We start from the raw sequence: 80915 nt of genomic DNA, 5'->3' as shown, positions 1-80915 counted from the left end.
TGCGCGATGAAGCCGAAGCCCTTCTCCGCGTTGAACCACTTCACAGTGCCCTTGGCCATGCCTGTCTCCTTCGACGAGGGTTCGAGCCCGCACGGGTACGGGCCCGGAGGTAATCGCCCTGGTCCAAAGAGGGCTGAACAGCAAAACGCCCGCGGGCAAGATGACCGCGGGCGAACGACTTCGGAACCACGACTGCTCTATGAATCACGCTAGTCCCTTTGCCGGCGTACTGCCAGGCAGAAACCCCGCCACCCCCCGCCGTACACCGGTGCAAACACAGCGAGGAGACACGGCAGGCCCGCCCCCGCCGTGTCGAACGCGCCACCCTCCGCCCGGCCGCCCTGCCCCCGCACATCCAGCGCGTCACCATCGCCATCACCATGGACACCGACAGCGGCCTCACCTGCGGCGCCCTCACCCACGCCGCCCTGCACATCAACCGCGCCACCCAAGCAGCCTGGACCTTCCAGCCACCATCCGACCCCCACATCCGTGCCATGGTCATCGCCGAGCTGTATCGGCACACCACCCACAACCAGCCCACCTGGAAACTCCGCGCCCTCGGCCAAGGCTGGTCCCACGGCCTCGGCAGCCTCGCCCGCGCCCACGGCGTCACCCTCACATGACCGATCCCCGCACGCGACCGGGCGGGCAGGCCGTAAGCTCAGCCGCGCTCCGTCTCCTTGAGGGCAGGCAAGTTCGCGTATGTCCAGGTGTCCAGCCGTCACCTGCTCGGCCGGGTCGGCGACCTCCGTGGCCGTGAACCCTACGGGCGTTCTACCGGCGTGCAGGTCGCCGGCCGCGACCACGGTGTCGAACAATTCGTTGCCATGCTCCTGCCCCCGTCACCCGGCGGCCTGACTTGGAGGGCACCCTGGACGCTACGGCTGCAGACCGGGCGTCTGGCGTCGATTGAACAAGTCAGGGGCATGACCACCGGCTTCCGCGGAGGCAGGGAGGCTCTTCGTAATGTGGATGCGGAGATCGGTGCCATGGGACGGCCGGGCGAACACAACCGGTGAGGGCACGTGATCGACACCTGCGACATCGGCCTCGAGCGGGTGCGCCGTCAACTAACCTGTAGCTTCAGGATTCTGACGGACTGGTGCACTGACAAGCCGCCACATGGTTTCACCGCACCCGGCTGTCGCCCGATGCTGCGGTCTGCTCGGCGAGTCGTGCGCGCAGGCCGTCGACCAGTGCGGTGAGGGAGAACTCGAAGGCGAGGTCGGCGGCCGGGCGCCCTTCGGCGGCGGAGACTTCGTCCCGTGCGTGTACCAGGGCGGTGAACCGTGGTGCCTGCGGGCTGTCGGGCCCGGGGTCCAGCATGGTGGGCGGTGCGGTCAGGTCGAGTGCCGAACCCAGGATGAAGGACTCGATGCCGACGATGAGGGGGACGACCGTGTCGGCGGGCCACCCGGCGCGCTCCAGCCCGGATGCGACGGTCTCGTACATGCGCACCGTGCTGTGCGCGCCCGGCAGCGGCTGGGTCGCCAGCAGCGGGATGGTCTGCGGATGCGCCGCGAAGGCGGCCCGGTAGAGCCTCGCCCAGCTCATCAGCGCCTCGTCCCAGGGCAGGTTGTCAAATACCCCGGCGTCGATGGGGGCGGCCACCAGTTCTCGCACCCCGGCGAGGATGTCGTCCTTGCCCTTGACGTGGTTGTACAGCGACGACGGCCGCACGCGCAGCCGCTGGGCCAGCAGGTTGACGGAGAAACCCTTGGCACCGACGTCGTCGATCAGGTCCAGTGCCGAGCGCACGATGATCTCGCGGTCGAGCATCGGCGTGGTCGGCCGTCCGGACCTGCGGAAGCCGGTGCTCATGTGTTGTTCGCCCTCTCTTCCCAAAGCCCGTGCCGGGAGTCTAGCCTCCCACTACTTAACGAATGCCATTCGTTTTTGGAGGTTCCGTATGCCCCTCACCGTCTTCCGCAACGGCACCGTCTGGACCGGGCTGCCTCAGCTCGACTCTGCCGCGGAGCCGAACGCGCTCGCGGTGCGCAACGGCCGGGTCGTGGCGGTGGGCGCGGAGGCCGAGGCACTGGCGGCGGCAGAGGAGGTCGTGGACCTCGGCGGGGGCCTGCTCATGCCGGCGTTCGGTGACGGGCACTGCCACCCGGCGCAGGGTGGTTTCGAGCGGCTTGGCCCGCGTGTGAGGGGATGCGCCGACCTGGCGGAGCTGATCGCGGAGGTGGGCCGGTACGTCGACGAGCACCCGGAGGCCGACTGGATCATCGGTGCCGGATACGACGCGACCCTCACCTCCGACGGCCTCTTCGACGCCCGGTGGTTGGATGCCGTGGTGCCGGACCGCCCGGTGGCGCTGCGGGCCTGGGACTACCACACGCTGTGGTGCAACACGGAGGCCATGCGCCGCGCCGGTATCGACGACTCGGTGGTCGACACCGAGCGCGGGCGCTTCGCGCGCCGCCCCGACGACAGCCTCATGGGCACCATGATCGAGTGGGACGCGGTGGACGCCGTCCTCGGCGCCGTACCCGCCCGCACTACCCAGGAGCGGATCCGCGCCCTGGCTGTCGCCACCGAGGCCTATGCCGCGGCCGGCGCCGCGTGGATCCAGGACGCCTGGGTCGAGGCCGACGAGGTCGACGCCTATCTCGAGGCCGCCCGCCGCGGGGAACTGAAAACCCGGGTGAATCTCGCCCTGCGCGCCGACCCGTCACGCTGGCGCGCACAGCTCGCCCAGTTCTCCGCCGACCAGAAGCGGGTTCAGGCCGCCGGCTTCGAGCGGCTCACGCTGCGCACGGTCAAGTTCTTCATCGACGGGATCATCGAGAACCGCACCGCCGCCCTGCTCGAACCGTACGCCGACGACCCGTGCTGCAGCGGCATGCCGGTCTGGCCGGCCGACGAGTTGCGCGCAGCTCTGGTGGAGATGGACGCCCTGGGGCTGCAGCCGCATCTGCACGCCATCGGCGACGCCGGCGTCCGCACCGCGCTCGACGCACTCGCACATCTGAGGGAGGCCTGCGGTGCGCGGGACCGCCGCCCGGTGATCGCCCACGTGCAGATGGTGGACCCGAAGGACCTGGACCGCTTCTCCCAACTCGGCGTCATCGCGAACATCGAGCCGCTGTGGCTCCAGTCCGACCCGGTGATGACCCAGCTCACCGTGCCGCGCATCGGCGACACCCGCGCGCGTCTGCAGTATCCGCTGGGCTCGCTGGTGGGCAGCGGAGCCCGGGTGTCCTTTGGCAGCGACTGGCCGGTCAGCGACCACCGGCCGCTGACCGGGCTCCCGGTCGCGGTCACCCGGCAGACCTCGCAGCGCGAGCCCCACGGGGGCTGGCTGCCCGAACAGCGGATCGACGTCGAGACGGCGATGTCTTGCTACACCGCCGGCGTCGCCTACCAGGCGCTGGCCGACGACCGCGGAGTCCTGGCCCCCGGGCGGGTCGCGGACCTGGTCTGGCTCGACCGCGACCTGCGGTCCTGCGACCCGCACGACATTCCCGACGTCGCCGTCCTCGGCACCTGGCTGGCGGGCGAACGCACGTATACCCCCGGCGCCTGACCCGCGGCCCGCTCCGGCCGTGGCCCGGCACCGGTCTTGCGTGGAACGACCATGACGGACACGACAGCTCCCGCACAGCCCCGGCTCCGACGAGCGCTCGGGCTGCCCGGACTCACCCTCTTCGGCCTCGCCTACCTGGCCCCGGTGACCGTCTTCACCACGTACGGCGCGGTCACCGGACTCACCCGCGGCCACCTACCCGCCGCCTATGTGATCGCGCTCGTCGTGATGCTGTTCACGGCCCTCAGCTACGCGCGGATGGTGCGCGCCTACCCGACCGCCGGATCGGCATATACCTACACCCAGAAGACCTTCGGCGGGCACGTCGGCTTCATGGTCGGCTGGACGCTGATGCTGGACTACCTGTTCCTGCCGATGATCAACTTCCTGCTCATCGGCATCTACCTGCACGCCCAGTTCCCTGCCGTACCGCAGAACGTCTTCGTCATGCCCGCGCTGGTGCTGTCCTGGCTGCTGAACGTGCTGGGTGTCAACTCCGTCAGTCGGCTGAGCACCGTGGTGGTCGCCCTGGCTGCCGTCCTGGTCGTCGTGTTCGTCGTCCTGTCCGCCCACTACGCGGTGAGCCGCGGGGTCTCGTCGCCGTTCACATCATTCGTGCCGGGTACGTCCGGGGTGTCGGCGGCCTTCTCGGGGGCCGCCATCCTCGCGCTGAGCTTCCTGGGCTTCGACGCCGTCTCCACGATGTCGGAGGAGGCCAAGGACGCGCGCCGGACCATTCCCCGGGCCATCGTCCTCACCACGGTCATCGGCGGCCTGCTCTTCCTGCTGGTGTCCTGGATGGGCGCGCTGGTGCACCCCGACTGGTCCTTCACCGACCCCGACAGCGCGGGGCTGGACATCATGGACAGGCTCGGCGGATCGGCGCTGACCAACGTCTTCCTGGTGGTGTACGTCGCCGGCGCCCTCGGCTCCGGTGTGGCCACCCAGGCTGGTGTGTCCCGAATCCTGTACTCGATGGGCCGCGACGGGGCGCTCCCGAAGCAGGTCTTCGGCGCCCTGCACCCACGCTTCCGCAGCCCCTGGATCGCGACCAGCCTGGTGTCCGCGGTCTCCTTGGTCGCGCTGTTCATCAGCCTCGACAACGCGGTGGTGATGGTCAACTTCGGCGCGCTGATCGCTTTCTCCATGGTGAACCTGAGCGTGGTCAAGCACTACGTCGTCGACCGGCGCCGGCGCGACCCTCTCGCCCTGCTGTCCTACGGGCTGCTGCCAGTTGTCGGCTTCGCACTGACCGTGTGGCTGTGGACCAGCCTCAGCGGCGTCACCTTCACGGTGGGACTGTGCTGGATGGCGGCCGGGTTCGGGTACCTGCTGTTCCTGACCCGGATGTTCCACCGCAAGCCCCCACAGATGACCTTCAGCGAGGAGTCGGCCGGGCAGGTGGACCAGCCCGTGCCTGGGAGCGCTCTGCAGACCTGACGGCCGAGCGCACCGGATGCCGCCCCGCCAGGCCCTGCACCGGTTCCTCTCCGTGCCAGGCACGAAGTCGCACTGCGGTGCTCGTGCGGTACAGCAAGCGGCCCCACGCGGCGTGCGAACCGGAGCGCGGGGCCGAGAACCCGGCAGTCCTGTCACGACCGGGCACCACGTACGTACGAGACCACCTGACGGACAACCACACCGGACAGGCCAAACAGGTGAGCGCCGAATGCGGCCACGCGTCCGACCGCCACCGGCCGGGGACGCGGGTGGGGTCTCCCTCCCCCCGGGCAGGGACTCAAGGGGACAGGATCCGGGAAAAGTCCCGCTGGTTAGAACAGCATGCCGTCCTGGGGCTCGCCCAGGGCGGGTGAGAGATGCTGAGCGGGCGCTGGGGTGGTGCGCCTGCCCACGTGGCTTGCTTGAGCCGGATGCCGGGATAACTGGCACGTCCGGTTCTGAGGGGGCCGGGTCACGGCAACGTGATCCGGCTACCCGACTGAGCCCCGGTTCTGAGTAGCTTTGAGTCCTACGCTGGCCTGGTGCCTGAGAACGCCGGTCGGGTTGGGGAAAGGACCTGATCAGCGAGTTGGTGAGCCGCGTGCTCCTCCGCGATTTCACCGAGTTCCTGGAGCATTGCCACGGCGACAGGGGCACTGGTCGCAGGCAACGCCAGAGCGGTATCCATTAGAAGATCGCCAGCGGATTGACCGGGATGCCTGTTAGGCCGTGGATGCGTGGGGGTGCCACTGTGAGCAGGAAGGTGTAACGGTTCAATTCCGCGCAGACGGCGGCCAGTTCTTCCAGCTCCGCGACGTCGATCAGGGGCATGCCCAGCAGCGGCAGAGCGACGCGGTGCAGCGGACCGGGGACGGCGGGATCCAGCGGCGGGTGGGCGTCGCCGAGGTCGCCGGCATACAAGGACACGCCGCGCCGGTGCATCCACCGCACCGCGTCCAGGCTGATGCCCGGCATCGGCCTCTCGGGGTCGATGGTGTAGACCCACCCGCAGCGCACCACCAACGCGTCCCCGGACTCCAGCCGTACGCCCTGACGGGCCTCGGCCGCCTTGAAGTCCTCCGAAGTGATCGGATGCCCCGCGGACAGCGGGCCGTCGAAGGCCAGGTCGAGCAGGACACCCCGGGTGGCGATCCCGGCGGCGAACGCCGCCGTTGAACCGTGCCGCACGCCGGCCGGTGTCACGCTCTCCGCGAGGGAACGCCCCGGGTAGACCTTGCCGTCCCGGATCTGGTGCCCCAGAGCGTCGAGGTGGGTCGAACGCACGTGATGGTTGGTCACCAGCATCATGTCCGCCGTCGCGGGTGCACCTCCGGTGTACTGCATCAACTGTTGGACCGGCGAGACGTCGCGGGTAGTGGGCGCGAAGGGCCCACTGACGAGCGGCTCCGGCTGGATCGGCTGGGCCAGCGAGACCGCTCGTCCGGTACGGGCTTCAGCGGCGCCCCTGGCCCGGGCCTCCTCGGTGATCAGGTTGAGCGTGCCCAGCTCGTCATCCGCACCCCATCGGCCCCAATTACTCGGGAATTCCTGCTCGTTGGCCGTTCCGGTGACGTCGTTCCTCGGTTCCGTACTCATGGCGGTCACGTACTCGCGAAAGTTCCTGACCCGTCGGTCTTGGTGCTTGACGAACCAGACGTATCGCATCTCGAAGGGTGCCCCGTCGTGGACGAATGTGCCGCGACCGTGCGCCTCGATTACAAGCTCGCCCTCGGTTCGGGCTTCGCCGCCGATGTCACGCACAGAGCCGATGTCACGCACAGAGAGGATGTCCATGGAGTCGAACCTGGCGCGATCGGGCACTGACTTCAGATACTCGCCGATCGCCTCCTTGCCTTCCAACCGTTCGGGCGCAGGGGCGGGACCGATCGGGAACTCGTGCACTGCGTTCGGGTCGTAGATCTCGAGGAACCTCACCATGTCCCCAGTTGTAAAGCCGTCGAGTGCTTGGGCGAACCAGTCGGGCAGGATGGTGTCGGACATGTCGTACCTCCGGTGGCAGTCGCCGAATGGTGAGCAGGTGTGCGATGTGGCACGGCGATGGGCGGTCTACGCGAGGGGTGTCGCCCGCGGAGAGAGGTCATCGTGGTTGCGAGGAACCGTCGCACGCGCCGAGGAATCCAATGAACCAGAAAGCCCCTCGCAAGAGCGAACGTTCTACCTTGCAACATGATCGGCCCTTAGAGGTACCTGTGTCAATACCGAACGTTCTATGTTGACCATAGGTGTCGCGGCGGGCGCACGGACATGACGTCACCGTAGAGTCAGATGAGCCACGCTGTGCGGGCAACGAAGCGCACGATGAACGGCGTTGTCACGTTGTTGGATGCGCGGGTTTCTGACGGCACGTCAGGGTGTGGCGGATCTGGGTGGCGGGCTGTGCTCAGGCCACGGTGGGCCGGCTGGTGCCACCGGTGACCTGATCCCAGATGGCGAAGCGGACGGTCATCTCGGCTCGGTAGTCATGTGCGGGCATCAGATGGCGGCGGGGCCGAAAGTGGGGTGAGATGCCACTGAACGCCGACAGGAACTGCTGGGCCCGGCCGGTACCGCGGAAGCCCTTCATGGCGCGTTCGCGCTGCCGGGTAGGCTGGTGGGAGTTCTCAGCCTGGTTGTTCAACCTCTTGTGCGAGCGGTGCTCGACCGAGGGCATGACCTCATGGTGGGCCGCGCCGTAGGAGCGGCGCTTGTCCGTGACGATCACCCGCGGCACCGCGCCGGTCTTCTTCATCAGCCTGCGGAAGAAACGCCTGGCCCGCGGCCTTGTCCCGGCGGTTCTGCACGAGGAAGTCCAGCACGTTGCCGTCCTGGTCGACGGCTCGCCACAGATATTTCCGCTCGCCGTTGATCGTGATGAAGATTCTTCTGCGGACCCTGAACGTGCCATCGCTCGCCGATCGCGGCCCACGTCCCTCGCCTGTCCGACATCACCCGCCGCTACCGCAGGAAGCTCTACCGCATACTTCGCCGCTCTGCGTCCTCACGTTGGGCCAGTAGCAGGCGCAACTCCCGGAGCGTGGCCTCCGTGTCCGCCGAGTCGCCGAACACCAGCTGATGCAGCGCGAGTCCCTCGACTGCGGCGAAGACGAGTCTGGTGAAACCGGGTCCACCCTCGGGCAGAATCTGGGACAGCTGCCGTTCCGTCACCGCCATGTATTCCCGGTGCAACGTGCGGATCTGCGGCAGCAGCTCCGGACTGCGCCGTGATTCCAGCATCAGCTCGTACCGGAAGGTCAGCATCTCCGGCTCGCTGGTGGCCATGTCCGCCAGTCTTGCCGCGAAATTCACGACGTTGCCCGCACCTGTTTGCCGCGCGCTCGCGCCGGCGCTGGAATCCACCGCGTGAGCGAGGGCCTCCCCAATCAGCGCGTCCCGTGAACCGAAGTGGTGCACCACGAGACCGTGGGTGACACCCGCCTCCTGCGCGACGGCACGGTAGGTGAGTTTGCGGAGCCCTCCGCGGGCCACGACTCGTACGGCTGCGTTGAGCAGCGCCTCGCGGCCTGTCCCGTAGTCCACACGCTTGCGGGGCCCAGCCGGCGACTCGGAGGAACCGGCGATGAGCGCGGGTGGGCGTGATGCGGCACGGCCCTTGCCGGTGCTTCCGGTCACTGTTCCTGGCCGTTTTCGATGACGCGGCTGCGCCCGCGGAACTCGGCAATAACAGTGGCACCCGCAGGACGGTCACGTCGTAGATTCCGCTGCGGCCGAATCGGGTGCGTTCGCGAGCGGATGCCATCAGGACGTCGCCTTCCTTGACGGGGGCAGTGAAGGCGATGTCGGCGCCTGCCGCGACGGTGACGGGGCCGTGGCTGTTGCAGGCGCAGGCGAATGCCGTGTCGGCGAGCGCGAAGATGTAGCCGCCGTGGGCTATACCGTGACCGTTGATCATGGCCGCTGTCACCGTCATCCGGACCAGGGCCGAGCCGCCCCCGGCCTCCAGGAGTTCCATGCCCATGCCATGAGAGGCCCGATCGGTGGCGAACATCGCACGTGCCGGGTCGGTTCCCGGAGCCGCATCGCCGCTCACAGGGCCACCTCCAGGGCGTCGTCGACCGGTCCACCGTGGTGGCGGGCGAGGTCGGACAGGCGGTCGAGGATCAGTTCGATGTCGTTGCGGGTGGTGCGGTGGTTGGTGACGCAGGCCCTCATGCCGTGGCGGCCGTCGAGGCGTGCCGGGCCGAGCAGCGCGGTGCCTTCCTCGATCAGGGCAGCGAGTACGGCGGTGTGGTCGGCTTCGGTGGCGCCCTTGATCCGGAAGCAGACGGCTGTCAGCGATACGGGCGCTATGAGTTCCAGGTCCGGAGCTGCCTCGATGAGGTCGGCCATGTACTGGGCGAGGTCGAGCATTTGGTCCATCGCGGCCCTGAAAGCGTCGATACCGAAGGCCTGCAGGGCGCTCCATACCTTCAGGGCCTTGAAGCTGCGGGACAGTTGGGGTCCGTAGTCCATGTAGTCGACCATCAGAGGGTCTTCTTCCACGGTGAGGTACGAGGAAGAGAAGGCATAAGCCTGCGCCAGCCGAGTGCGGTCACGTACCAGCAGACAGCCCGCCTCCAGAGGGGCGAACAACAGCTTGTGCGGGTCGAGGGCGATGGAGTCCGCTCGGACGCATGCCTCGAACGCCTCACGCTTGTGTTCTGACAGCACGAACAGCGCACCGTATGCGCCGTCGAGGTGCAGCCACAGGTCCTGGCGCGTGCATACATCCGCTATATCGGCGATCGGATCGATGGAGCCACTGGTCACCGTGCCCGGGGTGGCGACGACGCAGAATGGCTCCAGTCCGGCTGCCCGATCGGCGCGGACCGTCTCCTCCAGGATGTCGACGCGCATGCGGTATAGATCGTCGGTGGGGATGTGGCGGACGTTGTTCAGTCCGATACCCAGGATGGCGGCGGCCTTGTCGACACACCGGTGTGCTTCAACTGAGGTATACACCACCAGCTGGGAACCTGCCGTCTGCAGGCCCTGCTCGCGGAAGCCGGGCCGGCGGGCGTGCAGGGCGACGGTAAGGGCGTTGAGGGTGGCGATCGAACCGCCCCCCGTGAGGATCCCGCCCGCCTGATCGCCGTAACCGAACAGTCCACTCAGCCACGTGATGACGGCGCGCTCGACCACGCTCGCGGCCGGCGAGAGCTGCCAGAAGTTGCAGTTCTGGTTGATGGTGGCCGCGATCGCCTCGGCATACGGCGCTATGCCGTTGGGCGGACCCAGCACATAGGCGAGGAACCGCGGATGGGCCACTGCGGTCGAGTTCGGGAGGATCTTCTGGTTGATCTCGCGGAAGAGCCCCTCCACTCCGATGCCCTTGTCGGGGAACGGCGTCTCCAGCAAGCCGGCGAGAACCTCGCGGTCCACCTCGGGCACGAGGGGGCGCTCGGCGATGGAATGCTCGTAGTCGTCGAAGAACTCGGCCAGGAGTCGACCTGCCGTCTTCCTGCCGTCCTTGTCCAGCCCGAGTATCGGCTCGTTGGGCATCAGCGCCTCCGGGTACGTGGTGGGCACGTCGATATGGGCACGCTAGCCACAAACCCGCAGCACAGGATGCCAAAGATGCTCCCAAAAGCCTGCACCATTAGCATGCAATGCCATGGACAAGACGGATCGAGCAATTCTTGCGCACCTGATGGAGAACGGGCGTCTCGCGAACACCGAGCTGGCCGACCTCGTGGGCCTCTCCCCTTCCCCGTGCCTGCGCCGGGTCCGGCAACTCGAAAACAGCGGCGTGATCACCGGCTACCACGCGGCGGCCAACCCCACCGCTATCGGCCGTGGGTTCCATGTGCTGCTGACCGTCGAGATGGCGGTGCAGGACAAAGTCACCATCGAGGCATTCGAAGCCGCGGTCACCGAACTCGACGAGGTGGTGCACTGCTTGCGATTGTTTGGCCAACCCGACTACCTGCTATGGGTCGCCGTGCCTGACCTCGAGACCTACGAGCGCTTCTACATGGCCGAACTCACCGGTCTGCCCGGGGTGGCACGAACCAACTCGCAGTTCACCATGAAGACGATCAAGAGCACCCCTGGGATGCCCATACCCTCACCGTGAACCCCAGCGAACCGCATCGTCGGTCGCCCTCGGCGGAGGCCGCTGCTGCCGCGGCAGCAGCGGCAGCAGCGGCAGGACTACGGCGCCATTTGGCAGCTCGTGAACGAGGTCGCAGCAGCCTCGGACGCGCTGTCGCCATTGCCGGACGCGCCCGCTAAGGGCTGTCCCGCAATGATCAAGAAGCCCTCGCTCGTGGACACATGAGCTGTGAGAGGAGGTCGTGCGCGGCACCGAGCCGGCATGAGGTTCGTTCGCTGAGCCCGGGAAAACCGTTGGACGTTCTGGCGGGGGCGCGTCGTAGGGTTCGGGGCGCGGAGACACGGTCGGCGGAAGAACGGTGGATGGCGGAACTGTACGAGATCTGGCAGCGGGCGGAGGCGTCACGCAGGCTCGACGTGTTGTCGGGCTTCATCGCGATGTGCGTGGCGGGGGACGACGATGCGCGACGCCGTCTCGCCCAGCTGGTTGCCGGCGCAGACACGGCCCTTTCTGCCTCGCCTCCGGATTTGGTGGTCGCCTCGGAGTACTTGGACGAACTCGTCTGGTGGGCTGACACGGACTGGACCGAACACCCCTATCGTCCCGTGGAAGCCCGGCCTGATGAGGCCGACCGGCAGACGCGTGACTACGCCAAGGATCTCCGGCACGCCGCACTCCCGGTCTGCGTCCGGGACGAGATGGGCCGCATCGAACTCAGTCTTGAGGTGCGGTTCCCCGCTTTGTGCCGCCAACCGGGGTTGGACTGTCGGGTCCGCCAGGACATCTTCTACGTCGCCGGGCGTGCCGCGATGACCCTCGACCTCGGGCACTTGGAAGCGGCAGAGCGGGAGATCCGGCGCATGGAACAGGTGGGTTCCGTGGAGCCACAGGAGAGCCGCTGCAGCTGATTCGCGGCTTCCCGAGGTCTGCAGGTGTGGAACGATCTCTTCACGTGGCTGGTGTGATCACGGCGTCGGAACCGCATTGGATAGACCCGATTAGCGGGCTGCGACCGCGCGACCTCCGCAGGCTGATCGCTATGTTGCGCCGAGAAGGTGCTGAGCTGACTCGTCGAGGGGGCGTCCCTGGTCACTGCCGCTGGAAGACCGGGTGCTGCTGGTCACCGCGTACCGGCGGACCAGCCTGACACTGCGCCAGCTCGCCCCGCTGTCGACGCCGCGCACCCCGTCGTTCCCGCCCGATCTGCGGGCTTTCTGGCGCTCAAGCAGCGGCGGCGCATGACCGTCACGACCTGGAACTCGCGATCCACGAGGCCAACTACGCCGTCTACGGGGCACGCAAGGTCCACGCAGCCCTGGACGCGAGGGATTCGGGGTGGCCCGCTGCACGGTCGAACGCCTCATGCGTGCGGCCGGACTGCGCGGGGTGATCCGGGCCAAGAGCCCCTTCTCAGGAACGGCGGAACGTGTATCCGGCGTGGTGCAAGACGCCATCGACAAACTCTCCGAAGGCCCAGAAGCCGAGGTCATCGAGGTAGTCGATGCGGTTGCCGCTGATCCAGTACGAGCCTTGGTACGCGTGCGGTCGTCCGCCGCGGGTCTCGTCGTAGCGGCCGTCTGCGGTGAGGTGCTGGTGCACGAAGTCCTGCTTGTCGATCCAGGTGCCGAGGTAGGACTCCGGCGAGGTCTCGGCAGCGTCCGTGCGAGTCTCGCTCGGGGCGGGTGCGGCTACCGGCGAGGCGCCCCAGCGCCGTACCGTGCCGTCGATGACGATCACGGCGGCCGTTTCCGGGGCTGCGGCGAAGCGCAGGGCGATGTCAAGCGCGGACTCGTCGTTCCGTGCGGCGAGAACGGCGAACCCTGCGGTGTTGCCCGGGGCGATGGCACCCTGTGGGCGGTACCGCTCCGAGCGCAGGCCGAGGCGGGCCGGCAGGTCGTTGGTCAACGGCACGATGACGTGCCCGTCGCAGTCGATGACGATCGCTCCGTCGTCATCAGCCGCGGTCAGCAGGCCAGGACCGATGCCGACGACGCGCGAACCGCCGAGCAGGACATCACCACGGTCGATCTCGCCGATGAGCGGGTCATCGGTGATGATCCGGGCGTTGCCGAAGAGGAGTGGGTGACCGGGTTCGGTGCTCGCGGTCGTGATGCGGGCGAGCAGATCGGGGGTGAATGGAGAGGACATGGGTGAGTCGCTTTCTCGTCGGTGGTGATGAACGAGCCATCAGCCTCCGCCACGGCGCGACGCCGAACCAGGCCGAGGAGTGCCGGGGTGCGACACGGCCTGGTTCGGCGCGGACCGCCATGACAACGTTGCGAGCCGCCCAGTCCTGTCTCTCTGGAGGACCTCTCATCATCACCGCATCTCTTCGCACCCCAGCACGTAACTTCCTGCTCCTGCTCATATTCACCGTGACCGGCGTTCTCGTCGTGGGGCAGACCTATGTGGTGCTCGGCATGACCCGCTCCATGGCCGAGACCTTCGGCACCCCGCCCGGGGCCGTCACCACCGCGACCACCGCCTTCGGGATCGCGTACGCGGCGGGATTCCTGGTTACCGGTCCGATCGCCGCCCGCTTCGGTGCGCGCCGCGTGCTGCTCGTCGGCCTCGTGGCTGCCTCCGTCGCTACGGCGGTGACTGCCGTGCCCTCGACGCTCGGACCCGAACTGGCCGCGCGCGCCGTGCAGGGCGCGCTCGCCGCGGTGTTCGCACCGTGCGCACTGGTGCTGATCGCGCAGCGCTTCACCGGAGCATTCCGCACGCTGTCTACCGCCGCGCTGACGACCGCGTTCCTCGCATCCGCGATCGTGATGCCGCTGCTCGCGGCTCCCGTGGCCGAGTCGCAAAGCTGGCGATGGGTCTTCATCGTCAGCGCTGTCGCCCTCGCCGCCTGCACCGTCGCGCTCGCAGTGGTAATCCCGAGGGCGCCGGTGGCGGAGGTACCCGCGCGACGGGCAGCTACAGCGCTCCTGCGCGTCATTCGGCGACCCCTGATGCTCGCTCTCTACTTCGCGACCGCAGTGCTGCTCACTGGGTATGTGGCGCTGTTTACGCTCCTGCAGCTCGCGCCTCCCGGCGCGCTCCTCGAGCTCCCGGGCGAGCTGCAGGGGCTCCGTCTGGCTACGCTGCCCGCGTTCGTCCTCGTGGTCGTCGTCGCCGCGTCTGCGCACCGGATCCCGGCCCGCTGGCGCGCGGTCGGCGGGTTTGTGGTCGCGGCACTCGGTGCCGGGCTCGCCGCGGCTGCAACGAAGTCCGCGCTCGTCGGTGGGGTGGTCGTCTTCGCTGCGGCCATAGCCTTCACGGCTCCCGCCATCGTCGAACGCCTCTTGCAGGTCGGTGCCTCGGACGAGCCCGCGGCTATCACGGCCTGGTACGGAGCCTTCACGTTCCTCGGCGGCAGCGTCGGGCCGCTCATCGCCACGAAGGTGGCGGGCGCCAGCGTGACACACCCGGTGCTCATCATCGCCGGAGCGGTCCTGGTGGGCGCTGTCCTCAGCGCGGTCGTACCAGAGCGGCAGCGCCGGGCGGGAAAGATTAGCATTCTCACATGAGCGCATCCGATCTGGGCGCCTTTCTCAAGGCGCGCCGCGGGCACGTCCGGCCCGAAGACCTTGAGCTGCGCACCGCCGGCAGCCGGCGGGTACCGGGACTGCGCCGCGAGGAGGTGGCGATGCTGGCCGGCGTCAGTGTCGATTACTACGCCCGTCTCGAGCAGGGGCGCGAGCGCAATCCATCCCCGGCCGTGCTGAACGCTCTGGCCACCGCGCTGAACCTCGATCTCGACTCACGCGAGCACCTCTTCCGACTCGCCGGCCTCACGCCCATCCCGTCGGCCATGCGCCAGTCACCGCTCGACCCGTCGCTGCGCAATCTGCTGGACTCGTGGCCGCAATCCCCGGCAGTAGTCATCAACCGGCAGCTCGATATCCTCGTCCTCAACGACCTAGCGGCCGCGCTCTACAGCGGCTTCGAGCGGATCGACAACCTCGCGCGCATGACATTCCTCGATCCCTTCGGACGCAGCTTCTTTGCCGACTGGGACCAGGCCGCCGCAGCCTGCGTGGCGAACCTGCGGCTCGCGCTTGGGCACCACGACTCTGCCCCGCACGTGCAACGCCTCGTCAGCGAAACGCACGCGGCGAGCCCCGATTTCGCGCAACTCTGGGCCCAGCACCACGTGCGCGGCAAGACGCACGAGGCCAAGTCGTTCCACCACCCGGACGTCGGCGACCTCACGCTCACCTATCACGCCTTCGACATACGCGACGCTCCGGGGCACCAGCTCATCGTCTATACCGCCGCAACCGGATCCGCGAACGCCGAGAAGCTCGCCCTGCTCGGCTCGCTCAATGCGCCCGTCCGCTGAGGGCCGGTCCTAGGACTATCACCGGCAACGCAGGCACCTCGCCCGTGACATCACTTCCGCGACGCAGCTTCCGCGAACATGCAACGTCACAGCCCACTCTGGCGGGCCTGAACCCGCATATTCACGTCTTTTAAGCTTCAGGATTCTTGAACTTGCGGGAAACTAGGGCGTGTTCCAGGTTGGGATCACTGGTTTGGGGATTCGTCGGTGGTTGGGCGGCTGGACCTGGTAGTTCTCGAGGGTGGCGCGTGGTGATCTCTCGGATGCCGAGTGGGAGTTGGTCGAGCCGTACTTGCCAGACGCTCGCCACGGCCGGCATCACTCACAAGAAGATCCGGCCCTACCGGCCGCAGACCAACAGCAAGGTCGAACGCTTCAACCGCACCCTGCTGGACGAGTGGGCCCACCAGCGGCCCTACACCTCAAACACGGAGCGGACCGAGGCGCTGGCAGACTTCCTCCACACCTACAACCACCACCGCTGCCACACCGCACTGGGCGGACACCCGCCCAACAGCCGCGTCAACAACGCTGCGGGTCAATACACCTGGGTCAGGGCCTGATCCTCAGTGAGGATCAGGCCCTTCCTGCGTCTCGGGTGATCGTTTGGGAGAAACCTGGGAGACGATCTTGGGTGCTCAATCTCCCGGGTATATCCCCTATAGGCCAGCCAGACCGGGGCAGGAAGCTCGATGAGCCTCGGCGGTCGCAACCGCTGCAACCGGTGTCGGGAGCGGCAGCGAGGCCGAGACGGTGCAGCGGGATGTCCAGCGCCGCGGCGCGGGCTGCGGCCGTTTCTCTGAGGGCAGGGTCATCATCTTTCGTGTGCGGATCGGGCCCGGAAAGTCGACAGACGGCCCGTCAGGTGCCCCCAGGGGGCACCTGACGGGCCGGTGGGGTCCGCCTGCCAGGCAACGGACCGCTGTGCTCCAGCCGCATCGCCGAGACGGCGGTGACGGCGGAGCCGGTTACCGCTGCTGGGCGAGCCAGTCCTTGAAGTGGACCTCGCCGAGCGCCGCGCCCGGACCGGGCAGGAGGGTGTCCTTTTGGATCTTGGCGCCCCAGTAGGTGCCGTCCGGGTTCTCCACGACCGTACGCGGGTCGTTCCTGGCGGCCAGGGCCGTGCGGACCAGCTCGGGCAGCGTGAAGACCTCGGGGCCGCCCACCTCGGTGCCGTTGAGGGGCTCGCCGACAGCGGTACGGCCCACGGCCCTGGCCACGTCGCCGGAGAAGATGGGCTGGATCTTGACGGGGATCAGGCGCACAACGTCGCGGTCGGTCGCCTCGTCGGCGAGGCCCTTCGTGAACTCGAAGAACTGGGTGGCGTGCACGATGGAGTACGGGATGCCAGTGAGCCAGGCGCCGACTGCGCGGTCCAGGGGAAGCTCCGCAAGCAGCTGAAGTCCCTTCCCTGGAACCGGATTCCGCTCCAGGACCGGACACGCACCACTGGTCACGGACGCTCCGAGATCCGCCGCCGCCTGAAGGTCTGCACGGTGCGATGGCGGCCTGCAGAAACCTCGCGATCGGAGCCCTCCGCCTCGCCGACATCCACAACATCGCCTCCGGCCTCCGCCGGACAACCCGGGACCAAACCCGCGCCCTCGCCCTTCTCGGCCTCACATGATCAAAAAGGACGAGACCCGACTACGCCGAAGCCCTGGTCCCCGTACATCGAAGTCCGTCATGCCGGGCGAGCCGGCTGGTGACAGCTGTGAATGTATGGCCCATCAGGCGGGGAACGCGGCGGACGGCACCCGGCGGGCGCGGGCGTATCCCTCGGATCTGAACCGGGCCCAGTGGCGGGTGGCGCGGCTGATCCCGGTGCCGGCCTGGCTGCGCGGGCACGGTGGCAGGCCGGAGGGCTACTGCCACCGTGTCATGATCGACGCGATCCTCTACCTGGTGGACAACGGGATCAAGTGGAGTGGGATGCCGGTGGACTTCCCGCCCTGGAAGACGGTCTACCGCTTCTTCAGGCGGTGGCGGGAGAACGGGTTCCTCGACCTGCTCCACGACGCGCTGCGTGAGCAGCCCCGTCGGGCGGCCGGACGCATGACACGTCCGACGGCGGCGATCGTGGCCCGCCTGAGCAGTTGGCCAGGCGCTGCCCGGTGGGGTCGGCGTTGGTGGCGGGGTTGTTGTCAGCGTAGGCGTATCCGTTGAGGCTCTGCCCGTCGGTGGTGTCCAGGATGGGGGCGACGCTGATGAGCCGGCCGATGCCGGGGGTGTATTCGCGGGCGCCGATGTGGGTGATGCCGGTGTCGGTGTCGGCAGTTTTGCCGAGGAAACCCTTGTCGTCGGGCCAGGGGCCGTAGAGGGGGTGCCTCTGTCTTTGCCGAAGGGGGTCAGATAGCGCTTGGTGAGGGCCTGAGTGTCGGAGGTGATGGCGGTAGTGCTGGTGCCGTGCCGGTCACCGGCCAGCCAGCTGATCTTCTCGGTACCGGACTTGTTGCTGCGCAGGGCGATCGCGGCGCCGGCGTAGGTGTAGCAGGCCCTCGGGGAGCATCCGAACGGAAATTAGCGGCAGCCGCTGATCCAAATCATGGATCAGCCGTGGCCACAAGGGCGTTGACACGGTTCTCGTAATCCCGGCGGGCCTTGCGCTGGGCCAGGATCGCCGGGGTTCCTTGGTCGCCGTCGAGCGGCCGGCAGCGGGCGAGGAGCCCGCGGTGCACGGCGGGGACGGCGGTGACGGCGGTGACGGCGGTGACGGCGGTGACGCGCAGGGTGTAGCCCTGGCCGCGCCGTACGGTCACCCCTTGGTCGAGCACGGCGCGCTCGGCGGGCTCCAGTAGGCCCGGTCGTCGAAGAGCACGAACCTGACCTCCTCGACGGCCGTGTCCGCCGCCCGCGCCGTCTCCACGGCGCACTCTGCCTCGCCCACCCCGACACACCGTCGAACAACATTACGTTGACAACGTGTCACACCTTCAGCAGGTGCTCGGTCTTAAAGGGAAAGCAGGCAAGAGCCTGCCGACCTAAGGAGCTCAGTAAGACCAAGCCTGTTTCTTGAGCCCGCGGCTCAGGATTCCGGCTCGCGGGGACCGCCGTATTCCGAGAGCAGTCGCCCCTCAGGACGTTGCGGTGCCATCGACTCACTGAGTCATTCCCTTCACAAAGGAGAATTCGCCATGCCCTCGATCCGCAAACGCGGTATCAGCCGCAAGACCGCTGTCGCCGCCGTTTTCTCCCTCGCCCTGGGAACCTTCGCCGCCACCAGCGCACTGGCCGTTCCCGCCCAATCCAAGTCCACCCCGGAGTGGCCGCTGGTCCTGGAGCCCGACGCCAAGGCGTTCGCCGACGCCGCGGCCAAGACCCCGCCCATCTACACGCTGTCCCCCGCCGACGCCCGCAAGGCCCTGGAGGACGTCCAGTCCGGTCCGATCGACAAGCTGCCGGCCGACATCAGCCACCGCACCCTGAAGGTGGGCCCCACCGGAACGGTGGACATCCGCATCGTCCGCCCCGAGGGGGTCACCGGCAAGCTCCCCGCTGTCGTGTACACCCACGGTGGCGGCTGGGTCCTGGGCAGCGAGAACACGCACGACCGGCTGGTGCGCCAGATCGCGAACGGTGCCCACGCCGCGGTGATCTTCGTCGACTACACCCCCTCGCCTGAGGCTCAATTCCCCGTCCCGATCGAACAGGCCTACGCCGTCACCAAGTGGGTGGCCGAGCACGGCGATGACATCAACGTCGACGGATCCCGGCTCGCCATCGCCGGCGACAGCGTCGGGGGCAACATGGCCACCGCTGTCACCCTCATGGCCAAGCAGCGGGGCGGCCCGAAGCTCGACGGCCAGGTGATGATGTACCCCGTCACCAACGCCGACTTCAACACCGACTCGTACCACACCTTCGCCAACGGCCCCTGGCTCACACGCAAGAGCATGCAGTGGTTCTGGGACAACTACGCCCCGAACAAGAAGGATCGCGAGAACATTCTCGCGTCTCCGCTGCGAGCCAGCCTCAACCAGCTCAAGGGACTGCCCAAGACGCTGCTCATCACCGACGAGGGAGACGTGCTGCGCGACGAAGGCGAGGCTTACGCCGCCAAGCTCCGTGCCGCGGGCACCGACATCACCACCGTCCGCTACCAGGGCACCATCCACGACTTCGCCATGCTCAACCCCGTAGCCAACACCAACGCCACCAAGGCCGCCGTCAAGCAGGTCAGCGAGTTCCTCTACGACGACCTGTACGGCCGCTCCTGATCCCCCGGCGGCCTTGGCCCCCGGCCACAGACCGCGAGCAGACCTGGAACGGCGCCCGTGGGCAGGACGCCGTTCCAGGGTCCGTCTTCAAAGATCGCTGGATGGTAGATCACGGTGGGGTGGTACGCCGTCATGAACTCACCGATCAGGATTGGGAGTTACTCGCTCCGTTGATGCCGCGGGCTGCCACCGGGCGGCCGCACGTGTCGGACCCGGCAGGTCATCAATGGGATGGTCTACCGGCCGAGGGCCGCCATCCGCGAGGCCGCAGGCCGCGACCCGGAACCCACGGCGGGCCATCGACTCGCAGTCCGCGAAAGGCACGTCCACGGTCGGTACCGCGACCTGCGGCTATGACTGCGGGAAGAAAAATCAAAGGGCGTAAGCGGCACATCGTGGTGGACGCCCACTGAGCCCCCCAGCGCGGGCGGCGCGCCGGGGGGCTCAGTGCTGGGGGAAGGGTCGCCTCTCGGGGGCGCAGTGCCGGGACGGCCTCCCCGCCCCGGCGGCCAAGGTCAGGAGGGGTGAAGTTCGACGACGACGCGATAGGCAGCAGGTTCTGAGGTGATGTGAAGGCCAGGATCGTCGAACATGCGTCGCAGCGAGGCAAGCCACTCGGGATTGGCGGTGGCTTTGTCGAGCGCGGTGCCCGAGCTTCAGTCGGCGATGTGGACGAACCGTGCCTCATGATGTGCGTCAGCGAGCGCCCTGTGTAGGCGGGAGCGAAGAAAGCCGGGTTGGGTCGACATGATCCGGGCGTTCTCCCGGTACACATCGACGAAATACTCGGCTTCGTCCGCTGGCACTGTGTAGTTCTTGATCAAGGTGACCGGTTCATCAACGCCGGTCTTCGACTCCAAAGGATTTACCCATGCCCAAAGGCAGGGCGGTTTCAAGTTCCTTGATTGGTGTGGGTGTTGGAGATTCCGAGGATTGTGAGGGCTCGTGTGGGTTCGTCGCGGATGGCTCGGGTGGTCTTGGCGATGTTGTCGGCTCCCAGGATCTTCAGGGCGCCAGTGGCGAGGTTACGGAAGGCGGCCATGGCACGGGGTGCGGTGCCGGTGTGCACGCGGGAGGCGTCCTCAGCGAAGGTGACATCTCGGATGTTGTGGGAGGAGTTTTCGATTCCCCAGTGTCCGCGGATCGCGTTCGCTAGGCCGGCGGGGCTCGCCTGGTGGGCGTCGAGGCTGGTCACGGCGTAGACGGTCGTACGAGTCTCCCGCTGGCCGGCGGATCGTCGGCGGCAGTGCAGGCGCAGGGCGAGGCGGGCGTGGGGGAAGTTGATGCCGCCGAGGTTGTCGGCGATGGCGCAGGTCTTGATGGAGCGGGACTCGCGCCGGCCGTGGGCGGCGGTGGAGGCGGTGTGCTGCACCGGGATCGCGTTCCAGGGCAGGGCGGCGAGCTGCCGGTGGGTCGTGGGCTGGTTCGTCTTGATCACGGCGATGTAGTGGGCCTTCTTGGCCATCACGAGCCAGGTGATGGTGGCCTTGACCGAGTGCAGGGCGTCGAAGGTGACGATGGTGCCCGCGAGTTCCAGGGGCGCCAGCAGCGGGCGGAAGTGCCGGGTTTCGTTCGTCTTCGACCCGACCTCGACCTGAGCGATCGTCGCGACGGGGGCGTGGGTGACGGCCGACAGCAGATGCCGGCCCGGGGCGCCCGAGTGGGCCGAGCCCTTGAGGGTCTTGCCGTCCACGGCGATGACCCGATGCGAAGGGGCGGTCGCCGCGGACTCGGCGGCGCGGTGCTGACCGGCGAGGTAGGCGCTGACCGCCCGGTCGAGGGCGTCACCGTCGAGGGCAGCGAGGACGCGTCCGATGGTCACCGCCGACGGCGAGCGTCGCCAGCCCAGCAGATGCCGGCGCACCCCGAGGGCCGCCAGCACGCTCCGGCAGGCCCGCTGACCGAACTCGGCGACCTCCTCGATGCTTCTGGCGCCGGAGACCGCCGCGCAGGCGCACATCAGCAAAATCGCCGTCAGCGGGTACCACCGCCCATGCCGTGATCGCGGATCCGGAACCGCCCCGAGGTGAACGCGCAGGTCAGCGAACCGGCCCTCGTCCAGCGGACCCAGGTTCTCCAGCACGGCAGGGATAGGGGAAGATGCAACAGCAGGCACGGGACACTCTCGCGATCACCGGGCTTAGACGCCGGCCCAATATCCTGCGCGAAGTATGGACTGGAGGTTCCGGTCGGCGGCGGAGGCCCAACACTAATGATCAGCGGAGTCACCAGGGAGCCCGCAGCATGACCGGCACCACGGAGGCCCTTAGCGGGTCGGCTGCAGTCGACAATGCAGCACGAAGTGTCACGCGCCCGTTCTACGTATACGCCGTGCTCACCAACACGCTGTTCCAGCGCGGCGTATACGTCCTCTTCCTTCAGCAGCGAGGCTTCTCCGCCGGGCAAGTGGCCCTACTGCAGACACTGCTCTACCTGGTCAGCGGACTTGCGGAGTTGCCGACGGGAGTCGTCGCCGACCGAATCGGCAGGCGTGCCAGCATCGTGATCGGCCAGATGCTGATAGCTGGATGTCTGCTCGGTCAGGTGGCGTTCTCCAACTACTGGGTGTTCCTGGCGCTGTTCATCGGGCAGGGCGTGGGCATGGCATGTGTGTCCGGTTCGGACACCGCCCTGCTGTACGACCTGCTCGTGCGTCGTGGTGCAACGGTCAGCTACGTCAAGATCAAGTCCCGGTTCACCATGCTCGGGACGGTCACCTCGGGAGCCGCCATCGTCCTCGGCGGCCAACTGCAGCAGATTTCCTGGGGAGTCGTCTACGTCGGTTCGGCGGCGTGCCTCGCGCTAGCCGTGGTGGTGCTGATGTCACGGGTGCCCGAGATCCGCGGCGCGGATGCGGTGGACGAGCAGGACGGAGCCGAGGAGGAGCACGGCGACGCCACAGCATGGCGGGCGATGCTTCGGGTCGCCACGCCGGCGCTCGTGACGCTTGTCGTGGTGTCCGGATTGATGCATGCGACTTTGACGCCGTACATCATTTTTACGCAGAAGACCCTCTCCGATCAGGGAGCGGGCACCGCATTGGTCAGCGTGGTCATATCGGCGGGATTCTTCGCTGGCGGGCTCACTCCGCTGCTGTCGGACCGCGCGGACCGGCGCATCGGGTATCGGGTCATAGTCCCGGTGTCTCTCCTGACGCTCGCGGCGGCACTTGGCCTGAGCGGCCTGGGCCTTGTCTGGGTCACCATCGCCGCGTTCCTGGCTCTGGTCGGGATTCCCGAGATCACCGCCGTGATCGTGGACAACGTGTTCAACGAGGCCGTGCCGTCGCGCCACCGGGCGAGCCTGCTGTCGATGATCGCATTCGTGGAGTCGGCGCTCATCGGCATCGGCTATCTCGTCCTCGGCGCGCTCATGGACGGGCTGGGCTCCAGTGTGGGCATGGCCACCTACGCCGCGGTCCCCCTGCTGGCATGTCTCCTGTGGCTCCCGGTGCTCTTCCGAGGGGCACGGGTGACCACCGAGATCGAGAAGCCCGCCGGCCAAAAGGCATCCTGAAACAGACCATCTCGAGCAACGCCCTGCCCGATGGCAGGGCGTTGCTCGTTGACATGTCGCTCTCAGTCGGCGACGGAGCTGTCATCGCGACGATCAGCGCCAAACGGGATGGGAAGAATCGCGCCACTGCGGCAGCCGTTCAGCCTGGATCCACCGCGTAACGGTCGGCCTGTCGACGGCGAAATGAGAAGAGGTACCCGCTGACCTGCGAGAATGGGAGTTCCTACGCTTCCATCCGCCGCTCACCGCAAGGCACCTCGTAAGTGAAAGTCTCCCACAGGCCCCTCAGACACCACAATGATCACGAACCCCGTGTCTGCACTGCTCCCCACCCCCACCACCACGAACCGTCAACCAGCCCCCCAACCAAGGAACTTGAAACTGTCCTGGCCCAAAGGACCGGACGGGTCCCGAACTTGTGACGTTGAGGTGGTCGTGGGGCGTCGTGCAGGTTTGGTGCGTGATACACGAGGACTGTGCTGGCTTCGTCGAGGTAGCGGTAACCGGTGGCACGGGCGATGGCGTGGTCACGGGTCGGCGTGGTGACGTCGGTGCTGTGGCGGAACCAGCGCAGGTTACAAATGATCTTGAGTGGTGGATCATGGTCGGGTGATACATCGCCATGAACTGTCTGATACCGAGTGGGAGTTCGTCCGGCCGCTGCTGCCCGCTTCCTTGCGGGGGCGGAAGCGGTTGGACGACCGAAGGGTCCTCAACGGAATCGTGTGGAAGTTCCGCACCGGGACGGCCTGGCGGGATGTGCCCGAGCGGTATGGGCCATGATGGCAGGTCTGACCTTGCCGTGGAACTCAGGCGTGGTCGAGGGGCACGTCAATCGGATCAAGATGCTCAAGCGCCAAATGTTCGGCCGGGCTGGCTTCCAACTCCTCCGGAAGCGAGTCCTGTTGTCGTGACGGACAGTGGCGACATCACGGAAGTTGAGCCAGAACCCGAGAACCGACAGCACTGGTACATGAGACTGGGAGGCGTCGACGGCGCGTCGTGTTCGATGTTCATGAGAAACGACATCGCCCCCAGCGCGCCCCGCCGTCGCAGGACCTCGCCACGAGAAGCCGCGATGAGGCCCCAAGGAGTTCTGCGTGGTGTTCCGATTCCTTGGCATCAGGCCACGGACCTCGCGCAAGAATCCGTTTGGCGGACCACCGCGACCACTGCTACGTTTTCGGAGGCCGTGCTAGAGAACGAGGAGGTGGTACCCGTGAACGCAGTATCGACATGGGTGCTCCTTTCCGGGGTCACGGTCGGGCGATAGGTCGTCCGGGAGCGCCGCTCTGAGCACTCCCGAAAGGCACGACCATGCACTTCACTTCTGAACAGCGTCTCGACGACGATGTCCTCGAGCGCGAATTCACCCTCGGTGAGATCCCCGGCATCCTGTGGACGCCCGCGTCCGCATCCGCACCGGTGCCGCTGATCCTGCTCGGCCACCCTCCCCTCGGGCTGCGCAAGATGTACCCCCGGCTGGTGGGCCGAGCCCAGCACTCCGCGGCGGAGGGTTTCGCCACGGCCACCATCGAGCTCCCCGGAAGCGGCGACCGGCCCCGATGGGCCGCCGTCGAGCAGGCCCGCGCCGACCTGCGCCAGGCGATGGAGGCCGGCGAGCCGGTCAGCGACGAGATCGTCGACGCCCTCATCCTCCCGCTGGTCGAGAAGGCGGTCCCGGAATGGCAGGCCGCCCTGGACGCCCTCCTTGCGCTGCCCGAGATCGGCGGCCCGGTCGGATACTCGGGGGGAGTGATCTCCATCGGCATTCGGCTGGCGGTGGTCGAGCCGCGCATCGCGGCCGCCGGTCTGTTCGCTGGAAGTTTCGTGCCTCGAGCGATGTTCGAGGAGGCCCGCCAGGTCACCATTCCGTTGCACGTCCTGCTGCAGTGGGACGACGAGGGGAACGACCGGCAGGCGGCCCTGGACCTGTTCGACGCCTTCGGCTCCAAGGAGAAGTCCCTGCATGCCAATATGGGCGGGCACACCGGCGTCCCGCAGTTCGCGGGGGACGCCGCGGCCCAGTTCTTCACCCGGCACCTGAAGTGAAGCCGGGTCGTCAGGCCGCCAGCTGACGGTAAGCCGCGCTGACCAGGATGCTGCTCGTCGAGGGAAGGTCCCGGCGCTCCTCTGCTGTGTGTGCCGTGGGCCCGGCCGCGTTCGTACGGACGCTGTTGGTTAATTCGGCCCCTCGCGTGACGTCGGTCTCCACGATCCGGTTGCGGTCGTGGAGACCGACGTTGTTGTGTGGGGTGGGTGTCGATGTCGATGCGGCCGAAGGGGCCGGGGGAGATTCCGGCGGAGACGGTGCGGGTGGCCCGGGTCGCGTTCCCGAAGGGAAGGCTGGCGAGCGCACGGAACCCATCGATCGCCTGGTCGAAGAAGGTCTTGGCGTCCGCGTGCCGGCCGTGGCGCAGACGGATGAGGCCTCGGTTGTTGGCCACCCAGTTGATGGCGGTGGCATCGTGCGCGGATCCGACGAGTTCGGCGGCGAGCTGTGCCTGCTCTTCCGCCAGCTCGATATGGCCGGAATCGAGGAGGACATCGGCCAGGATCGTGCGTGCCCTACCCTCGGCTCGGCCGTCGCAGCTGGCTCTGGCGGCGTCGCACATGGCCCTGGTGGTTGCTTCGTACTGGTGGGAGTTGGCCCCGGACTCGCTGAGGTCCTTGGCCGCCCACAGCAGATCGATCGCGCGCCGAATCCTGTCCGTACCTGCGGCTTGCTGTACGCAGGCCAGCAGGCAGGCTGCCTCGGAATACAGCCAGTCCAGGGCTGCGGACTCTCCGGCGAAACTCAGTCCAGGACAAGCGGTTGACTCCAGGTCGTCCACCAGCCGGTCGCCGGGCCGCTCGATCGCGTACACCGCGGCAGCCGTGGCCAGGTAGAAGTCCAGCAGGCGGGAGATGGCGGCATCCCGCTCGCTCTGGGACTCGTCTCGCTCGGCGCAGGCGCGCGCGTAGAGCCGCACCAGGTCGTGGTACCGGTAGCGGCCGGGCTCGGCTGACTCCAGCAATGAGGTGTCGACGAGGGACTCCAGCAGGTCTTCCGTCTCGTCCGTCGGCAGATCCAGCACCGCTGCGGCCGCGGCCAGGGAGATGTCCGGCCCGTCCGCCAGGCCCAGCAGCCGGAACGCGCGTGCCTGGGCGGGCTCCAGGGCGCCGTATCCGAGCTCGTAGGTGGCCTTCACAGCAAGGTCGCCGGCCTGCTGTCAGACGGCCAGCCGGTGAGGGTCTGGGGCCGGAAAGGTGTATCTGTTCGGGTCGGCCGGGGTGCCGTCGTGGCACTCCAGGCAGCTGCCGATCGTCTTGAGCGGTACTGGCGCTGGACAGCGGCTACCGCCAGGGATCTGCAGATGGGTGGGCACATTTGCCCGTCGGCCCATGGAGATGCCTGGTCGTGAGGACCGGACCGGTATCGGGTGTTCGGTGCTCTGGCCGCCCTCATGATGAGGCAAGATGGCGTGCATGCCCCTGGCCACCCCCATACTGCACACCGCTCGCCTGCGACTGCGACCTTTCGCCGACGCCGACGCGGCCCCGCTCTTCGCGCTGCACAGCAGCGCCTACGTGTTGCGCTACTGGGACGCCCCGCCGTGGAACGAACGGGCCCGCGCCGAGCGCTTCATCGCGGTTTGCCGGCAGATGGCGGACGAAGGCACCGGGGCGCGGGTGGCCATCGACCGTGTTTCTGACGGGGCCTTCATCGGCTGGTGCAGTCTGACTCGATGGAACCCGGACTACCGCAGCGCGTCGTTGGGCTACTGTCTTGCCGATGCGGCGTGGGGCCACGGCTACGCGACGGAGGCCGCGCGCGCCTTGCTGCAGTGGGCATTCGACACACTGGACTTGAATCGAGTTCAGGCCGAGACCGATACGCGCAACGTGGCATCTGCCCGGGTCCTGGAGAAGATCGGATTCGTGCGTGAAGGGACGTTGCGGGAAGACTGCATCGTGAACGGCGAGGTATCCGACTCGTGGGTGTTCGGGTTGATCAGGCGAGAGTGGCGGCCGTCGGCCGTGCCGATTCCCACCCGCTAAGGCTTCCTCTCTGGCGAGACGGCGCCTGGGCGCCGGTGCTCCGTTCCACTGCGGCGATTGACTGGCACGGCGCTCTGATGCCGTGATCCACAGGACCGGAAGATTGGAGTAACTGTCAAGATCTGTGGATGGGGAAATCCAGCGGGGTGGAAGCGCAGCGGGGAGACTGGGCTTGAGTCTCCCGTAGGGGGAGGCGCGAGGGTGCAGGCATGGACGGCGACACGCTTTTCACGATCGGGGACTTGGCCCGGCGCACCGGGCTGACGGTCAAGGCCATTCGGTTCTACTCCGACAGCGGAATCGTGCCGCCGACAGACCGCAGCCCGGCTGGCTACCGGCTCTATGACATCGGCGCGCTGGCGCGTTTGGACCTGGTGCGCACCCTGCGTGACTTGGGGCTCGACCTTGCCGTAATCCGGCAGGTACTGGACCGGGAGGTCTCGGTGCCCCAGGTCGCGGCCGCACACGCCGACGCACTGGAGGTGCAGATCCGCACCCTGCGACTGCGGCGCGCTGTGCTGCGAGCGGTGGCCAAACGGGGATCCACCCTCGAGGAAATGGACCTCATGCACAAGCTCGCCAAGTTCTCCGACGCCGAACGCCGACGCCTCATCACCGACTTCATCGACGACACGTTCGGCGGGCTCGAGGCCAATGCCGAGTTCGTGGACATGATGCGCTCGGCCATGCCCGACCTGCCCGACGACCCCGACCCCGATCAGGTCGACGCTTGGGTGGAACTCGCCGAGCTCACCCAGGATCCCGACTTCCGTGCGGCCGTCCGCCGCATGGCGCAGTACCAGGCAGCCGAGCGCGCCCAAGGCGACGTCACCGGCTTGCACCACGACCTGACCGAAACAGTCCGTGACAGCGTCGGCCGCGCGCTCGATGCCGGCATCGCCCCTGCTTCTGCCGAGGCCACACCCATCATCGACGCCCTGACCGCCCGCTACGCGCAAACCTTCAGCCGCGCCGATGACACCGACTTGCGCCACTGGCTGCTGACACGCCTGGAGATCGCCGGTGACCCCCGCGCGGAACGCTACTGGCACCTGCTGGCCGTCATCAACGGATGGCCTGTCCCACCCAGCCTGGCACCGGTGTTCACATGGTTCACGGAAGCCTTGCGCGCCCGCACCGGGCAATAGTCCCGCGCCTGGCGGCCGGCCCGGTCCTCGCGGCTTCGATCAGCCGCGAGGGTCGCCGGGCGTTCGACGAGGTGGCCGTCCATGCGGCGGTGCGCGAGGCGGCATTCATGATCGCCTCGATGTGCTGGAGCGGCTGGCGACCGGCAGCGGTCGGGTTGCCCACGACGTGGTCGACGCCCTCCATCTGCTCAGGGTGGCTCTCCATCCAGCCGACCAGCGGCCTGCCGAAAATCATCGCCCAGCCGTGTGCCCCGTCGTACTTGAGTCGGTGGATCTTGTCGCGGAGGACTCCGGGGTACACGGCCACCGCGTCGACGCGGGAGAACCCCCGCTTAGAGACCGGCAGCGCACAGAGCCGGTTGCCGCACGGTCTGCCGGGCGCGACGGCCTGGGAGCAGGACGAGCAGTGGCTGCCGGAGACGGGCTGGAGGGTGCGCCCAGCGCAGTCGGAGCACAGGCGTGCGGTGCCGGTGACGACGTAAGCGCACGCCGGGCACTCGGGAAAGCCTGCCGGTTCGGGCAGACCTGTCGTCACAGGCCGGCCAAGGCGAGCTGCTGTCGCTGCTGGCCGGCGCGCTGGATGTCGGCGGCACGTGCGAGGCGTTCGGTGATGTCGCTGGACTGGGTGACCAGGATCGCCCGGTCCTCGTCGACCATCTTCTTGGCCCAGGGCTGGGCGTCGGCAAGGGACCTGATCAGGAAAACGAGCTTGCCGTGCTCGGCGGCCAGACGTGCCTGCATCTTGGCGCCGGGGGTGCTGGAGACTTCGATCACGACGCTGCCCAGCGTGGTGCCGGAGGTGACGACGTTGCGGCGCGGGAACGTGTACTTCGCCGGGGGGCTGGTGGGCCAGAACTGGCTCACCAGCGCGCCGCCGGAGGCGAGGATGGCCTTGGCGAGCGGCCGGTTCTCGGCCGGGTGGATGGGCGCAGCAATGCCGGTGGCCATGACGGCGAAGGTGCGGCCGCCGGCGGTGAGGGTGGCTTGGTGGGCGGCGGCGTCGACGCCCTTGGCGAGTCCGCTGGCGATCACGACGTCGTGTTCGACGAGCTCGCGGGCCATCCGGGCGGCCCGCCTCAGTCCGTCCTCGGAGGCCTGGCGGGTGCCGACGACAGCAATGGAGCGGGCGTCGCACGGGTCAAGCTCGCCGCGGTAGAAGAGTAACGGCGGGAGGTTGCCGATCATGCGCAGGTTCGCCGGGTAGTCCTCGTCGAGGACGATGACCAGACGGGCGCCCGCCCGCCCTCCCGGCCGCGGCCAGCTCGTCGTCGACGCGGGCGCGGGCGTCGTCGAGCCGGCAATCAGGCCCTGCTGCAGCAGGGGCCGGCTCTTGGTGGCGGCGCCGGAGTCCTCGCGCACCTGCCCGTCCATGAGCGCGGCCAGGCCCTCGGGGCTCTGGGCGCTGCGTGCGAGCAGGCTCCAGTCGAGGTGGAGCTGCCGATGCGCAGCGCGCACAGCGTCAGCAGATCGTGCTGGTCAGCGGTGATATCGAGGTCCATCGGGGGGTCCTTCTACTCGCGGCCCCGGGATGTTCGAAGGATGAAGCGAAGGATGAAGCGGTGTACTCGGGCCACCTTCATCATGGCGTTCACGGGCCGCGAAGGGGTGCGGGCGGGCCGGACATGCCGGACGAGGCACTGGCTCAGCCGCCGTTCTGCCCGGCGGCGACGAAGTGGGTAAGGTCGCCGACCGTGTACAGGTCGATCGTGATGCCGAAGCGCAGCCGGTAGGCGGTGTGGCGGGCCGAGCCGTACTTGCCGATGGTCAAGGCGATGACCTCTGCGGCTTTGGCGCTGGCCAGGAGGATGCGGGGCCACTCGATGGACTTGCCCTCGGTGGTGAAGTCGTCGAGGAGGCATCGCGGGCAGTGGAAGGCCCCCATCCGCCACGGGGGGAGCGCACAGACGGGGCCGGTCGGGGTCGTCAGAGGGTGAAGCGCCAGTCGCCTCGGGCCAGCCGGGTACGTCCGTCTGGCGCGATCAGGGTTCACCCGTTCGGCGGCTCCGGCTCGCCGGTTCGGGCGAATGGGCCGTCTCATTGTGGGTGAACCGCAACCGCATTCGTGTGGGGGTTGGCTGATGTACAACATGCGCGCCGATCAACTGACCACCGAGAACGGCCCAGTGCTGCTCTGGCACGTTCTCGATCATGATGACTTTTCTCTGTGCGGCCGGCCGCTGACCAGGAAGGCGACCGTCACACCAGAAGGCGCGATGGAGCGCGAGGATTACTGCCACCTCTGTATGGAAGTGGTGGCCGCCGTCGTCGCCGCAAGCCTTGCCGGTGCGCCGACCGACGCCCAGCGTGGGGAGCGCGGGGCATGAGCGGGCCGACGGCAGGAATGCACCCCGTGGGCGTAGCAACCGAGGGCCCGCTCACAGCCGCCCGACCGCGGCTGGTCGCGCGATGGCGCGAGGTCGCGGACCGGAATCTCACCCCGACCAAACGGTCGCTCATCGTCACGTGGGCGTCCTTCGGCACGACATGGGGCACGGTGCGGCTGATCACGCACGGTATCCGGGGCGGCTGGCTGCCCTGGGGCAACATCTCCGCCGGCGGTGAACACCTGCACCACTACAACTTCGGTATCGCAACGCTGGCCGGGATAGGGCTGATCGCCGTTCGCGGCGACGAACGGGCCGTCGGCCACCCCGCGGTCGCCGCTGCCTACGGCGCCGGAACCGCCCTGATCACCGATGAGTTCGCCCTGCTGCTCGACCTGCGTGACGTCTACTGGGCCGAGCAAGGACGCCTCAGCGTCGACGTCTCCCTCGGCGTCCTCGCCGCGCTCGGCACCTACCTCACCGCCAAGCCGTTCTGGGACGAGATCGTCAAGGTGACACGCCATCACATCGCATCCGCCGCGAAGCGCGGCCTGTCCTCAGCCGGTTGAGGCAATGCGACCGCAACGACGACGTGACGCCCTGCGAGGCCTCGCCGGAGACCTATTGGCTCCAGCGCCCGTCTCGTGATCACAGTGATGCCGTCAGGAATGCACGTGGAACGGACGGATTCGCGTCGTGGCGGAACATCCGCGGTGGGCGTCGGCGCCGTGGTAGCGCCCGCCCTTCAGGTGCACCAGGGGCCCGGGTGAGTGGCAGGGCCTGTTGTACGACCGGTGAGAGCTCCGCCAGCTGGTCCCTGGCGGCTGTCGGCCGGTGAGGATCCGCCTGGCCGGAAGACCGGTGATGAGATCTTCCAAACCGAAAGGGGGCCCCTATGGTCTTCGTCAAGCTGATGTGACGGCTGGGGCCTGGTAGAAGGTGCCGTCGCGGAGCATCGCGAACAGCACGTCGATCCGTCGTCGGGCAAGCGCGATGACGGCTGCGACGTGGTGCTTTCCTTCCTTGCGCTTCTTGTCGTAATAGGCGCGGGACTCTGGCTGTTTGAGCGAGGCGAACGCGGCGAGATAGAGGGCGCGTTTGAGCTGCCTATTGCCGCGCCGGGCGGGATGCTCGCCGCGGATGGAGGAGCCGGAGGACCGGGTGACCGGGGCGAGGCCGGCATAGGCGGCCAGGTGCCCGGCGGTAGGGAACGCGGTGCCGTCGCCGACGTCGATGAGGATGCGGGCTGCGGTCCTGACCCCGACGCCGGGCATGGAGGTCAGGACCTGGGAAAGAGGGTGTGCCTCCAGCAGTTGCTCGATCCGGATGGCGAGGACCTTGCGCTGGTCGAGGACGGCGGCGAGGGAGGAGGCGAGGCTGGGAACGATCAGTGCTGCGGCCTCGGTCCCGGGGACGACGACGGTCTGCTCGTCGAGTGCGGTGAAGATGTCGTCCACCAGGCGCTCGGCCATCCGCGGTGCCTTCGGCCGCAGCAGGGTGACCAGGCGGCGGCGCCCGGCCTTGCGGATCTGAGCGGGTGAGCCGAAGCGCTCCAGCAGGGCCAGGACGGCGGGATGGTCCAGGCGTGGGCCCAGGACTTGCTCGAGGGAGGGGTGGATCTGGGTGAGCAGGCCGCGCAGGCGGTTCTTGATGCGGGTGGTCTCGGTAGTCAGGTCGTCGTCGAAGCCAGTGATCATCTGCAGTTCGGCTGTGGTTTCATCAGCCGGGTCGATGGCGCGGAGCGTGTGCGGCATCGAGCGGGCCGCGTCGGCGATGACATAGGCGTCTCTCGCGTCGGTCTTGGCCTCACCCGGATACAGGTCCGCGATCCGACGCATCGTCAATCCCGGCAGGTAGGCGACCTGGCAGCCCATATCCCGGGCGACCGCCAGTGGAAGGGCGCCTATGGAGGCAGGCTGGTCGACCACGACGAGCACGGTGCCGTGCCTGGCCTGCAGCTTGGCGAACAGCTCACGCAGCTTGGGCTCAGTGTTGGGCAGGGGCTTGTCGAAGGCCTTCTTCCCGGCCGGGGTGAGGGCGGTGGCGTGGTGCTCGCCCTTGCCGACGTCCAGGCCCAGATAGACGTCGACGGTCTCGTCCTTGGTCACGTGATCCTCGCTCCCCAGCTCCGAACCATCCCGGCCTGCCTGCGGCATCAGCGTGCCGGCATCCACGTTACGGAGAGCCTGCCTCACCCGGTGCGGGTTCAGCGCCCATGCCCCTGATCAGCGGTCTGCCAATGCCTCCGTGCCCGGTGACAGCACCCTTTCGATCATGACTGACTGGGCAGCAGAATCATGCCGGGACCGGAGGCCGGGAGCCCCATTGCGGGGCCACGAAGAAGGTAACGGGCAGCGGCAGCTGGGCAGCCGGTTCGGCGAGCATCGGGACGCGGAGGTCATCCTGAGCATGCCGCGCATGGGCCCGGCACTCGGCCCAGAGTTCGTTACCTGCACCGGTGGGACATGACCCTTGGCAACGCCAGCCGCCTCGCAGGGGTCACCGGTCCCGCCGGTCTCGTCCCTGTTCCACGCGATTCCGAGCGGATTGGCCGCAGCATGCGTCGCTACGCCGCCACCGCCGACTCCCACGGGTCTGCTACCTCTCCGCCCAGATCGGCGACCTGAGATGCCGAACCTCGCCACTGCCCCGATCAGCGACACTGCGACGCTCAGAAATCCGGCCGTCTCGATCGATTCCTTTCGGCGGGTCGCCGAGTCGGTAGCAGTGACGGACCGAGGTCCGCACCAATCGACAACCGGGAGCAACAGTGCTGCTTGAAAACAAGAACGCGATCGTCTACGGAGCGGGCGGCTCCGTCGGAAGCGCGGTCGCTCACACCTTCGCCGCGGAGGGAGCACGGGTCTTCCTCGTCGGACGCACCACCGCCGCGCTGGAGGCTGTCGCTGAAAAGATCCAGGCCTCCGGTGGCGTCGCCGACGTCGCCACGGTGGACGTGATGGACGAGGACGCCGTGGAAGCGCACGCCGACGCAGTGGTCCGGAACGCCGGCTCCCTCGACGTCTCTTTCAATGCGATCAGCCTGCCCCAGACAGGTATTCAAGGCACCCGCTTCGTCGACCTGTCGCCCGACGCCTTCGACCTGCCCATCGCCACCTACCCCAAGGCCAACTTCCTGACCGCCAGAGCGGCCGGCCGCCGCATGACCGTTCAGGGATCAGGTGTGATTCTGACGATCACCGCGAGTCCCTCCCGTACGGCCGTCGCGCTCATGGGGGGCATGGCACCGGCCTGGGCGGCGGTCGAAGCGCTGTCCCGGGGTCTGGCTGCCGAGCTCGGACCGAATGGCGTGCGCGTCGTATGCCTGAACGCGGCGGGGATGCCCGAGACCCCACAGCTCACGGAGGTGTACAGCCTGCACGCCGATGCCTACGGCATCAGCCGCGACGCGTTCCAGGCCCGTATGACGGAGCGGACGCTGCGCAAACAGTTGCCCACGGTCGCAGAGATCGCCGACGTGGCCGCCTTCGTCGCCTCCGACCGGGCCGCCGCGATGACCGCGGCGATCGCCAACCTCAGCGCCGGCATGATCGCCGACTGACGACGCACCCGCTACATCACCAAAACACGCAGAGTGGCACAATCTGACAAGCGGCTGGGGAGGCGGACGATCGTGTTTCCGGTGCGCAGTCAGGACTGTGACGGTGCTTTGTGCAGCAAAGCCCCTATCGAGACACGTTCACCGGGCCGGTGACAGCAGCGGGCGTCTTTCGGGCCGGCAGGTGCATCGGCGGCCCCAGCGACCCGCTCGTCACGGGCCGCCTCAGAGGCGGGTGGACGCAGGGGCGTCCACCCGCCCGTTGTTGTTACACGCTCCGGCCTACTTGCCGGTGTGGTACACAGCGATTTCGGTCAAGGTCGGGGTGTAGGTCTCCGTCGCGATCTGCCCGGTGAGCGACACCCGAAGCCGGGAGGTCGTGACACTGCTGAAGCCGGTCACCGTGAGGTCGTGCCCGATACCGTTTTCGCGGCTCGCGAAGGTCACCCACTGGCCGGTACCGGGATCCCAGCGCTGCAGCTCGAACGACTGCACCCGCGGGTTGGTGCCCGCGTCGGTGTACTCATCCAGGTAGACCTCGTCGAAGGTGGTGTCCGAACCGAAGTTGATGTCGAGTGTGATCGGATATGTGGCGTCATCGGCCGCTGCCCAACGGGTCGTCAGGTCGCCGTCGGTCAGCTTGTCCGCGGTGAGCGTGCCGTTCGCCCCGGGGTGGGTGGAGCTGGCGGTGACCGTCTTGCCCAGCGCGAGGTTCACCCGGTCGTCGGTCTCCTCCTCGATCGGATCGTCGTCGACCGGGTGGGCGACCCGCTTGCCGAGGGGCGCCTCGGCGATGCCGATGTCCGGCGCGTCGCCGTAGTAGAGGTGCGTACCGAGGAAGTCCGCGGTGCCCAGGTGCGCGTTGTAGCGGCCCGCGTCGATCAACGGCGAGTCCTTGCTCAGCGAGAAGTGCGCGGCAGCCTTCCTGATCCTGTCCACGCCCGCCCCGGTGACGTAGTCCGCGGGGTCACCGGTGAACTTCGGGTCGGCCCGCAGCCCGTCCGGGTCGGCCGGCTCCTGGGCGGAGTGTTTGCCGCTCGCCTCGTAGTAGTCGTTGTTGGCGAACACGGCCTGCCGCAGCGCGCCGGTGCGGCGGTACCACGTCGTCGGGGCCGTCTTCGAGGTGTTGTAGAAGATGTTGTTCAGGAAGTGGACGCGGCTCAGGAACGTCTCGTCGTGGACGTAGTCGAGGTCGGCGCCGTCGTAGACGAAGGTGTTGTTCGCGAAGTAGGTCGGCGAGTAGTTCGTCGACAGCATGTTCTTCACCAGGACACCGTTGTCATTGACGCTCAGGTTGTAACGAGCCACCGAGTTCGAGCTGTTGCCCATGTAGGCCATCCAGCCCGCCGCGTTGTCGTGCGAGTAGTTGTACTGGTACGTGACGTTGAAGTTCGTGTACTCCAGGTCCCAGGGGGTGCCGTCGTACTCGTTGTCCGGACCGCCGTAGACCTCGTTGTACTGCATGGTCGAATCGGCGCCCGCCCACAGGTAGAGCGCGCAGGACACCGCGTCGTAGCGCTTCAGGAACCCGTTGACCTCGTTGTACTCGACCGTCATCCGCTGGGTGTCGGCGAGTTGGAAGGCGCCCTGGCCGATGCTCTCGGCGTAGTTGTGGCCGATGTAGACGTCACGGCTGTACAGGTCGCGGGTGCGCACCCACAGCTGCTCCCAGCCGTCGTGCCACTTACCGCTCTCGTCGTACTGGCCCGAGTCGGCGCTGTCGGCGCCGAACCAGTTGAACGCGAACTGGACAGCGTGCAGTTCCACGTTCTCGAAGGTGTTGTCCTCGATCCGGACGTCCTTGAAGTAGTAGCCGCCCGTCCCGTAGTCCTTGTAGCTCTTGCTGCCGAAGACCTGGAAGTCGACACCACCGTAGTGGATCTTCTGCCAGCTGCTCGGGCCGTCGAGGTTGTGGACGTAGATGTTCGATATCCGGAAATGGTCCATGATGCTGTCCTCGCCGTCCTTCAGCAGGTCGGCGTTGATCGAGACCATGATTCCGTCACGGACGTACGAGCCGGTGGTGATGTCGGTGGCGAAGTCGTCGTCGTTGGACAGCTCCACGCTGTCGACGTCCCAGTACTGCTGGTTGCGCAGCACGATGGCGCCGGTCAGACCGACGGTCTTCGGGTTCTTCGTGCCGTCCGCGTTGAACGGGCTGGGAACCTTGCCGTTCGTCGCGATGTAGGGGCGGCCGGCGTGTGGGTCGCCGTACGCCGAGATCGTGATCGGCTTGCCCGCGCTGCCCGAGCCCTTCGGCCACAACTGCTCGTCCTGCCACTGCTCACCGGCCTTGAGCAGGATGCGGTCGCCAGGCTTGAACGTCGTCGCGTTCGCCTTGGCCAGGCTGCGCCAGGCGATCTTCGGGGAGGTGCCGGCCGCGTCGTCGTGGCCGTGCGTGGCGTCGATGTAGTAGTCCTTGCCGCCCGTTGTGTTCGGCAAGTTGCCCGGCCAGGACTGACCGGCAGCCGAGACCGCGGCCGCCGGGGACGGCTTCGGCAGGGCCGCCGCGTGTGCGGCCGGGGCGAGCGACCCCACGAGCAGGGCGGCGAGCAGGGAGGTCAGGCCCGCGCGAAGCGTCCGCGCGGTGATTCTCGGGCGCTTCGATGCCCTCTCTCCGCCGGGTGGGCCGTTGCCGGCAGGTCTCATTGCTGCACATCCTTCGTGTTGATGGCACCCATCGCCGAGGCGTCGACGTCCATCGAGGCGTCGTCGGCCCGGCGCTGGAGGTATGTGTCGAACTTCTTCTCCACGAGCGACTGGCGGATCCGCTGGGCGTACTGCTTGAACGCCTTGTCCTCGTCGGTCTTCTTGCTGTCGAGCTGGTAGAAGGTGATCTGGCCGGTGCCCTTCACGGGTGCCGAGATCTGGCCCGGCTCGAGTTTGCCGAGCACGGACATGAGGTCCTGGTCGTGCGAGTTCAGCCCGTTCGAGCCGCCGTCGTACGTGCCGGTCGTCAGCTTGGCGTCCGGTTCCCCGGTGACGGCCGAAAGGCGGCCCGCGGCTTTCACCCGCCGCTGGACGGCGGTGGCCTGGGCCGCGGAAGCCTCCTTCGGCACCTGCACCACCAGCTGGCTGTACGTGTACATGGTGGCGTTGGCGCTCCAGACCTCCGGGTCGGCGTCGAACGCCTTGCGGACCTCGGCGTCGGTGACGTGGAGCGGCTCGCCGGAGTCCTCGGCGAGCCGGTCCTTCAGGCTGGTCGTGAGCTCGGTGAGCCGATGGGTGTAGTACTCCTCGGGAGAGAACTGCGTGACGCCGTAGACGGTTCGGCCGGCGGCGATGGCTTGGGCGCGGGAGCCGTTCTCCTTCGTCCGTTCGCCTTCGAGATCCGCGAAGTCCACCGAGTCGATCAGGCCCTGTTCCTCGGCGAGGAGAAGGGTCGTCTTGTCCTCGCGGATCTCGTCAAGCGCACGGGTCTCCAGGCGCTGGAGCGCGGTCCTGTTCCCGGTCTTCGCGTTCCAGGTGAACGTGCCCTGGAGGTGGTACTTGGTGCGCAGCTCGTTCTGCACGGTGGGGGCGAGCCGTTTCATGTGAAAGAGCAGTTCGTCGCGGGTGACCGGGTGTCCGTCCAGGGAGGCGACCTCGTCTCCGCGGTGGTGGCCGAGGACCGTGACCGCGGCGACGGCCAGCGCGGCGACGGCAAGGCAGGCTGCGCTCAACACGGCGAGGGTGCGCCGTGAAGGCCGGCTGCGGGGGGTGTCCTGCGGGCGGGATGCCCCGGCCTGCCTGCCGGTTGGCGTCGCTCTGCGGGCACCGGGCTTGCGCGAACCGCTCGGCCTACGGGCGCCACCCACCCTGCTGGGCCTGCTGGAACCCGCCCTGGTGGCCGCCGACTTCACAAGGACGTCCCGATCGCCGCCACCCGGGAGACGACGGGGGTGTCCCGGCTCTGGATGATTTCGACGACGACCGTGTCCACCTCGGCCGGCGGGAAGGTGAGGATGCGTTGGTAGCCGACCGCGTTGGCCTCGGCGAGCGTCGTCCAGTCACCGTTCCGGCCGCCCCGGACGACGACGTGCTCGATGCGCTGCCCCTGCGTGATGTCCTCGCCCAGCACGACCGCCTCGACGGGACGGGCGCCCGCGAAGGCGAGCGTCACAGTGGGGCGGGCGTCGGTGTCGTCCGGCCGCCAGGAGGTGCGGGCCTTGCCCGGCCAGGCTGTGGCGACATCGCCCGGGGTGCCGGAGGTGACGGTCGCGTCGGCCTCGATCCGGCGGGAGCGGAAGTCCGCGATGCGCTGCCCGAGGCCCTTCAGCGTGTCCACGTCGGCCTCCCGGAGGCGGCCGTCGGCTGCCGGGGGGATGTTGAGGAGGAAGCAGGAGTTGCCGCCGACGGACCGCAGGTAGATGGTGAACAGTTCGTCGACGGAACGGACGTGGCCGTCCTCGGCCGGGTGGTGGAACCAGCCGGGCCGGATCGAGGTGTTGACCTCGGCCGGGTACCAGACCAGGTCGTCCTCGTGTCCGGCCAGGGCGGCACGGCTGCCCAGGTCGCGGTCGTCGCTGCGGACCAGCCGGGCGAAGCTGCCGTCGTCCGCCTGCTGGGAGCGGGATGCGGTCCGTTCGGCGTCCTGGAGGGCGCGCGGCACCACGCTCCACTCGTCGGGGCGGGTCTCGCCGGCCTCGTTGCCGCACCAGCGGACGTCGGGCCCGCACACGTTGATCACCGCGTCCGGCTGGAGTTCGCGGACGACCGCGTAGTAGCGCTCCCAGTCGTACACCTGGCGCCTGCCGTTCGGGCCCTCGCCGTTGGCACCGTCGAGCCACACGGAGAACACCGGGCCGTAGCGGGTGAGCAGTTCGGTGAGCTGGGCGACGTAGAAGTCGTCGTAGCCGGTTCCCGAGCCGTAGGACGCCTCGGTGCGGTCCCACGGGGAGAGGTAGACCCCGAACTTCAGGCCGTGCCGGCGGGCCGCGTCGGCGACCTCGGCGACCACGTCGCCCTTGCCGCCGCGCCACGGAGACAAGGCGACCGAGTGGTCGGTGACGTCGCTCGGCCACAGGGCGAACCCGTCATGGTGCTTGCAGGTCAGGACGACCCCGGTCATTCCCGCACTCTTGATCGCGGCGACCCACTGGTCCGCGTCCAGGTCCGACGGGTCGAAGAGGGCCGGGTCCTCGTGGCCCTCGCCCCACTCCCGGTCGGTCATGGTGTTGATGCCGAAGTGGATGAACCCGTAGAACTCCATCTCCTGCCATGCGAGCTGACGCTCGCTCGGTCGCACCGAGGCCAGCATCTGCTCGAACGCCGTAGTGCTCAACGAAACCTCCGGTTGTACGAGGCGAGCAGCATCAGCAGCCCCGCAAGAGCCAGGAGCATCACCCCGAGATGCCCCCATCCGATCGTCGACCGCTCGATGACCACGAGCGCCACACAGGCCGCCGCGACGAGCGTGCGCACGGCGACGAGCAGCGCCGCACGCGTCGAGTCCTTCATGCCGGTCTTCCTTCCGCTTGGGCCGTGCGGCCGTCAGCCCTTGACTCCGCCGGATGCCATGCCTTCGATGAGCCGCTTCTGGATGAAGGCGTAGACGATCAGGACGGGCACGATGACGATGACCATGCCTGCGTACAGGCGCCCGTAGTCGGCCGCGGCCTTCTGAGCGGTGAACAGGTTGAGCAGGCCGACCTGGACGGTCTTGCCGTCGCCGGGCAGCAGGGTGAGCGAGATGATGAAGTCATTCCAGTAGGCGAGGAAGTTGAAGAGGATCACGGTGGTGACCGCCGGGCGGGCCATCGGCAGCATGATCCGGGTCATGATCCGCCAGCGGGACGCGCCGTCGAGCGAGGCGGCCTCCTCGTACTCGACCGGGATGGATCGGAAGTACGCGGTGAGCAGGTAGATGGTGAAAGGGATCGACGTGGCCGCGTAGACGAGCGAGAGCACGGTCGGGTTGTCGATGAAGAACCCGCCGGGGAAGACGTCGACGAGCGCCTTGTCCCAGCCGACCAGCATCAGAAAGATCGGTACGACGATGTAGTTGACGTTGACGAACAGGCCGCCGAGCAGCGCGATCTCGACGATGCCGCGGCCTGGGAACTCGTACCGGGCGATGACGTAGGCGGCGGGCACGGACACCGCGAGGACGAGGACGAGGCCGAGCAAGGTTACGAACACCGAGGTCAGGAAGTACTGACCCATGTGCGCGTCGGTGAATGCATCGACGTAGTTCTGGAAACGCAGGCCTTCGGGCAGCGTCCAGGGGCTGCCGAAGAACTCGCTCTTCTTCTTCAGCGAGGCCAGCAGCACCCAGACGACCGGCACCGCGATGGCGAGCGCGAGGACGAACACGAGCGCATAGGTGAGCACACGTCCGGTCCGCGAGCGGGCGGTGCGCGGGCGCAAGGAGTTGATCACAGTCATGGTGCGGGTCCTCAGAACTGGAGGGGCTCGCGCCGCGTCGCCCGGCTCACCAGGAGCGACACGAGGAACGAGAACGCGAAGATGACGACACCGATGGCCATGCCGTAGCCGTACGAGGAGTTGGTGTACGCCTGCTTGTACATGTAGCTCAGCAGGACCTCGGAGGAACTGTCCGGGCCGCCGCCGGTCATGGCGCGGACCAGCACGAAGCTGAGGTTGACCGCGCTCATGATGAAGAAGGTCAGGGAGGTCCGCAGGTTCTGCCAGATCAGCGGCAGCGTGATGGAGAAGAACTGGCGGGCGTTGGAGGCGCCGTCGAGCGCGCCGGCCTCGTACAGCTCCTCGGGGATGCTCGCCATGCTCGACATGTAGAGGACCATGTAGTAGCCCAGCGACTGCCAGACCATCGCGATGGCGACGGAGTAGAGCACGATCTTCTGGTTGCCGAGCCAGACCTGCTGCCAGCCGTCGAGGGACAGCAACCGCAGGGTCCCGTTGAGCAGACCGTTCTTCTGGTCGTAGATGGCGGAGAAGATCGCCGCGATCACGACCACGGAGAGGATGTTCGGAATGTAGAGGATGAACCGGAGGACGTTACGGCCGCGCAGCTTCTGCCGCGTCATGATCGCGGCGAGAAACAGACCCATACCCATGGTCACCACGGTCACCACGACCAACAACGCGACCGTGTTCTGGAAGGCACGCACGAACTGGTCGTCGTCGATCAGATGGCGGAAGTTGTCCAGCCCCACGAACTTCATGTCCGGGGAGAACCCGCTCCAGGTGTAGAGCGACATCCGGAACACGTTCACGGTCGGGTAGACCATGAACACCGCGAAGAGCACCAGCGCGGGAAGCAGACAGGCGAGCACGAAGCGCATGTCGCCGCGGCGCCGCCGAGCCGGGGAACGGGCGCCGCGCCGGGAGCCTCGGGGGGTCGGAGCGGGTCTCGTCGTGAGGTCCGCTGAGTCATGGGGTGGGGTGGAGAGGGTCGTCACCGTGCCGGTCCTCCGGTCGTACGAAGCAGTCCTGGGTGCGCCGAGAGGATCTCCCGGGTTGGGGGCGCCGGCGGCGACCCGGGTGGTCCGGGTCGCCGCCGGGCCGGTCAGTCGCCCGCCTGGCGCAGCTTCTCGCTGGCCTCGTTCAGCGCGGGCTGCCACTTGGCCTCGGTGGTGTCGCCGCTGATGATGCTGTTGGCGGTGTCGAAGAGGGTGGCCTTGATGTCGACGCCCTCGACGGGTGCGGTGGCGGCGAAACCGCCGACCAGCGCGGAGACCGACGGGTCCTCGTAGAGCTTGTAGAACTCGGCGCTCTCACCGGTCAGACTGTCCGCGATGCCCTCGATGGGCTGGATCGCATTCGACTTGGCGAAGATCTCGGCCGCCTTGTCGGAATACAGGTAGGCGATGAAGTCCTTCGCCGCGTCCTTGTGCTCGGCTGCGCTGGGGACCCACACCGACTCGACCGACGTGGTCAGGTACCGCTTGGCGCCCTTGGTGACCGCGGGCAGCGTGGTCAGGCCCCACTTGAAGCCCTTCGCGCGCGGGGCGTCCGCCATCTCGCCGGTGATCCAGGTGCCGTTCGGCATGAACAGCGCCTTGTTGTCGAGGACCGACTGCTGGTTCTTGGTGAAGTCCTGCTCGTTGGCGTAGCCGACGGTGGTCGGGGCGGCGTAGCTGAGCAGCTTGGTGGTGATGTCGAGCGCCTTCTTGGCGTTCGGCGTCTTCCAGACGTCCTTCTTGTACGTCATGACGTCGTTGTAGAACTGCTCCCCGCCGATGTCGGCGAGCAGGGCATAGAAGTAGGAGTCGAGGTATCCGCTCGTCGGGTAGGTGAACAGCGCGATGCCTTGCTTCTTTGCTTTGTCGCCCAGCTCGAACATCTCGTCCCAGGTGGTCGGGGGCTTCCAGCCCTTCTTCTCGAACAGGCCCTGGTTGTAGAACAGGCCGGTCGGCGCGTAGTACATCGGCATCAGGTACGTCTTGTCCGTGCCGTACGGGTTGGTGTTGAGGTTGCCGACGATCCCGTCGGTGAGCTTGTCCCCCACCGTCTTGTTCTCACCCGGGACCTTGGTCTTCAGGACCGGGGTGAGGTCTTCGAGGGCCTTGTCCTTGATCAGGGTCTCGGGGAGGGCGGCCTTGCGGCCCTGGCCGAGCACCACGACGTCCGGGTACTTGCCCGCCTTCATGTTCGGCGTGATCTCGTCCTCGATGCTCTTCGATATCTGCAACTGGACGTCGACGTCGGGGTGTGATGCCTCGTAGGCCTTGATGACCTGCGTGTACATGGTCCGGCCGTAGCCGCCTTCGAGGGCGGCGACCTTGAGGGTCGTCTTGCCCGAGCCCGCGTCGTCGCCGCCGGACGAGCAACCGACGAGCAGCGAGAGTGCCGTTACCGCGGTGCCCGCAAGGGCGAGCGATCTCCTCATTTTGGGTCCTTCCCGTGGACAGCAGTTGCCCACCTGACTGCGAGCGGTAGTGCGGGGCCGACGTCTGGCGCGTTGAAGGCCGAAGCGTCGGCACACCACGCCACCGCATCCCCGTCCGGCAGAATCATGGTCCGGAATTGTTACGGTGGCACCGATAACATGATGCGCAACGATGGCATCGATCTCATGGGTGCGCAAGGGTCAGTTGCAGGCCGTTTCAGACAATGGCCGAAACGTTACTCACTGCGGGCGCGGCGGGGCCGTCGAGGAACGCACGGACAGCGTGGGGGTGCTGACTGGCTCCTCACCCTCGGCGTCACCTTGCAGCAGCAGGGTGACCGCTGCCGCTCCGTATGCGAAGAAGTCCTGCTTGACGGCCGTGAGCGGCGGTGAGCAGAACGCGGCCAGGGCGATGTCGTCGACGCTCACGATGGACACGTCCTCCGGCACCGAGCGGCCACGCTCGCGCAGGGCGCGGATCACCCCGAACGCCATCTCGTCGCTCGCCACGAAGACCGCGGTGACCTCCGGGATCATCGCGATGATCTGGCCCTGCCGATACCCGGAGCCGGGCGACCAGTCGCCCTCCAGCGGCGGCGGTGCCTCGATCCCGGCCGCTTCCAGGCATTCCTGCCAGCCTTGGCGCCGTTGGCGGGCCTCGATCCACTCGTCCGGCCCCGAGACGTGCCAGACCTGGCGATGCCCCAGGTCCAGCAGGTGCTGGGTGGCGATCCGCCCAGCCTCCTTCTGGTCGATGCCGAGCACCCGGGCGCCCGCGGTCCGCGAACCGTCGAGTGTGACGGTCGGAATATCGCGGGTGATGTCTTCCATCTTCTTCGTCACGGAGATGAGCGGAACCGCGATCACCAGGCCGTCGACACCCTGGTCGGCGAGCCTGGCCAGGGCGCCCTCCATCAGGCCGACGTCGAGCTCGGAGATGGTCGCGATGCTCACCGCGTACCCGGCCGCCCCCGCGGCCGACTCGACACCCGCTGTCACCGCCGAGCGCGAGTAGTAGCCGCCGGACGCCAGCAGCACGAGCCCGATGGTGTGGCTGCGCCCCGAGGACAGGGCTCTGGCCGCACTGTTGAACCGGTAGCCGGCCTGCTCCACGGCGGCCAGTACGCGCCTGCGGGTCTCGGGGTTGACATTCGGTGAGCTGCGCAGCGCACGCGAGACCGTCTGGGCCGACACCCCGGCGATCCGGGCCACGTCGGCCATGCTCGGCTGTCTCTGCCGCGCAGTGTCCTCGTTCATTACCTTCCCTCCCCCGACGCCGTTCCAGGGACCCTACCAATGTTGTCACCCATGTCACCGATAACATACTCTCCATCCGTGACAGAGCACATCACCGAGCCACGGCCCCCAGCCGATGCACCGGTCGCCACCCCCACCGCCGCACTCTCCTGGCGCGACGGCCGCCTGTACCGCAACGCCGTCCCTCACCGCATCCTGTCCGGTGCGATGCACTACTTCCGTGTGCACCCCGGCCTCTGGCGAGATCGCATCAGACGGGTCGCCGACCTTGGGCTCAACACGATCGACACCTACGTGGCCTGGAACTTCCACCAGCCCCGCGAAGGCGAGCCACCGTCCTTCGACGGCTGGCGGGATCTCGAACGGTTCATCCACATGGTGGGCGAGGAAGGCCTCGACGTCATCGTCCGGCCCGGCCCGTACATCTGCGCCGAGTGGTCCAACGGCGGTCTTCCGAGCTGGCTCACCGCGAAGGACCTCACGATCCGCAGCTCCGACCCGGCGTTCACCTCGGCCGTCGGCGACTGGTTCGACGAGCTGATCCCACGCCTGGCCGCACTCCAGGCGTGCGAGGGCGGACCGGTCGTCGCGGTCCAGGTGGAGAACGAGTTCGGCAGCTACGGCGACGACCACGCCTACTTGCGGTGGAGCCGTGCGGCGTTGACCGGACGAGGCATCCGAGAGCTGCTGTTCACCGCCGACGGGCCCACGGAACTCATGCTGGACGGCGGCACGCTGAGCGGCACACTGGCCGCCGCCACACTGGGCTCCAATCCCGATGTCGCCCGACGCCTCCTTGCCGACCGCCGCCCCGACGAGCCTTTCCTGGTCGCCGAGTTCTGGAACGGCTGGTTCGACCACTGGGGCGACCGGCACCATGTCCGCGGAGTCGAGAGCGCCGTCCGCACACTGCGCGGCATCATCGCCGACCACGGCAGCGTCAGCATCTACATGGCGCACGGCGGTACCAGCTTCGGCCTGTGGGCGGGCGCCAACGAGACTCAAGGCCGACTGGAACCCATCGTCACCAGCTACGATTCTGACGCGCCCATCGCCGAGGACGGCCGTCTCACCCCCAAGTTCTTCGCCATGCGCGAGGCGCTCGGCGCGGAAAGCTCCCTTCGTTCACCCGAACGGTTGCCAGTGCTCCCTCCCGCACGCCTCCCCCTGGTCCACCGCGCCGACCTGCTCCCCGCCCTGGCTGCCGTACGCGCACGGACCACGGTCTCCCCACGCCCCGCCACGTTCGAACAACTCGGCCTCGACGCGGGCATGGTCCGGCACATCGCCCACCCGCGCATCCCGGCAGGCGAACATCGACTGGTCTTCACCGATGTGCGCGACCGAGCCCTGGTCTTCGTCGACGGCGCTCTCCTCGGCGTCGTGGACCCCAACTCCCCTGAACTGACCGTGTCCGGGGCCGGCGGGATCGTACGGCTGGAGGTCGTGGTCGAGAACCTCGGCCGGGTCAACTACGGTCCCGGCGTCGGCAGGGCCAAGGGCCTGCTCGGTCCGGTCCTCGTCGACCGGCGCATGGTCCAGGGATGGCAGAGCACACCGGTCGCGATCCAGGAATGGTCCTCGGTCGAACTGTCACATGCGCTCGGTGCGGGTCCCGCGACCACGTCGGCCGGGTTCGCCGCCGCCGAACTCGAGGTCGACACACCACAGGACACCTTCCTCGCGCTGCCAGGATCGGCCCACGGCTTCGTCTGGGTCAACGGGTTCCTGCTCGGACGCTACTGGGAGATCGGCCCCCAGGTCACCTTGTACTGCCCAGCTCCACTTCTGCGCGCGGGCAGCAACACGGTCACCGTTCTCGAACTGGAGCGTCTCGGCGAGACCTTGGAGCTACGGGACCACCCCGAGCTGGGACCGCCGGAGGAGTACGTGGAGGAGTTCTGAGACCGCCCACAGGCAGCAGTGCTTCCCGATCGTGAGTGCGCAGTGCAGGCCTTGCGGGCGACGTCGCGGCCAAGGTCGTGCAGGAGTACCGCAGGAAGAACGGCCCGTACGACGGGCTCAGCTCATCGGTGGAGTCCTGGCGGGCGGGAGGGGAGCAACGGCCCTCTACTCGGCCGTCATTGGGACATCGCTCCACAGGTCACGTTGGACCGCCGGCACCGCTGCTGCGCGTCGGTGAAGACATCCCGACGAATACATCGGATCACTCGCCGCCAGCGGTTCATGGTTCGCCCGAGGTGCGCAACCGTTTTCACCGTCACCGACCGTGAAAATTCCAGCAGTTTACCGACTCCGCAGACATCGGATGATTTCTTGCGGCGATGAGTTGTCGCTCGTATGGTTGAGGCCTACGGAGGATTCATCCGATGTATAGGTTGGAGGGAGGGTCTCGACCTCCCGGGCAACGACAGGAGACCAGGCGTGAAACTACTGCGCATCGGGGCACTCGGAGCAGAGATTCCGGCGGTGATCGACGCGGACGGCGGCATGTTCGCCGTCACGAGCCTGACCGACGACATCGACGGGGCCTTCTTTGCTTCCGGGGGGATCGACCGGGTCAGGCAGGCGCTGGCCGAGGGCCTCCTGCCGCGGATCGAGGAAGCCGGCCGGCGGATCGGCGCTCCCGTCGCACGCCCCGGCAAACTGGTGTGTGTCGGTCTCAACTACCGCGACCACGCCGAGGAGACCGGTGCGGCCGTGCCGAAGCGACCGGTGATCTTCATGAAGGACCCGTCCACCGTGGTAGGCCCTCATGACCAGGTGCTGATCCCACGTGGTTCGGTGAAAACCGACTGGGAAGTCGAACTCGCGGTCGTCATCGGACGCGAGGCTCGCTACCTGGCGGATCCGGCCGCGGCAGCCGAGTGCATCGCGGGCTACGCGATCAGCAACGACGTCTCCGAGCGCGCGTTCCAGCTCGAATACTCCCCCCAGTGGGACCTCGGCAAGTCCTGCGAGACCTTCAACCCGATGGGCCCCTGGCTGGTCACCCCCGACGAGGTCGGCGATCCGCAAACGTTGGGCCTGCGTCTGGCCGTCAACGGCGCCGCACGTCAGAACGGCAACACCAAGAACATGATCTTCGACGTTGCCTACCTCGTCCGGTACCTGAGCCAGTACATGGTGCTGCACCCCGGCGACGTCATCAACACCGGCACCCCCGCCGGGGTGGCCCTCGGCCTGCCCGGCACCCCGTACCTGCGCGAAGGAGACGCCGTCGAGCTGTCCATCGACGGCCTCGGTACCCAACGCCAGACCTTCATCAACGCGTGAAAGGCACCGAGTTGCCCCCGACCACAGTGCGGATCACCGCCGTCGACACCTACGACATCCGCTTCCCTACCTCGCGGGAGTTGGACGGGTCCGACGCAATGAACCCCGACCCCGACTACTCCGCGGCCTACGTCATCCTGCGCACCTCGGCGGGCGGTCCCGAGGGGCACGGCTTCACCTTCACCATCGGCCGTGGTAACGATGTCCAGGTCGCCGCCATCGACGCGCTGCGCGAGCACGTCGTCGGCCGGTCCGTCGCCGAACTGTGCGCCGACCCGGGCTCCTTGTACCGTGACCTCATCGGGGACAGCCAACTGCGCTGGCTCGGCCCCGAGAAGGGCGTGATGCACATGGCCATAGGAGCCGTGGTCAACGCTGTCTGGGACCTCGCCGCCAAGCGGGAGCGCAAGCCCGTCTGGCAGTTCCTTGCCGATGCCGATCCCGCTTGGCTGGCGAGCCAGGTGGACTTCCGCTACATCAGCGACGCCCTGACCCAGGACGAAGCTGTGGAACTCCTGCGCAAGGGCAGGCAAGGGGCCCCCGACCGAGCTGCCGACTTGCTGCGGCGCGGCTACCCCGCCTACACCACCTCCCCCGGCTGGCTCGGCTACTCCGACGAGAAGCTCACCCACCTCGCCGAGCAGGCCGTCACCGACGGCTTCACCCAGATCAAGCTCAAGGTCGGCGCCGACCTGGAGGACGACATCCGCCGCTGCCGCGCAGCCCGCGAGGCGGTGGGACCAGACGTCCGGATCGCGATCGATGCCAATCAGCGCTGGGACGTCACCCAGGCCATCGAATGGACGAAGGCGCTCGCGGAGTTCGACCCCTACTGGATCGAGGAACCGACCAGTCCTGACGACATCCTCGGCCACGCGGCCATCCGGCGCGGGGTCCACCCCGTCAAGGTCGCAACCGGCGAGCACGTTCAGAACCGGATCGTTTTCAAACAGTTCCTCCAGGCCGGAGCCATCGATGTGCTCCAACTGGACTCGGCCCGTGTGGCCGGGGTCAACGAGAACATCGCCATCCTGTTGCTGGCTGCCAAGTTCGGCATCCCGGTCTGCCCGCACGCGGGTGGTGTGGGCCTGTGTGAACTCGTCCAGCACCTGTCGATGTTCGACTATGTAGCCCTCTCGGGCACGAAGCAGGACCGGGTCATCGAGTTCGTCGACCACCTCCATCAGCATTTCCTCGACCCGGTGGACGTCACCGGCGGCCACTACCAGGCACCCACTGCGCCCGGCTTCTCCGCCGCCATGCACCAGACCACCATCGACACCTTCACCTACCCGCATGGCACGTTCTGGGCCGCCGAAGCGGCCTCTGACAAGCCCGGCAACGCCACGAAGGACCACGTATGACAAGCACCCTCGAAGGACTCACCGCCCTGGTGACCGGTGGCGCCTCCGGCATCGGACTGGCCACGGCCCAGTTGCTCGGTGAGTGCGGAGCGGACGTCGCCGTCGTGGATCTCGACCCCACGGACATACCCACCTCCATGCGGGGCTTCACGGCCGACGTCACCGACGACGACTCCGTGCGCTCGGCCGTCGACAGGGCGGCCCGAGGACTCGGCGGGATCGACATCCTGGTCAACAACGCCGGGATAGGGGCCGCCGGGACCGTGGAGGACAATTCGGACGAGGAGTGGACACGCGTCCTGGACGTCAACGTCCTGGGCATCGTCCGCACCACCCGCGCCGCTCTCCCGTATCTGCGCCGCTCCGCACACCCCTCGGTGGTCAACACCTGTTCCATCGCCGCGACTGCGGGCCTACCCCAGCGGGCGCTGTACTCGGCCAGCAAGGGCGCGGTCCTCTCCCTCACCCTCGCCATGGCCGCCGACCACGTCCGTGAGGGCATTCGTGTCAACTGCGTCAATCCCGGCACCGTGGACACACCGTGGGTCGGGCGGCTGCTGGACGCCGCCGCGGACCCCGTCGCCGAGCGCGCCGCACTCAATGGTCGCCAGCCCACTGGCCGCCTGGTCACTGCCCAGGAGGTGGCCGCCGCCATCGCCTACCTCGCCTCCCCGGCCGCCGGAAGCACCACCGGTACCGCGCTCGCGATCGACGGCGGCATGGCGGGCCTGCGTCTGCGACCGGAGCCCCAGCCATGAGCCTGCGCGACTGCGCGCTCGGGCACAGTGCGGTGCGGGTGAGTGAACTCGCCTTCGGCGCCGCGGGTATCGGCAATCTGTTCAGCGCGGTGAGTGATGTCCAGGCCGGGCAGGCCGTCGCCGCCGCCTGGGAGTCCGGCGTCCGGTACTTCGACACCGCGCCCCACTACGGACTTGGTCTGTCCGAACGGCGTCTCGGCAGCGCGCTGAGAGACATGCCGAGGAACGAGTACACTCTGTCCACCAAGGTCGGAAGGCTGCTCGAGCCCGACACCTCCACCGGCGGCGACGACCTCGCCAACGGCTTCGCCGTCCCCGCGGACCACCGCCGTGTCTGGGACTTCAGCGCCGAGGGAGTCCGCCGCTCCCTCGAGGACAGCCTCGAACGGCTCGGACTCGACCGGATCGACGTCGTCTACCTGCACGACCCCGACGACCACGCCGAAGAGGCGCTCGACCAGGCCTACCCGGAGCTGGAGCGTCTCCGGGCCGAAGGAGTCCTCGGCGCAATCGGCGTGGGCATGAACCAGACCGAACTGCTCACCCGCTTCATCCGAGACACCGACATCGACGCCGTCCTGCTGGCCGGCCGCTACAGCCTGCTCGACCAGCGCGGGCTCTCAGAACTGCTGCCGCTCGCCGCCGAGCGGGGTGCGGGGGTCGTCATCGGCGGCGTGTTCAACTCCGGCCTGCTCGCCGACCCGCGTCCCGGCGCCACCTTCGACTACGACACCGCGCCCAGCGAACTGGTGGCACGGGCCCTCGACCTCAAGACTGTCTGCGAGAAGCACGGCGTGCCGCTGCGCGCCGCCGCCCTGCGCTTCCCCTTCGGGCACCCTGCTGTCGCCGGCGTCCTGGTCGGCACCCGCAGCGCCGCTGAGATCAAGGACGCCGCCGCCCTGCTCCACCATCACGTTCCGGCCGCACTGTGGGCGGAACTCAAGGAACGCGGGCTGCTCCCCGTCGACGTGCCGATCCCGCAGGAGTCGGCCTGATGCGCACTCACCTTCATCTCCGAGCCGTCCGCCGTCGGCGACATCGAGCTCGACCGGGTGGAGCGTGTGCACGGCCCCGTACCGTCAGCGTCGACCCCGCTCAACCGGAGCAGCAGCCATGAGAATTGCCCTGCACACCCGCGTGCGCGAGAACCGGATCGAGGAGTACGAGACCGCCCACCGCGAGGTGCCCGCCGAACTCACCGTGGCCATCCGGGCCGCCGGCGTCACGTCCTGGATCATCTGGCGCAGCGGATGCGAGCTCTTCCACGTCCTCGAGTGCCAGGACTACGCCCGTCTGCTCGCCGAGCTGGAAAAGCTCCCGGTCAACATCGCCTGGCAGGCGAGGATGGCCGAGCTCCTCGATGTCGTCCACGACTACTCCGAGGCCGGCACCACGGCTGGATTGCCCGTGGTGTGGCAGCTGTGACAGCTCGGCGGATCATCGATGCGCACCACCACGTCTGGGACCTTGCGGTGCGGCCGCAACCATGGATCGCCGTAAGACCAAAGGCTTCACGTGCCCTCCAGTATCACCTATACCGCCGTCTTCGCTGTCCAAGTCGCCAGCTGTGGAGCGGTAGCGAACGGTCCCGTGCCGGCGGACTGCATCGCCCTGGAGATCGGTGTCGTGGGTAACGGGCCTGCCGCCCCGGCTGCCTGGCGCAGCCGGGTCGTGATCCGGTCCTCGTACTCGCGGCGGGCCTTGCGCTGGGCCGGGAGCGCCGGGACGCCCTGTCCGCCGTCGAGGGGCTGACAACGGACAAGGAGCTGGCGATGCACGGTGGGGACGGCGCTGACACGCAGGGTGTAGCCCTGACGGCGCCGTACGGTCACGCCTCGGTCGAGCACAGCCCGCTCGGTGTCGTCCAACTCGGCAGCGCGGAGGAAGCAGGCGACCTTGCCCGGCATGTCGAGCACGACCGGCAGTTCCGAGACTGGGATGCCGATCTACCTCTGCAAGCCGCGGAGCCCGTGGCAGCGCGGCACCAACGAGAACACCAACCGAGCGCTTCGGCAGTACCTCCTCAAGGGCGCTGAACTCCGCACGTTCAGCCAGGCCGACCTGGACGCCATCGCCCACGGGCTCAACCATCGTCCGCGCAAGACTCATGGCCACCGCAGTCCGGCAGAGGTCTACGCTGACCTCCTGAACAAGCGGGCCAGTCAGCGGGCCGGAGAGGAGGAATCCGGCGGCGTAGGCGAAGCCGAACGCGGTTGCCGTCCACGTGGCCTGCCCGGGTGTGGTGCCGAGCGCGGTGGCCATGGGGTGCAGCAACGCCAGGACGGTGTACATCTGGCTGACCATCAGGACGCCGAGCACGGTCAGCAGGACAGTGGTCGGGACGGCGGTTGGTCGGGGGTGCTGCTCTTGGCTGCGTGCCTGGGGGTTGTGGTGGGGCTGGACATGGGAACTCCAGAGAGGGCGTCTGGTACCGGCTTCGTGTGTTCGGGCGCCACACGACCGGCCGAGGGCACCGACGAAGGCGGTGGGCGTCCCCCGGCCGGGGAAGGGCACCGGCCGGGGGACGATGAAGGAAGCTGCTCAGGCAGCCGGGGTGTTCAGCACGTACTCGCGCGAGGTGTGGACCTCTCGGCGCAGGGCGGACAGGTCGACGTCGAGGACGTGGCCGTTCCATTTACGGGGCTCGCCGTTGATGAGCACGGCGCTGATGTTGCGGGCGTCGGAGCCCAGCACGACGGTGCCGATCGGGTCGTTGAGCGGCATGTTGTTGAGATCCTCTGCCTGGATGACCAGCAGGTCGGCCTTCTTGCCCGGGGTGAGTGAGCCGGTGATGGCGGCCAGGCCGTTGGTGCGGGCGCCCTGGAGGGTGGCGAAGTCCAGGACGTCGTGGGTGGTGATGCGCTGGGGCTGTTGGGTGGTGTCGTAGGCGGCGTTGACGGCGCGCATCCGCTGGATGGCGTGCAGGGCCCGCATCTGCGTGAACATGTCGCTGGCCAGGGCGACTTCGACGTCGATGCTCAGTCCGGGGCGGATACCGACGGACAGGGCCTCGTCGACGGCGGGGATCGCGGTCTCCAGGCCGATCTGGGCGTCGGAGGTGGGCGCGAGCGCCACGGTGGTGCCGGTCTCCCCCATCGCCTTCCATGCCTGGGGGGTCAGTCCGGTGGCGTGTATGAGGGTGACGTCGGGGCTGAGGATGCCGTCCTTGGCCCAGTGCAGGACCGCCTGGGAGGAGGACGTGCCGAAGACGGCGTCCACGCTCACTCCGATGCCCAAGTCCTTGGCGACGCAGGCAAGTTCAAGACCATAGGCCAGTGCCGGCCCGGCGATCTCGTCGGTGGCGAGCGCCGCCAGGCGCAGGGTCAGCAGCTGGTCGTCGCTGCTGAAGTACTGGTCCTTGATACGGGTCAGGTCGCCGGGCCACTGCCGGTCCCAGTCGCCGAAGTGCGGGCCCATGGAGGCGTGCACGCCTCGTATGCCGGTGTCGCGAAGGGCCTCGATGGCGGCGTCGGAGTGCTCCCGGGTGCGGGAGTTGTGGGAGAAGTCGAGCATGGTCGTGATGCCGCTGTCGATCGCGGTCAGGGCGGCCAGTTTCGTGCCGGTGTACATGTCCTCGGGCCGGTAGACCGTGGCGTAGCCGGCCAGAGTGGACATGACGTAGCCGCCGAGGTCGTCGACGTCCGGCATGATCCGGCGCAGCTGAGCCTCCCAGGCGTGCCGGTGGGTGTCGACGAAGCCGGGGCTGAGGATGGTGCCGGTGGCGTCGACGACCACGGCGTCGCCCGCGCTGAGGCCGGGGCCGACGGCGGTGATGGTGTCGCCCTCGACGAGGAGGTCGCCGCGGTCGATGACGCCGAGGTCGGGGTCCATGGTGACGATGGTCGCGCCGGTGAACAGGATGCGCCGTTCACCTGCGGGACGACGCCGGAGCTGTTCGAGGACGGCGGCGCTGGTGGTGTCGTTGACGTTCATGAGGGGTCTTCTTTCCGTACGTGGGAGAGGGAGTGGTGGGCTGCCGGGGGCGCCGGTGCTGCGCGCTTTCCAGCCTTGGCCGCCCCGGCTACGGCAACCAGGCCGCCGTTTCCCCAGGTGTCGCGCACCCAGGATCAACGGGGCGGACGCGGTCCTGAAGGCGGTCGCCTGTGAGCTGCACGGGGGCCGGGTCGCTGTGTTTGCCGCACTGCATTTGCTGGCTGGTGGGTCAGCTCAGCTTCATGACGTAGCCCGCGTGGTGCAGTTCGTCGCCCTTGAACTCTCCGTAGGCCCAGAAGCCGAGGTCGTCCAGGTAGTCGATGCGGTCGCCGTCGATCCAGAACCGGCCCTGGTAGGCGTGGGGGCGGCCGCCCCGGGTCTCGTCGTAGCGGCCGTCGGCAGTGAGCTCTTGGTGCAGGAAGTCCTTCCGGTCGATCCAGACGCCGACCCGAGGGCTGCCGGTCAGGTCCGGTACGGCCGGGATGCCTGCCTCGGAGGCGGTGGTCCGGCCGGGGGCGTCGGTGCCCGCCCACCGGACGGGCCGGCCGGCCGCGACCAGTGCGCGGACCTGCTCCGGCCGGGAGATGAGGGTGGCTACCGCGCTCGGCACATCGGCGGCGAGTTCGTCGGGCACCACCAGAAAGTCGGTGGTGTTGCCCGGGGTCAGCGTCGCGACGCACTCCGAGCGGCGGCCGCGTCCGCCGGCCAGCGCAACGGTGTCCACGACGGCAGGGACGATGGTCATGCCCGTGCAGTCGACGACGATGGCGTTGTCGTCCTGCGCCGCTGTGACGATGCCGGGGCCGACGCCCACGATCAGGGAACCGACGAACAGGATGTCGGCACCGAGCATGGTCCCGATCAGCGGGTCCATCGTCACGATCCGGGCGTTGGTGAACAGGACGGGACGGCTGTCGTCGTTCGAGACGATCTCGTCGAGGGCCTTCGGGTTCCAGCTCACGGTGTCGGTGTCGGTGGTGGTCATGGTGCTCCTCAGGGAGTTGGCTCATCGGTCTGCCCGACGCCAAAAGCGAGCGCCGGTGCAGGTGGGAGGCAGCTGCTCGACGGTTACGGCAGCTGCATGACCATCAGGTTTGTCGCGCGGTGGAATCGGAACCAGGCCGCCGTATCCCTGGGTGTGCGGCACCCATGGTCGGCCCGCTGTTCAACTGGGGCCCGTGGGACGGCCTCGGACGGGCTGGCAGTGCGGAGAATGACGAGTTGGAGCCGGCATCCAGTGGTGGTGATGCCGCGGCCACCAGCGGGAGGGATGTGGTCACAGCCCCCGCATGTTCCGAGTTCGCCGCATCCGGGAGACTCACCTGTTTCGGCCCCCTGATTTCGCCGCTGCCGTTCCGCGGTTCCGTTTGCGATCGTGGGTGCGCCGCCCCCAGGAAGCCCGCACCTGGGGAGACGGCAGCCTGGTTGCCATCGGCCGCCGGGCCAACCATGGAGCCATGACCAGCAACGACACGCCCCGCGACCCTCACCCGTACGTCGGGATGTGGGTGACCGCGGACGGATTCATCCGCCAGGAACTGCTGGCGAGCGGCCGCTACGACGAGGCCCGCGGAAACCGTCAGAGCGCCTATACCGGTCGCTACACCGTCACCGGCAGCCACATCGACTACATCGACGACACCGGCTTCACCGCCACCGGCGACATCCGCGACGGCGTCCTCTTCCACGAGCACCTGGTGCTCTACCGCGAGGGCGACGAGCGCGCCGGGCAGCGAGGCACCCGGTTGCGCGGCTGACCGCTCACGCAAAATTCTTGCCGGGGCTGTTCGTTCCAGGCACTGGCGCCGGGAACGAGATGGGATGCCGACCGCGCTGTTGCAGTGCGCCGGCCGGCAAACGGCGCAGGCCGCTCTGCACGAGTAAGAACCGGGCGGCAGCAGCCGCTGATCTCTCGCTGACCCGGAGCGCAAGGCCCCGGGCCGGGCGATAGCGCTTGTTGCGGGGGTGGACCGGTCTGCATCGGATCCGTCTCGTACTTCTTCACGACCGGAGCGGGCTTGTGTCAGTCGTGCGCTCCTGGGGCTTGTGCTGCGGGGCTACCGGTACCGGATGCCGTCCCGCTCCATTGAGCCAGCAAGTGCAGGGCGGTCTCGGAGGGGCTGCCGGGTTCGGTGCCGTAGACGAAGAGGATCTGGTCCGGGTCGTCTCCGGGGGTGAGGGCCTGGTAGGTGATGGTGAGGTCGCCGACGAGCGGGTGGTGGTAGTCCTTGGTGCCGGTCGTGCGCTGGTGGACCTTGTTGTCCGACCAGAAGCGGCGGAACTCCTCGCTGTGTATGGACAGCTCTCCGACCAGGGTGCTCAGGGCCGGGTCGTCCGGGTGACGGCCCGCGTCGAGGCGGAGCATGGCGGCGGTGTCCGCGGCGACGCGGGTCCAGTCCCGGTACAGCTCGCGTGCGTGGGGGTCGAGGAAGACGAAGCGGGCCTGGTTCCGCTCGGCCGCGGGAAGGGCGCGGAAGTCGGTGATCAGCCGTCCGGCGAGCTGGTTGTGGGCCAGTACGTCGAGGCGCCGCCCGAGGACGAAGGCGGGGCGGCCGGCCTGCTGGAGGGTGTCCAGCAGGTCCCAGGTGGCGGGGTGGACGCGCTGAGGTCGCGGGCGACGGCGGCGGGCCGGTCGGGGCCGGGCGAGGGTGTGGAGGTGGCTGCGCTCGGCGTCGTCCAGGTGCAGGGCCGTGGCGAGCGCGTCGAGGACCTCGGCGGAGGCGCTGCGGCTGCGGCCCTGTTCGAGGCGCGTGTAGTAGTCCACGCTCACCCCGGCCAGCTGGGCCAGTTCCTCCCGGCGCAGGCCGGAGACCCGGCGCCGCCCCAGGTCGGGTGCGTCCAGCCCGGCCTCCCGCGGGGTGAGACGGGTACGGGCGGAGCGGAGGAATTCCGCCATCGGTGTGTTGGTCGGGTGCTCACGGTCCACCCATCCAGCATCGCGCAGGCCTGGAGGATTCGACGGCGGGAGGGTGGCCCACTTTGTCCCCCGATCAGGTGGGCCCCTCTGCGGCCTTTTTCGCCTGCTCACAGCTGGTTCAGTGGATGCCGGACCTCGCCGCCGGACCTGGCGGCCGGGGCACTCCTCGAACAGACGCAACTGGAGGCATCTCATGTCGACGTGGTTCATCACCGGCGCATCCCGCGGGCTCGGGCTGGAGATCGCGCGAGCGGCGCTCCGGGGCGGCGACACGGTCGTGGCCGCCGCCCGGAACCCGCGGAAGCTCCCGGACGACCTGCAGCGCTCCGACCGGGTCCTCGGCGTCGCCCTCGACGTCACCCGAAGCGAGCAGATCACGGCTGCCGTCGAGACGGCCGTGCAGCGTTTCGGCAGGATCGACGTCCTCGTCAACAACGCGGGCCGTGGCCTGCTCGGCGCGCTGGAGGAGATCACCGACGCCGAGGCGCGCTCCCTGTTCGACCTCAACGTCTTCGGGCTGATCAACATGACCCGCGCCGTCCTGCCCGCAATGAGGGCAGCCGGATCAGGGAAGATCGTGCACATCGGCTCCCGCTCCGGATTCGAGGGGGAACCCGGAGTGAGCATGTACAGCGCCTCGAAGTTCGCGGTGGCCGGCATCAGCGAGGCGCTCGCCGTGGAGCTGGAGCCGTTCGGCATCCAGAGCATGGTCGTGGAGCCCGGCGTCTTCCGCACCGACTTCCTCGACACCAGTTCCCTGTCGACCGCGGCCCAGCGCATCCCCGACTACGACGGCACACCCGCCCACGCCACCCTGGACTGGATCGACACGGCCAACCACACCCAGCTCGGAGACCCCGTCAAGGGCGCCGCCCTGATCTACGAGGTCACCAGCGGGGACAAGCTCCCCGGGCATCTGTCCCTGGGCCGCGACGCGATCGAACGCCAGCTGGTCAAGATCCGCAGCCTTCAGGACGACCTCGCGGCCTGGCAGGACAAGTCCGCCGCCACCGCCTGCGACGACGCCGCCTGATCACCCCGAGCCTGAGGAAACAGTCCACAGACCCGTCCCAGGGCCGCTCAGCGCTGCATACGGCTGCACATACACGAAGACCCCGGCCTCAGCGTTTCCGCTGGTGACGGGGTCTTTGGGCACCTCATGCAGGGTGCCCCCGGCGGAGGATGCGGGACATGGGAACAGGGAAAACCGACGGTCGGGGAGCGGGCTGCCGGTGATCCAAACCGTCGTCCGGCTGAACCGGTAGAGCGTTGGCAGAGGTCGCAGGTGCGAGTCCCCGGCAGAGCACAGACAGATGGGCACAGCGTCGGGCAGCAGTTTCTGGGACCGTGGGTGCTGCTACGTTGCGGCTCGGCTCGTGCGCGAGGGGTGGGGTGGGATGGACGTCCTAGGGGTCGACGCCTGTGGTAAGCAGGGGTGGGTCGGGATCAGACTCACGGACGGCGCGTACGCGGGCAGCCTGGTGGATCCGCGGCTCGAGAGGCTCATCGAGCGCGCCGCCAAGGTGGATGCGATCGCGGTGGACATGCCGTTGGGCCTCGTCGAGAAGGGCTGGCGCGCCGCAGATCTCGCAGCCAGGGCGCTGCTCGGAGTTCGGCGCAGCAGCGTTTTCCCCATAGCACCAAGGTCGGTGTGGCAGGAGCCGGACTACGGGGCGGCCGCGGACCGATGCCAGGAGCTCACCGGTAACAGGCTGAGCCGGCAGGCGTGGGCGCTGAGACCGAAGCTGCTTGAGGCGCGGGCGTGTTGGCTCGCCGATGAGCGGATCCACGAGGTGCACCCCGAGGTGTCCTTCTACGCCTTGGCTGACGGAGTGCCGCTGGCTTACGCCAAGAAGACCTGGCGCGGCCAGAACCTGCGCCGCTCTCTGCTGGCTGAGGCCGGCCTCGTGCTCCCGGACGAGCTTGGCGAGGCCGAACGCATTCCCGTGGACGACGTGCTCGACGCCGCTGTCGCGGCCTGGTCGGCGCACCGGATCGTGCTCGGGACAGCGAACCGGATTCCTGAAGTGCCCGAGCCGGATGCAGAAGGGCGCCTCGTCGAGATTCGATACTGAACACTTCCGGAACGAAACCGAGCGGGTGCGCAGCGCACCCATGTCGATCTTGAGCGCGGTGGACATGGTCGGCCTGGTCAGCGTGGTCAGAGGCCGGCGTCGCGGGCCAGCGCGATCGCCTCGGCGCGGGTCGCGACATGCAACCGGGTCATGATCGCCGATACGCGGTCGCGCACGGTCCAGACCAGTTCTTCTCGAGACCAATTCGTTCTGCTTTATGCATGATTATGGGTGTACGGCTCCGTGACGTCGCCAGATAGCAGCTCACGCGCGGGGCGATACCGAGGTTGGTAGGGCAGAACGATGACCGTCAGCCCGTCTTCGTCGCGGCCGCCCGCGCACGAGGAGCAGACGCCTGTCGTACACCTGTCGTCGCTGGTCAAGCGTCCCGTGGCCGACCGAGGCGGTCGGTCGCTCGGCCGGCTCTCCGATGTGATCGTGCGGCTGCGCGGTGCGGACTACCCGGTGGTGACCGGGCTGGTGGTCGGCGTGGGCCGCCGTGAGCTGTTCGTGCCGGTCGAGCAGGTGGCCACCTTCGACGGCGAGGGCCTGGTGAGGCTGGAGAGCGCCCGGCTGGACCTCCGGCCGTTCGAGCGACGTGAGGGCGAGGTGCTGCTGCGCGACGATGTGCTCGGGCACCGGCTGATCGATGTCGCCGAAGCGCGTCTGGTGCGGGCCTCGGACGTGGAGCTGGCCTACCGGGACGGGCAGTGGCTGTTGTCCTGTGTGGACACCCACCGGCCGCATCGGCTGCTGGGGTTGTTCCGGGACCGCTCCACAGGGCATGCGTGCCGGGACTGGAAGGCGTTCGAGCCGCTGATCGGGCACAGCCGCAGCGTGCTCCTCCGACGTCCCACAGCCCGGATCCGACGGCTGCGGCCGGCGGAGATCGCCGACCTGCTCGAAGACGCCTCCCGGGAGGAGGAACGCGAGATCCTCGGTGAGGTCGGGCAGGACCCAGAGCTGGAGGCGGACGTCTTCGAGGAACTGGAGGAGGACCGGGCCTCCCGGCTGCTCGACGCCCGTACGGACGCGGAGATCGCCGCCGTGCTGGCCCGGATGCGTGCGGACGACGCGGCCGACACCATCGGTGATCTGCGGCAGGACCGCCGCCGCCCGGTGCTGGACCTGCTGCCGCCGGGGCAGCGCACCAAGGTGCTGACCTTGATGGGGTTCAACCCGGACAGCGCCGGGGGCCTGATGGGCATGGACTTCCTTGCCCTGCCCGCGGACACACCTGTGAGCGAGGCGGTGGCAGCGGTCGGGAACGCATGCCGGATGCAGCCGGAGGCGCTGACCAGTGTCTACACCATCGATGACGACGGACGGCTGCTCACCTTCGCCCCCCTGGTCGGCCTCCTGCAAACGGATCCGGGCGCCCGGCTGGCGGAGGTGAGCGAGACGGATCCCGTGCGGGTCGGCCCGGACACCGATCTGGTGGACGTGGCGCTGCTGATGACCGACTACAACCTCATCACCCTGCCGGTCGTGGACGACGACGGGATCCTGCTCGGCGTCATCACCGTCGACGACGTGCTGGAGGCGACGCTGCCGGAAGACTGGCGGCGCCGGGAGGTGGCCCCCCCGCCCGACGCCCACCGCCCCGAAGAACCCGGCGACACCACTGCCGGCTCCCCGGAGCGTGAGGAGCCCTCACCATGAGTGGGCCCCGTCCGCCCCGGCGCCCGTCACAGACGCCCCCACCCGCCCCTCCGCCGAGTCACGGCCCAACCCCACCCGGCGGACACACTCCAATGCCGGGCAAGCCGCCCACCGGGCCCGGCACCCGCCCTGGTGCCCACGAACATCTCGGCCCCATGGAACACGGTGCACCGCCGCACCACACCACATCCGGCGGCCGCAAACCCCCTGCCACGCCCGAGCCCTCTCCCGCCCCCGAGGCCAAGCCTGCTCCCGCACCCAAGCCCACTCCCACTCCCCCTCCCAAGCCCGCTCCTGCTCCTGCGCCACGTCCGCGTCCGACCGCGGTGCTGGACGAGGCCCACCTGGGCGATATCGAGGGCGCCCTGGGACGCATCCGGCTGGAGGAGGCCGACGCCGGGCGCAGCCTGAAGCGGCGGTTGTTGACGTTCCTGGCGATCGTCGGCCCCGGTCTGATCGTGATGGTCGGCGACAACGACGCCGGCGGGATCTCCACCTACGCCCAGGCCGGCCAGAACTACGGCTACAGCCTGCTGTGGGTGCTCCTGCTGCTCATCCCGGTCCTGATCGTCAACCAGGAGATGGTGGTCCGGCTCGGCGCCGTCACCGGTGTCGGGCACGCCCGGCTGATCAATGAGCGGTTCGGCAGGTTCTGGGGCTGGTTCAGCGTCGGCGACCTGTTCGTGCTGAACTTCCTGACGATCGTCACCGAGTTCATCGGCGTCTCGCTCGCGCTGAGCTACCTCGGCATCAGCCAGTACATCGCCGTGCCCGTCGCCGCCCTCGCACTGGTCGCGATCACCGCCACCGGCAGCTTCCGCCGCTGGGAACGCGCGATGCTCGCCTTCATCGCCGTCAGCCTGCTTCTCGTCCCGTTGGCGCTGCTGTCCCACCCGCGCTACGGACCGGCCGCCTACCACCTGGTCCTCCCCGGTGTCCAGGGCGGGATCACCTCGGAGGCGGTGCTGCTGATCATCGCGATCGTCGGCACGACCGTCGCGCCGTGGCAGCTGTTCTTCCAGCAGTCCAACATCATCGACAAGCGCATCACTCCCCGGTTCATCGGCCACGAACGCGCCGACACCGTGCTCGGCTCTCTCGTCGTGGTCGGCGGGGCCGTCGCGATCGTCGTCGTGGCCGACTTCGCCGTCCGCGGCACGGGCGCGGCCGGGCACTTCACCGATGCGCTGGGGGTCGCCGAGGCCCTGGGTGGGCACAGCCGCGTGCTGGGCGTGCTGTTCGCCGTCGTACTCCTCGACGCCTCGATCATCGGCGCCGCGGCGGTCACCCTGGCCACCAGCTACGCCTTCGGCGACGTGTTCAATCTGCGCCACTCCCTGCACCGCAGCTTCGGCGAGGCCAAAGCGTTCTACGGCACCTACGCCGGGATGGTCGTGGTCGCTGCCGCGATTGTGCTGATCCCCGGTGCCCCGCTAGGGCTGATCACCACCGCGGTGCAGGCTCTGGCCGGGCTGCTGCTGCCCTCCGCCAGCGTCTTCCTGCTGCTGCTGTGCAACGACCGCGCGGTCCTCGGGCCCTGGGTCAACCCGCGCTGGCTCAACGTCCTGGCCGCAGTCATCATCGCGGTCCTCCTCATGCTGTCTGGGATCCTCGTCGCGACCACCCTGTTCCCGTCGCTCAACACCACCCGGGTCGCGCTGTGGCTCGCCGGTGCCTTGGCCGTGGGGCTGCTGGGCGCCGGCGTGCGGCTACGCCTTCTCCACGCCCGCTGCATCCCCGTCCAGGCCCGGCCCCCGGAGATCCCCCGCGCCGAACGAGAGAGCTGGCGCATGCCACCCCTCGCCCTGCTGGAGCCGGTCGTCTGGTCCACCGGCCGGAAACTCGGAATGAGCCTGCTGCGCGGCTACCTGGTGATCGCCGTGCTGTTGCTGCTGGTCAAGGCCATCCAGCTGGGCTGAGCCGGGGGAGATCTTGTCTGAGCCGGGTGAGAACATTCGTGCCGGCCACTGCAAGGTGGCCACCGTCGTCACCGTCGCCCGGCTGCGTTGATTGCTGTGGTCGGACAAAGGCTGACGACCGCCGTGGTCGGTGCCCGGATGCCGAGTGAAGATGGAGGTGTGACGGGAGGCACTGATGTGGATGTGGGTCCTGCTTAACCTCCACTATGAAGACCGCGTGGTGGCTTTTCTGCCGCCGGTGTGGACGAAGATTCCGGCCGCCGATCGCGTGGGAGTAGCCGCTGTCGCCCTGGCCGCTGCCTTCGTCGCCCTGGTCGTGGGCACGAGGGTGCGTCAGGTGCATTTCCGGCCCAGGCTGTTCAAGCGCCCACAGGTCCCGACCGCCGAGTCGGTCGACACGTCATGGTTCGCCCCCCATAGCCTCGACGGTTTCCCCGAGGAGGTGGTCCATCTGAACCCGAGGGCCCCGGACGCACCGTCTCTCGACCGCCTGTATGCCGCGTGGGTTCTGGCCACCCACACCCCCGGGCTAGACGCCAGGTGGCTGGAAAGAAACCTGGCCCTGCCCGCAGACGCCGCGCACCTGATCGTCGAGGCCGCTGAATCGAGGCATCGGGAACCAGCGACGCGGGAGAACCTCGATGAGCAGGCAGGGACACCGCTGGACAAGCGGGAGATCCGCGCGAACACGGAGGAGGACGCTTCCGTTCCGGGACGTGGGCGTGCCGGACGACCGTGGGCTACCGGTCCGCCCTCTTCCGGACCGGGGCACGGCCGTTGACCGGCGCGGAAGGCCGGCCGGTGGCTGCGCCCCGCCCTTTCAGGGGTCCAGCCAAGGTGAGCGCGGTTGCGTATTGCGGCCCGTCCACAAGCCACAGTCGAGGGATAGGGCCCTCCTGGGCGTGGCGCGCACCGTGCGTTGCGCCCGGGAAGGGGGTTCACGTCATGGGGGGGCACCATTCTCTACTCGGTCGGCACACTGACGTTGTGTCAGCCTGGTACCGCAGTGTGAGGTTGCACCCGAACTCCGACCAAGGCCGCGCCTGGCGGTGTTCCTGGGCGAGTGGCTGCTGAATGCGAGGCTCCTGGCAGGCGGGGCCGCCCTGCTGGCCCTGATCGCCCCGGGCGTCGGTCGCCGCACTGATCGTCGGCTGCCGAAGCACGCCCTCCCACATAATCCGTGCCGTGCCGGTGCGAGTCGCAGTCCGGGCAGCCGCCGCTCATGATGGAGAGAGAGTCACATGGCTTTTCGAGTTCACATCCGCGGAGGTGAGCCTCATGACTCTGCCCGCACGACACCGGCACGGCAGCATGCTGGAGCGGGCCTACCCGCCGATGGCCGCCGAGTTCGACGAATTCTTCGAGCGGATGAACCGGTTCCTGGAGTCCGCCGCACCGTCCTGGACGGAGCCCATGGCCTGGGCGCCGTTGGCCGACCTGAGCGAGACCGATGAGACCTACAAGGTCGAGTGCGAACTGCCCGGCATCAAGCGCGAGGACATCAACGTCGAGGTCAGCGGTCGGGAACTGCATATCACCGGGGAGCTGAAGGAACGCGAACGGGAAGGCGTCCTGCGCCGCGCCACGCGTCGCACCGGGCGATTCGAGTACCGGGCGCTGCTGCCCACCGAGGTGAAGGCCGAGGATGTGCACGCCACCCTTGCCGACGGCATCCTCACCGTCGCTGTCCCCAAGGCCCAGGCGGCCAAGCCTCATCACATCGAGATCGAGGGCTGAACCACAGCTCCCGCAGGGGCACGATCGACGGGTGCGGACGGCTGACCCTCGATCCGCAACCGTGCGACCGCGTGGGGTGACCAGCCGAATCGGGTGGCGCACACACCCTGCACCATGCGACAGGAACACGCCAACAATGCGCCGTGCCGGGACGTGTGTCCGGCCGACCGGCCGGATCTCTGGACGATCATGACCACCGGGCCCGGGCATTCGCTGCGCGGTCATCGGAGTGTTCCGCACACCGGAGATCTGCGCGTCGAGGCCTGGGCGCCGACACGCGAGGAGTGCATCGTCGAGGCGGTGCGGGGCATGGTCGGCAGCTTCGCCGAACTGCCTGCGGACTCCTCCTGCGTTGCGCGGGAGTGTGTGGTGTCGGCCAAGGACGACGGCCGGCTCCTGGCCGCCGTGCTGGAGGAAGTCATCTACCGCATGGACGCAGCGGACGAACTCCCTGTGGAGGTCACGGTGGCGCCGGAGCCGGGTGGCGTACGCGTGCAATTCAGGATGGCCCGCAGCTCGACGGCCGTACAGACCGGGGCCGTGCCCAAGGCTGTCGCGTTGCATGGACTGCGGCTGGTCCAGGACGCGCACGGGTGGGCGTGCCGAGTGACGCTGGATGTGTGACGCCCGTCCCGGCGTCCCTCGCCGGGACGCCTCGTCGAGGAGGCCGAACCGACATGGACATCCGGCTGGTGGCGGACGGACCCTGGCGATTCCGCATCGAACAGACTGGCACCATGCGCGTACCCGGAGTCGTCCTCGCCCCACGGGACCTATTGCCGGACGAGCCGGGTGACCAGGCCCTTTCCCAGGTGGCCCGCGTGGCCACGCTGCCGGGTATCGTCCGCGCCTCGTACGCGATGCCCGACATCCACTGGGGCTACGGCTTCCCGATCGGCGGCGTGGCCGCTACCGACGTCGCGGGCGGCGGGGTCATCTCTCCGGGAGGGGTGGGCTTCGACATCTCCTGCGGGGTGCGCCTGCTCACCGCGCACGTGGACCGCGCCGCCCTGCTCCGGAAGCTGCCCGTGCTGATGGACCGCTTGGACGGGCTGATCCCGCGCGGGCTCGGGCGCGGCGGCCTGTGGCACCTGGCGGGCCGGGCACAGCTGCACGAGATCCTGCGCGGCGGTGCCCGGTACGCGGTCGAGCAGGGCCACGGGGTGCCGCATGACGTGGAGCGGTGCGAGGACGGCGGAGCCGTCGGTGACGCCGATGTCACCCAGGTCGGCGAGCGCGCCCTGGAACGCGGCGCCGGGCAGGTCGGCAGCCTCGGCTCGGCCAACCACTTCCTGGAGGTCCAGGCGGTCGACGCGGTCTACGACGAGACGTGTGCCCGGGCGTTCGGCCTGCGCCCCGGCCTGGTGTGCGTCATGATCCACTGCGGCTCGCGCGGTCTGGGCCACCAGATCTGTGCCGACCACGTGCGGGCCATGGACGCCGTGATGCAGCGGTACGGCATCGACGTACCCGACCCGCAACTGGCCTGCGTGCCCGTCGACTCGCCGGAGGGCCGCGCCTACCTGGGCGCGATGGCCGCGGCCGCGAACTACGCCCGCGCCAACCGCCAGCTGCTCGCCGACGCCGCCCGCCGGGTATTTCTGCAGCTCGCCGGCTCCGGCCTGGATCTGCTCTACGACGTCTCGCACAACCTGGCCAAGCTGGAAACCCACCCCCACGACGGCGCCCGGGCGCTGCTGTGTGTCCACCGCAAGGGCGCCACCCGGGCCCTGCCGCCGGGCCACGCCGACCTGCCGGACGCGCTGCGCCGCTTCGGCCAGCCGGTGTTCGTGCCCGGCACGATGGGTACCGCCTCGTACGTCATGACCGGCAGCACCGGCAACCGGGCGTTCGACTCCTGCTGCCACGGCGCGGGCCGCGTCTGGAGTCGGCACCGCGCCCACCGTGAGACGTCCGCCCGGCAGTTGCGCCAGGAGCTGGCCGGTGTGGGGGTCTCGGTGCGCCCCGCCTCCTGGCGCAGCGTGATCGAGGAAGCGCCCGAGGCGTACAAGGACGTCGACGCCGTTGTCCGTGCAAGCCAACACAACGACCTGGGCCGGCTTGTCGCCCGCCTGGTGCCGCTTGGCGTCCTCAAGGGCTAGAACGGGCTTGGGAACCCCCTAACCGGCTCTGTGAGGCCACTCAGACGTGACCGGGGCGAGTGCGAGGTTGCCGCCGCGCCGGGTCATGCTGCCGGAGTTGTAGTGGGCCCGGCGCCGCCCGGTGACCAGGACCAACGGGCAGTCGTCGTTGGGCAGTTCACCAGGCGGGAGGCATGGGGGTGCTGCGAGGTGGGCTCGCCGAGCACGAGAACCCCGGCGAAGCGACCCTGCTGGTGCTGCGCGGACGCGTCCGTCTCACCAGCGGCGACACCTCCTGGGAGGGCCGGACCGGCGACCTGATCACCATCCCCGAGGCCCGCCACAGCGTGCAGGCGGTCGAGGACGCCGCGGTGCTGCTCACCGTCGCCAAGACCTGACATCCAACCGCCAGGACCCAGGACCGCGGCGCCGCACGGTGCGGCACACGCCCGGCAAGTACCGACGGGGGCGATCACGCTATTCCCGTTCCCAGCTCCTGGTCGCAGCGGAGCCGGGCCATGAGCTGATGCGGCCCGTTCGCCGCGTCCTCCCCGGTGGGCCGTGGCCTTTCGACCCTCGCTCCGCTGGGCGGCGGGGCACCTCGGTCCTCTGCTCGGGGACTGTCGGCCCCTGCCCCGGCTGCCGTCCGAGAGGCAGGCTGAACTGATACCAGAGGGCCGGCTCTCTGGGACAGAGTCCGCAGGGATGACCGCGGCTACCACGGACCGGCGGGGCCCGTGCGTTCCGTCCCCCATGGCCCCTGCAGGTCGCCGCGGACCGCCCTCGCCGTCGGGCGATCGGGCGCAGAAGTACTCCGCCGCGCCTCGTTCGTGGACGGCGGGCAGGGAAGGAAGTGGGCGTGATGTTCCGCATCATCGGCGAAGTGATGACCCGTGAGGTCGTCCAGGCTCGCCCGGAGACACCGTTCAAGGACGTGGCACGGCTGCTGGATCGGCACCGGATCAGCGGGCTGCCCGTGGTCGACCGCGACGACAAGGTCGTCGGCGTGGTCTCCGAGACCGATCTGATCCGCCACCAAGCGGCCTCGTCCGCCAGTCGCCGGGCGACGGAGCTCCCCAGGCCGGCGACGGGGCGCCCGGCCCGCCACGCGGCCGACGGGAAAGCAGCCACCGCAGGGGATCTGATGTCCACACCCGCGGTCACCGTGCATCCCGAACAGCGGGTCGCGGATGCCGCACGCGTGATGGAACGCCACGGCGTCGAGCGGCTCCCGGTCGTGGATGAGGAGGACCGGCTGATCGGCATCGCCACCCGCCGCGACCTGCTGCGGGTGTTCCTGCGTACCGACGAGGAGATCCACCAGGAAGTCGCCGACGTGCTGAGCCGCGGCACGGGCCTGGCTGCCGACACTGTGACGGTATCGGTCCGGGACGGCGTGGTCACGCTGGAAGGGTGCCTGGAGCACCGCAGCGGCATACCCGAGGCGATCCATCTGACGTATCGGATCGACGGGGTTGTGGGCGTCGTCAACAGCCTGACCTGCCGCGTCGACGACGGCCGGGGGCCGGTTCCGCAGCATGCGGGCAAGCAGAGCCGCCAGATCGGCTGAGCAGCCGCTCGATTGCACTTCTCTGCACGCGGGGCCCTGGGCGGGCCATGGGCTGCCCAGCGCACACTGTTCACTGCACATCACTTGTGACGGCCGATGACCTGCTCGGTGGTCATCGCCTCACCCGTCACCTGTCACCCGCCGGCTGTCGCGGGTCGCGTTCCGAGCGTCTGGCATCCGTGATCGCCTCGACGAGCAGAACGTAGACGCCGTCGGGCGGGCCGATGCCCGGAGTGAAGCCGCCTTCGTTCCTGAGGCCGACGGGGCGCGCCGGCGGACAGGCGAACGTTGAGCCGCGCGTGCTCGTCCAGGCCGGATCCGGGGCTGCCGGATTATGTCGAGACGATGTGGGGAAAACCGGCCGGTTGCGGGAAGGACGGCAGGTGCGGGGGCCACGTCCGCGGTCTCCTCGCGCCGCTCCACCACGGTCCACTGCCGCCAAGGCTTGCGCGGGTCGACCTGGGCCTGCTGGTAGAGGCGGGCCTCCTGGGCGATGAGGGCGCCGGCCATCAGCCAGAACACCTCGTCCCAGGCCGCGGCCACCTCCGGGGTGACCGCATCGCCCAGCACATCGCCGATGGCACGGAAGAGGTACTTGTGGACGATCGTGTACTGGTCCTCGGTCACCCCGAGCGCGGCATGCTTGTGGGCGATCCTCGCCAACAGCTCATCCGGCCGGGAGTCGGGGTCGGCCAGCAACGCCTGGGCGAAGGCCGCGATCGATCCGGCCAGCGCCTTGCGCTGCTCGCCGCTGGCCTGGTTGCCGCGGTTGAACAGCCCGTCCAGCAGCTCGGGTTGCTCGCCGAACATGGTCGCGTAGAAGCGTGTCGTGATGTCGTCCAGGGCGCCGCCGACGGCGGGCAGGGTGGCACGGATGACAGCAGCCGACTCGGGCGAAAGCATGAGACTCCTTCAGGATGCGGGCACGCAAAGGTCGGAGCGCACCATCACCACTGGGTTGGTGGACAGGTCCGCCCGGCCCGTTCATGGTCCCCGTGGCCCTGTCGACGCCGACAGGGCCGAACTTCCCTCAGCATGGGGCCCGTCGGCCCGGGGCGAGGCAGCTACCGGCCTGCATTGGCCCTCCCGGCTCCGGCCGACGCGCAAGAGTGCGGGAATTGTTTCCCAACGACTCACCCGCAACCCAGGGGGCCAAACACCCCACCGGACGATCCCCTGGCCGTGGCGTCCACGCCCGTGATCGCACGATCTCGAGGACGTCCCGGACCGGGCGGCGTGGTGTGGCCGGGCCCTGCGGCCCGTATCCGAGGCGCAGCACCATCTGCATCTGCACGGTGCCGGAGGCCGGGTCGCGGGCCAGCCAACGCAACTGCGGCCAGGTTACGCAGCGAATCGGGCACCCGCAGCGAGCTGCAACCGTCGAAGGCCACAGTCCGGTACGCACCGAACCGCACCCCCGGCGGCGCCGAGCGGGCCAGCGGCCCAGCGAGCACCTCGAACATTGACCGCACCCGCGCAACCCCCAGCCGACGGCGCAAATCCCGCAGGGCCTTCACGCTCGGCGAGGCCACCGGCATCCCGGCCAGTCCGGCGGTGAGCTTGTCCCGGACCAGCCGGTATCCGACCTCGGGGACCAGACACAAAACGAGCAGGAAGTACATCCCGACCCGGGACGGCAGATCACGCAGCCGCCGCTCCACCGTCCGCGTCTCCGCCAGCACCGCGTCGACGAGCTCGAACGGCACCACGGCGGTCAGCTCTCCCAGGTGGCCCGGCGCGAACCGGCCCGCGGCCACGGTCACCGTACGGGGGATGGCCGTCAGCGCGGACGGCAGGGCAAGATGAACCTGCGACGGAGCCCCTCAGCTACAAGCTGTCTTGGTCGACTGCCTGTACCAACGAGCTCCGTTGTGCATTGCCCTCGGACTCTCAACGGGCTTGGGTGACCTGCGAACTTCCCGGCCTTGGGGGAAGCCCCCCTTCACAAAGCCACCGCAGGCCCCTTGCTCAGAGTGCCCACCGCATTCATGCCACTCCCTCCTGGCCTGTGAAGCTCAAGCCGTCGGTCGCGGCGACATGTTCGGCGGGTGCGATGAGGTGCCTGGCAGTGTCCAGGGTTTCCCGAATGTGCTGGACGAGGGAGTGTCGGTCAGGGTCGTTGACCCAGCGTTCGAAGGCGACCTTGAACGCGGCGATCCCGATTTCCGCGGCGAGTGCTGCGGTGATGCTCTCCAGACCGCGTTCGCGCAGCGCGTGGGCGAGCGTGGAGGCGAATGCGGCGAGTTTGGCCAGTTCGCGTTCCTGGAGCTCAGGGTTGGCGGCGATGACGGCCTGACGTTGCCGTACCAGGTCTGCGCGTTCTTCGAAGACGGGAGCGGCTTCGGTCAGGGCGCGGGTGATCACCTCCAGCGGCGGGAGCGGGACGGGGGCGGCGGCCGAGGCGTCCGCAAGGATGTCGGCGAGGGGGTTGTCCCCGGGGAAGAGCACTTCCCGTTTGTCGGCGAAGTGCCGGTAGAAGGTCCGTTCGGTGACCCCGGCGCGGGTGGCGATCTCCGCGACGGTGGTGGCGTCGAAGCCCTGGTGGTTGTAGAGCTCCAGCGCCGCCTTCTCCAGGCGGCCTCGTGCGTCGGGTTCCCATCGGCTCATGCTCCGATCCTACCCCGCGATGACAGAATCTGACATCAGAGTGATGACAGAGACTGACGTCGACGCTTAAGGTGATGTCACGAACTGACATCAGGGTCCCGCCTCCGGTGGGGAGCCCGCAGCAGGAAGGCACGCACCATGCGCGTATTCGTCACCGGAGCCTCCGGACACGTCGGCTCCGCCGTCGTTCCCGAACTTCTCGAAGCGGGACACCAGGTCGTCGGCCTGGCCCGTTCGGACAAGTCCGCCGCCGCGTTGACGGCTGCCGAAGCCGAGGTGCACCGAGGCGACCTCGACGATCTCGACAGCCTCGCCGCAGCCGCCGCCGCGGCCGACGGCGTCATCCACCTGGCCTTCAAGCACGACGCCATGTTCGCCGGCGACTTCGGCAGCGCGGTCGCAGCGGATCTGCGCGCCATCGAGACGCTCGCAAACGCGCTCGCCGGCACCGGCAAGCCTCTGGTGACCACGTCGGGAACCATGCTGCTCGCCTTCGCGGGGCTGGCAGACGCCGGCACCGAAGCCGACGTGATCGACGCAGGGCCGCGGATCGACGCCGAGAACGCGGTGGTCGCACTCGCGGAACGCGGCATCCGGTCGTCCGTCGTCCGGCTTGCTCCGACCGTGCACAGCACGCTCGACCGCAACGGCTTCATCCCGACCCTGATCTCCCTCGCCCGGTCCAAGGGCGTCGCCGCCTACGTCGGCGACGGGGCCAACCGCTGGCCCGCCGTGCACACCCTCGACGCGGCACGCCTGTACCGGCTGGCGCTGGAATCCGCGCCGGCGGGGTCACGGCTGCACGCCGTCGACGACCAGGGGATCGCCTTCCGGGAGATCGCCGAGGCCATCGGCCGCCGGCTGAACCTGCCGGTGGTCAGCATCCCGTCGACGCAGGCCGACGCCCACTTCGGCTTCCTCAGCAGCCACGCCACGGCCGACAACCCGTCCTCGAGCACGCTGACCCGGAACCTCCTCGGCTGGAAGCCCGTCCAGCCCGGCCTCATCGACGACCTCGGCCAAGGCCACTACTTCGACCTCCCTGCGAGCACCACACGCTGAGCCCGCCCCCCACTCCATCCCACCCGGTCCCCGCGCCACGTCCAGGCCCTGCTCGGCTGGGCCCAGCCACCCGGGCCTGCTCGATGACCGTCGGTGCGGCGACTACCTCGCCGCACCGACGGTCTGACCACCCTCCCGTGTCCCTGACGCAGACCCCACCCCCGGAAAGAAGAACCATGCCCCGCTCCCGTCCCGCGATCGACAGCGAACTGGCCGCAGCACTCCAGGCCATGTCGATCGGCCCGAACGGCGTCTTCGACCTGACCGACATCCCCGCCACACGCGAGGCCGTCCGCGCGCTCGCCGAAGTCATAGCCGGCACCATCCCCGACGAGCCCACCGTCACCGCCGACGAGATCCAGGTGCCACGCGCCGGAGCCCCCGACGTCCCGGTCCTCCTGCTGCATCCGCGGAACGCGCCTGGACCACTGCCGGTCATCATGTGGTTCCACGGCGGTGGGCAGGTGCTCGGCTTCGCCGCTCAGGACGCACCCTGGCTCAAGCAGCTGTCCGCGGCACTCGGCTGCGCCGTCGTCGCCGTCGACTACCGCCTGGCCCCGGAAACCCCCGCGCCCGGCGCCGCCGAGGACGGATACACCGCCTACCGGTGGATCAGCGACAACGCCACCGATCTCGGCCTCGACCCCACCCGGGTCGGTCTGGCCGGCCAGAGCGGAGGCGGAGGCATCGCCGCCGCCACCGCCCTTCTGATCCGCGACCGCGGCGCAGCGACCCCACTGTTCCAGCTGCTGCAGTACCCGATGCTCGACGACCGCAACACGACCGACTCGAGTCGGGAGATCACCGACATCGGCATCTGGGACCGCTCGACCAACCTCCTTGCCTGGCAGGCGATCCTGGGCGACCGCGCCGGCACCGAGAACGTCACGCCCTACGCCGCCGCCTCCCGGGCTACCGACCTCGCCGGCCTGCCCCCGACCTTCATCGGCGTCGGTGAACTCGACGTCTTCCGAGACGAGAGCCTCGACTACGCCGCGCGCCTGCGCGCCCACGGCGTCCCCGTCGAACTGCACCTCTACCCCGGCGCCTACCACGCCTTCGACCTGTTCGCCCCGCAGTCCCAGCTCGCGGAGAGCTTCCGCCACACCTGGAACAGCTACCTCGCCCGGCATCTCACGAAGGCCCCGGCATCGCCGACTGCTTCGTAACACGCAGGTCTGACGGCGTGCCGCCGGTATGGAATCCCACCGGCGCCTCCGAGCCGATTGCCACCCCGCTCGGCTCGGAGGCGCGTCCGAAATGAATTGGAGTACTCCCATGCGCATTGGAGTCCCTTGCGAGCCCGCAGGGGAGACTCGCGTCGCCGCGACACCGGCGACCGTCAAGCAGCTGACACAACTCGGGTACGACGTGGTGATCGAGGCGAGGGCCGGGACACCCTCGACAGGATGGTGGCCGTGGCCCGGGCCCACCGCGAGTCCCTGCTGCACCCGGTCCCTGTCGCGGACGAATCGACGGTGACCCAGAACTCCACGCCGCTGTCGTCTGGGGCCGCCCCCCGTTTGTGCCAACGCGGGCGCGGAGCCTTCGTCCCGGGCCTCCTCGCCTTGACCCTGACCATCGATCGGTCAGAACCGGTCAGAACGCTTCAGGAATCCTGATATTGCATCAGACCGCGAAGAAGTGAGGGACACGGCGGCGTTCAGGAGGACTCACGGGATGTCGCACAGGGCTCGCCGCACTCTTTCATGCGCCGCGTTGCAACCGACTTCGGCGTCTCCACCATGGCGCTCCACCGCCACATCCCGAGCAAGGGCGAGCTCGTACGGCTGATGTCAGAGGCAGCGTTGGACGGAGAACCGCTGGGGCCGCGACCGTCCGGCTGGCGCGCGCAACTGGAACGGGAGGCACGGTGGTTGTGGGGCCTGTACCAGCGCCATCCCTGGCTGGCACGAGCCATGGCTGCCCTCACCCAGCCGATGGCCTCGCCCCCCCGCGATGCGGTACACCGAGCGGGTCCTCAGCGACCTGAACGGCCTGGAGCTGATACCGACCCAGATCATCCACGTCCACCTCGCTCTTCTCGGGTACGCCCAGGGCGTCGCGGCGGCCGTCGAGCTGGAGTCGCAAGCGCGGCAGGACACCGGCATGACCCCCGAGGAGTGGATGGCCTCCAACGAACCACGGACGGAGCCGATCCAGACCGCTGGGTCCTATCCGATCCTGTCCGCTCTCTTCGACCAGGAAGGGTTCGGCCTCGAACTCGACCTCTTCGAATTCGGGCTCGCACGGATGCTGGACGGAGTCGAATCACTCATCGAGCAATCCGGAGGCTAGGACCACTGGGCCCGCACCTGGGGGTCGAGCTCAGACGCGCACTGTCAAAACTTCTGACAGCGACACCGGTTTGCTGTTCCGTTCCTACTCGGACCCCGGGCGCGCCACGACGTACGCGGCAAGACCCGCGAGGCCAAGCTCTTCCACCACGCCCAGGTCGGCGACCTGGAATTGCACTACGAGTCCTTCACCGTCAACAGTGCCCCCACCCAGTAGCTCGTCGTCTACCAAGCCGAACCGGGCACCACCTCCGCCGACGCCCTCGCCCTGCTCGGCTCGTTCAGTGTCGGTCCCGTGCCCGCACAGGACATGGCTACGGGCACCGTCTCCGACTGAATGCGCGCGCGGCTGTGAGGGGACCCAGCCCGGCTCCGCGTTTCCTGGGTGTGCCAGGGCGACGTCCACCGTTCCCCACCCCCGGGTGGATGCGAAGGAGCCTGACGCCATGACCCAGACCGTGGAGCCGGGAGAGTTGCTCCGTTTGTGCCTCGGCCGGCTCGCCCCGACCGAGGCACGAGTGCCGATGGCCTTTCGGCAGGGCATGCCGGGTCTGCGCGGTGAGATACCGATCACGCCGGGCACCTCGGACCGGGCCCTGCGGCCTGAATCCTGTGAACGGCCGACCCCGCAGGTGCGGCATGGCCGGACGCTTGGACGTTCTGTTCACCGACGGCCGGCATTGCGGACTCGGCCGGATACCGTTCCGGGCGCCCCGGCTCCGGAGAGCGGCGGGCACCATGTCCGCTGGACACGTTGACGATGACGGGGTTGGACGACTTGCGCAGCAGCGGCAGGAACGCGTGCGTGACGCGCACGACGCCGACGACGTTCACGTCGAGCAACCCCCAAGACGGCCGTAGCATTGCTCACCCCCGTCCCAGCCCTGCCGCTTGGCGGGGCCGCGGCGTGCCCGACGCATACGGCACACCGCTCGCCGCAGCGTTTCACCAGGCCGTCCTCGACGACCACGACGCGCTCACCGCCACCCTGTCCCGCCTGCGACCCCGGGCGTGCCGGGCGGCCTGGGGTTCTTCACTGCCCGGGACCAGCGGCATCGCTTCCCCTGCCGAACTATGCGGCAGCCGGGGCGGGTTCGGTATGGGTACCCCGAGGCCGCCACCGCCCCATCCGTTCATCCCCAGACCGGTTTTGTCTTGTTCTCGGGTTCGTCCTCAAGAAATCCGACCAGCATGCGGGCCTCCTTGCAGGCCTGACTCGTCGTCTGCTCGGTGATCTTGTAATCGTCGGCCCGCGTCCAATTACTCCAGGCGACCGTGATGCGGAGGTTTTCCTGCCGTAATTCGATCCTGGTGAAGTTGTACTTCGTTTCCTTGTCCTTCTCCTCATCCCTAACCTTCTGCATCGCGCCGTCAGGGAGTTCCTCGGTCTGGGAGACCTTGCTCGTGGTCATCGGTCCGTACTCGGAGCGGCCAGGAGTGATCTCGGCCATCGCCTTGGCGGCGTCCCGCGAGGAATCCAGCAGTTCCGCGCTGACCGTCAGCTTGAAGTCGTACAGGTCGCCGTTTGCGCTGTCCGGCTCGGTCCAGCCGCAGTTGGCCTTCTTGCTGGTGTTGGCGGAATCGGACAGATCGTAGACGCCGAGTTCCTTGAAGCCGTGCATCTCGTTGCTTCGCAGGTAGCCGCACAGGTCCGGCATCCTCAAGTACTTCTTGGCGACCACTGGCGTCTTTGTGGCCTTCTCGTCCGGCAGTGCCTGATCGTGGTCCAAGACGCCGGCAAAGTACGCAATGCAGGCGGCTATCACGGCGACACACAACGGTATGACTACGCCAATTCGGACCGCGCGAGAGGTGGGTTTTCCCTGCGGCTCCGGTGGTTCGCCGCTGGGCGGACCACTGTCCGCGCCGTGCTCTTGAGGGTAAGCGGCCGACGGAAGTGCGGGGGCGGGGTCCGTGGCGATGGCGGTACGGGGGACGGTCGGTGGCGCAGGCGCCCTTATCGGGTCGGCTGGTTCGGTCGCGACGAGCGTGGAAACTTCGCGGCGAAGGTCGGCGATGCGCCCGTGGACAGCGGCCGCGGTGCCAGGACGCCGTTCGGGATCGCACTGGAGCAGGTCCGTCAGCAGGTCCGCTACGGGTCCGGGAACATCGGAACGCAGTTCGGTCACACGGCGGGCCTCCTCGTCGAGTTTGCGGCGGATCACTGACAGGGGGCTGCCGTCACCGAACGGTGGCTGTCCGGTGAGGAGCGCGAAGAGGACGCTGCCCAGGGCGTAGAGGTCGGATCGTGTGTCACCGCGGTGATCGAGGAACTGTTCCGGCGCTCCGTACTGGGCGGTGCCGATGGGTGAGAGCAGGGTGGTGGGAGCGACGGTGAAGGTGTGCGTATGGATGAAGCCCGCAATGCCGAAGTCGACGACCTTGACGGTGCCGTCGCGGGTAAGCATGACGTTGGAGGGCTTGATGTCGTAGTGAACGATGCTCGCCGCGTGCGCAGCGACCAGGGCCTCGCAGATCTCCTGTGCGATGTCCAGCGCACGGTCCACGGACAGCGGAGCATGGGCATGCAAATGCTTCGCGAGGCTGGTCCCCTTGATGTGCTCCATGGTGAGAAAGCGGATGTCTTCATGAGCACCGCGGTCGTACAGGGCCGCGATGTGCCGGTGGTTGATCTGGGCCGCGGCCACTGCCTCGCGTTCAAAGCGCTGGAGAAACTCGGGCGGAGCGTTGTCGTCGGGTTGCAGGAGCTTGATGGCGACCGTGCGGTGGAGCTCGCGGTCACGGGCCGTCCAGACCTCCCCCATGCCTCCCCTGCCGAGCCGTTCCACCAGCTCATATCTGCCCGCGATCACAGTGCGGCGGTCCACTCAGTACCTCCAGAGTTCCGTCCGGTGTCAGGATCCCGCACCCTCAGTCACGCTAGTACCGGAGTTGCAGTTCCTCACACAAAGCCCACAGACGGTGACCTTGCTCTGGGGATCGGAGGACGAGGGGGTGCCGACGAATTCCGTCCCGGCTCCGCCGCCGCGGTGGCGGCGCGGCGCGGGGGCCCCGGCCGACGCGCAACCAGCCGAGCGCGCCCCGATCCCCGGCCGCGGCAGCGCCGCCCATCCCGCCCGTCCCTTAGACGTCATCTCATTTGGCCATCCTGCGGTAGCAGATGAGGGTGCAAGCGATGCTGGTGAAGGCAAGGAAGTGCTCGGCTTTGCGCTCGTAGCGACGGTGGAGCCGGCGACAGCACGTCGAGCGACTGCGCGCGGCTGATGCGCGGCACCGCGTCCATGGCGAGCGCCGTGATCGGCCGGGCAGCGAGCACCTCGACCAGTTCCTCGTTGCGCGCTGGCGCGAGCAGGCTGACCAAAGTCGAGCCGTCCCGGACGTTCTGCACTTCCGGCACGGTGGGCCCGTTGACCCGGAACACCACGTCGGCACCCCATGCGTTGTCGGCGGTCCCAATCCGGGCTCCGGCTGCGGCATACGCCTCGTCGGCGAAGGTGGACAGTTGGCCCGCACCGGACTCGACAACCACGTCGTAGCCCAGCTTGATCAGCTGCTTCACCGTCGTAGGTGTCGCGGCTACCCGGGTTTCGCCGGGCAGCGTCTCCTTCGTGACACCGATGAGCATCCTTGGCTCCTTTTCTTCATCCGCAGCGTCATCAGTTCTGACCGCTCTGCGTTCTCGTCGACCGGGTTGATGACTTGCCCACCACGCCCACATGCCGCTGATCCCGGCACCGGCCCGGTCGCCCGCCGGGAAGAGACGCTGGCCATCGACGGCAGCGGGCCAGTTCGGCGACGACGTCGCCGAACTGGCCGCGTCACCCGCCTTGATGCCCCAAATTCCAGGACGGCACAGGTCAGAGACGTGTCCCGATCGCGACTTTGGGTAACTAGTGCTGTGGCCGGCCTTGCGAGGTGCCGTGCCGGGCGTCGCGAGCCGGTGAACCTTTCCGGTCACAGCACTGGACGGATGCACGGAGACGACCCGCGTCGTCCAAGCCAGCAGAACGGCATGGCGGTCATGTTCGGTCAAACGCGCAGGCCGGCGCCTCCGCCGATGACGATGTTCTCTCCAGTGATGTAGCTGGCGTCGTCCGAGAGCAGGAACGCCACCGCTGCGGCGACTTCCGGGCCCTCGCCGAGCCGTCGTAGCGGGATCGCGGCAGCCATGGATTCGGTGACCGCAGTCAGCTGCTCGGCCGACATCCCGGACTTGGTCCAAATCGGCGTTGAGATTGCGCCGGGGCTGACCGCGTTCACGCGGACCCCGCGCGGCGCGAGCTCGACTGCGAGAGAGGGGAGCATCGTCAGGAGCGCGCCCTTACTGCCTGCGCCAAGGCTCATGCCCGCGAGGCCACGGGTGGCTGCGATACCGACAGTGAAGACTACTGACGCAGCGTCCGCCAGCAGGGGCAGTGCCTTCTGCAGCACGAAAAACTGCCCCTTCGCGTTTGTGGCGAACACCTCGTCGTACGTGTTCTCGTCGACTGTTTCGAACGGCATCGCCTTGTTGATTCCTGCGTTCAGGAACAGGCCCGTGAGGGATCCGAAGCGGTCGCGCACTTCCCCGATAACACGCTCGGTGTCGTCGAGCGACGCTACGTCTGCTTGCACGATTGCGACTTCGTCTGGGAGCACAGAGCGCGCCGATCGTATCGTTTCTGGGTTTCGACCGGTTACCAGGACGTTCGCGCCGCGCTTGTGCAGCAATTGCGCAGTGGCGAGACCGATCCCGCTTGTTCCTCCGGTGATAAGTACGGTTTCTTGGTTCATAAAGAGTTCCTTGTCAGTTCAATCGGAAGGTGTCCCCGATTTATTTTCGGGATGCCTGGCCCCTCGCACTGGGTTTATCCGACGAGCGACCGATGTGAGTCCGTGGACGACGGTAGGACTAACTCAGAGCTGGGTGGCGCCTCCGTCCACGGCGAGCTCGACGCCGGTGGTGTAGGTGGCGTCGAAAGCGAGGAATGCAGCAGCCGTGGCGATCTCTTCGGAGGTGCCGAAACGCTTCATGGGATTGTTCGCGGCCCGCTGCGCCTTGAACTCCTCTGCGGCCTCTTCGGTCATCCCGCTCTTCTCAAGAATTCCTGTGTCGATGGGACCGGGGCTGATCGCGTTGACACGAATTCCGTGCGGGAGCAGGTCGCCGGCGAGGGTGCGGGCCAGCGAGCGCAGCGCCGCTTTACTGGCCGCATAGACACTGGTCGTCGGTATGCCCATGACGTTCGCGATCGAGGTGGTGAGGACGACAACGGCGCCCGTGCTCAGCAACGGAGCGAGCTTCTGCACGGTGAAGCCTTGACGTTGACCGCGAACAGCTCGTCGTAGAACTCCTCGGTCGTCGACTCCAAGGGCATGGTGTTTGCCATGCCGGCGTTGACGAACAGGGCCTCGAGCGTGCCGAACTCGCCCTTCACACGGTCAGCCAGATCGTCCAGGTCGGACAGTGAGGCCACATCGCCTCGGACACGTCCGGAAAACAAAGAGAGGCAAAGTAGAAATGTCAATAGGTACCTTAGGGAATTCCTATGGTCCCGGGCCCCTCCATCAGAGACCTGCGGGGGAAGCGAAGCGAGGCGCCCCCGTCCATCCGGCGCCGCCGGGAGAGGTGACAGGACCACCCGGATCATCAAGGACAGGGGCAACGAGCCATACCGGCCCCGAAGACCACGAACCCGAACCGGGCTCCACCAAAAAAGGTAAAGCACTATACCGCCTTCTCGGTGGCTGTGCCGTGAGCCGGGAAAGCAGCGGTTACCGGCAACAGACCAATGCCGCCGAGCAAGTCTCGCCTCACTTCGCAGACCTCGAGCCATCTCGAATCAAGCGTCGCCTCGTCCGCCTCTGCGCGCTGCAGTGCCTGGACTGCGGCATCGTCCGCGCATCGTGCGTGGCTCACTAGGTAGTAGCGCCGCACCTGCGTCCTGAGAGGGCCGACGAACCTGAACCCGACGAGCCACTGATGATCTGCTGCAACGAAGGTTGCCGGAGCGCTGCCCGCGGGCGCTGCAATGAGTTGATAGTGGGGCAGCCGCATGAGCTCAGACTGGGACGATGCCATCGCGTGCTCCTCCGGTTGAACTGGCTGTTCACCAGGGAGACTTGTGCGATGGCCCGCGCTTACTCAGGGAGCATCCGTGGTCAACGGGGTACACGCCCCGAGCAGACACCCGCGCATTCCGGCACCACGCCCGGCTACCCCACTTCACGAGGCACGATCAAGCTTGGTGACCATCGCGCGCAGCAGATCGGGACTCGCCGCGGCGAGGTTGTCCTCCGCGGGGGCGTGCAGCGGCAGACTGTCAGGTGCGGTCATCGCGCTGATCTCCTTCAAAGACTTGGTCGTCTTGAAAGATCAGCCGGTGGCCGTTCGTCTGTGCGGGCCTCACCCCGACGCGCGAGCAAACCCCCGGATCAGGTCGAACCCGTACACCACTTCTCAGGACGCAACCGCCCTTTTCCTGCTTGACCGTGTCAAACAGACGGTCCAGGTCGTCCAGGCTGGCCGAATCGCCCTGCACGCCGGTCACGTTTCGGCCGATCAGTTTGACGGCTTCGTCCAGAGCTTCCTTCCGCCGACCGGAGATGAAGACGTGAGCCCCTTCTTCAACGAACAGCTTGGCGCCGGCCAGCGCCATACCGCTTCTTCCACCCGTGATCACCGCTACCTTGCCATCAAGCTTTCCCACGACCGCTCCATCGGTGAGTACCGGGCGACTAAGTAAACCGTTCTGTGTGCTTAGGCTAGCTGTCACCAGCTCACGACGCAAGCTATGTACACCGCCCGTTACCGCAACCGGCTCGACACGGCCTGCGCAAACCCCCGACCGCGCACGCCGCTCGCCAGCTACACGCCGTGGGCTGCGGGCGGGCATGCAGCCGACGAGAGTGGCCACGCCGACCACGTTCGGCGGCGAGGTGCCCGTGCAGGAATGCGGCGCCGAGCTGCGCGCCGACAATCATCAGGACGCTGGCGACGGCTCTTCGGGCTATCAGCCCGTAACCCGGCGCCCCCAGCCACTCGAGAGGCACACGTCCGCGGCCATTCCGTTGATCGTCGAGGTGATGACGACGGTCGTAACGTCCTTGACCGCGATGAACCGCGCCGTCGCGGCCTGCACACCTGCCGCGACTCCGAGCGCGGTGGTGACCGCGATCCGGACACCCGGAATGGCGTTTCCCCGACGAGGCGATCCACAGCAGCTGTGCCGGCGGCCACGGTCACCTCGGCAAGGAACCTTGCTGCCAGGTGAGCTCCAGCCGGTTCGTGCAGCACCGAGCGAGCGTCTATCGCCTTTGTTTAGTGGAGCCCGGTTCGGGTCGTGATCTTCGGGGCCAGTATGGCTCGTTGCCCCTGTCCTAGATGATCCGGGTCGTGCTGTCACCGTCCGTCAGCGCACGCGAGAATGATCCGGGCCCGCTCGGCAGCTCTCCGGTCCCGCGACCCGGCCCGACGCACCAACCTCATGTATTCAGCTACGACCGTGGCCTGACGGCCCGACAGAAACAGGGTGCCTCTCAC

At 68.2% G+C, this 80915-nt stretch carries 65 protein-coding genes and 18 pseudogenes; 43 read left to right on the top strand and 40 right to left on the bottom strand.

Annotated elements, in window-relative coordinates:
* Positions 1-218: 218 nt before the first annotated feature.
* Positions 219-626: a TerD family protein gene (locus IEZ19_RS34730; RefSeq protein WP_229841183.1), complete on the top strand. Its 408-nt coding sequence runs from the start codon at positions 219-221 to the stop codon at positions 624-626.
* Positions 627-1131: 505 nt separating this feature from the next.
* Here IEZ19_RS34730 and IEZ19_RS34725 read toward each other — a convergent pair.
* Positions 1132-1824 carry a TetR/AcrR family transcriptional regulator C-terminal domain-containing protein gene (locus IEZ19_RS34725; protein WP_189315355.1) on the bottom strand — a complete coding sequence of 231 codons (693 nt, stop codon included), beginning with the start codon at positions 1822-1824 and terminating at the stop codon, positions 1132-1134.
* A gap of 88 nt (positions 1825-1912) precedes the next feature.
* Between IEZ19_RS34725 and IEZ19_RS34720 the strand changes: the two genes are divergently transcribed.
* Together IEZ19_RS34720 and IEZ19_RS34715 are read left to right on the top strand one after the other, a co-directional pair.
* Complete coding sequence (locus IEZ19_RS34720; protein WP_189315354.1) at positions 1913-3535, top strand: amidohydrolase; 1623 nt, start codon at positions 1913-1915, stop codon at positions 3533-3535.
* Between the two features lie 51 nt (positions 3536-3586).
* On the top strand, positions 3587-4975 hold the full coding sequence (locus IEZ19_RS34715) for an APC family permease (RefSeq protein WP_189315353.1): 1389 nt from the start codon (positions 3587-3589) through the stop codon (positions 4973-4975).
* Positions 4976-5662: 687 nt separating this feature from the next.
* On the opposite strand, the gene IEZ19_RS34710 is transcribed toward IEZ19_RS34715, so the two are convergent.
* From IEZ19_RS34710 to IEZ19_RS34690, 5 genes and pseudogenes are all read right to left on the bottom strand, one after another.
* Positions 5663-6976: a cyclase family protein gene (locus IEZ19_RS34710; RefSeq protein ID WP_189315352.1), complete on the bottom strand. Its 1314-nt coding sequence runs from the start codon at positions 6974-6976 to the stop codon at positions 5663-5665.
* 400 nt (positions 6977-7376) lie between these two features.
* Positions 7377-7854, bottom strand: a pseudogene (locus IEZ19_RS34705) (IS6 family transposase); the annotation flags it as partial.
* 91 nt (positions 7855-7945) lie between these two features.
* On the bottom strand, positions 7946-8554 hold the full coding sequence (locus tag IEZ19_RS34700; RefSeq protein ID WP_189315364.1) for a TetR/AcrR family transcriptional regulator: 609 nt from the start codon (positions 8552-8554) through the stop codon (positions 7946-7948).
* A gap of 47 nt (positions 8555-8601) precedes the next feature.
* Positions 8602-8981: pseudogene (gene paaI, locus IEZ19_RS34695) on the bottom strand (hydroxyphenylacetyl-CoA thioesterase PaaI).
* 38 nt (positions 8982-9019) lie between these two features.
* Positions 9020-10501: a pyridoxal phosphate-dependent decarboxylase family protein gene (locus IEZ19_RS34690; RefSeq protein ID WP_189315351.1), complete on the bottom strand. Its 1482-nt coding sequence runs from the start codon at positions 10499-10501 to the stop codon at positions 9020-9022.
* 85 nt (positions 10502-10586) lie between these two features.
* Between IEZ19_RS34690 and IEZ19_RS34685 the strand changes: the two genes are divergently transcribed.
* From IEZ19_RS34685 to IEZ19_RS34670, 4 genes and pseudogenes are all read left to right on the top strand, one after another.
* Entirely contained in the window at positions 10587-11048 is a 462-nt protein-coding gene (locus IEZ19_RS34685; protein ID WP_189315350.1) for an Lrp/AsnC family transcriptional regulator, read from the top strand.
* A gap of 341 nt (positions 11049-11389) precedes the next feature.
* Complete coding sequence (locus IEZ19_RS34680) at positions 11390-11935, top strand: hypothetical protein (RefSeq protein WP_189315349.1); 546 nt, start codon at positions 11390-11392, stop codon at positions 11933-11935.
* A gap of 44 nt (positions 11936-11979) precedes the next feature.
* Positions 11980-12197, top strand: a pseudogene (locus IEZ19_RS34675) (IS5/IS1182 family transposase); the annotation flags it as partial.
* Positions 12198-12303: 106 nt separating this feature from the next.
* Positions 12304-12428 (top strand): annotated as a pseudogene (locus IEZ19_RS34670) (IS3 family transposase); the annotation flags it as partial.
* A 9-nt stretch (positions 12429-12437) separates the two neighbouring features.
* On the opposite strand, the gene IEZ19_RS34665 reads toward IEZ19_RS34670, so the two are convergent.
* The gene (locus tag IEZ19_RS34665) at positions 12438-13175 is read right to left on the bottom strand and encodes an Atu4866 domain-containing protein (RefSeq protein WP_189315348.1); all 738 of its coding nucleotides are present in this window, start codon (positions 13173-13175) and stop codon (positions 12438-12440) included.
* A 227-nt stretch (positions 13176-13402) separates the two neighbouring features.
* Between IEZ19_RS34665 and IEZ19_RS34660 the strand changes: the two genes are divergently transcribed.
* The 3 genes and pseudogenes from IEZ19_RS34660 to IEZ19_RS34650 all read left to right on the top strand — a co-directional run.
* Entirely contained in the window at positions 13403-14542 is a 1140-nt protein-coding gene (locus tag IEZ19_RS34660) for an MFS transporter (protein ID WP_229841182.1), read from the top strand.
* Positions 14539-15357 (top strand): helix-turn-helix domain-containing protein, encoded by an 819-nt coding sequence (locus IEZ19_RS34655; RefSeq protein WP_189315346.1) that lies wholly within the window; start codon positions 14539-14541, stop codon positions 15355-15357. Before IEZ19_RS34660 ends, IEZ19_RS34655 begins: the two co-directional genes overlap by 4 nt.
* Positions 15358-15662: 305 nt before the next feature.
* Positions 15663-15920: pseudogene (locus tag IEZ19_RS34650) on the top strand (integrase core domain-containing protein); the annotation flags it as partial.
* Between the two features lie 405 nt (positions 15921-16325).
* Here the strand turns inward: IEZ19_RS34650 and IEZ19_RS34645 are convergent.
* A pseudogene (locus IEZ19_RS34645) lies at positions 16326-16709 on the bottom strand (SDR family oxidoreductase); the annotation flags it as partial.
* A gap of 370 nt (positions 16710-17079) precedes the next feature.
* On the opposite strand from IEZ19_RS34645, the gene IEZ19_RS51365 reads away from it, so the two are divergent.
* Positions 17080-17523, top strand: coding sequence for a transposase (locus IEZ19_RS51365; protein WP_229841181.1), 444 nt, complete (start codon positions 17080-17082; stop codon positions 17521-17523).
* A 1-nt stretch (position 17524) separates the two neighbouring features.
* Here IEZ19_RS51365 and IEZ19_RS53750 read toward each other — a convergent pair.
* From IEZ19_RS53750 to IEZ19_RS52740, 3 genes and pseudogenes are all read right to left on the bottom strand, one after another.
* Positions 17525-17605, bottom strand: a pseudogene (locus tag IEZ19_RS53750) (hypothetical protein); the annotation flags it as partial.
* A 295-nt stretch (positions 17606-17900) separates the two neighbouring features.
* The gene (locus IEZ19_RS34635; protein ID WP_229841180.1) at positions 17901-18131 is read right to left on the bottom strand and encodes a hypothetical protein; all 231 of its coding nucleotides are present in this window, start codon (positions 18129-18131) and stop codon (positions 17901-17903) included.
* Positions 18113-18244: a hypothetical protein gene (locus tag IEZ19_RS52740; protein WP_268248712.1), complete on the bottom strand. Its 132-nt coding sequence runs from the start codon at positions 18242-18244 to the stop codon at positions 18113-18115. Before IEZ19_RS52740 ends, IEZ19_RS34635 begins: the two co-directional genes overlap by 19 nt.
* Positions 18245-18491: 247 nt before the next feature.
* Here IEZ19_RS52740 and IEZ19_RS34630 point away from each other — a divergent pair, with 247 nt between their 5' ends.
* Positions 18492-19574 (top strand): alpha/beta hydrolase, encoded by a 1083-nt coding sequence (locus IEZ19_RS34630; protein ID WP_189315344.1) that lies wholly within the window; start codon positions 18492-18494, stop codon positions 19572-19574.
* Positions 19575-20230: 656 nt separating this feature from the next.
* Here the strand turns inward: IEZ19_RS34630 and IEZ19_RS51360 are convergent.
* Positions 20231-20434 carry an antibiotic biosynthesis monooxygenase family protein gene (locus tag IEZ19_RS51360; protein ID WP_229841178.1) on the bottom strand — a complete coding sequence of 68 codons (204 nt, stop codon included), beginning with the start codon at positions 20432-20434 and terminating at the stop codon, positions 20231-20233.
* Between the two features lie 32 nt (positions 20435-20466).
* Entirely contained in the window at positions 20467-21657 is a 1191-nt protein-coding gene (locus IEZ19_RS34620; RefSeq protein ID WP_189315343.1) for an ISAs1 family transposase, read from the bottom strand.
* Between the two features lie 161 nt (positions 21658-21818).
* Here IEZ19_RS34620 and IEZ19_RS34615 point away from each other — a divergent pair, with 161 nt between their 5' ends.
* From IEZ19_RS34615 to IEZ19_RS34600, 3 genes and pseudogenes are all read left to right on the top strand, one after another.
* A complete protein-coding gene (locus IEZ19_RS34615) occupies positions 21819-23090 on the top strand; it encodes an MFS transporter (RefSeq protein ID WP_189315363.1) in 1272 nt (423 codons plus the stop codon).
* Positions 23091-23750: 660 nt separating this feature from the next.
* Positions 23751-23870, top strand: a pseudogene (locus IEZ19_RS34610) (transposase); the annotation flags it as partial.
* Positions 23871-24407: 537 nt separating this feature from the next.
* Positions 24408-25142, top strand: coding sequence for a dienelactone hydrolase family protein (locus IEZ19_RS34600; RefSeq protein WP_189315342.1), 735 nt, complete (start codon positions 24408-24410; stop codon positions 25140-25142).
* A gap of 295 nt (positions 25143-25437) precedes the next feature.
* Here the strand turns inward: IEZ19_RS34600 and IEZ19_RS34595 are convergent.
* Positions 25438-26299 (bottom strand): annotated as a pseudogene (locus IEZ19_RS34595) (AfsR family transcriptional regulator); the annotation flags it as partial.
* Positions 26300-26558: 259 nt separating this feature from the next.
* On the opposite strand from IEZ19_RS34595, the gene IEZ19_RS34590 reads away from it, so the two are divergent.
* Entirely contained in the window at positions 26559-27131 is a 573-nt protein-coding gene (locus IEZ19_RS34590) for a GNAT family N-acetyltransferase (protein ID WP_189315341.1), read from the top strand.
* Positions 27132-27340: 209 nt separating this feature from the next.
* Positions 27341-28279, top strand: coding sequence for a MerR family transcriptional regulator (locus IEZ19_RS34585; protein WP_189315340.1), 939 nt, complete (start codon positions 27341-27343; stop codon positions 28277-28279).
* On the opposite strand, the gene IEZ19_RS34580 is transcribed toward IEZ19_RS34585, so the two are convergent.
* From IEZ19_RS34580 to IEZ19_RS34570, 3 genes are all read right to left on the bottom strand, one after another.
* Positions 28245-28814, bottom strand: coding sequence for a hypothetical protein (locus tag IEZ19_RS34580; protein ID WP_189315339.1), 570 nt, complete (start codon positions 28812-28814; stop codon positions 28245-28247). The genes IEZ19_RS34585 and IEZ19_RS34580 overlap by 35 nt on opposite strands.
* The gene (locus tag IEZ19_RS34575; protein ID WP_229841176.1) at positions 28811-29734 is read right to left on the bottom strand and encodes a DNA-processing protein DprA; all 924 of its coding nucleotides are present in this window, start codon (positions 29732-29734) and stop codon (positions 28811-28813) included. Before IEZ19_RS34575 ends, IEZ19_RS34580 begins: the two co-directional genes overlap by 4 nt.
* Positions 29735-29921: 187 nt before the next feature.
* Positions 29922-30161: a hypothetical protein gene (locus IEZ19_RS34570; protein WP_189315338.1), complete on the bottom strand. Its 240-nt coding sequence runs from the start codon at positions 30159-30161 to the stop codon at positions 29922-29924.
* 196 nt (positions 30162-30357) lie between these two features.
* On the opposite strand from IEZ19_RS34570, the gene IEZ19_RS34565 reads away from it, so the two are divergent.
* Complete coding sequence (locus tag IEZ19_RS34565) at positions 30358-30603, top strand: hypothetical protein (protein WP_189315337.1); 246 nt, start codon at positions 30358-30360, stop codon at positions 30601-30603.
* Positions 30604-30629: 26 nt separating this feature from the next.
* Positions 30630-31172: a hypothetical protein gene (locus tag IEZ19_RS34560; protein WP_229841175.1), complete on the top strand. Its 543-nt coding sequence runs from the start codon at positions 30630-30632 to the stop codon at positions 31170-31172.
* Positions 31173-31508: 336 nt separating this feature from the next.
* Here IEZ19_RS34560 and IEZ19_RS34555 read toward each other — a convergent pair whose 3' ends face one another.
* Positions 31509-32759 carry an IS110 family RNA-guided transposase gene (locus IEZ19_RS34555; protein ID WP_444545198.1) on the bottom strand — a complete coding sequence of 417 codons (1251 nt, stop codon included), beginning with the start codon at positions 32757-32759 and terminating at the stop codon, positions 31509-31511.
* A 614-nt stretch (positions 32760-33373) separates the two neighbouring features.
* Between IEZ19_RS34555 and IEZ19_RS34550 the strand changes: the two genes are divergently transcribed.
* The gene (locus tag IEZ19_RS34550; RefSeq protein ID WP_189315335.1) at positions 33374-34165 is read left to right on the top strand and encodes an SDR family NAD(P)-dependent oxidoreductase; all 792 of its coding nucleotides are present in this window, start codon (positions 33374-33376) and stop codon (positions 34163-34165) included.
* Between the two features lie 279 nt (positions 34166-34444).
* On the opposite strand, the gene IEZ19_RS34545 is transcribed toward IEZ19_RS34550, so the two are convergent.
* From IEZ19_RS34545 to IEZ19_RS34510, 8 genes are all read right to left on the bottom strand, one after another.
* Positions 34445-36811 (bottom strand): discoidin domain-containing protein, encoded by a 2367-nt coding sequence (locus IEZ19_RS34545; protein WP_189315334.1) that lies wholly within the window; start codon positions 36809-36811, stop codon positions 34445-34447.
* Positions 36808-37824: a peptidylprolyl isomerase gene (locus IEZ19_RS34540; protein WP_189315333.1), complete on the bottom strand. Its 1017-nt coding sequence runs from the start codon at positions 37822-37824 to the stop codon at positions 36808-36810. The genes IEZ19_RS34545 and IEZ19_RS34540 overlap by 4 nt, the downstream gene beginning before the upstream one ends.
* Before the next feature lie 176 nt (positions 37825-38000).
* Positions 38001-39425 (bottom strand): alpha-L-fucosidase, encoded by a 1425-nt coding sequence (locus IEZ19_RS34535; RefSeq protein ID WP_229841174.1) that lies wholly within the window; start codon positions 39423-39425, stop codon positions 38001-38003.
* The gene (locus tag IEZ19_RS34530) at positions 39422-39601 is read right to left on the bottom strand and encodes a DUF6903 family protein (RefSeq protein WP_189315332.1); all 180 of its coding nucleotides are present in this window, start codon (positions 39599-39601) and stop codon (positions 39422-39424) included. The genes IEZ19_RS34535 and IEZ19_RS34530 overlap by 4 nt, the downstream gene beginning before the upstream one ends.
* Before the next feature lie 33 nt (positions 39602-39634).
* Positions 39635-40528, bottom strand: coding sequence for a carbohydrate ABC transporter permease (locus IEZ19_RS34525; RefSeq protein WP_189315331.1), 894 nt, complete (start codon positions 40526-40528; stop codon positions 39635-39637).
* Positions 40529-40539: 11 nt separating this feature from the next.
* On the bottom strand, positions 40540-41409 hold the full coding sequence (locus tag IEZ19_RS34520) for a carbohydrate ABC transporter permease (RefSeq protein WP_189315330.1): 870 nt from the start codon (positions 41407-41409) through the stop codon (positions 40540-40542).
* A 224-nt stretch (positions 41410-41633) separates the two neighbouring features.
* Positions 41634-42956: a carbohydrate ABC transporter substrate-binding protein gene (locus IEZ19_RS34515; RefSeq protein ID WP_189315329.1), complete on the bottom strand. Its 1323-nt coding sequence runs from the start codon at positions 42954-42956 to the stop codon at positions 41634-41636.
* 240 nt (positions 42957-43196) lie between these two features.
* Positions 43197-44213: a LacI family DNA-binding transcriptional regulator gene (locus IEZ19_RS34510; protein WP_189315328.1), complete on the bottom strand. Its 1017-nt coding sequence runs from the start codon at positions 44211-44213 to the stop codon at positions 43197-43199.
* Positions 44214-44264: 51 nt separating this feature from the next.
* Between IEZ19_RS34510 and IEZ19_RS34505 the strand changes: the two genes are divergently transcribed.
* The 6 genes from IEZ19_RS34505 (at position 44265) to IEZ19_RS34480 (ending at position 50997) form a co-directional block, all read left to right on the top strand.
* A complete protein-coding gene (locus IEZ19_RS34505) occupies positions 44265-46118 on the top strand; it encodes a glycoside hydrolase family 35 protein (protein WP_189315327.1) in 1854 nt (617 codons plus the stop codon).
* Positions 46119-46598: 480 nt separating this feature from the next.
* Positions 46599-47450, top strand: coding sequence for a fumarylacetoacetate hydrolase family protein (locus tag IEZ19_RS34500; RefSeq protein ID WP_189315360.1), 852 nt, complete (start codon positions 46599-46601; stop codon positions 47448-47450).
* Between the two features lie 11 nt (positions 47451-47461).
* Positions 47462-48814 (top strand): L-fuconate dehydratase, encoded by a 1353-nt coding sequence (locus IEZ19_RS34495; RefSeq protein WP_189315326.1) that lies wholly within the window; start codon positions 47462-47464, stop codon positions 48812-48814.
* Complete coding sequence (locus tag IEZ19_RS34490; RefSeq protein ID WP_189315325.1) at positions 48811-49572, top strand: SDR family NAD(P)-dependent oxidoreductase; 762 nt, start codon at positions 48811-48813, stop codon at positions 49570-49572. The genes IEZ19_RS34495 and IEZ19_RS34490 overlap by 4 nt, the downstream gene beginning before the upstream one ends.
* Before the next feature lie 2 nt (positions 49573-49574).
* Positions 49575-50567 (top strand): aldo/keto reductase, encoded by a 993-nt coding sequence (locus IEZ19_RS34485; RefSeq protein ID WP_373297103.1) that lies wholly within the window; start codon positions 49575-49577, stop codon positions 50565-50567.
* A gap of 118 nt (positions 50568-50685) precedes the next feature.
* Positions 50686-50997, top strand: a complete 312-nt coding sequence (locus tag IEZ19_RS34480; RefSeq protein WP_189315323.1) for an L-rhamnose mutarotase — start codon at positions 50686-50688, stop codon at positions 50995-50997.
* A gap of 107 nt (positions 50998-51104) precedes the next feature.
* Here IEZ19_RS34480 and IEZ19_RS51355 read toward each other — a convergent pair whose 3' ends face one another.
* Positions 51105-51488, bottom strand: a complete 384-nt coding sequence (locus IEZ19_RS51355) for a hypothetical protein (protein WP_229841173.1) — start codon at positions 51486-51488, stop codon at positions 51105-51107.
* Between the two features lie 16 nt (positions 51489-51504).
* Here IEZ19_RS51355 and IEZ19_RS54230 point away from each other — a divergent pair.
* Positions 51505-51723 (top strand): annotated as a pseudogene (locus IEZ19_RS54230) (transposase); the annotation flags it as partial.
* A 390-nt stretch (positions 51724-52113) separates the two neighbouring features.
* On the opposite strand, the gene IEZ19_RS34470 reads toward IEZ19_RS54230, so the two are convergent.
* Both IEZ19_RS34470 and IEZ19_RS34465 read right to left on the bottom strand, forming a co-directional pair.
* Positions 52114-53505, bottom strand: coding sequence for an amidohydrolase family protein (locus tag IEZ19_RS34470; protein WP_189315322.1), 1392 nt, complete (start codon positions 53503-53505; stop codon positions 52114-52116).
* A gap of 229 nt (positions 53506-53734) precedes the next feature.
* On the bottom strand, positions 53735-54490 hold the full coding sequence (locus tag IEZ19_RS34465; RefSeq protein ID WP_189315321.1) for an Atu4866 domain-containing protein: 756 nt from the start codon (positions 54488-54490) through the stop codon (positions 53735-53737).
* 472 nt (positions 54491-54962) lie between these two features.
* Between IEZ19_RS34465 and IEZ19_RS34460 the strand changes: the two genes are divergently transcribed.
* Entirely contained in the window at positions 54963-55262 is a 300-nt protein-coding gene (locus IEZ19_RS34460; RefSeq protein WP_189315320.1) for an Atu4866 domain-containing protein, read from the top strand.
* A 266-nt stretch (positions 55263-55528) separates the two neighbouring features.
* On the opposite strand, the gene IEZ19_RS34455 is transcribed toward IEZ19_RS34460, so the two are convergent.
* Positions 55529-56401, bottom strand: a complete 873-nt coding sequence (locus IEZ19_RS34455) for a helix-turn-helix transcriptional regulator (RefSeq protein ID WP_189315319.1) — start codon at positions 56399-56401, stop codon at positions 55529-55531.
* Between the two features lie 214 nt (positions 56402-56615).
* Here IEZ19_RS34455 and IEZ19_RS34450 point away from each other — a divergent pair, with 214 nt between their 5' ends.
* From IEZ19_RS34450 to IEZ19_RS34400, 10 genes and pseudogenes are all read left to right on the top strand, one after another.
* A complete protein-coding gene (locus IEZ19_RS34450) occupies positions 56616-57455 on the top strand; it encodes an SDR family NAD(P)-dependent oxidoreductase (RefSeq protein ID WP_189315318.1) in 840 nt (279 codons plus the stop codon).
* 364 nt (positions 57456-57819) lie between these two features.
* Positions 57820-58497: a DUF429 domain-containing protein gene (locus IEZ19_RS34445; protein WP_189315317.1), complete on the top strand. Its 678-nt coding sequence runs from the start codon at positions 57820-57822 to the stop codon at positions 58495-58497.
* Between the two features lie 303 nt (positions 58498-58800).
* Positions 58801-60159 (top strand): magnesium transporter MgtE N-terminal domain-containing protein, encoded by a 1359-nt coding sequence (locus IEZ19_RS34435; RefSeq protein WP_189315316.1) that lies wholly within the window; start codon positions 58801-58803, stop codon positions 60157-60159.
* A gap of 155 nt (positions 60160-60314) precedes the next feature.
* Positions 60315-62078, top strand: coding sequence for an NRAMP family divalent metal transporter (locus tag IEZ19_RS34430; RefSeq protein ID WP_189315315.1), 1764 nt, complete (start codon positions 60315-60317; stop codon positions 62076-62078).
* Between the two features lie 217 nt (positions 62079-62295).
* Positions 62296-62859, top strand: a complete 564-nt coding sequence (locus IEZ19_RS34425; protein ID WP_189315314.1) for a hypothetical protein — start codon at positions 62296-62298, stop codon at positions 62857-62859.
* Positions 62860-63356: 497 nt separating this feature from the next.
* On the top strand, positions 63357-63815 hold the full coding sequence (locus IEZ19_RS34420; RefSeq protein ID WP_189315313.1) for an Hsp20/alpha crystallin family protein: 459 nt from the start codon (positions 63357-63359) through the stop codon (positions 63813-63815).
* A 114-nt stretch (positions 63816-63929) separates the two neighbouring features.
* Positions 63930-64439, top strand: a complete 510-nt coding sequence (locus IEZ19_RS34415) for an archease (RefSeq protein WP_229841171.1) — start codon at positions 63930-63932, stop codon at positions 64437-64439.
* A 53-nt stretch (positions 64440-64492) separates the two neighbouring features.
* A complete protein-coding gene (locus IEZ19_RS34410; protein ID WP_308429037.1) occupies positions 64493-65917 on the top strand; it encodes an RtcB family protein in 1425 nt (474 codons plus the stop codon).
* Between the two features lie 194 nt (positions 65918-66111).
* Positions 66112-66294 (top strand): annotated as a pseudogene (locus IEZ19_RS34405) (cupin domain-containing protein); the annotation flags it as partial.
* A 464-nt stretch (positions 66295-66758) separates the two neighbouring features.
* A complete protein-coding gene (locus IEZ19_RS34400) occupies positions 66759-67466 on the top strand; it encodes a CBS domain-containing protein (RefSeq protein WP_189315357.1) in 708 nt (235 codons plus the stop codon).
* A gap of 392 nt (positions 67467-67858) precedes the next feature.
* Here the strand turns inward: IEZ19_RS34400 and IEZ19_RS34395 are convergent.
* From IEZ19_RS34395 to IEZ19_RS34385, 4 genes and pseudogenes are all read right to left on the bottom strand, one after another.
* A pseudogene (locus IEZ19_RS34395) lies at positions 67859-68369 on the bottom strand (globin domain-containing protein); the annotation flags it as partial.
* A gap of 301 nt (positions 68370-68670) precedes the next feature.
* Positions 68671-68805, bottom strand: a pseudogene (locus IEZ19_RS51345) (Acg family FMN-binding oxidoreductase); the annotation flags it as partial.
* Between the two features lie 127 nt (positions 68806-68932).
* Positions 68933-69223: pseudogene (locus IEZ19_RS34390) on the bottom strand (transposase domain-containing protein); the annotation flags it as partial.
* A 229-nt stretch (positions 69224-69452) separates the two neighbouring features.
* The gene (locus IEZ19_RS34385; protein WP_189315311.1) at positions 69453-70073 is read right to left on the bottom strand and encodes a TetR family transcriptional regulator; all 621 of its coding nucleotides are present in this window, start codon (positions 70071-70073) and stop codon (positions 69453-69455) included.
* Between the two features lie 138 nt (positions 70074-70211).
* Between IEZ19_RS34385 and IEZ19_RS34380 the strand changes: the two genes are divergently transcribed.
* The 5 genes and pseudogenes from IEZ19_RS34380 to IEZ19_RS53740 form a co-directional block, all read left to right on the top strand.
* A complete protein-coding gene (locus tag IEZ19_RS34380; protein ID WP_189315310.1) occupies positions 70212-71135 on the top strand; it encodes an SDR family oxidoreductase in 924 nt (307 codons plus the stop codon).
* Between the two features lie 176 nt (positions 71136-71311).
* Positions 71312-72304: an alpha/beta hydrolase gene (locus IEZ19_RS34375; RefSeq protein WP_189315309.1), complete on the top strand. Its 993-nt coding sequence runs from the start codon at positions 71312-71314 to the stop codon at positions 72302-72304.
* 28 nt (positions 72305-72332) lie between these two features.
* A complete protein-coding gene (locus IEZ19_RS53745; RefSeq protein ID WP_373297101.1) occupies positions 72333-72617 on the top strand; it encodes a hypothetical protein in 285 nt (94 codons plus the stop codon).
* Between the two features lie 477 nt (positions 72618-73094).
* Positions 73095-73433, top strand: coding sequence for a TetR/AcrR family transcriptional regulator C-terminal domain-containing protein (locus IEZ19_RS51335; RefSeq protein ID WP_229841170.1), 339 nt, complete (start codon positions 73095-73097; stop codon positions 73431-73433).
* A 111-nt stretch (positions 73434-73544) separates the two neighbouring features.
* Positions 73545-73649, top strand: a pseudogene (locus tag IEZ19_RS53740) (transcriptional regulator); the annotation flags it as partial.
* A 517-nt stretch (positions 73650-74166) separates the two neighbouring features.
* On the opposite strand, the pseudogene IEZ19_RS51330 reads toward IEZ19_RS53740, so the two are convergent.
* The 6 genes and pseudogenes from IEZ19_RS51330 to IEZ19_RS34330 form a co-directional block, all read right to left on the bottom strand.
* Positions 74167-74275, bottom strand: a pseudogene (locus IEZ19_RS51330) (SDR family NAD(P)-dependent oxidoreductase); the annotation flags it as partial.
* Positions 74276-74565: 290 nt separating this feature from the next.
* On the bottom strand, positions 74566-76260 hold the full coding sequence (locus IEZ19_RS34350) for a serine/threonine protein kinase (RefSeq protein ID WP_189315307.1): 1695 nt from the start codon (positions 76258-76260) through the stop codon (positions 74566-74568).
* 263 nt (positions 76261-76523) lie between these two features.
* Positions 76524-77018 (bottom strand): hypothetical protein, encoded by a 495-nt coding sequence (locus tag IEZ19_RS34345; protein ID WP_189315306.1) that lies wholly within the window; start codon positions 77016-77018, stop codon positions 76524-76526.
* Positions 77019-77422: 404 nt separating this feature from the next.
* Entirely contained in the window at positions 77423-78166 is a 744-nt protein-coding gene (locus IEZ19_RS34340) for an SDR family oxidoreductase (RefSeq protein ID WP_189315305.1), read from the bottom strand.
* 123 nt (positions 78167-78289) lie between these two features.
* Positions 78290-78861 (bottom strand): annotated as a pseudogene (locus IEZ19_RS34335) (SDR family oxidoreductase); the annotation flags it as partial.
* 984 nt (positions 78862-79845) lie between these two features.
* Positions 79846-80082: pseudogene (locus IEZ19_RS34330) on the bottom strand (SDR family NAD(P)-dependent oxidoreductase); the annotation flags it as partial.
* Between the last annotated feature and the right edge of the window lie 833 nt (positions 80083-80915).

It is taken from the genome of Streptomyces brasiliensis (assembly GCF_014647875.1).
Taxonomy (GTDB): Bacteria; Actinomycetota; Actinomycetes; order Streptomycetales; family Streptomycetaceae; genus Streptomyces; species Streptomyces brasiliensis.
The sequence above is the reverse complement of the archived record's forward strand: the minus strand, read 5'-3'. Positions and strand labels throughout refer to the sequence as shown.

Coding starts and splice junctions, on each gene's coding strand:
- IEZ19_RS34505 (WP_189315327.1), top strand. CDS start 44,265: ATGTCACCGATAACATACTCTCCATCCGTGACAGAGCACATCACCGAG.
- IEZ19_RS34545 (WP_189315334.1), bottom strand. CDS start 36,811: ATGAGACCTGCCGGCAACGGCCCACCCGGCGGAGAGAGGGCATCGAAG.
- IEZ19_RS34570 (WP_189315338.1), bottom strand. CDS start 30,161: ATGGGGGCCTTCCACTGCCCGCGATGCCTCCTCGACGACTTCACCACC.
- IEZ19_RS34470 (WP_189315322.1), bottom strand. CDS start 53,505: ATGAACGTCAACGACACCACCAGCGCCGCCGTCCTCGAACAGCTCCGG.
- IEZ19_RS34525 (WP_189315331.1), bottom strand. CDS start 40,528: ATGACTGTGATCAACTCCTTGCGCCCGCGCACCGCCCGCTCGCGGACC.
- IEZ19_RS34435 (WP_189315316.1), top strand. CDS start 58,801: ATGACCGTCAGCCCGTCTTCGTCGCGGCCGCCCGCGCACGAGGAGCAG.
- IEZ19_RS34340 (WP_189315305.1), bottom strand. CDS start 78,166: ATGAACCAAGAAACCGTACTTATCACCGGAGGAACAAGCGGGATCGGT.
- IEZ19_RS34555 (WP_444545198.1), bottom strand. CDS start 32,759: ATGCCGCAGGCAGGCCGGGATGGTTCGGAGCTGGGGAGCGAGGATCAC.
- IEZ19_RS34665 (WP_189315348.1), bottom strand. CDS start 13,175: ATGTCCTCTCCATTCACCCCCGATCTGCTCGCCCGCATCACGACCGCG.
- IEZ19_RS34725 (WP_189315355.1), bottom strand. CDS start 1,824: ATGAGCACCGGCTTCCGCAGGTCCGGACGGCCGACCACGCCGATGCTC.
- IEZ19_RS34655 (WP_189315346.1), top strand. CDS start 14,539: ATGAGCGCATCCGATCTGGGCGCCTTTCTCAAGGCGCGCCGCGGGCAC.
- IEZ19_RS34465 (WP_189315321.1), bottom strand. CDS start 54,490: ATGACCACCACCGACACCGACACCGTGAGCTGGAACCCGAAGGCCCTC.
- IEZ19_RS34615 (WP_189315363.1), top strand. CDS start 21,819: ATGACCGGCACCACGGAGGCCCTTAGCGGGTCGGCTGCAGTCGACAAT.
- IEZ19_RS34375 (WP_189315309.1), top strand. CDS start 71,312: ATGCCCCGCTCCCGTCCCGCGATCGACAGCGAACTGGCCGCAGCACTC.
- IEZ19_RS34510 (WP_189315328.1), bottom strand. CDS start 44,213: ATGAACGAGGACACTGCGCGGCAGAGACAGCCGAGCATGGCCGACGTG.
- IEZ19_RS34520 (WP_189315330.1), bottom strand. CDS start 41,409: ATGCGCTTCGTGCTCGCCTGTCTGCTTCCCGCGCTGGTGCTCTTCGCG.
- IEZ19_RS34490 (WP_189315325.1), top strand. CDS start 48,811: ATGACAAGCACCCTCGAAGGACTCACCGCCCTGGTGACCGGTGGCGCC.
- IEZ19_RS34430 (WP_189315315.1), top strand. CDS start 60,315: ATGGAACACGGTGCACCGCCGCACCACACCACATCCGGCGGCCGCAAA.
- IEZ19_RS34380 (WP_189315310.1), top strand. CDS start 70,212: ATGCGCGTATTCGTCACCGGAGCCTCCGGACACGTCGGCTCCGCCGTC.
- IEZ19_RS34450 (WP_189315318.1), top strand. CDS start 56,616: ATGTCGACGTGGTTCATCACCGGCGCATCCCGCGGGCTCGGGCTGGAG.
- IEZ19_RS34710 (WP_189315352.1), bottom strand. CDS start 6,976: ATGTCCGACACCATCCTGCCCGACTGGTTCGCCCAAGCACTCGACGGC.
- IEZ19_RS34630 (WP_189315344.1), top strand. CDS start 18,492: ATGCCCTCGATCCGCAAACGCGGTATCAGCCGCAAGACCGCTGTCGCC.
- IEZ19_RS34420 (WP_189315313.1), top strand. CDS start 63,357: ATGACTCTGCCCGCACGACACCGGCACGGCAGCATGCTGGAGCGGGCC.
- IEZ19_RS34600 (WP_189315342.1), top strand. CDS start 24,408: ATGCACTTCACTTCTGAACAGCGTCTCGACGACGATGTCCTCGAGCGC.
- IEZ19_RS53745 (WP_373297101.1), top strand. CDS start 72,333: ATGGAATCCCACCGGCGCCTCCGAGCCGATTGCCACCCCGCTCGGCTC.
- IEZ19_RS34480 (WP_189315323.1), top strand. CDS start 50,686: ATGAGAATTGCCCTGCACACCCGCGTGCGCGAGAACCGGATCGAGGAG.
- IEZ19_RS34415 (WP_229841171.1), top strand. CDS start 63,930: ATGCGACAGGAACACGCCAACAATGCGCCGTGCCGGGACGTGTGTCCG.
- IEZ19_RS34515 (WP_189315329.1), bottom strand. CDS start 42,956: ATGAGGAGATCGCTCGCCCTTGCGGGCACCGCGGTAACGGCACTCTCG.
- IEZ19_RS34715 (WP_189315353.1), top strand. CDS start 3,587: ATGACGGACACGACAGCTCCCGCACAGCCCCGGCTCCGACGAGCGCTC.
- IEZ19_RS34400 (WP_189315357.1), top strand. CDS start 66,759: ATGTTCCGCATCATCGGCGAAGTGATGACCCGTGAGGTCGTCCAGGCT.
- IEZ19_RS51365 (WP_229841181.1), top strand. CDS start 17,080: ATGGCCCATCAGGCGGGGAACGCGGCGGACGGCACCCGGCGGGCGCGG.
- IEZ19_RS34530 (WP_189315332.1), bottom strand. CDS start 39,601: ATGAAGGACTCGACGCGTGCGGCGCTGCTCGTCGCCGTGCGCACGCTC.
- IEZ19_RS34585 (WP_189315340.1), top strand. CDS start 27,341: ATGGACGGCGACACGCTTTTCACGATCGGGGACTTGGCCCGGCGCACC.
- IEZ19_RS34460 (WP_189315320.1), top strand. CDS start 54,963: ATGACCAGCAACGACACGCCCCGCGACCCTCACCCGTACGTCGGGATG.
- IEZ19_RS34385 (WP_189315311.1), bottom strand. CDS start 70,073: ATGAGCCGATGGGAACCCGACGCACGAGGCCGCCTGGAGAAGGCGGCG.
- IEZ19_RS51335 (WP_229841170.1), top strand. CDS start 73,095: ATGCGGTACACCGAGCGGGTCCTCAGCGACCTGAACGGCCTGGAGCTG.
- IEZ19_RS34410 (WP_308429037.1), top strand. CDS start 64,493: ATGGACATCCGGCTGGTGGCGGACGGACCCTGGCGATTCCGCATCGAA.
- IEZ19_RS34445 (WP_189315317.1), top strand. CDS start 57,820: ATGGACGTCCTAGGGGTCGACGCCTGTGGTAAGCAGGGGTGGGTCGGG.
- IEZ19_RS34565 (WP_189315337.1), top strand. CDS start 30,358: ATGTACAACATGCGCGCCGATCAACTGACCACCGAGAACGGCCCAGTG.
- IEZ19_RS34720 (WP_189315354.1), top strand. CDS start 1,913: ATGCCCCTCACCGTCTTCCGCAACGGCACCGTCTGGACCGGGCTGCCT.
- IEZ19_RS34685 (WP_189315350.1), top strand. CDS start 10,587: ATGGACAAGACGGATCGAGCAATTCTTGCGCACCTGATGGAGAACGGG.
- IEZ19_RS34455 (WP_189315319.1), bottom strand. CDS start 56,401: ATGGCGGAATTCCTCCGCTCCGCCCGTACCCGTCTCACCCCGCGGGAG.
- IEZ19_RS34590 (WP_189315341.1), top strand. CDS start 26,559: ATGCCCCTGGCCACCCCCATACTGCACACCGCTCGCCTGCGACTGCGA.
- IEZ19_RS34680 (WP_189315349.1), top strand. CDS start 11,390: ATGGCGGAACTGTACGAGATCTGGCAGCGGGCGGAGGCGTCACGCAGG.
- IEZ19_RS34345 (WP_189315306.1), bottom strand. CDS start 77,018: ATGCTCATCGGTGTCACGAAGGAGACGCTGCCCGGCGAAACCCGGGTA.